This is a genomic window from Pseudomonas nitroreducens TX1, from assembly GCF_000313755.1.
Lineage (GTDB): Bacteria > Pseudomonadota > Gammaproteobacteria > Pseudomonadales > Pseudomonadaceae > Pseudomonas > Pseudomonas nitroreducens_A.
In genome coordinates this window covers 1-110,773 of record NZ_AMZB01000134.1, presented here as the reverse complement: position 1 = coordinate 110,773, position 110,773 = coordinate 1, and the positions used below count along the sequence as shown (strand labels likewise).

Annotated in this window: 110 protein-coding genes and 1 pseudogene (1 of these 111 cut by a window edge); 51 read left to right on the top strand and 60 right to left on the bottom strand. The window is 66.3% G+C overall.

From position 1 onward, the window contains the following. Positions 1–118, top strand: the final stretch of a protein-coding gene (locus C167_RS0126440) for an ABC transporter substrate-binding protein (protein ID WP_017521334.1). It extends 959 nt beyond the left edge of the window; only the last 118 of its 1,077 coding nucleotides appear in the window; its start codon lies beyond the left edge, outside the window; it ends in the stop codon at positions 116–118. Positions 119–518: 400 nt separating this feature from the next. Here C167_RS0126440 and C167_RS0126435 read toward each other — a convergent pair whose 3' ends face one another. Next, on the bottom strand, positions 519–1,250 hold the full coding sequence (locus C167_RS0126435; RefSeq protein WP_017521333.1) for a class II aldolase/adducin family protein: 732 nt from the start codon (positions 1,248–1,250) through the stop codon (positions 519–521). Between the two features lie 340 nt (positions 1,251–1,590). On the opposite strand from C167_RS0126435, the gene C167_RS0126425 reads away from it, so the two are divergent. The 7 genes from C167_RS0126425 to C167_RS0126395 all read left to right on the top strand — a co-directional run bounded on the left by C167_RS0126425 (position 1,591) and on the right by C167_RS0126395 (position 8,497). Further along, positions 1,591–2,745 (top strand): LLM class flavin-dependent oxidoreductase, encoded by a 1,155-nt coding sequence (locus C167_RS0126425; RefSeq protein WP_017521331.1) that lies wholly within the window; start codon positions 1,591–1,593, stop codon positions 2,743–2,745. 17 nt (positions 2,746–2,762) lie between these two features. After that, positions 2,763–3,818: an ABC transporter substrate-binding protein gene (locus tag C167_RS0126420; protein WP_017521330.1), complete on the top strand. Its 1,056-nt coding sequence runs from the start codon at positions 2,763–2,765 to the stop codon at positions 3,816–3,818. Between the two features lie 84 nt (positions 3,819–3,902). Continuing rightward, positions 3,903–4,958 (top strand): ABC transporter substrate-binding protein, encoded by a 1,056-nt coding sequence (locus C167_RS0126415; RefSeq protein ID WP_017521329.1) that lies wholly within the window; start codon positions 3,903–3,905, stop codon positions 4,956–4,958. Further along, the gene (locus C167_RS0126410; RefSeq protein ID WP_017521328.1) at positions 4,945–6,156 is read left to right on the top strand and encodes an MFS transporter; all 1,212 of its coding nucleotides are present in this window, start codon (positions 4,945–4,947) and stop codon (positions 6,154–6,156) included. Before C167_RS0126415 ends, C167_RS0126410 begins: the two co-directional genes overlap by 14 nt. Further along, positions 6,157–6,918 carry an ABC transporter permease gene (locus tag C167_RS0126405; protein ID WP_017521327.1) on the top strand — a complete coding sequence of 254 codons (762 nt, stop codon included), beginning with the start codon at positions 6,157–6,159 and terminating at the stop codon, positions 6,916–6,918. Next, positions 6,915–7,676 carry an ABC transporter permease gene (locus C167_RS0126400; protein WP_017521326.1) on the top strand — a complete coding sequence of 254 codons (762 nt, stop codon included), beginning with the start codon at positions 6,915–6,917 and terminating at the stop codon, positions 7,674–7,676. Before C167_RS0126405 ends, C167_RS0126400 begins: the two co-directional genes overlap by 4 nt. A gap of 26 nt (positions 7,677–7,702) precedes the next feature. Then, positions 7,703–8,497 (top strand): ABC transporter ATP-binding protein, encoded by a 795-nt coding sequence (locus C167_RS0126395; protein ID WP_017521325.1) that lies wholly within the window; start codon positions 7,703–7,705, stop codon positions 8,495–8,497. 218 nt (positions 8,498–8,715) lie between these two features. On the opposite strand, the gene C167_RS0126390 is transcribed toward C167_RS0126395, so the two are convergent. Continuing rightward, on the bottom strand, positions 8,716–10,353 hold the full coding sequence (locus C167_RS0126390) for a SulP family inorganic anion transporter (protein WP_017521324.1): 1,638 nt from the start codon (positions 10,351–10,353) through the stop codon (positions 8,716–8,718). Between the two features lie 472 nt (positions 10,354–10,825). Here C167_RS0126390 and C167_RS0126385 point away from each other — a divergent pair, with 472 nt between their 5' ends. Both C167_RS0126385 and mdtI read left to right on the top strand, forming a co-directional pair. Next, positions 10,826–11,185, top strand: coding sequence for a multidrug/spermidine efflux SMR transporter subunit MdtJ (locus C167_RS0126385; RefSeq protein ID WP_017521323.1), 360 nt, complete (start codon positions 10,826–10,828; stop codon positions 11,183–11,185). After that, the gene (gene mdtI / locus C167_RS0126380; protein WP_017521322.1) at positions 11,179–11,508 is read left to right on the top strand and encodes a multidrug/spermidine efflux SMR transporter subunit MdtI; all 330 of its coding nucleotides are present in this window, start codon (positions 11,179–11,181) and stop codon (positions 11,506–11,508) included. Before C167_RS0126385 ends, mdtI begins: the two co-directional genes overlap by 7 nt. 189 nt (positions 11,509–11,697) lie before the next feature. Here mdtI and C167_RS0126375 read toward each other — a convergent pair whose 3' ends face one another. From C167_RS0126375 to flgB, 12 genes are all read right to left on the bottom strand, one after another. Then, entirely contained in the window at positions 11,698–12,744 is a 1,047-nt protein-coding gene (locus tag C167_RS0126375; RefSeq protein WP_017521321.1) for a hypothetical protein, read from the bottom strand. A gap of 120 nt (positions 12,745–12,864) precedes the next feature. Continuing rightward, positions 12,865–13,779 carry a flagellar hook-associated protein FlgL gene (gene flgL / locus C167_RS0126370; protein ID WP_017521320.1) on the bottom strand — a complete coding sequence of 305 codons (915 nt, stop codon included), beginning with the start codon at positions 13,777–13,779 and terminating at the stop codon, positions 12,865–12,867. Between the two features lie 22 nt (positions 13,780–13,801). Then, positions 13,802–15,169, bottom strand: a complete 1,368-nt coding sequence (gene flgK, locus C167_RS0126365) for a flagellar hook-associated protein FlgK (RefSeq protein ID WP_026079298.1) — start codon at positions 15,167–15,169, stop codon at positions 13,802–13,804. Beyond that, positions 15,166–16,206, bottom strand: a complete 1,041-nt coding sequence (locus tag C167_RS0126360) for a lytic transglycosylase domain-containing protein (protein WP_017521318.1) — start codon at positions 16,204–16,206, stop codon at positions 15,166–15,168. Before C167_RS0126360 ends, flgK begins: the two co-directional genes overlap by 4 nt. After that, the gene (locus C167_RS0126355) at positions 16,206–17,324 is read right to left on the bottom strand and encodes a flagellar basal body P-ring protein FlgI (RefSeq protein WP_200860180.1); all 1,119 of its coding nucleotides are present in this window, start codon (positions 17,322–17,324) and stop codon (positions 16,206–16,208) included. Before C167_RS0126355 ends, C167_RS0126360 begins: the two co-directional genes overlap by 1 nt. Before the next feature lie 15 nt (positions 17,325–17,339). Beyond that, positions 17,340–18,002 (bottom strand): flagellar basal body L-ring protein FlgH, encoded by a 663-nt coding sequence (gene flgH, locus C167_RS0126350; RefSeq protein ID WP_017521316.1) that lies wholly within the window; start codon positions 18,000–18,002, stop codon positions 17,340–17,342. Between the two features lie 2 nt (positions 18,003–18,004). After that, positions 18,005–18,790: a flagellar basal-body rod protein FlgG gene (gene flgG, locus C167_RS0126345; RefSeq protein ID WP_017521315.1), complete on the bottom strand. Its 786-nt coding sequence runs from the start codon at positions 18,788–18,790 to the stop codon at positions 18,005–18,007. 27 nt (positions 18,791–18,817) lie between these two features. Next, positions 18,818–19,546, bottom strand: a complete 729-nt coding sequence (locus C167_RS0126340) for a flagellar basal body rod protein FlgF (protein ID WP_017521314.1) — start codon at positions 19,544–19,546, stop codon at positions 18,818–18,820. A 157-nt stretch (positions 19,547–19,703) separates the two neighbouring features. After that, a complete protein-coding gene (gene flgE / locus C167_RS0126335; RefSeq protein WP_017521313.1) occupies positions 19,704–20,891 on the bottom strand; it encodes a flagellar hook protein FlgE in 1,188 nt (395 codons plus the stop codon). Between the two features lie 180 nt (positions 20,892–21,071). Then, a complete protein-coding gene (locus tag C167_RS0126330) occupies positions 21,072–21,743 on the bottom strand; it encodes a flagellar hook capping FlgD N-terminal domain-containing protein (RefSeq protein ID WP_017521312.1) in 672 nt (223 codons plus the stop codon). Continuing rightward, the gene (gene flgC / locus C167_RS0126325) at positions 21,743–22,171 is read right to left on the bottom strand and encodes a flagellar basal body rod protein FlgC (protein WP_017521311.1); all 429 of its coding nucleotides are present in this window, start codon (positions 22,169–22,171) and stop codon (positions 21,743–21,745) included. Before flgC ends, C167_RS0126330 begins: the two co-directional genes overlap by 1 nt. A 4-nt stretch (positions 22,172–22,175) precedes the next feature. Next, complete coding sequence (gene flgB / locus C167_RS0126320; RefSeq protein ID WP_026079297.1) at positions 22,176–22,541, bottom strand: flagellar basal body rod protein FlgB; 366 nt, start codon at positions 22,539–22,541, stop codon at positions 22,176–22,178. 51 nt (positions 22,542–22,592) lie between these two features. Here flgB and flgA point away from each other — a divergent pair, with 51 nt between their 5' ends. Next, positions 22,593–23,414 (top strand): flagellar basal body P-ring formation chaperone FlgA, encoded by an 822-nt coding sequence (gene flgA / locus C167_RS0126315; RefSeq protein ID WP_081596723.1) that lies wholly within the window; start codon positions 22,593–22,595, stop codon positions 23,412–23,414. Between the two features lie 358 nt (positions 23,415–23,772). Here flgA and C167_RS0126310 read toward each other — a convergent pair whose 3' ends face one another. The 7 genes from C167_RS0126310 to C167_RS0126280 all read right to left on the bottom strand — a co-directional run bounded on the left by C167_RS0126310 (position 23,773) and on the right by C167_RS0126280 (position 30,809). Next, entirely contained in the window at positions 23,773–24,819 is a 1,047-nt protein-coding gene (locus tag C167_RS0126310; protein ID WP_017521308.1) for an ATP-grasp domain-containing protein, read from the bottom strand. 188 nt (positions 24,820–25,007) lie between these two features. Then, positions 25,008–25,937, bottom strand: coding sequence for a phosphatidate cytidylyltransferase (locus tag C167_RS0126305; protein WP_017521307.1), 930 nt, complete (start codon positions 25,935–25,937; stop codon positions 25,008–25,010). A 1-nt stretch (position 25,938) separates the two neighbouring features. Next, positions 25,939–26,568 carry a lysophospholipid acyltransferase family protein gene (locus C167_RS0126300; protein ID WP_017521306.1) on the bottom strand — a complete coding sequence of 210 codons (630 nt, stop codon included), beginning with the start codon at positions 26,566–26,568 and terminating at the stop codon, positions 25,939–25,941. A gap of 14 nt (positions 26,569–26,582) precedes the next feature. Then, positions 26,583–27,029: a hypothetical protein gene (locus C167_RS0126295; protein WP_017521305.1), complete on the bottom strand. Its 447-nt coding sequence runs from the start codon at positions 27,027–27,029 to the stop codon at positions 26,583–26,585. Continuing rightward, positions 27,019–28,359 carry a phosphatase PAP2/dual specificity phosphatase family protein gene (locus C167_RS0126290; RefSeq protein ID WP_051168001.1) on the bottom strand — a complete coding sequence of 447 codons (1,341 nt, stop codon included), beginning with the start codon at positions 28,357–28,359 and terminating at the stop codon, positions 27,019–27,021. The genes C167_RS0126295 and C167_RS0126290 overlap by 11 nt, the downstream gene beginning before the upstream one ends. An 8-nt stretch (positions 28,360–28,367) precedes the next feature. After that, positions 28,368–30,125 carry a bifunctional alpha/beta hydrolase/class I SAM-dependent methyltransferase gene (locus C167_RS0126285; protein ID WP_017521303.1) on the bottom strand — a complete coding sequence of 586 codons (1,758 nt, stop codon included), beginning with the start codon at positions 30,123–30,125 and terminating at the stop codon, positions 28,368–28,370. A gap of 63 nt (positions 30,126–30,188) precedes the next feature. After that, positions 30,189–30,809, bottom strand: a complete 621-nt coding sequence (locus C167_RS0126280) for a CDP-alcohol phosphatidyltransferase family protein (protein ID WP_017521302.1) — start codon at positions 30,807–30,809, stop codon at positions 30,189–30,191. A gap of 320 nt (positions 30,810–31,129) precedes the next feature. Here C167_RS0126280 and lafA point away from each other — a divergent pair, with 320 nt between their 5' ends. The 3 genes from lafA (at position 31,130) to C167_RS0126265 (ending at position 33,574) form a co-directional block, all read left to right on the top strand. Continuing rightward, complete coding sequence (gene lafA / locus C167_RS0126275) at positions 31,130–31,969, top strand: lateral flagellin LafA (RefSeq protein WP_017521301.1); 840 nt, start codon at positions 31,130–31,132, stop codon at positions 31,967–31,969. 289 nt (positions 31,970–32,258) lie between these two features. Next, positions 32,259–33,098, top strand: a complete 840-nt coding sequence (locus tag C167_RS0126270; protein ID WP_026079295.1) for a winged helix-turn-helix domain-containing protein — start codon at positions 32,259–32,261, stop codon at positions 33,096–33,098. Next, positions 33,086–33,574 carry a hypothetical protein gene (locus C167_RS0126265; RefSeq protein WP_017521299.1) on the top strand — a complete coding sequence of 163 codons (489 nt, stop codon included), beginning with the start codon at positions 33,086–33,088 and terminating at the stop codon, positions 33,572–33,574. The genes C167_RS0126270 and C167_RS0126265 overlap by 13 nt, the downstream gene beginning before the upstream one ends. 419 nt (positions 33,575–33,993) lie before the next feature. Here the strand turns inward: C167_RS0126265 and C167_RS32980 are convergent. From C167_RS32980 to C167_RS0126180, 17 genes and pseudogenes are all read right to left on the bottom strand, one after another. After that, positions 33,994–34,923, bottom strand: a pseudogene (locus tag C167_RS32980) (OmpA family protein); the annotation flags it as partial. Next, entirely contained in the window at positions 34,920–35,792 is an 873-nt protein-coding gene (gene motA / locus C167_RS0126255; RefSeq protein WP_017521297.1) for a flagellar motor stator protein MotA, read from the bottom strand. The gene motA and the pseudogene C167_RS32980, both read right to left, overlap by 4 nt. A gap of 13 nt (positions 35,793–35,805) precedes the next feature. Next, the gene (locus C167_RS0126250; RefSeq protein ID WP_017521296.1) at positions 35,806–36,567 is read right to left on the bottom strand and encodes a FliA/WhiG family RNA polymerase sigma factor; all 762 of its coding nucleotides are present in this window, start codon (positions 36,565–36,567) and stop codon (positions 35,806–35,808) included. A 6-nt stretch (positions 36,568–36,573) separates the two neighbouring features. Continuing rightward, entirely contained in the window at positions 36,574–37,062 is a 489-nt protein-coding gene (locus tag C167_RS0126245; RefSeq protein ID WP_017521295.1) for a flagellar basal body-associated FliL family protein, read from the bottom strand. Positions 37,063–37,105: 43 nt separating this feature from the next. Further along, entirely contained in the window at positions 37,106–38,266 is a 1,161-nt protein-coding gene (locus C167_RS32975) for a flagellar hook-length control protein FliK (RefSeq protein WP_017521294.1), read from the bottom strand. A 3-nt stretch (positions 38,267–38,269) separates the two neighbouring features. Continuing rightward, on the bottom strand, positions 38,270–38,587 hold the full coding sequence (locus C167_RS0126235) for a hypothetical protein (protein ID WP_017521293.1): 318 nt from the start codon (positions 38,585–38,587) through the stop codon (positions 38,270–38,272). Continuing rightward, positions 38,571–38,969, bottom strand: coding sequence for a flagellar export chaperone FliS (gene fliS, locus C167_RS0126230; protein WP_017521292.1), 399 nt, complete (start codon positions 38,967–38,969; stop codon positions 38,571–38,573). Before fliS ends, C167_RS0126235 begins: the two co-directional genes overlap by 17 nt. Further along, entirely contained in the window at positions 38,966–40,315 is a 1,350-nt protein-coding gene (gene fliD / locus C167_RS0126225; protein WP_017521291.1) for a flagellar filament capping protein FliD, read from the bottom strand. The genes fliS and fliD overlap by 4 nt, the downstream gene beginning before the upstream one ends. Positions 40,316–40,664: 349 nt before the next feature. Next, positions 40,665–41,105, bottom strand: coding sequence for a flagellar protein FlgN (gene flgN / locus C167_RS0126220; RefSeq protein ID WP_017521290.1), 441 nt, complete (start codon positions 41,103–41,105; stop codon positions 40,665–40,667). Then, positions 41,102–41,386 (bottom strand): flagellar biosynthesis anti-sigma factor FlgM, encoded by a 285-nt coding sequence (gene flgM / locus C167_RS0126215; protein WP_017521289.1) that lies wholly within the window; start codon positions 41,384–41,386, stop codon positions 41,102–41,104. Before flgM ends, flgN begins: the two co-directional genes overlap by 4 nt. 113 nt (positions 41,387–41,499) lie before the next feature. After that, on the bottom strand, positions 41,500–41,922 hold the full coding sequence (locus C167_RS0126210; RefSeq protein ID WP_017521288.1) for a flagellar FliJ family protein: 423 nt from the start codon (positions 41,920–41,922) through the stop codon (positions 41,500–41,502). Further along, complete coding sequence (gene fliI / locus C167_RS0126205) at positions 41,922–43,253, bottom strand: flagellar protein export ATPase FliI (RefSeq protein ID WP_017521287.1); 1,332 nt, start codon at positions 43,251–43,253, stop codon at positions 41,922–41,924. The genes C167_RS0126210 and fliI overlap by 1 nt, the downstream gene beginning before the upstream one ends. A 1-nt stretch (position 43,254) precedes the next feature. Continuing rightward, on the bottom strand, positions 43,255–43,953 hold the full coding sequence (gene fliH / locus C167_RS0126200; protein WP_017521286.1) for a flagellar assembly protein FliH: 699 nt from the start codon (positions 43,951–43,953) through the stop codon (positions 43,255–43,257). A 6-nt stretch (positions 43,954–43,959) separates the two neighbouring features. Then, positions 43,960–45,000: a FliG C-terminal domain-containing protein gene (locus C167_RS0126195; protein WP_017521285.1), complete on the bottom strand. Its 1,041-nt coding sequence runs from the start codon at positions 44,998–45,000 to the stop codon at positions 43,960–43,962. Beyond that, complete coding sequence (fliF, locus tag C167_RS0126190) at positions 44,978–46,684, bottom strand: flagellar basal-body MS-ring/collar protein FliF (protein WP_017521284.1); 1,707 nt, start codon at positions 46,682–46,684, stop codon at positions 44,978–44,980. Before fliF ends, C167_RS0126195 begins: the two co-directional genes overlap by 23 nt. 9 nt (positions 46,685–46,693) lie before the next feature. Beyond that, the gene (locus C167_RS0126185) at positions 46,694–47,029 is read right to left on the bottom strand and encodes a flagellar hook-basal body complex protein FliE (RefSeq protein ID WP_026079293.1); all 336 of its coding nucleotides are present in this window, start codon (positions 47,027–47,029) and stop codon (positions 46,694–46,696) included. 23 nt (positions 47,030–47,052) lie between these two features. Then, positions 47,053–48,432, bottom strand: coding sequence for a sigma-54-dependent transcriptional regulator (locus C167_RS0126180; RefSeq protein ID WP_026079292.1), 1,380 nt, complete (start codon positions 48,430–48,432; stop codon positions 47,053–47,055). A 473-nt stretch (positions 48,433–48,905) separates the two neighbouring features. Between C167_RS0126180 and C167_RS0126175 the strand changes: the two genes are divergently transcribed. From C167_RS0126175 to C167_RS0126145, 7 genes are read left to right on the top strand one after another with little or no spacing between them, the layout of a single operon-like run. Further along, positions 48,906–49,745 (top strand): FliM/FliN family flagellar motor switch protein, encoded by an 840-nt coding sequence (locus C167_RS0126175; protein ID WP_026079291.1) that lies wholly within the window; start codon positions 48,906–48,908, stop codon positions 49,743–49,745. Continuing rightward, complete coding sequence (locus C167_RS0126170) at positions 49,742–50,113, top strand: FliM/FliN family flagellar motor switch protein (RefSeq protein WP_017521280.1); 372 nt, start codon at positions 49,742–49,744, stop codon at positions 50,111–50,113. The genes C167_RS0126175 and C167_RS0126170 overlap by 4 nt, the downstream gene beginning before the upstream one ends. 2 nt (positions 50,114–50,115) lie before the next feature. Next, positions 50,116–50,883 (top strand): flagellar type III secretion system pore protein FliP, encoded by a 768-nt coding sequence (gene fliP / locus C167_RS0126165; RefSeq protein WP_017521279.1) that lies wholly within the window; start codon positions 50,116–50,118, stop codon positions 50,881–50,883. Between the two features lie 10 nt (positions 50,884–50,893). Continuing rightward, positions 50,894–51,166, top strand: coding sequence for a flagellar biosynthetic protein FliQ (locus C167_RS0126160; protein WP_017521278.1), 273 nt, complete (start codon positions 50,894–50,896; stop codon positions 51,164–51,166). A gap of 4 nt (positions 51,167–51,170) precedes the next feature. Next, complete coding sequence (gene fliR / locus C167_RS0126155) at positions 51,171–51,971, top strand: flagellar biosynthetic protein FliR (protein WP_017521277.1); 801 nt, start codon at positions 51,171–51,173, stop codon at positions 51,969–51,971. After that, positions 51,964–53,097 (top strand): flagellar biosynthesis protein FlhB, encoded by a 1,134-nt coding sequence (flhB, locus tag C167_RS0126150; RefSeq protein WP_017521276.1) that lies wholly within the window; start codon positions 51,964–51,966, stop codon positions 53,095–53,097. Before fliR ends, flhB begins: the two co-directional genes overlap by 8 nt. Before the next feature lie 2 nt (positions 53,098–53,099). After that, positions 53,100–55,196, top strand: a complete 2,097-nt coding sequence (locus C167_RS0126145) for a flagellar biosynthesis protein FlhA (protein WP_017521275.1) — start codon at positions 53,100–53,102, stop codon at positions 55,194–55,196. A 188-nt stretch (positions 55,197–55,384) separates the two neighbouring features. Here the strand turns inward: C167_RS0126145 and C167_RS0126140 are convergent, their stop codons facing one another. Next, positions 55,385–55,747, bottom strand: coding sequence for a PilZ domain-containing protein (locus tag C167_RS0126140; RefSeq protein ID WP_017521274.1), 363 nt, complete (start codon positions 55,745–55,747; stop codon positions 55,385–55,387). Positions 55,748–56,109: 362 nt separating this feature from the next. Between C167_RS0126140 and C167_RS0126135 the strand changes: the two genes are divergently transcribed. From C167_RS0126135 to C167_RS0126110, 6 genes are all read left to right on the top strand, one after another. Further along, positions 56,110–57,231, top strand: a complete 1,122-nt coding sequence (locus C167_RS0126135) for a PAS domain-containing protein (protein WP_017521273.1) — start codon at positions 56,110–56,112, stop codon at positions 57,229–57,231. A 10-nt stretch (positions 57,232–57,241) separates the two neighbouring features. Next, positions 57,242–58,678, top strand: a complete 1,437-nt coding sequence (locus C167_RS0126130) for a sigma-54 interaction domain-containing protein (protein WP_017521272.1) — start codon at positions 57,242–57,244, stop codon at positions 58,676–58,678. Between the two features lie 402 nt (positions 58,679–59,080). After that, entirely contained in the window at positions 59,081–59,680 is a 600-nt protein-coding gene (locus C167_RS0126125; RefSeq protein ID WP_017521271.1) for a dimethylamine monooxygenase subunit DmmA family protein, read from the top strand. Beyond that, positions 59,677–60,645, top strand: a complete 969-nt coding sequence (locus C167_RS0126120) for a PDR/VanB family oxidoreductase (protein WP_017521270.1) — start codon at positions 59,677–59,679, stop codon at positions 60,643–60,645. Before C167_RS0126125 ends, C167_RS0126120 begins: the two co-directional genes overlap by 4 nt. A gap of 14 nt (positions 60,646–60,659) precedes the next feature. Further along, positions 60,660–61,676: a heme-dependent oxidative N-demethylase family protein gene (locus C167_RS0126115; protein WP_017521269.1), complete on the top strand. Its 1,017-nt coding sequence runs from the start codon at positions 60,660–60,662 to the stop codon at positions 61,674–61,676. Positions 61,677–61,783: 107 nt separating this feature from the next. Further along, the gene (locus C167_RS0126110) at positions 61,784–63,313 is read left to right on the top strand and encodes an APC family permease (protein WP_017521268.1); all 1,530 of its coding nucleotides are present in this window, start codon (positions 61,784–61,786) and stop codon (positions 63,311–63,313) included. A 285-nt stretch (positions 63,314–63,598) separates the two neighbouring features. Here C167_RS0126110 and C167_RS0126105 read toward each other — a convergent pair whose 3' ends face one another. From C167_RS0126105 to C167_RS0126095, 3 genes are all read right to left on the bottom strand, one after another. Continuing rightward, positions 63,599–64,531: an AEC family transporter gene (locus tag C167_RS0126105; RefSeq protein ID WP_017521267.1), complete on the bottom strand. Its 933-nt coding sequence runs from the start codon at positions 64,529–64,531 to the stop codon at positions 63,599–63,601. Between the two features lie 80 nt (positions 64,532–64,611). Continuing rightward, complete coding sequence (locus tag C167_RS0126100) at positions 64,612–65,292, bottom strand: SDR family NAD(P)-dependent oxidoreductase (protein ID WP_017521266.1); 681 nt, start codon at positions 65,290–65,292, stop codon at positions 64,612–64,614. A gap of 295 nt (positions 65,293–65,587) precedes the next feature. Next, positions 65,588–66,538 (bottom strand): adenosine deaminase, encoded by a 951-nt coding sequence (locus C167_RS0126095; RefSeq protein ID WP_017521265.1) that lies wholly within the window; start codon positions 66,536–66,538, stop codon positions 65,588–65,590. 261 nt (positions 66,539–66,799) lie between these two features. On the opposite strand from C167_RS0126095, the gene C167_RS0126090 reads away from it, so the two are divergent. The 3 genes from C167_RS0126090 to C167_RS0126080 all read left to right on the top strand — a co-directional run bounded on the left by C167_RS0126090 (position 66,800) and on the right by C167_RS0126080 (position 68,967). Next, positions 66,800–67,231, top strand: a complete 432-nt coding sequence (locus C167_RS0126090; protein WP_017521264.1) for a DUF1090 domain-containing protein — start codon at positions 66,800–66,802, stop codon at positions 67,229–67,231. Positions 67,232–67,375: 144 nt separating this feature from the next. Next, positions 67,376–68,458: a calcium:proton antiporter gene (locus tag C167_RS0126085; RefSeq protein WP_017521263.1), complete on the top strand. Its 1,083-nt coding sequence runs from the start codon at positions 67,376–67,378 to the stop codon at positions 68,456–68,458. Positions 68,459–68,460: 2 nt separating this feature from the next. Continuing rightward, complete coding sequence (locus C167_RS0126080; RefSeq protein ID WP_017521262.1) at positions 68,461–68,967, top strand: nucleoside 2-deoxyribosyltransferase; 507 nt, start codon at positions 68,461–68,463, stop codon at positions 68,965–68,967. Positions 68,968–69,032: 65 nt separating this feature from the next. On the opposite strand, the gene C167_RS0126075 is transcribed toward C167_RS0126080, so the two are convergent. Then, positions 69,033–70,058: an energy transducer TonB gene (locus C167_RS0126075; RefSeq protein ID WP_026079289.1), complete on the bottom strand. Its 1,026-nt coding sequence runs from the start codon at positions 70,056–70,058 to the stop codon at positions 69,033–69,035. Positions 70,059–70,143: 85 nt separating this feature from the next. Then, on the bottom strand, positions 70,144–71,106 hold the full coding sequence (locus C167_RS0126070) for a CobW family GTP-binding protein (protein ID WP_017521260.1): 963 nt from the start codon (positions 71,104–71,106) through the stop codon (positions 70,144–70,146). Between the two features lie 76 nt (positions 71,107–71,182). Here C167_RS0126070 and C167_RS0126065 point away from each other — a divergent pair, with 76 nt between their 5' ends. Beyond that, on the top strand, positions 71,183–71,539 hold the full coding sequence (locus C167_RS0126065; RefSeq protein WP_017521259.1) for a hypothetical protein: 357 nt from the start codon (positions 71,183–71,185) through the stop codon (positions 71,537–71,539). Positions 71,540–72,287: 748 nt separating this feature from the next. Here C167_RS0126065 and zigA read toward each other — a convergent pair. Both zigA and dksA read right to left on the bottom strand, forming a co-directional pair. Beyond that, positions 72,288–73,490 (bottom strand): zinc metallochaperone GTPase ZigA, encoded by a 1,203-nt coding sequence (gene zigA / locus C167_RS0126060; RefSeq protein ID WP_026079288.1) that lies wholly within the window; start codon positions 73,488–73,490, stop codon positions 72,288–72,290. A gap of 20 nt (positions 73,491–73,510) precedes the next feature. Beyond that, positions 73,511–73,915 (bottom strand): RNA polymerase-binding protein DksA, encoded by a 405-nt coding sequence (gene dksA, locus C167_RS0126055; protein ID WP_017521257.1) that lies wholly within the window; start codon positions 73,913–73,915, stop codon positions 73,511–73,513. A gap of 118 nt (positions 73,916–74,033) precedes the next feature. Here dksA and C167_RS0126050 point away from each other — a divergent pair, with 118 nt between their 5' ends. Next, positions 74,034–74,432, top strand: a complete 399-nt coding sequence (locus tag C167_RS0126050; RefSeq protein ID WP_026079287.1) for a hypothetical protein — start codon at positions 74,034–74,036, stop codon at positions 74,430–74,432. A 67-nt stretch (positions 74,433–74,499) separates the two neighbouring features. Beyond that, entirely contained in the window at positions 74,500–75,387 is an 888-nt protein-coding gene (gene folE2, locus C167_RS0126045; protein WP_017521255.1) for a GTP cyclohydrolase FolE2, read from the top strand. Here folE2 and C167_RS0126040 read toward each other — a convergent pair. Together C167_RS0126040 and cfaB are read right to left on the bottom strand one after the other, a co-directional pair. Further along, positions 75,384–75,860: a GNAT family N-acetyltransferase gene (locus C167_RS0126040; protein ID WP_017521254.1), complete on the bottom strand. Its 477-nt coding sequence runs from the start codon at positions 75,858–75,860 to the stop codon at positions 75,384–75,386. The genes folE2 and C167_RS0126040 overlap by 4 nt on opposite strands. Positions 75,861–75,991: 131 nt before the next feature. Beyond that, positions 75,992–77,176 (bottom strand): C17 cyclopropane fatty acid synthase CfaB, encoded by a 1,185-nt coding sequence (gene cfaB / locus C167_RS0126035; protein WP_017521253.1) that lies wholly within the window; start codon positions 77,174–77,176, stop codon positions 75,992–75,994. A gap of 342 nt (positions 77,177–77,518) precedes the next feature. On the opposite strand from cfaB, the gene C167_RS0126030 reads away from it, so the two are divergent. Continuing rightward, entirely contained in the window at positions 77,519–78,991 is a 1,473-nt protein-coding gene (locus tag C167_RS0126030; RefSeq protein ID WP_026079286.1) for an MDR family MFS transporter, read from the top strand. A gap of 15 nt (positions 78,992–79,006) precedes the next feature. Here C167_RS0126030 and C167_RS0126025 read toward each other — a convergent pair whose 3' ends face one another. The 8 genes from C167_RS0126025 to C167_RS0125990 all read right to left on the bottom strand — a co-directional run bounded on the left by C167_RS0126025 (position 79,007) and on the right by C167_RS0125990 (position 88,273). Continuing rightward, on the bottom strand, positions 79,007–80,311 hold the full coding sequence (locus C167_RS0126025; protein ID WP_017521251.1) for an MFS family transporter: 1,305 nt from the start codon (positions 80,309–80,311) through the stop codon (positions 79,007–79,009). Positions 80,312–80,845: 534 nt separating this feature from the next. After that, positions 80,846–82,681: a glutamine--fructose-6-phosphate transaminase (isomerizing) gene (glmS, locus tag C167_RS0126020; protein ID WP_017521250.1), complete on the bottom strand. Its 1,836-nt coding sequence runs from the start codon at positions 82,679–82,681 to the stop codon at positions 80,846–80,848. Between the two features lie 15 nt (positions 82,682–82,696). After that, the gene (locus tag C167_RS0126015) at positions 82,697–83,467 is read right to left on the bottom strand and encodes a DeoR/GlpR family DNA-binding transcription regulator (RefSeq protein WP_017521249.1); all 771 of its coding nucleotides are present in this window, start codon (positions 83,465–83,467) and stop codon (positions 82,697–82,699) included. Positions 83,468–83,646: 179 nt separating this feature from the next. After that, on the bottom strand, positions 83,647–85,629 hold the full coding sequence (locus C167_RS0126010) for a GGDEF domain-containing protein (protein ID WP_017521248.1): 1,983 nt from the start codon (positions 85,627–85,629) through the stop codon (positions 83,647–83,649). After that, complete coding sequence (locus C167_RS0126005; protein ID WP_026079285.1) at positions 85,626–86,498, bottom strand: endonuclease/exonuclease/phosphatase family protein; 873 nt, start codon at positions 86,496–86,498, stop codon at positions 85,626–85,628. Before C167_RS0126005 ends, C167_RS0126010 begins: the two co-directional genes overlap by 4 nt. 12 nt (positions 86,499–86,510) lie before the next feature. Further along, positions 86,511–87,152, bottom strand: coding sequence for a thiol:disulfide interchange protein DsbA/DsbL (locus C167_RS0126000; protein WP_017521246.1), 642 nt, complete (start codon positions 87,150–87,152; stop codon positions 86,511–86,513). Between the two features lie 178 nt (positions 87,153–87,330). Further along, complete coding sequence (locus tag C167_RS0125995) at positions 87,331–87,936, bottom strand: c-type cytochrome (RefSeq protein WP_017521245.1); 606 nt, start codon at positions 87,934–87,936, stop codon at positions 87,331–87,333. Between the two features lie 46 nt (positions 87,937–87,982). After that, a complete protein-coding gene (locus tag C167_RS0125990; RefSeq protein WP_017521244.1) occupies positions 87,983–88,273 on the bottom strand; it encodes a c-type cytochrome in 291 nt (96 codons plus the stop codon). A 180-nt stretch (positions 88,274–88,453) separates the two neighbouring features. Here C167_RS0125990 and yihA point away from each other — a divergent pair, with 180 nt between their 5' ends. Then, positions 88,454–89,116, top strand: coding sequence for a ribosome biogenesis GTP-binding protein YihA/YsxC (gene yihA, locus C167_RS0125985; protein WP_017521243.1), 663 nt, complete (start codon positions 88,454–88,456; stop codon positions 89,114–89,116). A gap of 277 nt (positions 89,117–89,393) precedes the next feature. Here yihA and polA read toward each other — a convergent pair whose 3' ends face one another. Then, positions 89,394–92,135 (bottom strand): DNA polymerase I, encoded by a 2,742-nt coding sequence (gene polA, locus C167_RS32970; RefSeq protein WP_017521242.1) that lies wholly within the window; start codon positions 92,133–92,135, stop codon positions 89,394–89,396. Between the two features lie 74 nt (positions 92,136–92,209). Between polA and C167_RS0125970 the strand changes: the two genes are divergently transcribed. Together C167_RS0125970 and C167_RS0125965 are read left to right on the top strand one after the other, a co-directional pair. Then, positions 92,210–92,497 (top strand): DUF2782 domain-containing protein, encoded by a 288-nt coding sequence (locus tag C167_RS0125970; protein WP_017521241.1) that lies wholly within the window; start codon positions 92,210–92,212, stop codon positions 92,495–92,497. 34 nt (positions 92,498–92,531) lie between these two features. Then, positions 92,532–93,482 (top strand): homoserine kinase, encoded by a 951-nt coding sequence (locus tag C167_RS0125965; protein ID WP_017521240.1) that lies wholly within the window; start codon positions 92,532–92,534, stop codon positions 93,480–93,482. Between the two features lie 352 nt (positions 93,483–93,834). Here the strand turns inward: C167_RS0125965 and C167_RS0125960 are convergent, their stop codons facing one another. The 3 genes from C167_RS0125960 to znuA form a co-directional block, all read right to left on the bottom strand. After that, positions 93,835–94,521: an NrdJb gene (locus tag C167_RS0125960; protein ID WP_017521239.1), complete on the bottom strand. Its 687-nt coding sequence runs from the start codon at positions 94,519–94,521 to the stop codon at positions 93,835–93,837. Between the two features lie 17 nt (positions 94,522–94,538). Further along, entirely contained in the window at positions 94,539–96,686 is a 2,148-nt protein-coding gene (locus tag C167_RS0125955) for an adenosylcobalamin-dependent ribonucleoside-diphosphate reductase (protein ID WP_017521238.1), read from the bottom strand. Between the two features lie 463 nt (positions 96,687–97,149). After that, on the bottom strand, positions 97,150–98,088 hold the full coding sequence (gene znuA / locus C167_RS0125950) for a zinc ABC transporter substrate-binding protein ZnuA (protein ID WP_017521237.1): 939 nt from the start codon (positions 98,086–98,088) through the stop codon (positions 97,150–97,152). A gap of 70 nt (positions 98,089–98,158) precedes the next feature. Between znuA and zur the strand changes: the two genes are divergently transcribed. From zur to cls, 14 genes are all read left to right on the top strand, one after another. Next, on the top strand, positions 98,159–98,665 hold the full coding sequence (gene zur / locus C167_RS0125945) for a zinc uptake transcriptional repressor Zur (RefSeq protein ID WP_017521236.1): 507 nt from the start codon (positions 98,159–98,161) through the stop codon (positions 98,663–98,665). Further along, positions 98,665–99,465: a zinc ABC transporter ATP-binding protein ZnuC gene (gene znuC / locus C167_RS0125940; RefSeq protein WP_017521235.1), complete on the top strand. Its 801-nt coding sequence runs from the start codon at positions 98,665–98,667 to the stop codon at positions 99,463–99,465. The genes zur and znuC overlap by 1 nt, the downstream gene beginning before the upstream one ends. Beyond that, positions 99,458–100,246 (top strand): zinc ABC transporter permease subunit ZnuB, encoded by a 789-nt coding sequence (gene znuB / locus C167_RS0125935; protein ID WP_017521234.1) that lies wholly within the window; start codon positions 99,458–99,460, stop codon positions 100,244–100,246. Before znuC ends, znuB begins: the two co-directional genes overlap by 8 nt. A 37-nt stretch (positions 100,247–100,283) precedes the next feature. Continuing rightward, positions 100,284–100,667 (top strand): hypothetical protein, encoded by a 384-nt coding sequence (locus C167_RS0125930; RefSeq protein ID WP_017521233.1) that lies wholly within the window; start codon positions 100,284–100,286, stop codon positions 100,665–100,667. Between the two features lie 193 nt (positions 100,668–100,860). After that, positions 100,861–101,871, top strand: coding sequence for a methionine ABC transporter ATP-binding protein (locus tag C167_RS0125925; RefSeq protein WP_017521232.1), 1,011 nt, complete (start codon positions 100,861–100,863; stop codon positions 101,869–101,871). Beyond that, positions 101,868–102,533 (top strand): methionine ABC transporter permease, encoded by a 666-nt coding sequence (locus C167_RS0125920; RefSeq protein WP_017521231.1) that lies wholly within the window; start codon positions 101,868–101,870, stop codon positions 102,531–102,533. Before C167_RS0125925 ends, C167_RS0125920 begins: the two co-directional genes overlap by 4 nt. Before the next feature lie 41 nt (positions 102,534–102,574). Next, entirely contained in the window at positions 102,575–103,357 is a 783-nt protein-coding gene (locus C167_RS0125915; protein ID WP_017521230.1) for a MetQ/NlpA family ABC transporter substrate-binding protein, read from the top strand. 625 nt (positions 103,358–103,982) lie between these two features. Beyond that, on the top strand, positions 103,983–104,798 hold the full coding sequence (locus C167_RS0125910) for an energy transducer TonB (RefSeq protein WP_017521229.1): 816 nt from the start codon (positions 103,983–103,985) through the stop codon (positions 104,796–104,798). A 49-nt stretch (positions 104,799–104,847) separates the two neighbouring features. Then, entirely contained in the window at positions 104,848–105,564 is a 717-nt protein-coding gene (locus C167_RS0125905; RefSeq protein WP_017521228.1) for a MotA/TolQ/ExbB proton channel family protein, read from the top strand. A 1-nt stretch (position 105,565) separates the two neighbouring features. Then, positions 105,566–105,967 (top strand): ExbD/TolR family protein, encoded by a 402-nt coding sequence (locus C167_RS0125900; protein ID WP_017521227.1) that lies wholly within the window; start codon positions 105,566–105,568, stop codon positions 105,965–105,967. A 442-nt stretch (positions 105,968–106,409) separates the two neighbouring features. Beyond that, entirely contained in the window at positions 106,410–107,063 is a 654-nt protein-coding gene (locus tag C167_RS0125895; protein ID WP_017521226.1) for a gamma-glutamylcyclotransferase, read from the top strand. A 118-nt stretch (positions 107,064–107,181) separates the two neighbouring features. Then, complete coding sequence (locus C167_RS0125890; protein ID WP_017521225.1) at positions 107,182–107,763, top strand: alpha/beta hydrolase; 582 nt, start codon at positions 107,182–107,184, stop codon at positions 107,761–107,763. A 95-nt stretch (positions 107,764–107,858) separates the two neighbouring features. Continuing rightward, complete coding sequence (locus tag C167_RS0125885; RefSeq protein WP_017521224.1) at positions 107,859–109,256, top strand: amidase; 1,398 nt, start codon at positions 107,859–107,861, stop codon at positions 109,254–109,256. Positions 109,257–109,298: 42 nt separating this feature from the next. Continuing rightward, on the top strand, positions 109,299–110,732 hold the full coding sequence (gene cls, locus C167_RS0125880) for a cardiolipin synthase (RefSeq protein WP_017521223.1): 1,434 nt from the start codon (positions 109,299–109,301) through the stop codon (positions 110,730–110,732). Positions 110,733–110,773: the final 41 nt, after the last annotated feature.

Sequence of the window (110,773 nt, the reverse complement as noted above, 5' to 3'; positions counted from 1 at the left end):
CGAGGTCAAGGTGGATGACCTGCTGGAACCGAAGTTCGTCGAGCAGGGATTGAAGAACCTGCAGCTGGAAAGCTTCTGGCAGCACAGCGCCGGCCCTTCGGTCGCCGCCAAACCTTGACCGAAGCGTAGGAGCGGACTCTGTCCGCGATTTGCCACCGGCCAGCTCCGAGCGGGCAGGAATCGATCGCGGATGAATCCGCTCCTACCTGAAATATCGCGCCGGGACCCGCCCTCTCCCTCACCCTCTCCCTGAAGGGAGAGGGAGCTGTCCGTGCCGGCTGACGCAATGGATTCATCCTGTTCCGTCCGATCCCTCTCCCTTCAGGGCGAGGGAGTTTCTCGGCACGGACTTTCAGAGAAAGAAAGTTGCTCCTACAGCACAGAAGCCAACCGAACCTGTAGGAGCGAGCCTGCTCGCGAACAAACCCTGCTGCGGGCTCGGTTCGCGAGCAAGCTCGCTCTTACGAACAGCCAAAGAAAGGCCCTCGCAAGAGGGCCTTTTAGTTTTCGGATGAGACTCAGGCCGCCTCACCCAGCAGCTTCTGCCCCTGCTCCCAGAGGCCGGTCATCTTCCATTGCTGTTCCAGCACGCCGGGGCCGAATTCCTGGGAGCCGCCCAGGCCTTCGGCGAGGCCCTGGAAGTAGGCGCCTTCCTCGATCAGCAGGATCAGCTTGGACGCCTTGATCAGGTCCTCGCCCCAGAAGGTCGCGCCGCCGTTGGCTTCGAGGATGGCCGGGGTATGCGGGTTCTCGGCGATGCGATCAAGGATGAACAGCGGCTCGGGCTGGCGGCGGTCGATGTAGATCGGCAGTTCACGGGCCAGGGTCACGCGCTGGGAGGCGGCGTAGCGGATCGGCAGCACACGGTGGGCGCTGGCCCAGCCGCCCAGGTAGGGCGTGTGCACGTGGATCACCACGTTCACCTCCGGGCGCGCCTGGAAGATCGGCGCGTAGCGCTTGCCGTTGCCGCCGGCGCCACGGCCGCTGAGCGGCGTCGCTCCGGGGATGCTTTCGTCGAGGATCACCTCGCCGTCCCAGGTCGAGATCACGGCACGGATTTCCTGGCCGTCCGCCCACGGGTTGGGCGCATGGACGGCAATCACCTTGTCGCTGTCCGGCACTCGCACATAGGCCTGGTAGGTGTTGGTGGCGGTGAGGGTGCGGCTTTCCTTGAGCACGCGGAAGGCCTTGGCGAAGTCGCGGCGGACCTGTTCGAGCTGACTGGCGAGTTGCGGGTCGAGGGTGGACATGGAATGCCTCCTGGCAGTCGGGGATGGATGAACCGCATGGCGGTGTTCCAGTGACTGAGCAGGACTTGTGCCATTAAAAAATACTCAACAAAATCAGCCAGTTATGAACAACGCGAATGCGCATGAGGGCTGAAACGGTCTGAACGCTGCCGAAATTGCTGCCCGCCCAGCATCCCCTGCTGCCCCATTGCTGCTGTACAGACAAACGCCCTGCTGCGACAGCAGCACACCACTCTGAAAGCCCCGCCCCGCCTGGCCTCCAGCCTTTGGGCACAGCCCTTGCTCAAGACCCTGCACGAGCAGCACGACGCTGCCCCCCGCAAAGCAAAGGAGCAAGCCCATGAGCACCGAATTCTTCTGGCGACTGCCGCTGGGCAGCGACGGTCCCTACCTCGCCTCGGACAAGAACAACCGTGGCAGCCACATCGAGCGCCCCGGCAACATCGCCCCGGGACGTATGCCTAACGGTGAGCCGGATGGTTTCACCTACATCGACTACATCGCCCAGGTAGCCAAGGCCGCCGAGATCGCCGGCTTCGAAGGCGCGCTGCTGCCCACCGGCCCGGAACCATGGATCGCCGCCGCCGCGCTGGCCCGCGAGACCCGACGGATCAAGTTCCTGATCGCCTTCCAGGCCGCCTGGACCCTGCCGGCCTATGCCGCGCAGCAGGCGGCGATCCTCCAGCACCTGTCCCGCGACCGCCTGGAGTGGAACATCATCACCGGCGGCAACCCCGCCAGCCAGCGCGCCAACGGTGACTTCCTCGAGCACGACAAGCGCTACCAGCGTACCGGCGAGTTTCTCGACATCATCGACGGGCTGTGGAAGAACGAGCAGTTCTCCTACCAGGGCGAGATCTACCAGCTGGAGAACGGCTCGCTGCCCATCGCGCTGCGCAACGTGCGCAAACCCGGCGTGTACTTCTCCGGCTTCTCCGACCCGGCACTGGACGTCGCGGCGAAACACGCCGACGTCTACCTGAACTGGGCCGAACCCATCGACAAGCTCAAGCCGCACCTGGAACGCGTGCGCGAGCTGGCCGACAAGCAGGGCCGTGAAATCCGCTTCGGCATCCGCATCGACCTGTTCGCACGCGAGACCGAAGAGGCCGCCTGGAGCGAGCTGCGCCGCCAGTACGAGCGCATCGACGCGCGCACCAGCGCCTTCATCAAGAACTTCGCCACCGGTTCGGATTCGGTCGGTGCCGCGCGGCAGACCGCCTACCACCAGAACGTCGAGCGATTCGACGACCTGATCCTCGGCCCCAACCTCTGGGCCGGCTTCGGCAAGGCCAAGCCGGGGCCGACCATCGGCCTGGTGGGCAGCCACGAGAACGTCGCCGAACGCCTCGCCGAATACCGCGACGCCGGTTTCTCCACCTTCATCCTTGCCGGCAACCCGCACCTGGAAGAAGCCCTGCGGATCGGCCAGGAAGTCCTGCCGCTGGTACAGGGCAAACGCGCCGACGTCCACGAACTCAAGGCCCGCGCCTGACCCACAAGGAGCTGCACATGTCCCGTCCCCTCGATACCCTCTGGTACACCCGTTGCCCGGTCCCCACGGGCCTTGGCATCGCCGTGCAGAAAGGCTGGCTGGAAGAATCCCTGGCCGAGCAGGGCACGCAGATCAAGTCGCTACGCGAGTCCGCCGACCAGGCAGTGCGCGAGTCGCACTTCGACCACACCCTGCAGAACTCCGTACGCCACGGCGGCAACATCCCGGCCATCTGGGCCCGCGCCAGCGGCCGCGAAACCCGCGTGATCGGCCTGTCCTGGGCCGATGAGGCGCAGCTGATCCTGACCACCGCCGAGAGCGGCATCCGCACCGTGCGCGACCTAAAAGGCCGGCGCTTCGGCCTGCCGGACTGGAGCGGCGCACAGATCGACTTCACCCGCGCCCAGGCCATCCGCGGCCTGGAGAACGCCCTGCGGCTGGAAGGCCTGGAAGTGCGCGACCTCGAGCTGGTGGACTTCGGCCTGAAGGGCACCTTCAGCGACGAGGCGCCGAGCAACATCGTCGGCATCACCGGCCACGGCGGCAGCCGCCGGCGCAGCCAGAATCCGGAACTGGTCGGCCTGCTGCGCGGCGAAGTGGATGCGATCTTCCTCAAGGGCGCCCACGCCGTGCAACTGGCGCAGCAGTTCGGCCTGCACACGGTGATCGACACCGGCGCCCATCCGGAGCCGCTGATCCGCGCCAACAACGGTACGCCGCGCACCCTCAGCGTCGACCTCAACCTGCTGGAGCAGCACCCCGACGCCGCCACCGCGATCCTCGCCTCGGTGCTGCGCGCCGAGGACTGGGCGCACCAGCACCCGGACGACACCCGCCGCTACCTGGCGCGGGAAACCAACAGCAGCGAGTTCTGGGTCGCCACCGCCTATGGCGAAGACGCGCACCTGCGCCTGCGCACCAACCTGGACGAAGGCTCGATCCTCGCCCTGCAGGACTTCACCGACTTCCTGCAGCGCTGGAACTTCATCCCGGCACGCTTCGACGTGCGTGAGTGGATCGACCCGCGCCCGCTGGAAGCCCTGCGCAGCCGCCTGGCACAGAAGACTGGCTGATCAACGTCACGAGGGCGATTCCCTCTGTTTCCCGACCTGGCCCCCGCGCGACGGCGCGGGGGCTTTCACCCCTGACGGACACCCATGAGCACACCGCTGGAAACCCTCTGGTACACCCACAGTCCCGTTCCCACGGGGCTCGGCATCGCCGTCGAATCCGGGCGCCTGGCCCAGGCCTTCCGCCCGTTCGGCACGCGCATCCAGTCGCTGCGCGAATCCTCCGAGCGCGAGGTACGCGAGGCACACTTCGACCATCACCTGCCCTACTCCGTCCGCCACGGCGGCAACATCCCGGCCATCTGGGCCCGCGCCAGCGGCGCGCGCACGCGGGTGGTCGGGCTGTCGTGGAGCGACGAGGTGCAACTGATCGTCAGCGCCCCGGACAGCGGCGTGCGCAGTATCCGCGACCTGCGCCACCGGCGCTTCGGCCTGCCGAAGTGGGCCAACGTGCAGATCGACTTCACCCGCGCCCAGTCCCTGCGCGGCCTGGAGAACGCCCTGCGCCTGGAAGGCCTGGAAGTGCGCGACGTCGAGCTGGTGGACTACCCCTACGGCGGCACCTTCAGCGACGACCCGGTACGCCACGTATTCGGCGCCCAGGTGGCGCTCAAGGGCAACCGCGTGGTGCAGCGCAACAACGAACTGATCGGCCTGCTGCGTGGCGACATCGACGCGATCTTCCTCAAGGGCGCCCACGGTCTGCAGCTGGCCCATGAGTTCGGCCTGCACGTGGTGATGGATGTCGGCTCGCACCCCGAGCCGCTGGTGCGCTCGAACATCGGCACGCCACGCACCCTGACCGTCGACCAGCAACTGCTGGACGAGCATTTCGATGCCGCCGTGCGGGTGCTCGACACCGTGCTGCGCGCCGAGCAATGGGCCTGGGCACACCCCGAAGAGACCCGGCGCTTCCTCGCTCGCGAGCTGAACACCAGCGAGTTCTGGGTGGCCAGCGCCTACGGCGAGGACGCGCACCTGCGCCTGCAGACCAACCTGGCGGAACGCTCGGTCAACGCCCTGCGCGACCTCACCGCGTTCCTCCAGCGCTGGGACTTCATCGGCAACCACGTCAACGTGGACGACTGGATCGACCCGCGCCCGCTGGAAGCCCTGCTGGGGAAGATCGATGTCGCCATCTAGCCCGGCGCGGCCAGACGCCTTCCTGCTCAACTTCATGCTGCTGGCGGCCTTCAGCGGCGCCACCATCGGCATGGCGAAGATCGTCACCACGCTCTACGCCATCAGCATCGGCGCCAACGCCATGCAGATCGGCATCATCTCGGCGATGGAGGCCCTGGGCATGGTGATCCTCACCCTGCCCGCCGGTTTCGTCATCGCCCGCTTCGGCGCGCGCCGGGTGTACTTCCTCGCCAGCCTCGGGCCGATGCTGCTGAACCTGGCCATCCCGCTGTTCGGCGGCTGGCTGTGGCTGGCCTTCGCGCGGCTGCTGATCGGCCTGTGCATCCCCTTCCGCATCGTTGCCATGAACAGCGCCTTCCTGCGCCAGCTCAAGCGCATCGGCAACGACAAGGCTGGCTGGTACCGCGGTTCGCTGACCTTGGGTATGGGCCTGCTCGGGCCGCTGCTGGGCAACTGGCTGAGCGGCGCGACGAGCTTCACCTGGGGCTTCGCCGCCATCGGCCTGTGCTTTGGCCTGATGGCCTTCTACAGCCTCGGCTTCTGGGAAGGCGAAGCCCCCAGCGAAGACGTGCCCGTCGCGGCCGCCACCGGCGGACTGCTGCAACAGGTCGGCAACATGCTGGCCAACGTCGAGATCGCCGAAAGCTGCCTGATCGAGCTGCTCAGCGCCGCCACCAGCGCGCTGTTCGGCACCTTCATCCTGCTGCTGGCGATGGACGTTGCCGGACTGTCACAAGGCCAGGCGGTGAGCCTGGTGATGATCCAGGGCCTGGCCTCGGTGCTGGGCCTGTTCGGCTTCGGCTACCTGATCGAACGCAGCGGCCGGCGCCTGGCCTACATCGGCAGCCTTTGCGCGGCACTACTCGCCCTGTTGCTGCTCGGCAGCGCGCACAACTACTGGCTGCTGGCCCTGGGCGGCGTGCTGCTCAGCGCGGCGGCGGCGCTGATCCACCTGGTGAACATGGCCCAGTTGGGCGAGCACGCCATGGACAAGAGCAAGATTTCCGGGCTGTTCAACCTCGCCTCCATGTCCGGCAGCTTTTCCGGCGCGTTGCTAGGCGGGGCGATCAGCCACGTCGTCGGGCTGGGCAACCTGTTCCTCTGCTGGATTCCCCTGGTGCTGCTGGCCGCGCTGTTCTGCTGGCAACGCAAGCTGCGCCGGCAAACCCCCGAGCCATTGCTTGGACAGGAGGGCTGAATGCTCAACCACACCTTTGATCGTCTGAGCTGGTTCGCCTCGCCGCTGCTCCTGTTGCTGGCCTGGTTCGTCGCCGCGCGCGCCGGCTGGTTCCCGCCGCAGCTGCTGGTGCCGCCGGCGGAAGTCTGGGCCAGCTTCAAGGACCTGCTGGCCAGCGGCGAGCTGCGCGAACACGTAGCGAACAGCCTGTCGCGCCTGGCGATCGGTTTCTCCATCGGCGCGCTGGGCGGCCTGCTCTTTGGTACCACCATGGCGCTATCGAAAACCGTGGAGATCTACTGCGCGCCGCTGTTCCACACGCTGCGCCAGGTGCCGTCGATCGCGCTGATCCCGATGTTCATCCTGTTCTTCGGTGTGGAGGAAACCTTCAAGATCCTCATCGTCACCAAGGCCGCCTTCTTCCCCGTGGCGCTGGCCGCCAGCGAGGGCGTGAAGGGCATCCCGCGCGGCTACTTCGAGGTCGCCAGCGTGTACCGCCTGCCGCTCTGGAGCCTGCTGCGCGATGTCGCCTTCCCCGCCGCCGCGCCGCCCATCGTCACCGGCCTGCGCATCAGCCTGAGCCGCGCCTGGATGGTGCTGGTGGCGGCCGAACTGCTCGCCGCCGACAGCGGCCTGGGGCAGATGATCGAGCTGAGCCGGCAGATGTTGCGTATCGACATCGTGATGGTCGGCGTGGTGGTCACCGGGGCCATCGGCTTCGTCCTCGACTTCGCCTTCCGCCTGCTGGAAAAGCGCCTGCTGCGCTGGAGACCGACGCCATGACTCGCTATTTCAAATCACTGCGTGGCCTGGTGCTGCCGGTGCTGCTGATCGCCGCCTGGCACTGGCAGTCGCAACAGGGCGCCAGCGCCGCCTATGCCTTCGTGCCGCTGGAGCGCATCGGCGCCGGCTTCGTCGAGCTGATCCAAACCGGCGAGCTGTGGCTGAGTGTCGCCGCCAGCCTGCAACGTACCTGCCTCGGCCTGCTGATCGGCGTGCTCGCCGGCTTCGCGCTGGGCGCCGGCATGGCGCTGTCGCGACCGCTGGAGCGACTGTTCGCGCCGCTGTATCACACCATCCGCCAGGTGCCGATCCTCGGCCTGATCCCGCTGATCGCCCTGTGGTTCGGCAGCGGTGAGGCGTCCAAGGTGCTGATCGTCAGCCTGGCGGCCTTCTATCCGATGACGTTGAATGCCTTCGAGGGCTTCCGCGACGTGGAAAAGCGCTACCGCGAAGTTGGCTGCCTGTACGCCTTCGGCCCCTGGCAGCAGTTCCGCGAAGTGCTGCTGCCCGGCGCGCTACCCAGCCTGAGCAACGGCGTGCTGCACGCACTGGCCTTCGCCTGGGTCAGTTCGGTGGGCTGCGAGCTGTTCCTCTCCACCGGCATGGGCCTGGGCAACCTGATGATGAACGCCGAGACCGGCTCGCGCATGGAGATCGTGGTGATCGGCGTGCTCAGTATCGGCCTGCTCGGCTACGCCATGAACCAGCTGTTCGCCCGTGCCGCGCGCCACCTGCTGCGCTGGCGCAACCTGCGCTGACCCTTATTGCCATGAGTGCCCAGACCATGAACGCGATCCTCGACCCCGCCATCCTGCCGGCCCAGCAGGCGCAACCCGGCGCGCTGGCCATCCAGGGCCTGAGCAAGGCCTACGCCATCGACGGGCGCAGCCTGCCGGTGCTGGAGAACATTTCCCTCGACGTACGTCCCGGCGAATTCGTCAGCATCGTCGGCGCCAGCGGCTGCGGCAAATCCTCGCTGCTACGGCTGATCGTCGGCCTGGAGAACGACTACAGCGGGCGCATCCTGCTCGACGGCAAGGCGGTCACTGGCACCAGCCTTGCGCGCGGCATCGTATTCCAGGACCACCGCCTGTTCCCCTGGAAGACCGTGGAAGAAAACGTCGCCCTGGCGTTGAAGCAGCAGAAGCTCAGCCGCGCCGAGAAGCGCGAGCGGGTCGCCGACCACCTGGAGCTGGTGGGCCTGACCGGCTTCGAGCAGGCCTATCCGCACCAGTTGTCCGGCGGCATGGCGCAGCGCGCCGCCATCGCCCGCGCGCTGATCACCCGGCCCAAGGTGCTGCTGCTGGACGAACCCTTCGGCGCCCTCGACGCCCTCACCCGCGTGCGACTGCAGCACGAGCTGCAGCGCATCTGGGTGCAGCAGCGCAGCACCATGATCATGGTCACCCACGACGTGGAAGAGGCGCTGTACCTGGGCGACCGAGTGGTGGTGATGGACGCGCGGCCGGGGCGGATCCGCCATGAGGTGCGGGTGGACCTGCCGCATCCGCGCGAGCGTGGCCACGTGCTGCTGGCGAAATTGAAGGATGAACTGCTGGCGGAGCTGATGCAGGGATGAACCTGACGAAGTCCGCTCCTACGCCGTATGTAATTTCTCAGCGGAACTTGCCCTCTCCCTAACCCTCTCCCTGAAGGGAGAGGGGACCGGCCGGCATGCACGGACACAACTACTCTCGCCGACTGACGCCGATATGTAACGATGCAGAGGACGGCTCCCCCTTCCTTCAGGGAGAGGGCTGGGGAGAGGGTGCTCGCCCACGCTCCCCACCAGCTCGATCAGGACACGACACTCGCCCCCAGCGCCGCCGAAAAGTCGGCGTGATACCCCGTCCCGATATCCCCCAGAACCCCCGCCTTGCGCAGCTTGCCCAGCACCCGGGCATTGGCCTCGCACAGGCGCACCTCGATGCCCCGCCGATGCAGTTGTTCGATCACTTCCTGCAGCGTCTGCAGGCCGGTGATGTCCATGAACGGCACATGGCGCAGGCGGATGATCAGCACCTTCGGGTCGGTGTGGGTCTTGGCCAACGCGCGCTCGAAGGTTTCCGCCGCGCCGAAGAACAGCGGCCCTTCGATGCTGTAGACCAGCACGCCGGGCGGCAGCTCGCCGAGGCCGCGGCCGCGCAGCTCCACTTCCAGCTCCGGGCCTTCGTCGGCATGCACGTCCACCGAGGACGCCATGCGCCGCAGGAAGTGCAGCATGGCAAGGATCACACCGATGTTCACCGCGATCACCAGGTCGCTGAACACCGTGAGCAGGAAGGTCACCAGCAGGATGGCCACGTCCGCGCGCGGCGCGCGCTTGAGCATGAACAGGAAGTGCCGCGCCTCGCTCATGTTCCAGGCCACCACGAAGAGGATCGCCGCCAGCGCACAGAGCGGAATGTTCGACGCCAGCGGCGCGAGGAACAGCAGGATCAACACCAGGGTCGCGGCATGGGTGACGCCGGCCAGTGGGCTATTGCCGCCGTTGCGGATGTTGGTCGCTGTGCGGGCGATGGCGCCGGTGGCGGCGAAGCCGCCGAACAGCGGGGTGACCAGGTTGGCGATGCCCTGGCCGATCAGTTCCTGGTTGGAGTCATGGCGGGTGCCGGCCATGCCGTCGGCGACCACCGCCGAAAGCAGCGACTCGATGGCGCCGAGCATGGCGATGGCGAAGGCCGGGCCGATCAGTTCGAGTATGCGCGGCAGGGTCACTTCCGGCAGGCTGAAGCTGGGCAGCCCCTGTGGGATGCCGCCGAAGGCGCTGCCAATGGTGGCCACGCCGTCGAAATGGAACAGCGACTGGATGGCCGTGACCACCACCATCGCCACCAGCGGGCCGGGAACCCGGCGCAGCGCGGCGATACGTGGGGTGAACAGCACCAGCGCCAGGCTCAGCAGCGCCAGCAGCGTCGTCGCCAGGTGCAGGTGTGGCAGCGCCTGGATCAGATGCCAGAGTTTCTGGTGGAAGTGCTCGCCGGTCACCGCCGGCAGGCCGAAGAAGTCCTTCCACTGGCCGACCCAGATAATTACCCCGATCCCGGCGGTGAAGCCGACGATCACCGGCGAGGGGATGAAGCGGATGATACTGCCCAGGCGGCTGACGCCCAGCAGCACGAGGATCCCGCCAGCCATCAGCGTGGCGATCTGCAGGCCGTCCACACCGTATTTCGCGGTAACGCCGGCAAGGATGACGATGAAGGCACCGGTGGGCCCGGCGATCTGCACGCGGCTGCCGCCCAGCAGCGAGACCAGGGCACCGGCGAAGATCGCCGTGTAGATGCCCTGCTCGGGCTTCACCCCGCTGGCGATGGCGAAGGCCATGGCCAGCGGTAGCGCAACCACCCCGACTATGACGCCTGCCACCAGGTTGCGCGTCCAATGCTCACGGCCGAAGAGTCCGGCCTTCCAGGCTTCTCGCAGGGCGATCATCACAGTCTCCGACGGGATAACGATGCTGGATGCTAGCAGGACCGGCACCGGAACGAACTGGCGCAGGTCATGAGTGTGGCGTGCTGTCGCAGGCAGAACAGAGTGAACAGAATATTGCACAACCTTGATGACGCGCGGGGTCCAGCATGCTTCCCAGGTGCCTGTTCATGGGCATCCATGACTTGAATCAAGGCAGCCGATTTGCCAGCTAAGCGGAAAATTGGCACAATGTGTTCATTATGTTGAACATAAAGGCTCTACCTCTCCCCACTTCCCGCCTGGTTTCGCGTGAGCGTCACTGGACCGGCGACCTCTAGTTCCTCCCTTCGGCTGCTACCTGAGCGTGGCGCCAAGCGCGGCCAACACTCAACTGTGATTGCCGCCCGAGTCGGCGCCACCGAACCCGAACCGAAACCGCCGCAAGGATGCTCTTAGCGAGACTGCGCGCGGCTGCCCGAGGGAGGGCTTTACCATGCGTTCCTGGATCTATCTGCTAGCCGCCATCGGCTTCGAAGTCGTTGGCACCACCTCGATGAAATTCACCCACACATTGTTCCCGGTCGCCGGGCTGCTGCTGATGTACGTGATGATCGGCCTGTCGTACTACTTCCTGTCGCTGGCCATCAAGCGCGTGCCGGTCGGCGTGGCCTACGCCCTGTGGGAAGGCATCGGCATCGTGCTGATCACCCTGGTCAGCGCCTTCTTCCTCGGCGAGCACCTGAGCCTGGACAAGGCCCTGGGCCTGGCCGTGATGATCGCCGGCATCCTGCTGGTGAAATCCGGTACCCGCACTGGGAAGCGTGAGGAGAACATGGAGGCTGTCACATGCTGAACCATGACCTGATTCCGATGGCCTGGCTGGGCCTGGCCATCGTCCTGGAAGTGATCGCCAACCTGCTGCTGAAGTATTCCGACGGCTTTCGCAAGCGCCTGATCGGCGTGGCCTCGATCCTCTGCGTACTGGGCGCGTTCACCGCGCTGGCGCAGGCGGTACGCGGCATCGAACTGTCGGTGGCCTACGCCATCTGGGGCGGCTTCGGCATCCTCGCCACCGTCGCCATGGGCTGGGCCCTGTTCGGCCAGCGCCTGGTGTGGCGCGGCTGGGTCGGCCTGGCGATGCTGGTGCTGGGCATGGGCCTGCTGAAGCTGGCGTGATTGCGTAAGTGAAATGAAAAAAGGCGGAGCTGGGCTCCGCCTTTTTTTGTTGTCTTGAAGAAGGTGCCGTGCGCCCTGCGAAAAGCCGCCGAGGATCGTAGGGCGCATAACCTGGAACAGGTTATCCGCCGGCATGTTCGCGGCGGATAACGCTGGCGCGTTATCCGCCCTACGAAAGACCCACGCGAATCACGCCAGCAGTCTCACCACGGCAAAGCGGCTGAGATTGGCCTGCGCCACCACCGTCTGCGCCGCTGCGCTGTAATGCGTGGCACTGCGCCCCATACGATCGAGCATCGAGGCAGCGAAGGTGTGCGCCCATTCGCGCTCGTCCTCGCTGGCATGCCGGTCGAGGAAATCGCGGATGTCGTCCTGGCGGTGACGCAACTGGTCACGCAGGCCGCCGATGCGATCCAGCGCCGAGACCACCGAATCGAGCAACTGGCGCTGCTCGCGGAAAGCATCGGACCTGATCTCGGTGGGGAACGCCAGCAGCCCTTCTTCCTGGCTTTTCAGCCGGGTGTTCCTGCCCTTGGCGAACAGCTTGCCCTCGCCCTGCACCGCCAGTTGGCCTTTGAGCTGCTGCCAGTCAGCCTCGGGCGCCGAGAACTTCAACGCACCGTCGCTATCGAGTTCGGCACGGATGCCGGCCTGGCCCAGCGTGGCGTTGAAGCGGCGCAGCACCTGCTCGGTGCTCATGCCATCGTCCAGCACCACCGCAGCCGGTTCGGCGAGCAGTCGACCGGCGCTGAACAGCAGGGTTTCCCTGCCCGAACGCTGGATGTCCTGCACCGACTCCAGGCCTTCCAGGCTGAAGCGGCTGCGCACCGGCTCGTTGAGGCGCAGCCGGAAGTTGGCATCGAGGCTGCCGTCCGAACGCTGGGCGCGCTGCTCCAGCAGCTCGTTGACCTGCCGGGTGGCCTGGCGCACGCCTTCGCGGTCCTGGGACTGCGGCGCGCTGAGTTCGCGGCTGAGGTTGAGCTTGAGGCCGCCGAGGCGGTCCTGCAGGTCGCCCAGGTAGCTGTCGGCCGATTGCATGGAGGACAACTGCTGGTTGAGCTGCAGGTTGAAGCTGCCGCTCTTCTGCGCGCCGCGCGCCATCTGTGCGGCGTTCTCGCCTTTTTCCTCACCTTTGCGCAGGGCGTTCTGCCGCTCCCCCGTGGAGGGCAGGATGACGTCGCGGCGGGCGCTGGGATCGAAGACGGCAGCGGCCGGCAGTTGCTTGATGACCTTCATGGTGACCTCTGCACCGATGTGCCTCGGCCCGGCGCAAGGGCCGGGCGGAAGCGGGATAAAAAGTAGGGGCGATCCGCCGATTGGCGTCCAGACCTCCGTGCGGAGCCCCTACGAAAGAACTTACAGGCGGCTGAACAGCGACAGGTCGTTGAGCTTCAGGTAGGTCTTCTGCGTGGCCTGCAGCGCCAGCTGGTAGGTGTTCAGGTCGATGCTCGCGCCGGCATAGTCCAGCTGCGACAGCTCGCCGTTGATCTTCTGGTTCACCAGCGACACCTCCTCATTGCTCGAGTTGAGCATGCTCAGGGTGTTCTGCCGGCCACCCAGCTCGGTGATGGCGCCGAGTACGCCGTCGTGGGCGCTGTCGAGGCCGTCGATGGTCGCGGCGATCTGCGCCTGCACCGCCGGGTCGGTGGTATCCAGAGCCGGGTCCTTGAGCAGCTTCACCGTGGCATGGAGCTGGTTGAGAAAGTCCAGGTTGCTGCCGAACATCCCCAGCGCGGTGACGTTCTCTTCCACCTGCACGCCGTTGGCCACGGCAGCCTGGCGTGATTTGTCGTTGCCAGTGGCGACGTAGGTGTCGGTCAGCGGTTCGTAGGTCACCGCCGCGGTGTCGCTCAGGGTGCCGGCGAACAGGTAGCGGCCTTCCTCGTCACGCACGTTGACGAAGCTGACGATGGTCTTCTCGATACTCTCCAGCTCGCCGGCCATGGCGTTGAGGTCCTTGGGCGTATTCGAGCCGTTGGCCGCCCAGAGCAGCAGGTCGCGCACGTTGAGCATGGAGTCCGAGGTGGCCTGCAGGTTGGCTTCCTGGGTGGAAAGGTTGCCCGAGACGTTGCTGATGTTGGTGCGGTACTGCGCCAGGCTCGCTTCCTCGCGCTGGATGCGCAGCATGCGCACGCTGGCGATGGGGTCATCGGAGGGCTGCAGGATGCGCTTGCCGGTGGACATCTGCTGCATCAGCCTGCCCAGCGCCGCCGAGTTGCTGTTCATCGAGCCGCTCATCAGCGCGGTGATCTGTGCGTTGGTAATGCGCATGGTGCTTTCCTTAGCCAGGGCCTTAGAAGGCCGCGAGCATCGAGTCGAACAGCTCCTTGGCGGTGCTGATGACTTTCATGTTGGCCTGGTAGGCCTGCTGGTAGGTGATCAGGTTGACCGCCTCTTCATCCAGGCTCACCGCGCTGACGCTGTCGCGCTGGGCCTGGGCCTGGGTCGCGACGGTGGTGGCGGTCTTCTGGTCGGCCTGGTTCTGCCGGCTGGCACTGGCGACCTTGCCGAGCAGGCCGGCGAAGGCGTCGTTGAGTGTCACCTGGCTGCCGCCGACGGTGATGCTCTGGCCCTTGAGTTCGAGCAGGTCGAGCAGGTTCCTGTTATTGCCGCTCTCGCCAGCGGTATCCGACAGCGCCAGCTCCTCGGGCTTGAGGCCGTTCACGCTGAGCATGGCCGTGGTACTGCCGGCGTTGTAGCCGAGCAGCGCCTGGCCGGGGTTGCCGTTGAGATCGAAGCCATTGGCGAGGGTGTCGTTGACCATCTGCGCGAACTGCCCGGCCATCTCGTGCAGGGCGGTCTGGTTCGGCCGCAGGGTGTCGTACTCGGTGTCGTACAGCGCGCCAAGGGAGCCCCCCATGCCGTCCTGGGAAAGCGGGAAGCTGGTACCGGCGAAGGTCAGGGCGATTTCCTGCTTGCCGCTGGCGGTGCGGCTGATCGCCAGTTGCCCGGCGGAGTTCCCGGCCACCAGCGGCTGCCCGTTGGCGAGGGAGACGGTCAGCGAGCCGTCGGCCACTTCGTTGACGCGGATCGAGGCGTACCTGGACAGGTCCTGCACCAGGCTCTCGCGATGGTCGCGCAGCGCGGTGGTGTCGCCGCCGGAGGAACCGACCTCGACGATCTGCTTGTTCAGCGCGGCGAGGTTGGCGGTCAGGCCGTTGATCTCGCCGACCATGGCGCCGCGCTGCTCCTGCAGGGCGCGCAACTGGCTGTCGATGTTGCCGGACAGGCCGTTGAAGCGCTGGGCGAGGTTCCGGGTCTCGTTGACGATCTGCTGGCGCAGGGCGACGGAGCCGGGGGTGGCCGTGGCCTCGCTGAGCGCGGCGAAGAAGTTGTCCAGGCCGACGCTGATGCTCGAGCCTTCGCCGCCCATCAGGCCTTCCAGCGCGGACAGGTACTGCTGGCCGCTGTCGTAGTAGCTCTGCTCGGTGGTGGCGCGCCACAGCTGCTGGTTCTGGAAGTCGTTGGCCATGCGGCGGATGCTGGTGACCGTCACGCCGCCGCCGACGTTCAGCCCGCCCTCGCCGGCCAGCGAGGCGAGCACCGGGCTCAGCCGGCTGAAGCCGGGGGTGTTGGCGTTGGCGACGTTCTGGCCGGAGGTGGCCAGGGCGATCTGCGCCGCGCGCAGGCCGCTGTAGCCGATCTGGCTCAACATACTCAAGAGGCACTCTCCTTCGACTCGAGGCGAATCGGCTGGGCAAAGGCCGCCGAGGCCGGTCGGGAAACAAATTCGGGCTGTTGTCCCTGATAGGCGACGGAATCGGCGTGACGCTTAAATCCGTCCTGGGGCGCGTGCTTCAGACCACTCTCGGGCGACAGGCCGCTGCCGGGGATACGCGCCGGCGCCTGGGCCTCGCGCACGCGGCGCAGGACGCCGAGGGTGTAGTCGCGGGTTTCGTCATAGGGAATGCTGCGCACCCAGTCGGCCATGCCGATCTGCCCGCTGCGCGGGTCGCCGTTGTTCTTCAGCCACTCGTCCACCTTGCCGGGGCCGGCGTTGTACGCGGCCAGGGCGAGCACGTGCTGGCCGTCGTAGCGGTCGAGCAGCTTGCCCAGGTAGGCGCTGCCCAGGGCCTTGTTATAGGCCGGGTCGCTGGTCAGGCGCTGCTCGTCGTAGGGCAGGCCGAGCTCGCCGGCGACTTCGCGGGCGGTGTCGGGCATCAGCTGCATCAGGCCGCGTGCGCCCTTGGGAGAAACGGCGGCGGCGTTGCCGCCGGATTCCTGGCCGATCACGCTGTCCACCAGGGTGCGGAAGCCCGCACTGCCTTGCTGCCAGGCGTGGGCGAGGCGCTCGACGCCGCGTTGCCAGGTGTCGACCAGCGGGTTGCGGCTGGAGACGGAAGGCCGGCGCAGGGCCTCGCCACCGTCCGCCAGCGCCACCGGCGCGGTGGTGTCGGTCGGCTCAGCCGAGAGCTGGCGCACCAGCAGGTCGGCGATGCCGGTCTGCTTGCGCGAGGCCAGGTGCTCGGCCAGCGCCTCATCGTAGAAGTCGCGCATCGTGTCGAGGTCTCGGCTGCGCAGCGGGCTGCCGGCGGAGAGCACGTCGCCGGCCTTGCGCATCTGCTTGAGGATCTGCTGCAGGAACATCGCCTCGAACTGCTCGGAGGCCGCCTGCAACTGTTCGCGGCGAATTTGTTCAGGCGACTCGCCCGGCTGGCCGCTGGGAACGATGGGGCGATTGAGCGAGGTGATGCTCATCAGATCACCACCAGCTCGGCGTTCAGCGCGCCGGCCTGCTCCAGCGCCTGGAGGATGCTCATCACGTCGTCCGGCGTGGCGCCCAGGCTGTTCACCGTGTTGATGATGCTTTCCAGGCTGGTGCCCTCGGGCCACTTGAACATCGGCTTCTTGTCCTGGCTGACCGAGACGTCCGACTGCGGCGTGACGGCCGTGGTGCCATTGGAGAACGGGCCGGGCTGGCTGACCTGGGGGTTCTCGCTGATGGTCACGGTGAGCGTGCCGTGGGCCACGGCGGCCGCCTTCACGCGCACGCCCTGGCCGACCACCACGGTGCCGGTGCGGCTGTTGAACACCACCTTGGGCCGGGTGCGGCCTTCCTGCACTTCCATGCCTTCGAGCATGGCCATGAAGCTGGTGCGCTGGGCCAGGCTGACCGGAGCACGCACCGACACCTTGGTGCCGTCCAGCGCGGTGGCAGTGCCGGAGCCGAAGCGTTCGTTCACCGCGTTCATCACCTGGGTGGCGGTCTGGAAGCTCGGTTTGCGCACGTTGAGCATCACGTCCGGGCGCTGGGCGAAGTCGCTGGGGATCATCCGTTCGATGGTCGCGCCATTGGGAATCAGGCCGCTGTTGGCGCTGTTGATCGACAAGCTGGAGCCGCTCTGGCCCTGGGCGTGCAGGCCGCCCACCACGAGATTGCCCTGGGCCAGCGCATACACCTCACCGTCCACACCCTGCAGCGGCGTCATCAGCAGCAGGCCGCCGCGCAGGCTCTTGGCGTCGCCCAGCGAGGACACGGTGACGTCGATGGTCTGCCCGGCGCTGTAGGACGGCGGCACGCTGGCGGTGACGCTCACGGCGGCGACGTTCTTCAGTTTCGGGTCGACGTTCGGCGGCAGGTTCACGCCGAACTGCTTGAGCATGTTGGCCACCGACTGGTTGGTGAACTTCACCTGGTTCTTGTCGCCGGTGCCGTCCAGGCCGACCACCAGGCCGTAGCCAATCAGCTGGTTCTCGCGCACGCCTTCGATGTCCACGAGGTCCAGCAAGGGGATGGCCAGCGCCTCGGCCTGCCAGAACAGGCAGAAGGCCGCCAGCAGGCGCCCAAGGGTTCTACACATGAGTGTTCTACGCATGGAGTGCTCGCCTGCTTACATCGGGAACAGCGGGTGGGTGAAGAAGCGTGTCAGCCAGCCGGCCGAGTTGCTGTCGTTGAGCACGCCGCGCCCGGCGTAGGAAATCTTCGCGTTGGCGACGTTCTGCGAGGACACCTGGTTGGAACGGTTGATGTCGTCGATGCGCACCAGGCCCGTGAGGCGGATGAACTCGTCGCCCTGGTTCAGGCGCAGGGATTTCTCGCCCTTCACCAGCAGCACGCCGCCGGGCAGCACCTTGTGCACGGTCACCGCGATGGAGCCGGAGAGGGTGTTCTGCTGCGAGCTCTTCGCCGAGCCGGTGAAGTCGCGGTTGGCCGTGGCGGAGCTTTCCAGGCCGCCGTATTCCTTGGTCAGGATGGTCGGCACCGGCACGTCCAGGCTGGACTGCTTGCCGAAGCTGGTGCCCGCGCTCTTGCTCGACTGGGTGGACTCGCTGAGCACCACGGTGACGATGTCGCCGACGCCGATGGCGCGCTTGTCGCGCAGCAGCGAGCCGCCGTAGCCGGAACGGAACAGGCCGCCGCTGGTGGTGGGCGGCTGGCTGTAGTCCAGCTCCGGCGGCTGGTAGGTCGAGGAATCCTCGTCCGGCAACATCTCCTCGAAGCTCTGGCAGCCGGCGAGCAGCGCCAGGGCGAGCAGCAGGGCAAGGCGCGTCATCGTCAGACCGTCTGGTTGAGGAACTGCTGCATGCCCGACGCGGCGTCGAGCACCTTGGCGTTGGCCTCGTAGGCGCGCTGGATGGCGATCATGTTCACCATCGCCTCCACCACCTGCACGTTGGAACCTTCCAGTACGCCCTGCTTGAGGGTGCCCAGGCCTTCCTCGCCCGGCGTGCCTTCCTCCGGCTCGCCGCTGGCGGCGGTTTCCTTGTAGAGGTTGCCGCCGATGGCTTCCAGGCCCGACGGGTTGGTGAAGCTGACCAGGGTGATCTGGCCGAGCTCCGTGGGCAACGTCTCTCCCGGCAGCACGGCGGTGACGATGCCGTCGCTGCCGACGGTGAAGCGGCTGGCGCCGGCCGGTACCTCGATGTTCGGCGTCAGCGGCAGGCCCTGGGCGTTGACCACGATGCCTTCGTTGTTCAGCTGCAGCTGGCCGTTCTCGGTGTAGTAGGTGTCGCCGTTGGGCGCCTCGACCTGGAAGAAGCCGCTGCCGACGATGGCCAGGTCCATCGGTTGCCCGGTGGTCTGCATGCTGCCTTCGGTGAACACCTTCTGCGTGCCGACGACGCGCACGCCGCTGCCCAGCTGGATGCCCGAAGGCACGGTGTTGACCTGGTCAGCCTGGGCGCCGGGTTGCAGCTGCACCTGGTAGAACAGGTCCTCGAACACCGCGCGGTCGCTCTTGAAGCCGACGGTGTTGACGTTGGCCAGGTTGTTGGCGACGGTGGACATCGCGGTGTCCTGTGCCGCGAGGCCCGTCTTGCTGACCCAAAGTGCCGAACTCATGTTGTGCTCCTGTCTGCGCGCCGCGCGTTACGCGCCACGGATCATGCGGTCGCCGGCCTCGGCGAGATCCGAGGCGGCCTTCATCATCTTCACCTGGGCCTCGAACCGACGGTTCAGGCTCAGGGTGCCCACCAGCTGGTCGATGGCCGAGACGTTGCTCTGCTCCAGGTGTCCGGACACCAGGCGCACGTCCTCGCTGGCCGCGACGTTCTGGCCGTCCTTGCTCACCAGCAGGCCCTGGGCGTTCTTCACCAGGGAGGACGCCGGGGCGTCCACCAGCTTCAGGCGGTCGACGTCGGTCATCATGAAGTCGCCGCGCGGCATCACCGAAATGGTGCCGTCGTTGCCGATGGCGATGGCGTCGTACTCGGGCAGGGTGATCGGGCCGGACTCGCCGAGCACGGCGCGGCCGTTGATCATCAGCTGGCGGTCGGCGTCGATCTCCAGGTTGCCCTGGCGCGTGTAGGCCTCGCCGTTGCCGCTCTGCACGGCGAACAGGCCCTGGCCCTGGATGGCGACGTCGAGGTCGCGACCGGTGGCCATCAGGGTGCCGGCGCTCATGTCCACGCCACTGCTCTCGATGCGCGCGAGGTGGCGGCTGTCGTAGCCGGCGCCGCTCACGTCCACCGCGGTGGCGTGTTCCAGGTCGGCGCGAAAGCCGGGCGTGTTGACGTTGGCGAGGTTGTTCGCGCGCACGTCCAGCGCCGCCATGCTGCGGCTGGCGGCGGTCATTGCGGTATAGCCGAGGCGATCCATGAGGAGTCCTTAGAGGCCTTTTGAGTTGGAAAAGCATGGGGACGTGTCGCTTGAAGAACCCCTCTCCCCAGCCCTCTCCCTTCAGGGAGAGGGCTGGGGAGAGGGAAATGCCCGAGCATCGATACTTCCAACACAGCAGAAAATCGTAAAAAGACGCTTAGATAGCCGAGAACAGGACCTGGGTGAGTTCCTTGTCGGTGGTCATCACCTTGGTGTTCGCCTGGTAGTTGCGCTGGCCTTCCATAAGGCCCACCAGCTGCTGGGTGATGTCGACGTTGGAGCCCTCCAGGTTGCCGGCCGACAGCGAGCCGAACTGGCCGATGCCGGGCACGCCGATCAGCGGGGCGCCGGACGCGGAGGTCTCGGTCCAGGCGGTGCCGCTCTGGTTCTGCAGCCCGCCGGCGTTGATGAAGTTCGCCAGGGCGACCTGGCCCTGCAGCATGCGCTGGCCATTGCTGTAGTTGACGTAGACCTTGCCGTCGTTCTCCACCGCGATGCCGGTCTGCTCGCCGGCGGCGTAGCCGGTGGTGCGGTTGGTGGTGACGACGAAGTCCGAGCCGTACTGGCTGGTGCCGGTGTAGTCCAGGGCGATGTTCATCGGGTCGACGCCCGGCAGCGTGAAGCCCACCGGCACCGAGGCGATCGGCGCGGACAGCGAGCCGTCCGGGGCGAAGGTCAGCGACTGGGTGGCGCCGACGGCGTTGCCGTCCACCGCGTAGTGCGCATCCCAGGTGTTGGTGCCGGTCAGCACGAAGTACTGGGTCAGGGTGTGTTCCTTGCCCTGGGAGTCGTAGATCTTGCTGGTGTAGGTGGAGTTGTAGGTCTCCACCTTCTGCGGGTCGAACGGCGAGACGGTCGGCACCTTTTCGTTGGAATCGAGGTTGGCGACGAACTCCAGCTTGTCGGTAGCCTTCGCCGGCAGGTTGGCGGTCTTCACCTGCAGGTCGGAAACGGTGCCCACCAGCAGGTTGCCGGCGGCGTCGGTCGGGTAGCCCTGCAGACGCTGCCCGGTGGCGTTGATCAGGTAGTTGCTCTTGTCCTGGCCGAACACGCCGGCGCGGGTGTACTGGGTGTCGCCGTTGCCGCTCTTGACCACGAAGAAGCCGCCGCCGGAAATGGCGAGGTCCAGGGCGCGGTTGGTCGACACCAGCGAGCCGCCCTGGCTGATGCTCTGGGTGGTACCGGCGACTTCCACGCCCATGCCCTTGCTGTCGGCGTAGACGCTGCCGAACTCGGTGCGCGAGGACTTGAAGCCCACGGTGCCGGAGTTGGCGATGTTGTTGCTGATGGTGTCCAGCTGCTGGGTGACGGCGTTCAGGCCGGTCAGGGCGATGTTGAAGCTCATGGCGTTAGCTCATCCTAAGTGGGGGGAACAGGCGCTCAGAGCTTGTTTACGATCTGCTGCGCGTCGGCAAAACTGCGTTAGAAACAGGCTGAAAAATGCTCATTTACAGCGCGTAAACTCCGCTTTTTCAGCCTGTTTCTGCCTTGTTCTGCTCTAGCTCGCGATACCGTAAACAAGCGCTCAGGCGGCTTGGCCCTGGCTGAATTCGACGATCTTGTAGAAGGGCACCGAACCTGCGCCTTCGACTTCCAGCACCGGGCCGTCGGCGCTGACGCGAACGTTGTGCACCCGGCCGGAAACCTCGATGCCTGGCGTCTCGCCGCTCTCGGTCTTGACCGCCAGGCTGTACTTGCCGGGCTTAAGGCCCAGCGCCTGCGGGTCCACGGTGAAGGGCACGGCGCCGGCTTCCTGCGGGCCGAGGGCGATGTCGGTGCGCACGCCGTTGGCGTCGGTGAGCTGTAGCACGGTGGTGGCCGAGGCGTGCTCCAGGGTGATCTGCCCGCTGACCTTGTCGCCGTCCAGTTGCAGGCTGTCAGCGCTGACCTTCACTTCCTGGCCGACCAGGCCTGCGGCCGTGAGGGTCTGCAGGTTGTCCATCAGCACCAGGTTGTTCTGCTGCAGGGTGGTCATGTTCTGCATGCTCTTGACCTGCGCCATGGCCGAGTACTGGTTGATGAACTCGGTGCTGTCCACCGGCTTGGTCGGGTCCTGGTATTGCACCTGGGCGACCAGCAGGGTGATGAAGCTGTTCTCCATGTCGGTCAGCTCGCCCAGGTTGACCGCCTGCCGGGGCGCATCCGAAGCGGTGCCGTTGGTGCTGGTGCCGCTGGTGTCGTTGTTCACCGTGCCCATCAGGCGTCTCCCAGTTTCAGCAGGCTGGACTGCATGCTCTTCACGCGGTTGAGCACTTCCACGCCGGTCTCGAAGCTGCGGGTGGCGGACATCATGTCGGTCATCTCCTCGATCTCGTTGACGTCGGGGTAGTAGACGTAGCCGGTGGCATCGGCCAGCGGGCTGCCCGGCTCGTAGCGGCGCTGCGGGGCGCGGCCGGAGGTGACCACGTCGAGCACCTGCACGTGGGCGCCGCCCATGCCGGCGCCGCGGGTGAGCTGGTCGTTCTCGTAGACGGCGGCGAACATCGGCTTGCGCGCCTGGTACACGGCGTCCGGGCTGTTGGCGGCGGAGTCGGCGTTGGCCAGGTTGCTGGCCACGGTATTCAGGCGCACGGTCTGCGCGTTCATCGACGAGCCGGCGATGCGGTAGATGGAATCGAATGCCATGGCGTCAGCGTCCTTCGATGGCCTGCTTGAGGCCGCGGAACTTCAAGGTCAGGAAGGTGAGGCTGGTCTGGAAATCCATCGCGTTGCGCGAGAACTCCGCCTGCTCGGTGGCCAGCTCCACGCTGTTGCCGTCCTGGGATGGCTGGTTGGGGATGCGGTACTTCAGGTCCGGGCGCGCGGCGCTGGTGCTGGCCAACAGGACGCTGGAGGTGTCCTGGCGCTGCATCTCGGCGGCGAAGTCGATGTCCCGCGCCTTGAAGCCGGGGGTGTCCTCGTTGGCCAGGTTGGAGGCGAGGATTTCGCTGCGCTGCATGTGCAGCGAGAGGGCTCTCTCGTGGATACCCAGCGTCTCGTCAAACCGTATACTCATTTCCGCAACCCACTCTCACTTTTCGGCGTGCGAGGCGACAGAGCACAAAGCATGCCGACCCCTGAAGGCCGCTTCATGTCGTTGATCTACAAGGCTTTACGCGCAGGAATGACTTGCGTGTGCAACGCGGCGTTTCCGCTTTCGACACGCCACGCGACAGGATGCGGAAAAACCCTTTCCGCCTGCTTCCTCCTGCTGCTTCCCACCCTGGCGCAAGCCAAGGATGCACGTGCGCAACTCGACGCCGCCGCGCAGCAGCAGGTCGCCTCCGAGTTGAAAGAAGCCGCGCGCAAGGCCGGGTGGAAAGGCATGACGTTCACGGTTGACAACAACCTGCCCAGCAGCCTGGGCAAGCTCGCCGCCTGCCCAGGCGGCCCGCAGTTGCGCTTGCTGGAAACTCCCGCCGCGGTTACCGCACGGCGCCGTTTCGAAGCTTCCTGCGCCGGGCAACCCGGCTGGCCGGTGAGCTTCACCAGCCAACCCAGGGTATCCCTGCCGACCGTGGTCGCCAGCGGCGAGATCGAGCGCGGCCAGACGCTGGAGGCGGCGCAACTCAAGCTCGCGCCGGTGGAGCTCGGCAAGAGTTCGCGGGGTTACTTCACCGATATCACGGAAGTGACGGGCAAGACCGCCCGCCGCCGCATCCGCGCCGACCAGCCGCTGACCCCGGCGCTGCTCGATGGCGCAATGCTGGTGCGCCGCGGGCAGCAGGTGAAGATCGTCGCCAGCCAGGACGGCATCCAGGCCAGCGCCGTCGGCGAGGCGCTGGCCAACGGCAAGCAGGACGAGGTGATCCGCGTGAAGAATCTGCGCAGCCAGAAGATCATCGAGGCGAAGGTGATGGCTTCAGGCGAGGTCAGCAGCATCTTCTGATACTGCCCGCTCCGCGGCTCCGCTACGCCCATTGAGCGGGGCGATAACATCGCGGACGAAGTCCGCTCCTGCGCGGTATCGGGCTTTCGTAGGAGCGGACTCCGTCCGCGATGGCCCGCGCGGCGGACTTCGAACCCACAGAGAGCACCCGCCTACTCCCGCAAGGAAATCCTCGCTCAACGCTGCAGCCCGTCGGGCGGATAACGCTGGCGCGTTATGCGCCCTACGATCTGCGCCTATTGAGCAGGGCGCCAGCATCGCGGACGAAGTCCGCTCCTACGCGGTATCGGGCTTTCGTAGGGCGGACGCCGTCCGCGATTTGCCGGGGGCGGGCTTCGATGCGCCGGGGAACACCCCATCAACGCTGCAGCGGCATCAGGACATCGCGGACAAGGTCCGCTCCTACGGGGGCATCCGGCGCGCAATAGGTCGTCACCTCCACCAGCCGCCGCGCATGGATGCTCGGTGCCGGCAGCACCGGCGCATCCAGCGGCGCCTCGCGGAAGCAGCGCAGGTGGTTGGCGACCATGTCGTAGCCCGACAGGTGGCTGAAGGCGATCCCGCCGGAGAAGCGCGGGTTGACGTCCATGAGCAGTGCCTCGCCGTCCTGCACCAGGAATTCCATGTTGATGCAACCGTTGACGCCGAGCACCTCAGCTACCCGACCGGCCATCGCGACCAAATGCGGGTCGGCCAGCATGCGCACGGTCAGCCCCGCTCCGGTGGGGGTTCGCACCAACTCCTGGCGAGCCATCGCTGCCCAGTCGCCAGTGCTCTGCTGGCGCACCACGTCGACCACACAGACATCGCCCGGCAGCAGCGGCTGCACGATGTAGTCGCGGCCAGAGAAGCGCTTGCGCACGTAGTGCAGGAAATCCTCGTCGCGCACCTGCATCAGCCCTTCGCAATTGCGGCCGTCGCGCGGCTTGGCGATCAGCGGCAGGCCCAGCCCCGGCACGGGCAGGTCTTCCAGGCGCCAGGTGGGGATGGTGCGGATCAGTGGATCATCCTGGAAAGCCTGATGCACCAGCCATTTGTCGCGGGCGATGCGGATGGTCTCCAGCGGCTGCATGCACAGTGTGATGCCACGCTCGGCGAAGGTTTCATAATGACGGGCAAAGGCATCGACCTCCGGGTCGATCAGCGGCAACACATGGGTCACCCGCTCGGCCTCGCAGACTTCCAGCAACCGCCCGATGTAGGCCTCGACGCCGCGCGCCGGCGGCACCTGGTGGAAGGCATCCAGCAGCGCGGAAGCGGTACACCAGTCCCACGGCTGGATATTGGTCCCGACGACCCGCGCACCCCAATGCTCGCGCAGCGAAGCGATCACCGATTCGGCGGAATACGAGCCGATGGCGGTGACCAGGCAGGTAAAGGGAAAACCGCTCGCCGGGGCGCTCAAGATGCGGCCCTGACCGTGAGTCGTGCCAAAAGAGTGTTCATTGCTTCATGGCCCCAAAAGATTCGATTGCCTACGCCCCAAACACTCCATTGCCATACGACACTTCCAGAAGAATAGAGCAAGCGTAGCCGCGAACCGTCGCTCCGGAGTGGCTACCCCCGGAGCGCCTGGGGGATTTCCGACGGAAGTCAGGTCCACCAGTAGCGGACGAAGTGGAAGAACACCGGAGCGGCGAAGCACACCGAGTCCAGCCGGTCGAGCATGCCGCCGTGGCCTTCGATCATGTGGCCCCAGTCCTTCACCCCGCGGTCGCGCTTGATCGCCGACATCACCAGGCCGCCGAAGAAGCCGAGGATGTTGATCATCAGCGCGATCAGCAGGGCCTGCCAGAAGCTGAAGGGCGTGATCCACCACAGCGCGCCGCCGATCAGCGTGGCCAGCGTCACCCCGCCGACGAAGCCTTCCAGGGTCTTGGACGGCGACAGGTTCGGCGCGATCTTGCGCTTGCCCACCAGCTTGCCGCAGACGTACTGCAGCACGTCGGACAGCTGCACGACTATGACCAGGAAGGCGATCAGCAGCAGGTTGCGTCCCTCGTAGCCGGCGATCTCCAGGGTCAGCAGCGCCGGCACGTAGGAGATGCAGAACACCGCCAGCATCAGCGCCCACTGCACCTTCGAGGCGCGTTCGAGGAAGTGCTTGGAGTCGCCACCCAGCGAGGCGAGGATCGGCAGCAGGAGGAACACGTAGACCGGGATGAAGATGGAGAACAGCCCGTACCAGCCGATGCCGATCAGCAGGTACTGCATCGGCAGCACGAAGTAGAACGCCGCCACCAGCGCCGGATAGTCGCTGCGGCGGGTCGGCATCAGGGTGAGGAATTCGCGCAGGGCGTAGAAGGACACCCCGTAGAACAGCAGGATCACCGCCCAATAGCCGAGAGCGAAGGCACAGCCGATCACTGCGACCATGACCCACCAGGCGTTGATCCGCGCGTTGAGGTTGTCGATCACCGCGTGCGGCCCGGGCGGGGCCTTCCAGCGCAGCACCGCGCCGACCAGGGAAGCGAGGACCAGGATGGCGCCGATGCCACCGAAGAGCAGCCAGGTCTGGTTCATTTCAGCGACCCTCCGGCGCGGCGAGTTTCAGCAAGGCCTCGCGGGCGCGTTCGAGGAAGGCATCCTTGGCCTCGCCCTCCTCTACCGCCAGCGGCGCGCCGAAGCTCAGGGTGCACAGCAGCGGCAACGGCAGCGCGCGGCCCTTGGGCATCACGCGGTTGAGGTTGTCCAGCCACACCGGCACCAGCTCCACCTGCGGGTGCGCCCTGGACAGGTGGTAGATGCCACTCTTGAACGGCAGCAGGCGCACTTCCTCGTCGAGGTTGCGGGTGCCTTCGGGGAACAGGATCAGCGAATCGCCTTCGGCCAGCGCACGCTCCACCGGTTCCAGTGGGTTGCCGCCCTCGGCGCCGCGCGTGCGGTCGATCAGCACGCCGTGGAATACGCGGTTGATGATGAAGCCACGCAGCCCGCCCTTGCCCCAGTAGTCCATCCCGGCGACCGGCCGCGTGCGAGAACGCAGCTCCGGCGGCAGCGAGGCCCAGAGCAGGACGAAATCGCCATGGCTGCTGTGGTTGGCGTAGTAGATGCGCTGCGCCGGAATCGGCGTGGTGCCGATCCACAGGCTGCGCAGGCCGGTCACCGCGCGGGCGCCGGCGATGATGGCATAGGCGAAGAGTCGTTCCAGCATTGCGGGTGCGTTCCTCAGGATTGGAAGGTCAGGATGATCAGGCACAGCAGCGCGATCAGCCATTGCGCGGCACAGAGCAGCACTTGCCGACGCAGCAGCGCCAGGGCGCCACGGCTGCGCTCGCCCCAGGGGCGGCCGGCCTTGTCGGCCGCCACTCCGGCGTAGGTGGCCAGCGCTTCGTCCAGCTGCCGGGTCTTTTCCGGCAGCGCGTCGCCGGCATTGGCCATGGCTTCGAACAGGTCGGCGTCCAGCGCCACGCGCATGGCATAGAATTTCTGCACCAGCCCGAGCAGCACCAGCAACGCCATGCTCAGGCTGAACGCCAGGGTGGCGCTGGCCATCAGCACGCCGTAGAAACCCAGCGCCAGCGCCAGCACCGTGAGTGCGGAGGAAAGGCCATTGAGACTGCTGCCACGGCGCAGCAGGCTGGCCACCAGGATCAGGCCCGGATCAACCGACATGGCTCACCTCCTGCGGCAGGCTCGGCTGGCCGGCGATCTGCGCCAGCACCGCCAGTTGGTCGGCCTTGAGCACCACCTGCGGGCGCGCCCGGCGAACCAGCGCCAAGGCCTCCTCCAGCGTGTTCGCGCGGCCGGAAATCATCAGCCATGCCGCCACCAGCGTGGCGCTGCGCGAGTAGCCCAGCGCACAGCAAACCAGCAGCGGACCTTCGGCGTGCAGTCGCTGGATCAGCTCCGCGCCTTGGCGGCACTGCTCGACACTCGGCGCTACCAGATCGAGCAGCGGCAGGCACTCGTAGCGGCGCGCCGGCGCGGTACAGGGCAGCTCGGCGCACAGGTCGAGGATCGCCAGGCTGGGCAAGTGCCGGGGTTGATGCCAGTCGGGCAGGCGCCCGAGCCAGAGCCCCGGCAGCACCTCGTCGGGCTGCGGGTGGTGGCGCGTCCACCAGCGCGCGTTGAGCCACGCGCCCAGCCAGTAGGGCGCCAGCAGCCAGGAGACCGCCACCGAATGGCGTCCGTCCAGGCGTTTCTGGAAACCCACCGTGCCGATGCCCAGGTAGCAGAGCGCAACCAGCGCCAGGGATACCGCAGGCCAGCACAACCAGAGCCACAGGCCGCCGCCCGCCAGCGCCAACACCAGGCACGACAGCGCACCACAGGTGTAGAGCCCCGCCAGCCGACGCCGCTGCGGATCATTGCTGAGGCGCCACGCCTGCAGCGGCGAGCGAACCTCCCGCGGCCACAGCCAGACGCAGAAGAAGCCCAGCAGCGCACCGGTCGGCACGTCGATGAAGTGATGCTGCCAGGTGGTCAGCACCGAGACACCGATCAGCGTGAACCAGCCGTGCAGCAACCAACGCCACGCGCCTTGCAGGTATCGGCCATAAGCGACCCAGAGGATCACCAGCAGCGCGATGTGCAGCGAAGGCGCCTGGTTGAAGGGTTTGTCGAAGCCCATCAGCAGGTCGAACAGCACGCCGAAGAAGCCCTCCTGCATGGGCCGCTCGAAGCTGAAACGCAACGGGAACAGCAGGAAGCAGGCCACCGCGATAACCTGCGCGGTGAGCAGGCGCAGGGCATGGCAGTCCAGCCCGCGCCGCGTGCGCGGCAGCAGGAAGGACAGCCCGTAGAGCAGGTCGATGGACCAGTACGGGATGATCGTCCAGGGCCACAGCGGCGTACCGCGCTCCCAGTCGAACACCAGCACGCCGACCGATTCGCGCTGCGCCGCCACCCAGTTGGCGAAGCCGTAGCTGAGGAAGAAGAACGGCCCGAGGAACAGCAGCCAGATCACCGCGCGCCGCAGGACTCCGGGATCGCGCGCCGGCATCGAGCCCATCAGTTGCGCTCCCGGCGGGCCAGGGAGACGGTGAATATGCCGTCCTCGTCGATGCGCTGGGCCAGCTTGCGGAAGCCGGCGGCGGCGACCAACTGGTCCATCTCCAGCTGCGTGCGACGGCGCATCACCCAGGCCTGCCCGGCGCGGTGGCTGGTAAGGGCGCGGGCGATCAGCTCCAGCTGCGGGTGCCAGGGTTGGCCGGTGTAGATCAGGTAGCCGCCCTCCTCCACCGCCTCGCCCAGGCCGGCCAGCGAGCCGCTGACCATGGCGTTGTCGGCGAACAGCTCATACAGACCGGAGACCACGGCCAGCGTCGGCTTTGGTTGCACGGCGGCGAGATCGGCGCCGTCGAAGGCGTCGCCCTGCACGAAGCGCGCACGTTCCTTCAGGCCCAGGCGCTCGATCAGCGCCGAGCCTTCGCGCACGTTCAGCTCGCTGTAGTCGCGCAGCAGCACGCTTTCCGGCAGCGGATCGACGCCCTGCAGCGCTTCGAGGATGTAGCGCCCGTGGCCGGCGGCGATGTCGAGGATGCGCACCTCGCGCCCCTGTTCGCGCAGGTTGGCCATGGCCTGGCGCAGCAGTTCCTCGATGTTCACCTTGCGCTGGCGGATACCGCGCCAACCGGCGGATTCCAGGTAGGTGCGGTCGATCATCCGGCCCACCGGCCCCGCGCCCGCGGGCTGGTTGCGGTAGACGTAGTCCAGGGTGCTGCCCGAATCGAAGCCGGTCTGGAAGCCGAGGTTGATGCCGTCCGAAAGCAGCCGCCCGAGGCGCATGTTGGCGCGGGTGGCGCGCCAGTACAGATCACGGATCGACCAGGCCGGCAGCGGCGTCGCCAGCGCTTCGGCCTCGGCGCAGGTGTAGCCGAAGCGGTCGGCGTCACGCAGGTCCGGCCGCTCCGGCTCGCGGGCAAAGCATTCGAGGATGAAGCGCCGGGCGCGCGCGGTCGCCTGCTCGCGATGCAGTTCGCCGAGGGTGTCATGGAAGAAGCCGGGCAGGACGTGCAGTTCCTTGCGCGCCGTGCCGAGGTTGTCGAAGAAGCGTTGCTGCGGCTTGCGGTGCACCACGAAGTCGGAACCGGAGATCAGCAGTTGCGTCGGCACCTGGATCGCCTGGGCGTCGGCCACCACGCGGTCGGCCGCCTCATACAGGCCCAGCAGCACGTTTACCGAGATGGCCTTGGCGATCAGCGGGTCGCTGTCGTAGGAGGCGATGCGTTCGGGGTCGTGGGAAAGGAATTTCGCTTTCACGTAGCTGTTGACGAAGAAGTTGCCGCGCCACCAGCGCGCCAGCTTCAGGCCCGGCCGGGCGAAAGGCACGTAGAGCTTGACCTTGAACGCCGGCGAGGCGAGCACCAGGCTGCGGATCGGCGGGGCGTAGTCGTGCACCCAGGTGGAAGCGACCACCGCGCCGACACTCTGCGCCACCACCGCCATGTCGCTGATGGCGATGCCATGGGTTGAGGCAATGTGCTCGACGAAGGTCTGCACGTCGCGCACGCTGGTGCCGAAACTCGGGCTGTCGCCACGCGCGCCGGGCGACTGGCCGTGGCCGCGGGCGTCCCAGGCGAAGACATCGAAACCGGGCAGGTCGAGTTCGTCGGCCAGGTGGCCGATGCGCCCGGAATGCTCGTGGCCGCGGTGGAACAGCAGCACCGCGCGGCGCGGCTCGTCGTTTCCGGCAGCAGCCGGCCAGTGGCGGTAGAACAGCTCGACGCCGTCGTGGGTAACGAAGTGGTGGTTTGAAGATTCGCGCATAACTTCCTCTGTTCGATGGCTGGCGGGACTGTCCGGTCCCCGTCCTGACATGGCGGCCGCGGTTCAGCCGGCCGGTTGTTGCTTCTGCTCGGCCAGCCCCTGGCGCACCCGGTTGACGATAGTCAGCACCAGCAACAGCGCCAGCAGCACCAGCAGCGGATTCAGCCAGGCCAGCGGCAATTGCCCGACCGCCACGGCCACGCCGAGGACGCCGAAGCACAGCGCGCGGTCGCTCTTGCCCATGGGGCCGTCGTAGCGCCGCGAAGCCCCCACCATCACCCCGAGCACGCCGGCGTATTCGCTGATCACCGCCAGCAGGACCACCAGCACCACCAGCGCCGGGGCCACACCCGGCAGCAGGGCGAACGGCAGGTACAGCGCGCTGTCGGCGATCACGTCGGTGAGTTCGTTGAGGTAGGCACCCAGCTTCGACTGCTGGCCGAACTCGCGGGCGAGCATGCCGTCCATGGCGTTGAGTGCCATGCGCAGGAACATCCACAGGGGGATCAGCAGGAATATCCAGGCGTGGCCGGCCAGCAGCGCGACCGTGAGCGCCACCAGCAGCGAAAGGCCGCAGGCCGCCAGCGTCACCTGGTTGGCCGTGACGCCGCGCTCGTAAAGGCGGGTGACCAGAGGGCGGAGCAGGTTCTGGAAACGGGACTTCAACTGATAGACGGAGATCATGAGGTTCCTTCTCAGGTTCGGCGCGTGTCGGCTTTGGCACGCGCGGTGATCGCGAACTATCCACAGCCCTGTGGACCCGGGAAGCTTAGCCGCACCCTGGCGTCAGGGCTGTCAGATATGTCTCAACAAGATAGATGACCGATCCTGGGTAAAAGGACACATGACGTAGGCAGATGCCGTCTGCGCGGTGCAGGCGGGCCCCGCCGGAATTCCCGCGCCAACTTTTTTTCATCCGCCCTTAATCGCTTCCCGCGAGCTGTCGCCTTACCCCTTCAGCAGGCACAACGCCGGCTTCATTCAGCTCATACAGGAAGTCCACCATGGCCTTGTCGATTCAAACCAACTACTCCTCCCTGATCACCCAGACCAGCCTGAGCAAGACCAACAGCCAGCTGGCTACTTCCCAGCAGCGCCTGGGCACCGGCCTGCGCATCAACTCTGCCGCCGACGACGCCGCGGGCCTGCAGATCGCCACCCGCCTGAACGCCCAGACCCGCGGCATGAACGTGGCCATGCGCAACACCAGCGATGCCGTTTCCATGCTGCAGACCGGCGAAGGCGCCTTCAGCGAAGCCACCGACATCCTCCAGCGCATGAAGGACCTGGCCACCCAGTCCGCCAACGGCACCAACTCCGACAAGGACCTGGACGCCCTGAAGTCCGAGTTTGACGAGCTGGGCAAAGAGCTGACCAACATCGTCACCAACACCAAGTATGCCGGTGACAGCCTGTTCGGCACCGGTGGCAAGCTGGCAGCCGACATCAAGTTCCAGATCGGCTCCGATTCCGCCGAAGTGATGACCGTCAGCGCCACCGACACCGACATCGCCGCCACCGTCACCGCCCTGGGCACCACCGTGCAGGCGCTGGACCCGAAAGCCGGCGCCGCCGCCGCGATCACCGGTCTGAACGCCGCCCTGGACCAGGTCGGCAAGACCCGCGCCGCCTTCGGTGCCGCGATCAACCGCCTGGGCCACACCTCCAACAACCTGGCCAACATGAAGGACAACACCGACATGGCCAAGGGCCGCATCATGGACGCCGATTTCGCCAGCGAAACCGCCAACATGACCAAGAGCTCCATGCTGATGCAGTCCGGCATTTCCATGCTCAAGCAAGCCGGCCAGATGCCCAGCATGATCATGGGCCTGCTGGGCTAAGCCCGGCTCGCGCGAAGCGCCCCCCGCTTCGCGCCCCTGATACGGATGCGCCCCGCCTCGGCGGGGCGTTCTGCGTCTGCGGGTACGCTGACAAACGGCGTTGCGACCCTGGGTCGCGGCGCAGCCCTGCTGCGCCGGTGGTTTCGAGGCTTGTGTGAAAATTGCAAGCACGCGTGCGCAAAATTCAGAACTTGCACGCACATTTTTCTGACGTCAAAATAATGCCTCTGCCTCCATGGACCGATGGAGTTCCCCCGCGACCGTCAAGGGCGCGGCTCGCAAGGGCAAGATGAACACACTCACTTCCACGCCAACGGACAGTCGGCCGATCGCCTGCCTGACCCTCCGCACCGGGCGTCCCGATTGCGTCGCGCAGTTCTATCCCGCGCTCTATCAACTCGACCTTGACCGTGACGGCCAGGTGGAGCGCATCGACCTGGGTTTCTCCGGCAGCCGCGTGCTCGAACGCCTGCTGCAAAGCCCGGGCGACGTGGTCGCGCGCGACGAGCTGCTGACCCACGCGTGGTCCGACCGCGTCGTCGGCCAGGGCAGCCTGAACCAGCAGATCTATACCCTGCGCCAGGTGCTGGCGGACGAAAAGCAGCGGCAGATCATCCAGACGCTGCCGCGCCGCGGCTACATGTTCAACCCGCAATACCTGGTCAGCCAGGCGAGCGAGTCGGATGTCGAAGTGGCCGATGCCACGCCGCACGTCATTGCGACGGACACCGCCCCGTCCGCCGCCTTGCCTTCAGCGCCGAATCCCCGGCGTCTGAAAGTTGCCGCCGCCAGCCTCTGCATTTTCGGCCTGCTGGGTCTCTCCGGCGCCTTCTACTACACCCAGGTGCGCAGTCCGGTGCTCACCAGCGAACAGAAAGTCGGCTCCCTGCAGATCACCTACGTCGAGGACAACGAGCAGGACCTGCAGCGGCTGATCAACAGCACCCGACCCCTGGCCCACCAACTGGCCGACCTGGCCAGCCGGCCCATCGGCCTCATGCTGCACATGACCTCCGGCTTCTACGAACTGGTCTGCGTGCAACCCGAAGGCAATTCCAACTGGCTGCTGATCCACGAAAGCCAGGTTGCCCGGATTCCCCAGGAGCAGCTGCGCAAGTGCCTGAACTGACCCTGGGCCGCCAGTCCGGCGTGGCCCGCCGCTGCCTGTTGATCTCGCTGTTCGGCGTGGTCTGCCTGGCCATGGCGCTGGGCATGCTGTGGAAGCACGCACACAACACCTCGGCCATCGACGGTCGCTACGCCGCTTCCGGCCAGGTGCTGCTGGGCAACGGCAAGGTGCTGGAGATCGCCCAGACCACCATGTTCCACGAGGGGCGCTTCTACTCGATGATCCAGCAGGACGCCAACATCCTCGAGGTCTCCGGGCAGGTCGGCAACGACCTGGGCGGGCGCTACCAGTTGCAGGTGGAAGAGAACAGCATCAGCAACCTGCAGGCCGACAGCGGCCTGGACAGCGAATTGATCTTCAACCTGCTCTACGGCCGCCAACGCGGCGCCCGTATCACCCTCGAACCCATGGGCGGCTGCCTCTACGGCGTGGAGACCCGCCAGGTGTTCTGCCCGCGCCAACTGCGCAATCGCTGAGCGGTTCACAGCTTCAGGGTCGGCTCGGCCGCCGGGGCGGGAACGGTTGCTTCGGCAGCCGCTGAAGCCGGCGTGTTCGGCTGCGGCTGCGGCTGCGGCTGCGGCTGCGGCTGCGGCTGCGGCTGCGGCTGCGGCTGCGGCTGCGGCTGCGGCTGCGGCTGCGGCTGCGGCTGCGGCTGCGGCTGCGGCTGCGGCTGCGGCTGCGGCTGCGGCTGCGGCTGCGGCTGCGGCTGCGGCTGCGGCTGCGGCTGCGGCTGCGGCTGCGGCTGCGGCTGCGGCTGCGGCTGCGGCTGCGGCTGCGGCTGCGGCTGCGGCTGCGGCTGCGGCTGCGGCTGCGGCTGCGGCTGCGGCTGCGGCTGCGGCTGCGGCTGCGGCTGCGGCTGCGGCTGCGGCTGCGGCTGCGGCTGCGGCTCGACGAGTTTCGCGCCCGACTTCGAGTAATGCACCTGTGCATAGCTTTCGCCGAAGATTTCCCGGTACAGGCTCTGCGCGCGATGGGTCAGCAGGAGAATCTCGATGCGCCGGTTGGCGCCGTTCTCCGGGTCCTCCGGGCGCAGCGGCATGACGTCGGCCTGGGCCGCAACCTGCAACACCTGCGCGGCCGGCAGGCCACTGTCGACCATCACGTTGCGCGCGCGCAGGGCGCGGTCGCCGGAGAGGTTCCAGTTGTTGTAGCCATCCGGTCGACGGTACTGCACGGCATCGGTGTGGCCGCTCAAGATCAGCTTGTTCTGCACCTTCGCCAGCACGCCGGACAACGCACCCAGCAGGGTCTGGAAATGCGGGTCGAGGGTGGCCTGGCCACGGGCGAACATGAAACGCTGCTGGTCGTCCTTGATCAGGATGCGCAGCCCCTGCGGGACCACGGTCACCTCGATGTTGGCCAGTGCGTCGACCTTGCCGGACACTTCGCGGATCAACTCGGCCAGCTCGCGCAGGTCCTCGTTGCTGTCGTACTGGCGACTTTCGCCTTCCTGCTGCACGCTCGAATCCTGCGCCTGCTCGCCAGCCTTGCCTTGCTTGCCAGAGTCGAGCGCCAGCTGCGGCGCGGGCTTCTCCGGGGTCTTGACCGGCTGCGGCATGCCGTCCAACTCGACGGGCGTGCGGCTGGCGCCATCGAACACGCCGGCACCGCCGTCCACCACCGGGTTGGCATCCTGGTCGCCCACCGCCACCGGCTGTGGCTCGGTCTGCGGATGGACGATCCACAGCACCATGAACAGCGCCATCATCGCCAGGGTGAAGTCGGCGAAGGCTACCTTCCAGGCGCCGCCGTGCTCGTCATCGTGCCCCTTCTTGCTGCGGCGCTTGATGATGACTTCGCTGTGCTTGTCGGCACGTTTCTTCATGCTGCGTCCCGCTCTTCCTCATAGCGGGTGACCCAGGTCTCCAGCTGTTTGAAGGCCGGTTTCACGTCCTGTTCGATCAGCTTGCGCCCGGCGTCCACCGCCAGCAGCGTGGGCTTGCCGGCGACGTGGGCGACCAGCGTGGTACGCACGCACTCCAGCGCCGACAGCTCGGTCTTCACCCGCTGCGACATGGCGTTGGACAGCGGGTCCATCAGGCAGTAGCAGACGAAGATGCCGAAGAAGGTACCCACCAGCGCGGCGGCCACGTGCGCACCGATCTCGGCCACCGAGCCGCCGATGTTGCCCATGGTGATGATGATGCCGAGGATCGCCGCGAGAATGCCGAAACCCGGCATCGCCTCGCCGACCTTGTGCAGCGACTTGGACGGCTGCAGCAGGGCGTGCTCCATGGCGTCCAGCTCCTGCTCGAGGAAGCCTTCCAGCTCATGGGCGCTGATCTTGCCCATGGCCATCAGGCGGAAGTTGTCGGCGATGAACGCCATCAGGTTCTTTTCCTGCAGGATCAGCGGGTAGCGGGCGAACAGATCGCTCTGCTCCGGCTCCTCGATGTGCGCGTCGAGCACCTTGAGGCCGCCGACGTCGACCATTTCCAGCAGCTCGTAGAGCAGCATCAGCAACTGGCGCTGGAACTCCTCGCCGCGGCGCTTGAAGACAAACACGCCCTTGATCTGCGAGCACATCTCCAGCAGCACTTCCCGCGGATTGGCGACGACCAGGGTGCCCAGGCCCGCGCCGAGGATGATGACCATTTCCGCCGGCTGCCAGAGCGCGCGCATGTCGCCGTGGGCCATGGCGTAGCCGCCGAGCACGCAGGCGATGATGATCAGGGCGCCAATGATTTTCTGCATGGTTGTGGATTCTTCAGAGAGGGTCGGGGTCGTTGAGGAAACGGCTGCACTTGCCGATCGCCTGCTTCATCAGTTGGCAGATGCGCGCATCGGTCAGCTCCAGCACCAGGGCGATTTCCTTGAGGTTCAGCTCGTGCAGGTAATACAGGTTGAGGATCAGCCGCTCGCGCTCGTTCAGGCGCTCCAGCGCCTGGGCCAGCAGGCGCTCCTTGAGGACCCGTTCTTCCAGCGCGGCGCCGCTGCCCTGCACGCCGTCGTGGCCGCTTTGCAGCAGTGCATCGAAGCTCTCGATGGCCTCGGAGGATTCGGCGCGCAGGTAATCCTGGTAGCCCGCCTCGTCGAGGCCGGTGGCGGCGAGCACTTCCTCGTCGCTGGGCACGCGGCCGAGCCGGCGGGCCAGGGCGCGGATCGCATCGCGTACCTTGTGTGCCTGCTGCCGTACCTGGCGCGGGCGCCAGTCCTGGCGACGCAATTCGTCGAGGATCGCGCCACGGATGCGCAGCGCGGCGAAGCGGCCGAACTGTTCGTCCGGCTCGCCGTAGCGGCGCAAACCTTCGAGCAGGCCCATCAGGCCGATCTGCTCCATGTCTTCGCGGTCCAGCACCTGGTTGGCCTGCAGCGACAGCTGGCTGACGATGCGCCGCACCAGCGGCAGGTACTGCATCATCCAGCGCTGCTCGGCGGCCGGTGACAGGCGCGCATGACCGCCGTCCGGGCTGTCGTAGCCGCCGTCGCCAGGGGCGTAGCTGGGTGCGGGATCGCGAAGGGCGTGCATGGCGGTTTACTGGACGATCATCTTGCTGAGCAATACGTGCTCGAAGGGCACCACCACCCTGCGCGCGGCGAAGTCGTCGATCACCGCCTTTTCAAGGCGGGTCTGCACATCGCCGATGGGCATCGCGCGCAGCACTTCGAACTTCTCCGGCGTCAGGTTGGCGACCACCGAGCTGCGCACCATGGGAGCGACACTCTCGAGCTTCTTGCGCTCCTGTTCGGCCTTGGCCTGCAGCACCAGGTCGATCACGAAGTAGTGTTCGCGGTCCTCGCCACGGGAGCTGACGATGATCTTCTCCACCGGCACGAAGAGGTATTCGGCGCTCTCCTGCTCTTGCTCCTCCTCGACGTCCGCCTTGCCGCCCTCCTGGTCGGAAGCGGCGGCGGCCGGGGCGAGGCTGGCGGACTTGATCATCTTGTAGTTGACGAACACGCCACCCAGCACGACGGCGATATTCACGATGAGCATCAGTAGAACGAGACGCGGCGTGGACATGGGGTTTCTCGAAAAATCCTGTAGGAGTGCGGCCGCAGACGGCCTACACGGTAATCAGTACGCCGCTGTCGCCACGGGGCGAGGAGCGTTCGCCCGCCTGCGCATCGCGCGGGTTGGCGGCGACCGCCAGCTGCTCGTCGGCGAAGCGCTGGCGGTTCTGCTGGCCCTGCTGGCCGGGCTGCGAGTCGGATGAAACCTGCACGTTGACCTGCAGGAAGTTCTGCCCGACCAGCTCCTGGCGCAGGCGCTCGCTGGTGTTCTGCAGCAGGCGCACCACGTCGCCGTTGGACGCGGAGATCTGCACGTTGAGCTGGCCGGCCTCGTGACGCACGAGGATCTCCATGGCGCCCAGCTCCGGCGGATCGAGACGGATCGTGGCGTTCTGCACGCGCTGGCCGAGCTGCAGCTCGACGTTGTCGCGCAGCGCACTGACCATCTGCTCGCCCCAATGCGCGTCGTTGTTGCCCTTGAGGTGCAGCGGCCTGTCGAGCAACGGCGAGGCCGGCGGTGTGGCTGATGGCTGGGCGTTGCCGTCGGTAGCCGGCAGGCGTGGGTCGAGTGCGGCGGTCGGCGGCACTGGCATGCTGGAATCAGAGGCCTGCACGGCAGCGGCCAGGTGTTGTTGCAGCAGCGCCTGCGCCTGGCTCGGGATCGCCTCGCGGGGTGCCGGCGCGGCGACCTTGGCCGGTTCCTCGGAGAGATCGGCGGGAGGCAGCAACATATCCTCCGGCTTCACGGGGACAGGTGCTGGCTGCGCAGGCGAGTCGGACACCTGGGTAGCGAAGCCGGCCACCCGAGCGCTGGTCTGCCCGGGCGGGTTGTCCCGCGCCTGCACCACCAGGCCTGCCTGGCTGAGCATACCGGCGAGCCAGCTCTCCGCTCCGGAGGGCGACGACTCGTCGGCCCGCCCACCCCGCGTATCGCTGGCGCGGGTTTCCACCGTCAACGCTTCTGGCAGGCTCGGCACCTTGGCGCTGGGCTGCTGCAGCGGTTCCTCGACCTGCGCGGTGTCGTACTGTGCGAGGAAGGACGGCACGGTAAGGGTCCGCTCGCCGGCAGCCGATTGCGTCGACTGTTGCGAGCGAAAGCCTGAAGTGCACGCAGCGCCAGGGTCATCACGGCGCGAATCCGGCTGGCGCGCTTCGGCCACCTGGCGGGCGTCGCGAGCGGTACCCGGCAGCGCTGGGGTCGGTAGCTGGATCACGGTCTATCGACCCTCCTGGTACGTATCCACCTGCATGTACGCCGAGCGTCCTTCGGCATACTCCAGATGCGAGAGCAGGAGGCGGCGCAGACGCTCGCACTCCACGGCGCAGGCCTGCGACGCCTGTTCGTGCAGGCCCTTGAGGTGCTTTTTGGCCAGCAGCACATCGGCTGCCAGCCCGGTCTGCGATGACATCGCCACCAGTTGCGCGCGGATCGCCAGGTCGACCTGCCCCATGGCCTTCCAGTCCTTGCGCTGCAACGCCACGCCCAGTCTTTCGTACAACTGGAGCAGGCGCTGGCGGTCATCCACGGGCGGCACTCACGCCCTCCCAGCCTTCGCGCAGGATGCCCAGCAGGCGCACCACTTCGTCGATGCCGGCGACATCCAGCGAGATGCTCACGTCGGAAATCCGGTAGATGCAGTAGTCGTACAGGCGCGCCAGGCCCTGCACGGTCTCGCCGCCGCCCTCGTAGTCAAGTGCGCCGTTGAGGCCATTGAGAATGTTCAGGCACTTCTCCAGGGAGCGACCCTTCTGCTGGTAGCGCTTGTGCTCGATGTGCCCGCGAGCGCGGGCCAGTTCGTCGAGCAGGCCGTCGAACAGCACCAGCACCAGTTCGTAGGGCGAGGACGAAGCGGCCCTGGATTCCAGGTCGATCATCCGGTAGCTGTCGTAGCTTTCGTTCATGCCGTAGGCGGTCATCCGAACATCCCGCTGGTCTGGTCCATCGACTGCATGGTCTGCATCATCGAGGTGTATTGCTTGAGATAGCGTGCGTAGTAGGTGTCGTACTGCTTCTGCAGGTTGTCGTAGTCGTCGTTGACCCGTTTCAGGCTGCTGTTGAGCGACTCCTTGCGGTTCTTCAACACACCGTTGACGCTGCTGGTGTAGAGCGACAGCGCCTTGTCGGTGCTGTCGAGCAGGTTGCCCTTGCCCATGAACAGCTTGTCCAACCCTTCCGGGTCGGCGGCGATGGCCTTGTCGAAGCGCGTGGCGTCCAGGGTCAGCTTGCCGTTGCGGTCGGCACTGATGCCGAAGCTGATCAGGTTGGCGCCGCCGAAAGTGGTACGCAGCATCTGATTGAGGCTGTTCTCGATGGCCCGCACGCTGGAGTCGCCGGCCAGGGCACCACGGGCGTTGCCGCTCTGGTCGCCCGATGCGGTCAGGCTGTCGATCTGGCTGGCCAGGGCGTTGAACGCATCGATGAAGGTCTGCACCTTCTTCCTGGTTTCGCCCTGGTCCTGGGCGATGGTCATGGAGATCGGCTGCTCGCCGGACTTCTGCGCCTGGGTGAAGGTGACGCTGACGCCATCGATGATGTTGTCGAAGGTGTTGCTGGCGTTGGTCAGCAGCATGCCGCTCTCGCCGCCCAGGCGGACGCGGGCATCCTGCGCCCTGGACAGCTCCTGCGGATTGCCGATGGCGTTCTCGAAGGCGCTGTTGGCGCCGTCGGTGCCGCTCAGCGACAGGCTGATGGCGTTTGCCGCGCCGGATTTCTCCGCCCCCAGCACCAGCGAGACCTGGCCGTTGCTGCGCACCAGAGTGGCTTTCACGCCGGTATTGTCGGTGGCCTTGTTGATCGCCGCGGCCAGCTCGTCCATGGAGTTGGCGCCATCGCCGTCGGTGTCGACCTTGCTCAGGTCGATGTCGAAGGACTTGCCGTTCTGGGTCAGGGTCAGGGTGCCCTGGGTGTCGATGTCGCCGGTCTGCAGGCCAGAGAAGGACAGCTGATGGCTGGTGGCGAGCTGCTCGACGAAGAAGTCGTAGCGGCCAGCCACGGCGCTCTTGCCGACGGTTGCGGTCAGGTAGCCGTCCTTGCTCAGCTTGGCGCTGTTGATCAGCATGCTGGTATTGCTGCCGGTGGTGCCCTGCAGCCCCTTCACCGCGGTGGAGAAAGTCTTGAGCGCGGTTTCCAGCGAGGTCACGGCAGTCAGCTGCGCCTGGTACGAGGCCTTGTTGCGGTCGGCCTTGTTCAGCCCGCTCTGCACATCGTACGTCGCCAGCTGCTGGGCCATCTGCTTGACGTAATCGGAATCTATGGTCGCCATCTGAATCCACCTCTCTGCTGCCGGAAGAGCAATTACGATGCCAATGCCGGAGACCCCGTATTGCGGGGCTTTGCGGGTTTCCAGGGAGAAGTCGAACTTCCGCCCGGCGTGCTTTGGCGCGCAGCGGGAAGCGGTGTTTCCGCCTGCCGGGCACGCGCCCTGATGCAGGGAAAGGGCGACCGTGGGGAGGGATTGGTTAAGGGGGATGATGAAGTGCTTTTCGAGGGAGTCCTGATCGGGGCGACCCTCTCCCCCCGCCCTCTCCCTTCAGGGAGAGGGAAATCCCAAGTACGGAGATTCAGCGGAAGACAATCGCTTCAACAGGAAACAAAAGCTGGTGTAGGAAGCTTCAGTACAGCTGGCGCGAATACACCGGCTGCTCGCGCGGATCGCCCATGAGCTGGCTGAGGATGTCATGGTGCATCGCCAGCAGCTTGCCGTTGCGCTCGTTGAGGCGCTTGCACTGGGCGGTGAGCTGGCCCAGCTGCAGCCACGCCTGCTGGAGTTCCTCGCGGCGCGGCGGCTGGTAGTTGGACAACAGCGTGCGCATGCCGTCGGCGTCCATCGACAGCTGGAAGGCTCGCAGCACGCGGCTGCGGCGCTGGGCGCGGGCGGCGACGGCGTCGAGCAGGGCCTGGATGTCCGGGTTCAGCGCCTCGATCTGCGCGCTGTCCCGCGCCAGCAGGTAGCGATAAAGCTCCTGCAGGCGGTCGCGCAGCGCCAGGCAATCGCGGCCATCCTGCTGGATGTCCTGCTCGATCACCTGCAGCAGCCGCGCGCGCTGGGTCATGCGTCGCTGCCGCGATGGTAGGAGAGGATGCTGGTGGCGAGCACAGTGGTGTCGTTGCCCAGCTCGCCGTTCATCAGCGCGCGGCGGATTTCGGCGACGCGGTTCTGGTCCACGTCGGGCATGGCGCGCAGCGTTTCCTGCATCTCGTCCAGGCGCAGCGATTCGTTGACCGGCGCGCTGGCGCTGGCCTCTGCCGCCGGGGCGGCGCGCTCGCTGCGCACGGACTTGGCGGACTCGCTGGTGGCCAGCGCAACGCTGGTCAGTTGCCGGGTGATTTCCATGGTGGGTATCCGAAATTCTTGGGCTTTCACTCAGAGGGCGACCGCCTCGCAGGAAAACTTAAATGCCGATGTTCGCGCAACGGACGGCGCATAACCGCAAGCGGTGATTCGCCCTACGCCCTGGCGCGCCACCAGGACTGTGCGGCGAGGCCATCCTGGATTTTCTGTTCCTGCTGCGCAAGCTGCGCCTGCCATTGGCCGACCTTGGCCTCGATCACCTGGGCCAGCACCTTCTCGCTGCGCATGGCCGCCATCAGCTCGCCCTGGATGCGTGCCAGGGTCTGCTCGGCGACTTCCAGCTCGCGTCGCTGCAACTGCAGCATCTTGTGCAGGGTCGCCTTGTACTGCTGCTGGTTGTGCCGCTGCAGCGGCGTGCTGGTGGCCACGCTGAAGCCGCACAGGCGATCCAGCCCGGTGATGTTGTTGCGGTAACGCTGGCAGAGATTCTGCTGGTAGTTCACCCGCCCGAGCAGCTCGCGCACCTTGCCGCCGCGCACATCGGCCAGGCGCCCGAGCATGTCGATCTGCGCCTTCATCAACGGCTCCCGACGATGCTTTGCAGGGTGGCGACGCTGTTGGCGAGCTCCGCGCCGTCGGCGGTCTCCTGGCGCAGGTAGCGCTCCAGCATGGGCGCCAGCTGCACGGCGCGGTCGGTCTTTACATCCATGCCCGGTGTATAGCCGCCCAGCGGAATCAGCTCCTTGATGCGCTCATAGGTGCCGCTGAATTCCTTGAACTGGCGCGCCGCGGCGAGGTGCAGCGGGTCCGCCACCTGGCTCATGCAGCGGCTGACCGAGGCGCCGATGTCGATGGCCGGGTAGTGCCCGACGTCCGCCAGCCGGCGCGACAGCACGATGTGTCCGTCGAGGATGGCGCGGGCGCAGTCGACGATCGGGTCCTGGTGATCATCACCTTCCGCCAGCACGGTGTAGATGGCGCTCAGGCTGCCCGTCTCGCCCTCGCCATTACCTGCGCTCTCCACCAGCTCCGGGAGCAGGCCGAACACCGATGGCGGATAGCCCTTGGTGGCCGGCGGCTCGCCCAGCGCCAGGGCGATCTCGCGCTGGGCCATGGCGTAGCGGGTCAGCGAATCCACCAGCAGCAGCACGTCCTTGCCCTGGTCGCGGAAGTAGGCGGCGATGCTGTGGCACAGCTCGGTGGCCTTCAGGCGCATCAGCGGCGACTCGTTGGCCGGCGCCACCACCACCACGGCCTTCTGCAAGCCTTCCGGGCCGAGGGAGTGCAGGATGAACTCCTGCACCTCGCGGCCGCGTTCGCCGATCAGCCCGACGACCACCACATCGGCCTTGGTCTGCCGGGTGATCATGCCCAGCAGCACGCTCTTGCCCACGCCGCTGCCGGCGAACAGGCCGACGCGCTGGCCCTTGCCCAGGGTCAGCAGGCCGTTGATGGCGCGCACGCCGACGTCCAGCGGCTCGGACACCGGGCGCCGGCGCAGCGGGTTCACCTGCGGCAGCTCGCTGGGCAACGGGTGGCGACCGGCAAGCTTGCCGAGGCCGTCCAGGGGTTCGCCGAGGCCGTTGACCACGCGCCCCAGCCAGGAATGATCGATATGCAGCACGGCTTCGTCCGGCGCCGGGAAGACCCGCGAGCCGGAGGTCAGGCCGACGGGCTTCTTGAAAGGCATGAGGTAGGTGATGTCCCGGTTGAAGCCGACCACCTGCGCCTCCAGGCGCTCGCCGTCGGCGACTTCCACGTAGCAGCGCTGGCCGGTCATGCGCCGGCAGCCGAGGCTCTCCAGCAGCAGGCCGGAGACCCGCACCAGGCGACCGCTGACCCGCGCCAGCTGGACCGAATCCAGCGAGCGCAGCGCTTCTTCGAGCTTGAAGCCGTCGCCCAGGGCCATGTCAGTCTGCGTCCTGCAGGTGCGTGCTCAGGGCTTCCATGCAGCTGTCCAGGCGCTGCTGGCAGCCGATGTCGGCTTCCGCCTGGGCGGTGACGACGCGGCACTCGCCCAGCGCCAGGCGCTCATCCGGCACCAGTCGCCACTTGGCGGCGCGCTCGGGGTTCAGCTCGCGGATGCGTGCGCACTCTTCCGGGTTGAGCAGGATCTGCACGTCAACCGGCTCGCCCGGCATGGCGGCCAGGGCTTCCTCGGCCAGGGTCAGCAGTTGCGTCGGGTTGAGCGTCAGCTCGACGCGGATGACCTGCTTCGCCACCTTCTGCACCAGCTCCAGCAGCTCCTTCTGGCGGCTGCGCTGGAAGGCCTGGTGGTATTCGCCGAAGGCCTGGACGGCGGCCGAAAGTGGCGCGCTGGCTTCGTCAAATGCCTGGCGGCCAGCGGCGCGGCCTTCCTCGCGCCCCTTGCGCAGGCCGTCCTGGCGACCCGCCTCGAACCCCTCGCGCAGGCCGGCTTCGCGGCCCTCGGCCACGCCGTCCTGATAGCCCTTCTCCAGGCCTTCCTGAAACCCTTCGGAAATGGCGCGCTGGCGCGCCGCCGGGTCGCTGTCCCAGCCATGGTTGTCGGCACTGGCCGTGGCGCAGCGGGGCGGGAAGCGGTACGGACGCCAGGCACGGCTGTCGGCCTTGATGACTTTGATCGCCATGCCCGGTTACTCCACCGTCTGCTCGCGGAACAGCTGCACCTGCAGGTCGCCCTCGGCGGCCAGCTCGCGCACCACGCCCATGATGTCCTTGCGCACCTGCTCCACGCGGCTCAGCGGTACCGGGCCCTGGCGGCGGTTGATGGACTCCATCTGCTGCGCCTGGCGCTTGGGCATGGCGCCCTGGATGGCGCGCACCAGCTCGGGCTCGGCGCCCTTGAGGGCGACCACCCACTCGTCCAGCGGGATGACTTCCAGCAGCGTCTGCAGCACTTCCTGGTTCTGCCGGGAGAGGATGAAGAAGTCGTACATCTCGTCTTCGATCCTGCCGACCAGATCGTCGTTGTGGGCGCGCAGCAGCTCGAACATCTGGTTACGGTCGCCCTTGAAGCGGTTCATGATGTCCGCCGCCTGCTTGACCCCGCGCACCTGCGAGCCCTGGGTGGAGAGCACGCGCAGGCTGCGGTCGATCAGTTGCTCCAGCTCGGCGATGACGTCGCTGTTCACCTCGCTCAGGTTGGCGATGCGGAACAGCAGCTCGTCCTGGCGCTCGGCAGGCATGGCCTCGAGCACGTCGGTGGCCATGCCCGGCGGCAGGAAAGCGAGGAACACCGCCTGCATCTGCGCGTGTTCCTTGGCGATCAGCGCGGCGAACTGCTTGGGGTCGATCCACTCCATGCGCGCCATCTTGGCGCGGATTTCCTCGCCGTAGATGCTGTCCAGCAGGTTGCGCGTGATGTCGCTGCCCAGCGCCTTGCCGAGCATGCCGGCGAGGTAGGAACGCGAGGCGCCCTTGATGCTGGACTGCAGCTTGTAGTCGTCGAAGAAGCGCCCGATCACGTCGGAGACGGTGTTCTGCTTGACATTGGACAGCCGCGCCATCGCCTGGCTGATGCTGACGATCTCCTCGCGGCTGAAGTTGCGCAGGATGCCCGCGGAGGCTTCGTCACCCATGCTCAGCATGAGGATCGCCGCCTGTTCCAGGGAGCTCACGGCGCGCATCTGCGGGCCGCGCTTTTTCGGTTCTTCAGGCAGGCTCGTGTCGGTCATTGCGGCCAATCCAGTGCTTGATCACTTCCGAGACCCGTTCCGGGTCGTTCTTCGCCAGCATCTGCAGATGCTCGATCTGGTGCTCCAGGCCCGAGCCTGGCGCCGGCAGGCGGATTTCCGAGAGCGGGTTCAGCTCGCCGAGCACGTTGAGCCCACCGACGCTTTCGCTGCCCAGCGCCAGGCGCCGCTCGGCGTCCAGCGCCAACGGGTATTCGGCGCTGCCTTCGGGCAGCTCGGCGGTCACCGTCGGCTGCGCGCGCTGAGTCAGGCTGCGCACTGCCGGGCGTACGCCGAACAGCAGGAACAACAGCGCAATCAGGCCGAGCACGGTGTAGCGCACCAGGGATTGCAAGGCGCTGCTCTCCCACCAGCTGGCGCTGGACGCTTCCACCGGCGTGGCGGCGAAGGGGAACACGCTGACGGTAATCAGGTCGCCGCGCTGGGCGTTGAAGCCCACGGCGCTCTTCACCATGGTTTCCAGTTCGGCACGGGCCTTGTCGGTCCAGCCGCCCTCGGGAGCGGTGGAGGCGTTGATCACCACGGCGACGCTCTGCTGGCGCAGGGCGAAGGCCGGGTACTTGATGTGGGTGACGCTCTGGTCGAAGTCGTTCTGCCGGGTGGCTTCCTCGCGGGTCGAGGTCGCGGCCTTGTTGTCGGTGCTGGCGACCTTGCCATTGCCCGGCGGGTTGCCGTTGGCCTGGTTGCTGGCCTGGGCATTGTTCTGCCCTTGCTGTTGCGGCGGCGGCTCCGGCGGGCGGTTGCTCAGCGAGCCGGGCACGCCCAGGGCAAGCTGGTCCAGCGTGCTCTCGTTGCGCAGCACTTCGCTGCGCAGGCGCGGCGCTTCGCCGTAGGCCTGCAAGGTTTCTTCCTTCTGGCTGAAGTCGATGTCGGCGGACACGCTGATGCGGTAGTTGCCCAGGCCGAGCACCGGCGCCAGCACCTCCTCGACATTGCCCACCGCCTTGCGCTGGTATTCATCCACCGCCTGCCAGTTCTGCGAGGGGCCGCCCACACCGCTGATGCCGCGCGACAGCAGCACGCCGTTCTGGTCCACCACGCTGACATCTTCGGGCTTCAATTGCGGCACGCTGCCGGCCACCAGGTTGACGATGGCGCCGACCTGCTCCGGGCTCAGCCGCTGGCCGGGCGCCAGTTGCAGCAGCACCGAGGCCTTGGCCGGATCGCGCCGACCGACCACGAAGGAATTGCTGTCCTCGCGGGCGACGTGCACGCGCGCCTGCTCGATGCCTTTCAGGCCCATGATGGTGCGGGCCAGCTCGCCTTCCAGACTGCGTTTCAGGCGCACGTCCTGGAGGAAGTGGCTGGTGCCCAGCGGCTCGTCCTTGTCGAACAGCTCGTAGCCGGCCGGCAGGGACACCTTCACACCCTTGGCGGCCAGCAGCATGCGGGCGCGCGCCAGGTCTTCCTCGCGTACCAGCACCTGGCCACTCTGTGGGTGCAGGCGATAGTCGAAGGCTTCGGCGTCCAGCACCTGCATGACGTCGGCGGCCGGGTAGGCTTCGCCGGCACCGTAAAGCGGGCGGTAGGCACCCTGGTCGCGCCACAGGTAGAAGACCACGGCGGCGGCCAGCAGGGCGGCGCCCAGGGCGATGCCGAGCAGGCCCAGGCGCGGGTCGAGCTTGAGTTTGTCGAGCGGCAGGCGCCCTTTGAGATTCTGCAGCACTGTCGGTCCTTACAGCGGCATGCGGATGATGTCGTCGAAGGCGCCGGTGAGCTTGTTGCGCACCTGCAGCAGCGCGGAGAACGACACGCTGGCCTTCTGGCTCTGGATCATGGCGCCGACCAGGTCGTCGCTCTGGCCGCTGTCCACCGCGGCCATGGCGGCGCTGGACTTGTGCTGCTCGGCGTCCACCGAACGCAGCGCCTGCTCGAAGCTGGCGCCGATGCCCTGCGTCGGCGTATTGCCGGCGAGCTGCGCGGCGGGCCGCACGGCCGGGCCACTGGCGAGGTCGGCGTAACGGTTCATCCGGTCCAGCATGTCCTGCTGCACCTGCATGATCGAACTCATGGAAGTCCCCTGCGGAAACGAAATCAGAACTGCACCTGCACGCCCTGCTCACGCATCGCGTTGAGCCGGTAGCGCAACGCGCGGGTGGTCATGCCCAGGCTTTCGGCGGCCTTGGTCTTGTGCCCGCCGAAACGACGGATGGTGTCGATGACGTGCTGGTACTCGGCGAGCTTGCCGCTGGCGCGCAGCGCGGCGCGGCCACCTTCGGCCGCCAGCGGGATCACCGCCGCGACGGTCGCCAGCGGTGCATCCGGCGCAGCCAGGCCGAGGTCGCGCGGCTGGATGAACAGGCCGTTACGCAGCACCAGGGCGCGTTGCAGGGTGTTCTCCAGCTCGCGCACGTTGCCCGGCCAGTCGTGTTGCAACAGCGCGCGGCTGGCGGACTCGGTGAGCAGGTCGTGCTCGGCATCCAGCGGGGCGTACTGGCGGATGAAACGACGCGCCAGCGGCAGTACGTCTTCCTTGCGCTCGCGCAGGGGCGAGATGTGCAGCGGCAGCACGTCGAGGCGGAACATCAGGTCGGCGCGGAAGCGGCCCTCGCTGACCTCGGCCTGCAGGTCGCGGTTGGTGGCGGCGATGATGCGCACATCCAGCTCGATCTCGCGGCGCCCACCCAGGCGTTCCACACGCTGCTCCTGCAGCACGCGCAGCAGCTTGGCCTGCAGGGCCAGCGGCAGCTCGCCGATCTCGTCCAGCAGCAGGGTGCCGCCGTTGGCCAGTTCGAACTTGCCCGGCTGGGCCGTCACCGCGCCGGTGAAGGCGCCGCGCTCGTGGCCAAAGAGGATGGATTCGAGCATCGCCTCGGGGATCGCCGCGCAGTTCACCGCAATAAAAGGCGCGACCGGGCTGGCGATGCCGTGGATGTAGCGGGCCAGCAGCTCCTTTCCGGTACCGGTCTCGCCGGTGATCAGGATCGGTGCGCGGGTCTGCGCGACGCGTTGCGCCATGGCCAGCAGGCGGCGGCCGGCCTGGGAGCGCGAGACGAACAGTTCCTGGGCGGCGCTGGAAGCCTCCTGACGACGCAGCAGCGCGGCGAGCTGGCCAGCGCCAAAGGGTGACAGCAGGTAGTCGACGCAACCCAGGTCGAGCAGGGTGGCGGCCTTGTCCTGCTCTTCATAGCTGACGATAGGCACCACATCGCGCTCGCGGCCATCGCTGAGCAGCGCGCCGACCTGAGCATAAAGGTCGGGGGCGGGGAAGGCGCCCGCAAGGATGAACAGCAGGGAAGCGCCGCTGCGTGCACGGGCCAGTTCGGCGAAGCCGGAGAAGCGCTCGACGCGGCAGCCTTCAGCCAGCAGCGCCTGCAAAAGAAGGGCGTGAGCGGCGTCCGAAGACGGCCCGATGATCGCAACTTTTTTCTGCGCCGGCCGCTCTTCGAGCAGCGTTTCACATAATTGATCGATCGACTGGCTTAAACTGTTCACCGCAACTTTCCATTCGCTAGTGCGCTCGAACAACCCGCCCTCGTTCAACGCCAGCATCGGCCGAATCTTTCCATCGGCGATTGCGGAACTTCTTCAGGGAAGGGCTCTCTCACGGGTGGCATTGCAACAACTTCGTCATGATTGAAGTGCTGCAACCTGTAACTAACCCACCCACACTAACAAGTGCCAGCACTTCGCCATAGCTTCGCGCCGATTAATTTAAATCAATAGACAAAAAGTTCCGTCAAAAACAGCATTTGATATCTATTGATTTAATCGGGCGACCTCAGAACGCTATCATTGCGCCACTTCAGCAGCCTGCGACGCAGCAGTCACGGGCTTCCTGACAGACAGAGCATGCCGCGAGCAACGATCAGCCGATCCCGGCGGTCATGACACCTCCCGTGTCCTTGGGCAGATGGCAGATCGAACCTGGAAGTACGACGCTGAGCATGACTGGTAAATCAAAAGTCCACCATGGCGTGCCCGCCGACAGTCTGATTCGACTGAAACCGCAGAAACTCGGCCGGCATTATCACAAGATCCCGCAGTACATCAAAGAGATCTCCGGAAAATATCCGCGAATCATCAGCGACTATTTCCTGCGGCATTATCGAATCAATCTCGAGCTGAACAACCTGACCGTTCACGAGGAACTTCCCCGTGAACTGGAATGTTTATTCGATTCGCCCCTGGGCAAGTTCGGTTTCGCCATGGACCGTGCCCTGCTCACCGAAGTCATCGAGTGCTATTACGGCGGTACCGTGGTCGCCAATCGCGACACGCCGCCGATCAGCAGTTCCGAGCAGCGCATGCTCGACCGCCTCGGCCTGGACGTGGTGGACCTGTTCGGCCGCGCCCTGCTGATGGGCGAATCGGTGGGCCGACTGCAGCAGATCGACCCCACCTATGAAGAGGTGCAGTGGGAGTACGTGGCCGAGTTCAGCTACGTCAGCCACCTGACCGGCGAGCGCTCCTCGCTCTACCTCTACCTGGACAACCCGCTGGCGGACGAACTGACCCGCCGCCTCGCCGGCCCTCCGCCGCCGCGCCTGACCGGCAACCCGGTGGAGCACATCAAGCACCTGCCGCTGCGCCTGGACTGCGTGGTCGCCGCCGCGCGCCTGCCGCTGTCGCAGGTGCTGGCCCTGGAGCCCGGCGACGTGCTGACCATCCGCCCGCTGGAGCGCGTCGAAGTGCGGGTCAACCAGCAGAAGCTGTTCCGCGGCGCCATCTTCGAAGACGACGGCACCCTCTTCCTCTCCTCCCTGGAAAGCGTGAAAAACCCATGACCGGTTCTCTCTCCGACTCCGAGTTCGAGTCGCTGATCAACGACGGCGACCTGGGCCTCACCCAGGACGTCACCGACATCCCCGCCGAGCCTGCACGCGCGCCGCTGCCGCAGCAGGACCTGGCTTTCTTCGGCAAGATCCCGGTGAACGTCACCCTGGAAGTCGCCTCGGTGGAAATCTCCCTGAAGGAACTGATGGACGTCGATGCCAACAGCGTGATCATCCTCGACAAGCTCGCCGGCGAGCCGCTGGACGTGAAGGTCAATGGCGCACTGTTCGCCAAGGCCGAGGTGGTCGTGATGAACGGCAACTACGGCCTGCGCGTGCTCGAGCTGTGCGGCGCCAGCCTCGACGCCCTGACGGCCTGAAGATGCTGCACCGCTTCCTGACCGGCAGATCGCTGGCCGCACTTGGCCTGCTCATCACCGCGCTCTGCCCGCTCCACGCGCAGGCGGCCGGCGGCGAGGTCACGCTGTTCAACCTGCACGACACGGCGGACGGCCAGGCCTTCAGCGTCAAGCTGCAGATCCTCATCGTCATGACGCTGCTGGGCTTCCTGCCCGCCATGCTCATGCTGATGACCTGCTTCACCCGCTTCGTCATCGTGCTCGCCATCCTGCGCCAGGCCATCGGCCTGCAGCAGAGCCCGCCGAACAATGTGCTGGTGGGTATCGCGCTGATCATGACGCTGATGGTGATGCGCCCGGTCTGGCAGGACATCTACAGCAATGCCTACCAGCCCTTCGAGGCCGACCAGATCAGCCTGGAGGACGGCCTGGGCCGCGCCAAGCAGACCCTGAGCCGCTTCATGCTGGCGCAGACCAACCGCACCTCGCTGGAAACCATGGTCAGCCTGGCCGGCGAAACCGTGCCGGAGAAACTGGAAGACCTGGACTTCTCCCTGCTGCTGCCGTCGTTCGTGCTCAGCGAGCTGAAGACGGCGTTCCAGCTGGGCTTCATGATCTTCATCCCATTCCTGGTGATCGACCTGGTGGTGGCCAGTGTGCTCATGGCGATGGGCATGATGATGCTCTCGCCAATGATGATCTCGCTGCCGTTCAAGCTGATGATCTTCGTGCTGGTGGACGGCTGGGCCCTGATGATGGGCACGCTGACCAGCAGTGTGCAGCCGTTCTAGGAGCCCTGCGATGCTTACGCCGGAAAGCGCCGTCGATATCGTTTCCAACGCCGTGCACATCACCGCGCTGATCGTCTGCGTACTGATCCTGCCGAGCCTGATCGGCGGCCTGCTGGTGAGCATTTTCCAGGCTGCCACGCAGATCAACGAGCAGATGCTCAGCTTCCTGCCGCGCCTGCTGATCACCCTGGGGATGCTGGTGTTCGCCGGCCACTGGATCCTGCGCACCCTGTCCGAGCTGTTCATCGAGTCGTTCCACCAGGCAGGCCGCCTGGTCGGCTGATGCCATGCAGCAAGGCGCATCCCTCCTGCAGGCCTTCGACTACCTGCAAGCGCTGCAGGCCTGGTGGTGGCCCTTCTGCCGGATCATGGCGGTGTTCGCGCTGGCGCCGATCTTCAGCCACAAGGCCATCCCGGCGCGCCTGCGCATCCTCCTCGGGCTGGCGTTGACCGTCGCCCTGGGCGCCGCGCTGCCGCGCCCGCCAGCCATCGATCCACTGTCCGCGCAGGGCCTGCTGGTGGCGCTGGAGCAGGTGATCTTCGGGCTGATGCTGGGGCTTGCGCTGATGCTGGTGTTCACCGTGTTCACCCTGGTGGGCGACGTGATCTCCACCCAGCTGGGCCTGAGCATGGCGGTGTACAACGACCCCATGAATGGCGTGTCGTCGTCCTCGATCCTCTACCAGCTGTACTTCATCCTGCTGGTGTTCCTGTTCCTCTCCATCGATGGTCACCTGCTGGTGGTGAGCATCCTCTACCAGAGCTTCGTCCACTGGCCGGTGGGCAGCGGACTGCATTACCTGGGGCTGGCGTCGGTGGCCGGCAGCCTCGCCTGGGTGTTTTCCGCCGCGGTGCTGATCACCTTGCCGGTGGTGTTCTGCATGACCCTGGTGCAGTTCTGCTTCGGCCTGCTCAACCGCATCTCGCCGGCGCTCAACCTGTTCTCCCTGGGCTTTCCCATGGCGGTGCTGGCCGGTCTTGCGTGCATCTGGCTGACCCTGCCGGACATCCCCGAGAACTACCTCAAGCTCACCCGCCAGGTGCTCGATGCCATCGGCGTGATCTTCCGCGAGGGGCGTCATGGCTGACCAGCACAGCGCCCAGGAGAAAACGGAAGAGGCCTCCGAGCAGAAGCTCAGGAAGAGCCGCGAGGATGGCCAGGTCAGTCGTTCCAAGGACCTCTCCACGACCCTCTCGCTGCTGGCCACGCTCGTCGCGCTGAAGTTCTGCGTGGAGCATTTCTATGACGGCCTGAAGCAAGGCTTCGCCCTGTCCTTCATCGACTTCAGGCACAGCGAGATCGGCCTGGACGACCTGCCGCTGGTGCTCGGCCATCACCTGGTGCTGTTCATCACCACGCTGCTCCCGCTGCTGGTCACGCCGCTGCTGGTGGTGCTGTTCTCGATGATCCCCGGCGGCTGGATCTTCTCCAGCAAGAACTTCATGCCCAGGCTGTCCAAGCTCAACCCGATCACCGGGCTGGGGCGCATATTCTCCCTGCAGAACTGGACCGAGCTGGCCAAGTCGCTGCTGAAGATCGCCGTGCTCATCGTCGTCGCCGTCTACCATTTGCACGGCGCCCTGCCCGGCCTGCTGGCACTGCAGCGCAGCAACGTGCACAGCGCCATCGCCGCCGCCTTCGGCACCTTCTACGACATCACCCTGTCGCTGCTGGTGGTGTTCATCCTGTTCTCGGTCATCGATATCCCGATCCAGTACTTCTTCTTCAAGAAGAAGCTGCGCATGACCAAGCAGGAGCGCAAGGAAGAGCACAAGAACCAGGAAGGCCGGCCGGAAGTGAAGGCGCGCATCCGCCAGTTGCAGCGCCAGCTGGTGCACCGGCAGATCAGCAAGAGCATCAGGAGCGCCGACGTGGTGATCGTCAACCCGGTGCATTTTGCCGTCGCGCTGCGCTACGACCCGAAGAAGGCCCAGGCCCCCTACGTGGTCGCCAAGGGCCTGGACGAGACCGCGCTGTACATCCGCACGCTGGCCAAGACCCACGACCTGGAAGTGCTCGAGCTGCCGCCGCTGGCCCGCGCCATCTACGCCACCACCCAGGTGAACCAGCAGATTCCCGCGCAGCTGTACAAGGCCGTGGCCCATGTCCTGACCTACATCCTCCAGCTCAAGGCCTGGCGCTCCGGGCGCCGTGAGCGGCCGGAACTGATACGCAACGTCCCCATTCCCGAAGAACTGCTGAACAGAGTCTGACCATGCGCCTATTGCAGTCACTATTGCCGACCTTCCAGAGCGGCCGCATCGGCATCCCGCTGATCATCCTGTCGATCCTCTCGATGATCATCCTGCCGTTGCCGCCGCTGGTGCTGGACGCCCTGTTCACCTTCAACATCGTGGTGGCGATCCTGGTGCTGCTGGTCAGCGTGTCGTCCAAGAGCCCGCTGGACTTCTCGCTGCTGCCCACGGTGATCCTGGTCACCACGCTGCTGCGCCTGACGCTGAACGTCGCCTCCACCCGCGTGGTGCTGCTCGACGGACACACCGGCACGGGCGCGGCGGGCAAGGTGATCGAAGCCTTCGGCCACGTGGTGATCGGCGGCAACTTCATCGTCGGCCTGATCGTCTTCGTGATCCTGATGATCATCAACTTCATGGTCATCACCAAGGGTGGCGAGCGCATCTCCGAGGTGACCGCACGCTTCACCCTGGACGCCCTGCCCGGCAAGCAGATGGCCATCGACGCCGACCTCAACGCCGGACTGATCGACCAGAACGAAGCCAAGCGCCGCCGTGCGGAAGTGGCCAAGGAAGCCGACTTCTACGGCGCGATGGATGGTGCGTCGAAGTTCGTCCGCGGCGATGCCATCGCCGGCATCCTGATCCTGCTGATCAACCTGTTCGGCGGCTTGGCCATCGGCGTGTTCGTCTACGACCTGCCGGCGGGCGCAGCCTTCCAGCGCTACGCCCTGCTGACCATCGGCGACGGCCTGGTGGCGCAGATCCCGGCGCTGCTGCTGTCCACCGCGGCGGCGATCATCGTCACGCGGGTCAACGAGTCGGCGGAAATCACCAGCCTGGTGCGCAAGCAGATGCTCGCCTCGCCGTCACTGCTGTATACCGTCGCCGGCATACTCGTGGTGCTCGGCCTGGTACCGGGCATGCCGCACGTGGCGTTCTTCGCCTTCGCCGCGCTGGTGGCCTTCATTGCCTGGCGCCTGTCGCTGGCCGGCCCGCCGATCGAGGCGCAGACCCTGGAGCAGACCCAGGCGCTGACGCATGCCATGGACCAGGAGCGCGCCCAGCAACTGGGCTGGGAAGACATCCCGCTGGTGGAGCGGCTGTCGATCTCGCTGGGCTACAAGCTGGTCAGCCTGGTCAACGAGGCCAGCGGCGCGCCGCTGCCGCAGCGGATTCGCGGGGTGCGCCAGACGCTCTCGGAGAACCTCGGCTTCCTCCTGCCGGAAGTGCAGATCCGCGACAGCCTGCGCCTGAAGGCCTCGCAGTACGCCATCCACATCAACGGCGAGCGCATCGACGGCGCGGAAATCCACGCCGACCGGCTGATGGCGATTCCCTCGCCGGAACTCTACGGCGAGATCGACGGCATCCTCGGCGTCGACCCGGCGTACCGCATGCAGGTGGTGTGGATTCTCCCGGCGGACAAGTCCCGCGCGCTGAACCTGGGCTACCAGGTGATCGACTGCGCCAGCGTGGTCGCCACGCACCTGAACAAGGTGGTACGCGAGCACCTGCCGGACATCTTCAAGCACGACGACGTCGAGCACCTGATGCAGCGCCTGACCCTGCAGGCGCCCAAGCTCGCCGAATCGCTGAAGGCGCAACTGACCTATTCGCAGCAGCACCGGGTGTTCCGCCAGCTGCTGCAGGAGGAAGTGCCGCTGAAGGACATCGTCACCATCGCCAGCGCCCTGCTCGAAGGCAGCGAGACCACCAAGGACCCGGTGCTGCTGGCCTCCGACGTGCGCTATGCGCTGCGCCGCAGCATCGTCTCATCGATTGCCGGCGACCGCCCCGAGCTGACCGTGTTCGTCCTGGAGAACGCCCTGGAGAACACCCTGCTCGGCGCCCTGAGCATCGCCCAGCAGGCCGGCCCGGTGAGCCTGGACAACATCCCGGTGGAGCCCAGCCTGCTCAACCAGCTGCAGCACAGCATGCCGGTAGTGAAGGAAAAGCTGCGCAAGGAAGGCCACCCGCCGATCCTCACCGTGATGCCACAGCTGCGGCCGCTGCTGGCGCGTTACGCACGGGTGTTCAGCCCGGGGTTGCACGTGCTGTCGCAGAACGAGATTCCGGAGCGGGTGGGGGTGCAGATATTGGGGACGTTGGGGTAAGGCGTTTCGGGAGATTCGGGAGCTGGGCGTTGCCCTCTCCCTAACCCTCTCCCTGAAGGGAGAGGGGATTGTCCTGAGCGAGTTGGAAGTTCAGCGCTCGCCGGCTACCACTGTGGTTGGCGCGGACGCAGAACGGCCCCCTCTCCCTTCAGGGAGAGGGGGCATCAGACGGCACCCAAGCCAACCCATCACGACAACCGCGCCCGCCCCAGCAGACTGCGATTGAAACTCACCGACATCGACGTCACCAGTTCGGTAAACGCCGCACTCGGTCGGTCCAGCTTGAAGCCCTGCTCGAAGCGCGCGTTCTTGGCATCCTTCTTCGACCACTGGCAGATCGCAGTGATATCCACCGAACGGGTGTGATCCTCGCGCACCGGAATCTCCAGGCGCATGTCGTAGCAGCTGCCCGGCGCCAGCGGCTCCTCGGTCACCAGCCGCAGGCCGCCCATCGAGACGTCCAGGACCACCCCCATGGGGTCGCCGCTCAGGCGGTTGGTCACGTTGATCTGGCCGATGTGGCGGAAGGTCAAACGACGGTGCTTGCGCATGGCGGCCTCTTGTAGGGAACGGGCTCTGGGGCGGGCGCCTCGGGGAACGAAACGCGCGCGCATCCTAGCAGCGACAGCGGCTCAAACGAACTCAAAAGCTATCAAATGGCCAGTATTTGGCCGGAAATCGCCGCGCCTTCCATCGCCCGGCGCGCTGCTGCAATCGCGCAGCAGGTAATCTGCGCCGATGCGCTGCGCGAATGCGCAGGGTGCTGCGATTTTGCATACACCCCTCCGCGCCACCCCACGGGGCCTGGGCGTTTCCGGCTGGCATGCAACATGCCTTGCTCATCCCGCGGGCCGCCTGGCGGCCGCACCGTCCTGTTGGAAATTTGCATCGGAGATCTGCCTTGGAGGGACAAATGGACCCGCTGAAACTGCTGCTGGACAGGGGCCTGCTGCTGTCCGACAGCCTGACGTCCCAGGGACGCTTCATCGAAGTTTCCGCCGAACAGACCGACCAGCTCGGCTACGCGCCCGGCTCCCTCGATGGCCAGGCCGCCGAGCTCATCTACACCGCCGACTCGCTGAATGCGCTGATGCAACTGTTCGCCAGCCCGCCGGCGGACGAGCGTGTACAGGACCTGGAGCTGACGCTGATCCGCCACAACGGCGGCCTGCTGCCAGTGCTCGCCAGCGGCGTACTGCAGTGGCGCGACGGCGAGCCGGCGCGCCTGCACCTGGTGAAGATGCCGCTGGGGCCGATCAGCCGCCGCCTGGGCGAACTGCAGAGCGCCAACGAAGTGATGAGCCAGATGCTCTTCAGCGCACGGGTGGCCTACTGGTGCATCGAGTTCGCCGAGTCCGTGGATGTGCGTGAGACCCCCGACGAGATCGTCCGCCAGGTGTTCGAGAACCGCTCCTACTGGCGCATGTGCAACCGCGCCATGGCCAACATCTACGAGATGCCCGCCGACGTCGATTTCAGCGAGCAGCCGGTGCGCCTGTACTGGCCGCGCAGCCCGGCCAACGAAGAATTCGTGCGGCGCCTGATCGAGGCGGAATTCCACGTCGACGGTGCGCTGTCGGTGGATCGTCGTCACGACGGCTCGCCGGCCTACGTGGAGAACGACGTGCGCGCCAGCATCCACAACGGCCGCCTGCTGCGCATGTGGGGCAGTCTGCGCGACGTCAGCCAGGAGCTGCGCATGCAGCACGACGCCGAGCAGCGCATCGAAGCGCTGCGCCGGGTGTTCGACGCGGTGCCCGACGCCGTGCTGGTGATCGACGAGGCGGCCCAACCGCAATGGCGCAATGCGGCCTTCGAGCAGACCTTCGGCATCACCCGCGCGGCCGGGCTGGCCTCGACGCTGAACCGCATGCCGCTGCCCGAACGCACCTGGCAGGTGCTCGACCTGCCCGACCAGTTCGGCAACTACCAGTCCTTCAACAGCCACTGCTCGCGCATCCTCATCCGCGAGGGCGTGGCCTGGCGCGTCTTCGTGCTGCGCCAGGCGAACAAGGCGACGGAGCTGCATCCATGAGCAAAGAAGCATGAGCGAAGAAGGCTTCTTCGCGCCGCTGCGCATGGGCATGCGCTCGTCGGTCAGTGCGTCGGCGGAGATGCTTTCCGCGCTGCTGGAAACACCCGCGCTGCACGCCCTGCTCGACAGTTTCAGCGAGGCGCTGATCGTCTGCGACGGCGACTCGCGGGTACGCTTCATCAACCTGGCGGCGGAGCGGGTCAACCGCGTCACCCGCGTCGATGTACTGGGCCTGCCGGACGTGGACTTCTTCCAGCGCTCGGCGCTGCAGTTCGATGACTTCCAGCAGGCCCTGCGCCGTGGCGGCAAGAGCGCGCTGACCCGCTCCCGCGATGGCCGGGTGTTCCTCACCCGTGCCCAGGCGGTGCCGACGACGGCCTACGAGAAGCCCTACAACCTGCTGATCCAGCGCGAATACGAGCCGGGTACCGCCGGCAGCCTGCGCAGCCCGTCCGGGCGCGCCTCGACCACCGATCTGCAAGGCCTGGGCGACCCCCAGGACAACGCCCTGCACATGTCGCCGCTGCTCTCCTCCATCGCCGACATGGGCGTGCGTGCCTTCCGCCGCCGCGCACGCCTGCTGCTGCTCGGCGAGCCCGGCGTGGGCAAGACCGCCATCGCCCGGCACATCCACCGCGCCGCCGGGTGGGGCGACCGGCCCTTCATCGACGTGAACTGCGCGAGCATCCCGGAAACCCTGTTCGAATCGGAGATGTTCGGCTACGAGCGCGGCGCCTTCACCGGCGCGTTGCAGTCGGGCAAGCGCGGCTATATCGAGAGCGCCTCGGGCGGCACGCTGTTCCTCGACGAGATCGGCGAGATCCCGCTGCAGGTGCAGGCCAAGCTGCTCAAGTTCCTCGAGGACGGCACCATCCAGCCGGTGGGTTCGCCCTTGTCGAAACAGGTCCAGGTGCAGGTGATCGCCGCCACCAACAAGGACTTGCGCGCCCAGGTGGCGGCCGGCGAATTCCGCGCCGACCTCTACTACCGCCTGGCCGTGCTGCCGGTGGAAATCCCGCCGCTGCGCGCCCACCGCGACGACCTGCCGGTGCTGATGGACATCCTCCTGGCACGCATCAACCGCGACCGCCAGCCGCCGCTGCGGCTCGCCTCGGGCTGCCGCGAGCGCCTGCTGGCCTACCACTACCCCGGCAACATCCGCGAGCTGGTGAACATCTTCGAACGCCTCGCCGTGCTGGCCGACGACGTGGCCGAAGAGCTGCACCTGCCGCCGGAACTGCTCGGCGCACCGCCAGCCGGCAGCCCCGTCGCGCTCGACGAACCGGCTGCGGCCATCGACGACCAGCCGCTCAAGGCCCAGGTGCAGCGCTACGAACGCCAGGTGATCCTGCGCGCGGTGCGCCTGTGCGGCAGCAAGCGCAAGGCGGCGATCCACCTGGGCATCGACGTCGGTACCTTGATCCGCAAGTTGCAGCGCGATGATTGAGCGCTTGCCGCTGCTTTTGTAGGAGCGGAGCTTCTCCGCGATCAACGCGACACGGTGCAATGCCTCGATCACCGGCCTGTCGGCCGAATCGCGGATAAGATCCGCTCCTACAAGATCCATTCTCCTTTCTCGCCTGCGCGCGACTGATGGGTCACGCGGCTTGCGCCTCTCCTGCAGAAACACCCCTGCGACAATCCACCGCTGCAAGCTTGCCTACAGGCGTTGTCATTTCTGCTTACACCTCTGATCTCGTATTTTTACTTTTACTTTAAATTTCAAATACTTAGATATCTGGCACAGTCTGTGCCCTGTTCTCCTGCGACCCGTGACCGTGCACGGGTCCTCGAATCGCGCCGGCGCTCCTGACTTAAGAGAGCCGGCAGTTCTGGAGGCACAAGAACAATGCTCATCACAGGTATCAAGAGCCGGCCGGTCTACGACCAGTTGCGCCCGCTCGCTGGTGGACACCACCACATCATCGCCGGCCAGGGCAGCGGCGGCGCCGCCATGCTCCGCCTGCTCGCCGACATGCCGCGCACCGCGCCTATCCGCGTGCTGTATTCCACCGAGACTTTCTCCGGCAAGGATCACCTCGCCGCGCTGCGCGACATTACCGACGTCGAGCTTTCGATCTACCCGAGCAACCGCGCGCTGGTGGATGACCTGCACGCGCTGCTGGGCCAGTCGCGCATGGGCACCCGCCTGTACCTGGCCGGCTCCGAGAGCTTCATCGGCACCGCCATGCAGGCCGCCGACGCGATCAACCTGAACAAGGACGAAGTGCTGCGCGAGCACGCCGGCTCCTTCGTGCGTCGTGTCTGGTGCGTGCATTGCGATGGCTACACCGAGAACGTCACCCAGCGCGTCTTCGACTGCCCGCACTGCGCCCGCACCCTGGTGGTTCGCGACCACTACTCCCGCCGCCTCGCCGCCTTCCAGGCGGTGAAGGCCGACGCCGAAGTGCCCGGCGAACTGCCCGAAGCCGAGGAGCTCGACACATGAGTCAGTCCAACGGAACCCTGAATGTCCGTGTCACCCGCATCGAGCAGGTGACCCCGGAGATCAAGCGCTTCACCCTGGCCTCCACCGATGGCGCGCACCTGACGCCCTTCTCCGGCGGCAGCAACGTCGTGGTGCTGATGCCCCACGCGACCGGCACCTACCGCAACGCCTACTCGCTGATGAGTTCGCCCTACGACGCCAGCGCCTACCAGATTGCCGTGCGCCGCGTGGAAGACGGCCGTGGCGGCTCGAAGTACATGCACGACGTGGTGAAGGAAGGCGACGAGCTGGAAATCCTCCGCCCGGTGAACCTGTTCCCGCTGAGCAAGCACGCGCGCCTGCACCTGTTCATCGCCGGCGGCGTGGGCATCACCCCGGTGTGCTCGCAGCTGGCCGAGCTGCGCCTGCGCGGCACGCCCTTCGAAGTCCACCTGGCGGTGCGCGGCGACGCCCATGCACGCCTGGGTGAAGAACTGCGGCACGAATACGGCGATGCCGTGCGGCTGTACCGCGATGACCGCGGCGAGCGCCTGGACATTGCCGCCGTGCTGGCGGACCGGCCGCTGGGCAGCGACGTCTATGTCTGCGGTCCCGAGGGGATGATCCAGGCGACGATCGACGCCGCCCACGCCCACGGCTGGACCGACAGCCACATCCACTACGAGCGATTCCTCGAGCAGGGCAGCGTCGGCGAGGCGTTCCAGGTCACCCTGGCGCGCAGCGGCGCGACCATCCAGGTTTCGCCCGACCAGAGCCTGCTGGAGGCCGCCGAGGCCGCCGGCCACGAGATCCCGTACCTGTGCCGCGGCGGCGCCTGCGGCATGTGCGAGACCCACGTCCTCGAACTGGATGGAGAAATCCTCCACACCGACGACTGGCTGTCCGACGAGGACAAGGCCGCCAACAAGAAAATCATGCCCTGCGTGTCGCGTGCCAAGTGCTCGCGGCTGGTCATCGACTGCTGAGCCGGAGAACGACCATGACCATCCAATTCCGCCCCGACGAAACCTACCGCGACGACTACACCTACGCCAACAGCCAGGAATGCATCGACCGCGCGCCCTGGCCCTTCCCGGACGACGAGTACATGTACTCGATGAACCTGGAGCCGCACGTCAGCGTGGGCGACGGCGCCTTCCGCGCGGTGTTCGACATCGACGAGCACTACATCAGCGAGTGCCGCGACCGTGCGATCACCCTGGAGAAGGACCCGGGCATGCACTACGTCTCCGCACCGCACATGATGGAGGCGCAGTGGGACCTGCTCGAACTGATCATGGAGTCCTACGCCAAGGACTACCCGGAGTACTTCTCCCTGGAGAAGGACGGCACCCGCTGGCACTGGACCAACAAGCTGCTGAACATCGACGACACCTTCACCTTCGGCGATCCGTCGACGCTGCCCTTTGAACCGATGGAGTACGTCACCCGCCAGGCCCAGGGCGACTGGGTCCTGCAGGAGGAGCGCGACGGCACCCTGTACTGGGGCGCGGGCATCGCCACCCAGCGCGCCGACTACTCGCTGCGCTTCAACCTGGGCATGGCCTGGCACGAATTCCACGGCCCGGTGCCGCTGGTGAAGGAAACCGGCATGCTCGACCGCGCGCTGAAGTTCCTCCTGCGCCTGCGCAACGGCCACCCGGTGCGCCGACTGAACTGGTCGCTGACCGTCAACCCGCGGCTGGACGTCTCCGCCGAATCCCTGCCCGAATGGGCGCCGGACCGCACCACGGTGACCGCCGAGAACGCCGGTCAAAAGGTCTACTTGCGCATCGAGCTGCAGCCGCTGCACCGTCTGCCGCGCAGCAACGCCATCGTGTTCCCGATCCGCACCTACCTGCTGAGCCTGGAAGACATCGCCACCCACCCGGCGTGGGCCAAGCGCATGCACCGCGTGCTCAAGACCCTCAACCAGGAACTGGTCGACTACAAGGGCTTCACCCGATACCGCGACCAGGCCGTGGAGTGGCTCTCGCAGTACGACGACGGCCAGTAACGCCGCGCCATCACACACAACTAGAAACCCGAAAAGGGAACCGGCGGGCGTCGTGAGGCCCGCCGGCGATTGCCTTCTGCCCATCAACCCCCTGAGAGGAAACAACGATGAGTGGGTCCCCTGCCAAGCGTGCCGCTGGCGTTACCGATCAAGATGCCGAGCAGCTCGCCGCCCTCGGCTACAGCTCCAACTTCGAACGCAGCATGAGCCTGTGGGAGAACTTCTCCCTGGGCTTCACCTACCTGTCGCCTGTCGTGGGCGTCTACACCCTGTTCGGCCTGTGCCTGGCCGCCGGCGGTCCGCCGATGTTCTGGACCTACCTGCTGATCGGCCTGGGCCAGATGCTGGTGTGCCTGGTGTTCTGCGAGGTGGTCTCGCAATTTCCGATCTCCGGCGGCGTCTATCCCTGGGCGCGTCGCCTGGTGGGCAAGCGCTGGGCGTGGATGGTGGGCTGGGTGTATGCCTGGGCCCTGTGCACTTCCATTGCCGGCATCGCCGTGGGCGCCAGTCCGTATATGGCCGCCATGCTCGGCTTCGAGATGCACGGCAACGCTGCCATCGGCATCGCCCTGGCGCTGATCGCGCTGTCCACCGTGCTCAACCTCTCCGGCACCAAGCTGCTGGCGCGTGTTGCCATGTTCGGCTTCATCTGCGAGTTGGGCGGTGCGCTGCTGGTGGGCGGCTACCTGCTGATCTTCGAGCGTCACAACGATTTCAGCGTGCTGTTCAACACCTTCGACATCAAGGTCGACGGCAGCTACTGGCCGGCCTTCCTCGCCGCATCCCTGGCGGGACTGTTCCAGTACTACGGCTTCGAGGCCTGTGGTGACGTCGCCGAGGAAACCCCGAACCCCGGCAAGATGATCCCCAAGACCATGCGCATGACCATCTACATCGGCGGCGCCGCCGCGATGTTCGCGTGCCTGGCGCTGATCCTCTCGGTGCCGGACATCCAGCGTGTGATCAACGGCGAAGACACCGACCCGGTGACGACCATCCTCGCCAATGCCTTCGGCCCGGTGGGGTCGAAACTGGTGATGGCGGTGGTGATGGTGTCGTTCGTGTCCTGCGTGCTGAGCCTGCAGGCCGCCGCCAGCCGCCTGCTGTTCGCCTATGCCCGTGACGAGATGATCGTCGGCAGCAAGGCGCTGTCCAGGCTCAACACCAACCACGTGCCGGCCGTCGCGCTGGTGGTGGCGGGGGTGATGCCGGCGGCCATCGTCTGCCTGGGCCTGTTCATGGGCGACGCCGTGGCCACCATCGTCGGCTTCGCCGCGATCGGCATCTACGTGTCCTTCCAGCTGATCGTCATCGCCTCGCTGATCGCCCGGGCCAAGGGCTGGGTGCCCGGCGGCCAGTTCACCCTCGGCAAGTGGGGCGTGCCGGTGAACGTCGCGGCACTGATCTACGGCGTGGCGGCGATCACCAACATGGTCTGGCCGCGCACTCCGGACGCGCCCTGGTACATGAACTACTCGATGATCCTCACCACCGTCGTGGTGATCGGCGCGGGCCTGGTCTACATGCTGCTGGCCAAGCCCTACGACAAGGGCACCGCACCGGCGGGCGACGCCCACCGGATCTCCGGCCGCCAACGATCCGAGCGCGCTCCGGGCGCGCTGACCGAACCGGCTTGATCGCAACGTTGACGCAATTCGGGCCATACGCCTGAGGGGCTGCGTCTGGTCCGTCATTATCTTCCCCGTGACGGACCCCTGCGTTTGCGCAACGGACCACCATCCCCGCGATGGTCGGTCCGTTTTTTTATGTCCGCGAAGAAGCAGCCGTAAGGCGTACAACCGTTCGCGGTTGTACGCCGCTACACCTCGTCCATAGGCTCGCTCCGAGGTCGACCTCGGAGTGCTCTGAGGCCATGGTCAATCAGCGTATAACGCGGAGCGTTATACGCCCTACGTTCGGTGTCAGCGGGCAATCCACAGCAGGCACAGGGAGAGCGTCACCAACGAGCCCAGGGTAGACACCAGGATGCTCCGCGACACCACCGCCGCCTCGCGCTGGTAGTACTCGGCGAGCATGAACGGCCCGGTGCCGGTGGGCAGCGCGCTGAGCAGCAGCGCCGAGTCCGCCCACAGCGGCGGCAGGTCGAACACCTTGTAGGCGAGGTAGCCGGTGAGCAGCGGCTGGCCGACCAGCTTGATCATCACCAGCGGCCAGGCGCCGATCTGCTCGCCGCCCTCCTGGCGCTGCGCCAGGAACAGGCCCAGCGACACCAGCGCGCAGGGCGTGGTGGCAGCCGCCAGCATGTCGAGGAAATGCAGCAGCGGCGTCGGCAGGCCGATGCCACTGGCCGCCCACAGCCCGCCGATGATCGGCGAGACCACCAGCGGGTTCTTGCCCAGGGCCTTGGTCACCACCCACACGGCACGGCCGATGTGCTTTTCGGTCTGCAGGCCGACTTCGATGAAGACCACCGAGATGGCGAACAGCACGCAGACCACCAGAAGGGAGGCGATCAGCGCCGGCTCCAGGCCGTCCTGGCCGAACACCAGCAGGCACAGCGGGATGCCCATGTAGCCGGTGTTGGCGTAGGACGCGCTGAGCCCGTCGATGCTCGCCGCCGGCAGCGGGCGGCCCTGCAGCAGACGCCAGATCAGCGTGGCGAAAAACACCAGCAGGCAGCCGCCGGTAAAGGCGGCGAGGAAGCCCGGCTGCCAGATTTCCGCCCAGGTCGCGGTGGCGGTGACCTTGAACAGCAGCGCCGGCAGGCACAGCCAGACCACCAGCTTGTTGATCTCCGAGGCCGCCTGCGGGCCGAGGCGGTTGCTGCGCCGACACAGCCAGCCGACCAGAATCAGCGCGAAGATCGGCAGGACGACGGACAGGACGTGGGGCATGACAACAGAACCGGACTACGGGACAGCTGGCGAGCATAGGGGCCGAGGCCGCCACAGTCCAATGCGACCTCGGTCGGGGTTCAGACGCGCCCGGTGACTGGAATGCAAGCGCCGGTAATGGCCGCCGCCGCTTCCGAGGCGAGGAACAGCAAGGTGGCCGCCAGCTGCTCCGGCTTTACCCAACGGTCGAATTCCGCGGTGGGCATGTCGGCGCGGTTCTGCGGAGTATCGATGATGCTGGGCATCAGGGCGTTGACGGTGATGCGCGCATCCTTGAGTTCTTCCGCCAACGCTTCGGTCAGGCGCATGACGCCGGCCTTGGACGCCGCATAGGCGCCCATGCCCAGGGCCGCGCGGTTGGCGGCCGCGGCGGCGATATTGAGGATGCGCCCATGCCCGCGCGCCTTCAGGTGCGCCAGCGCGGCCTGGCTGGATACCACCGCGGTGCGCAGGTTGATGCGGTACATCAGGTCCCAGGTGTCGATGTCGCCATCCCCCAGGGTTTCCCAGTGGAAGCCGCCGGCCACGTTGATCAGCGCGTCCAGGCCGCCGAAATGCTCGTTGACCTGCTCCAGCGCGGCGCGGGCGGCGGCCGGATCGGTGAGGTCGATGCCGCCGACGGACAGCGCGCCGGCCTGTGGATAACGCGGGCCGACGGCGCGGTCGAGCAGGGCGACCTTCCAGCCGGCATCGGCGAACGCCTGGCCGACCACGCTGCCCAGATGGCCGAAGCCGCCGGTGATGGCGACGATTCTGTTCATGCTGCTACCTCGTGACGGTGGGAGAGGCGTTCTTATAGGGGTAGCAGGGGTTGCGGGAAAGGTCGCGGGCGCCAGACGGGGGGACGGATCGGGACGGGGTTTCCAGTTCAGAATCTGGCGCTGGGCGATGCCCTCTCCCTGAAGTGAGAGGGGGCCGTATGGCATGAAGGGGAGCAGCGATACTCACCGGAGAGCTCGGGACTGTCAGAGCACTCTGAACAGTCCCCTCTCCCTTCGGAGCGGGGCGCGCAGCCAGGGCTAGGGAGAGGGTGTTACAGGCCGACGCCGGACCTCATTACTTCACCAACCGCGCCTCCAGGCTGTTCTGCGCCAGCCGCTGCGCCTGCTCCTGGGTCATTCCCAGGTGCTCGTGCAGCGCGTGGAAGTTTTCGGTGACGTAGCCGCCGAAATATGCCGGGTCGTCCGAGTTCACCGTCACCTTCACGCCGCGCTCGAGCATGTCGAGGATGTTGTGCTCGCGCATGTGGTCGAACACGCAGAGCTTGGTATTGGACAGCGGGCAGACGGTCAGCGGGATCTGCTCGTCGATGATGCGCCGCATCAGCCGCTCATCCTCGATGGCGCGCACGCCGTGGTCGATGCGCTCGATCTTGAGCAGGTCCAGGGCCTCCCAGATGTATTCGGGCGGGCCTTCCTCGCCGGCGTGAGCGACGGTCAGGAAGCCTTCGCTGCGGGCGCGGTCGAACACGCGCTGGAACTTGCTCGGCGGGTGGCCGACCTCGGAGCTATCCAGGCCGACGGCAATGAAGGCGTCGCGGAACGGCATGGCCTGCTCGAGGGTCTTGAACGCCTCTTCTTCGGACAGGTGACGCAGGAAGCTGAGGATCAGGCCATGGCTGATGCCCAGTTGCTTCTCCCCGTCTTTCAGCGCGCCCTGGATGCCACGCAGCACGACCTCGAAAGGCACGCCGCGGTCGGTGTGGGTCTGCGGGTCGAAGAAGGGCTCGACGTGGATGACGTTCTGCGCCTTGCACTTCTGCAGGTACGCCCAGGTCAGGTCGTAGAAATCCTGCTCGGTGCGCAGCACATCGGCGCCGGCGTAGTAGAGGTCGAGGAATTCCTGCAGGTTGTTGAAGGCATAGGCCCTGCGCAGGCTCTCGACATCGCCCCAGGGCAGGGCGACCCTGTTGCGCTCGGCGAGTGCGAAGAGCAGCTCAGGCTCCAGCGAACCTTCCAGGTGCAGGTGCAGTTCCGCCTTGGGCAGGGCATTGAGCCAGTCGTACATGGGTGAGGTCTCGTTATTCAGGCAATCGCGAAAATTATCGCACGAGCCCTGCCCGGCGCAGGGCAAATATCGGCGAATAGCACGACCACGCCTTCGCTGACTGCAATGGAGTGCGGCAATACAGGAATCAACCTACAGAGTTCGGGATGGTTTCAGGCGACATCTTGGCCTTCAGGCGGTACCGCAACCTGGCACCAACGTCCAACATCGAGTCATGGAGAAACATCTAAATCACCTCTGAATCATTTGAGGAGCTTCACCATGACCACCGCGAAACTCTCCGCGATTTCCCTGCTGCTGGCCGTTTCAGCGGGATTCACCTCATTGGCATCGGCAGATTGTGCGCACAAGCGTGCGGCGCTGGAATACCAACTTCAGAAAGCCCAGCAATACGGCAATACTCATCGTGTCGCCGGGCTGAAAAGAGCACTGAGCAAGACCAACGCCTATTGTCTTGACTACAGCACCACCGACCGCAACAGCGGTGCGCAGCGTTGGGTAGAAAAGCTCGAAGACAAGCTGCGCGACAAGCAGGAAGACATCTGGGATGCGCAAGCCGACCTGCGTAAAGCCCAAGCCAAAGGCGATCCCCGGAAAGTGACCAAGGCGCAGAACAAGCTACGCGACAAACAAGCCGAGGCGAATGAAATCGCCGAGGAGCTGCAAAGAGCCCGAGCGGACCTCACCGGCTAGTCGTAACGTCGCCACACGGAAAAAGGCGCTTCGGCGCCTTTTTCATGGCCGATCCGACACGCCGACGTCGATGGGCAAATGAATTCCCCGCGGCGATTGCCTAAGATGGCGCACTCGCCCTCCCACGGAATGGACATCCCCTCGATGCTACGCGCGCTCAAAGAAGAAAAATTCCTCCTCCTGGCCCTGCTGGTGGCCATCGCGGTCTATCCGCTGGAGCACAGCCTGCTGGGCGGCGGCAAGCTGCTCGCGGGGATCACCGCCAGCGCACTGCTGGCGGTGATCATTGGCGTCTCGCTGCGCGTCGCGCACCACGCCGAAATCCTCGCAGAGAAGGTCGGCGAGCCTTACGGCACCATGATCCTGACCCTGGCGGCGGTGCTGGTCGAGGTGGTGATCCTGGCGATCATGATGGGCCACAACCATTCCCCGACCCTGGCCCGCGACACCATCTACGCCGCGGTGATGCTGGACATGAACGGCATCCTCGGCCTCGCCGCGCTGCTGGGGGGCCTCAAGCACGGCGAGCAGTCGTACAACGACGACTCGGGCAAGACCTACGTGACCATGATCCTCACCGCCGTAGGCATCTCCATGGTGGTGCCGGAGCTGATCCCCGCCCAACAGTGGAAGCTCTACTCCTTCTTCACCATCGGCTGCATGGTCATGCTCTATGCCCTGTTCCTGCGCATGCAGACCGGCCAGCACAGCTACTTCTTCAGCTACAACTACGCCACCCACGGCGAGCATGCAGAAGGCCACGAGGCCGCCGGCAGCAGCAAGCAGTCCATGGCCCTGCTGGTGGTCGGCGTCGTGCTGATCGGCGCATTGGCCGAGGTGATGTCCAAGGCCCTGGACGTCGGCCTGGAAGGCAGCGGCGTGCCGCCCATCGTGCCGGCACTGCTGGTGGCGGCGATCTCCGCCAGCCCGGAAATCCTCACCGCCCTGCGCGCGGCGATGGCCAACCGCATGCAACCGGTGGTCAACATCGCCCTGGGCGCCTCGCTGTCCACCGTGATCCTTACCGTCCCGGTGATCGAGGCCCTGGCGCTGTTCAAGGGTCAGCCGATCCAGATGGCGATGACGCCGCTGCAGACTGGCATGATGTTCATCACCCTGATGGTCGCCGGCTACAACCTGCATGACGGCAAGACCAACGCCATCGAAGGCATGACCCACTTCGTGCTGTTCGCCACCTTCCTGATGCTGTCGTTCATGGGACTCTGACCATGCTCAAGATCTACCTCGCCGGCCCCGATGTGTTCCGTCCCGACGCGTTCGCGCAGGGCGAGCGGCTCAAGGCCCTATGCGCCGAGCTGGAGCTGCAGGGCCTCTACCCGCTCGATCACTCGGTGCCCGAAGGCATCGCCAATCCGCCGGAGCAGGCGTTGTGGATCTACCAGGCCAACCTCAACCTGATTGCCGAGGCGGACGCGGTATTGGCCAACCTCAACCCCTTCCGCGGCGCCGAGCCGGACAGCGGCACGGCCTTCGAGCTGGGCTATGCCGCCGCGCTGGGCAAGCCGCTGTATGGCTATATCGAGGAAGGCGGCAACTGCGCCGAGCGCCTGCCCTGTGAATGGCGGGGCGAGGAACCGGGCCGCGACCGCGACGGCAACCAGATCGAAAGCTTCGGCCTGCCGCTGAACCTGATGCTCGGCGTGCCGGTGCGCATCGCCGTGGGTGGGCCCAGGGAAGCGTTGCAACTGCTACGCGCGGAGCTGCTGCAGTTGTAGGAGCGAACCATTCGCCGGAAACAGAAAACGCGCCCACGGGCGCGTTTTTCATTGGCTCGCCGCCTTCAGCGGCGACGGCCCTCGAGCTTGAAGAAGAACACCTTGGTCGCCTGCCGCGCGACGATCCGGCCACCGCTGACGCGGGGCTCGAAGCGCCATTTTTCCATGGCGTCGCGCACGGCGTTGTCGAACATGCGCGGCGGCGTGGACTCCAGCACCTGGATGTCAGCGATGCGCCCATCGCTGGTGATGGTGAACAGCACCTTCACCCGGCCCTCGATGGCACGGTTCAGCGCCATGCGCGGGTAGACCGGCGGGTCCATGCGCAGCGGCTTGATGTCGCTGTCGTTCAGGCTGCCGGTGGGCAGGCCGGCGGGGCCTTGCGAGCCGGTCGGTGCGGCCTGGGCGCCCTGGGTGAATTGGCCAACGGTCGGCGCAGCGGGCGGCGGCGGTGCAGCCGGGGTCGGCGGCGCGGCGGCTTCCTCGGCAGGCTCAGGATCCGGCTCCGGCTTGGGTTTCGGCTTGGGCTTGGGCGATACCTTGGGCACGGCCTTCTCGACCGGCTTGGGCTTGGGCTTGGGCTTCTCCACCGGCTTGGGCGGCTCGACCGGTTTCGGTGGCTCGGGCTCCGGCGGCGGCGGGGTAGGCGCGGCGGCGGGCGGCTGCTGCACTTCGGGCTTGGGCGGCAGGGTAACGACGCTGACCTGCATGGCCTTGGGCATTTCGCCGGCCCCCAGATTCAGCTCAGCCGGGGTGGGCATCACCCAGACCAGCGCGGCGACGATGGCCACATGCATGGCGATCGCCAGGCCGGAAGACTTCCACCAGCCACCGGGAGGCGGCGGCTGTTCGCCGTCGTCCACGCCTTCGACCGGCGCGGCGTAGGGAATCAGGACCTCTTCGGGAATCACTTCCTCGTCGCGTCGGGGGCCGGCACAACTGACCAGCCGCAGGTTGGCCTCATTGGCGCGCTGGGCGTTCACGCTGGGCAAATGGACGCCGTCATCCGCCGTGGCGGAAGTGAACAGCTGTTCCTCAGCGTCCACGGCGGGACTCGCGTCCGCCGCTTTGCGCGGTTGGGGTAACGACATGAGAAAGCCTGCGGGAAGAGTTCACGAAGCAATATCTTCTGATAATTATTATCATTCACTCGCCGCGGGAGGGCAACCTTATCTGTCAGCCGGGTGCGATGGCGCAGCGCAAAAGGCCGTCCTGCAAGGCCTGTGGATCGAGCTCGGCGGCCAGGATCAGCTCTATCCGGCTGTCCTTGCGCCAGGCGCTGGGCGTCCAGGGCGCCGGATCGACAGTACGGTTGCAAGCCAGCCAGGCCTCCTCGGCGTGCAGCACCGCCTTGGCCCGCAACAGGCCGGGAAGCCCGGCCAGCCAGGCGTCCAGCTCGGACGTATGGAAGCGCCAGTCGCGGTGGAAGCGCCAGCCGACCGCCTGTCTTCCCTCTTCGACGCGCACCTGGCGCAGCGGCGATTCGCGGCGCAACAGCATCGCAGGTTCGCCAGAGGAGGCGCCCTGCGGCAAATCAGCGCCGGCGGCCTCGACGGGGGTCTGCGGCAGCTCGTCCAGCGACAGCTGGCCCTGGCTGGTCCAGCGCAGCGACAGCGCCGGCAAATGCGCTGCCAGGGCCGCACGCGCTTCGTCGTCCAGCCCCTCGGACTTGTTCATCAGCAACACGGCCGCCTCCCCCAGCGCCTGACGCTGCGCCTCGGGCAGCGGTTGCCCGGCGGCCAGCGCGGCGGCGTCGAGCACCATCAGTAACGGCTGAACGGCCAGCACGCCCTGCCAGGGCGCCGCGCGCAGTTGCGCCAGCAACTGCGCGGGGTGACCGAGGCCGGAGGGCTCGATGAACAGCCGCTGCGGCCGGGCCTTGCGCAATAGCCGGCCCAGGCCGACCTGGAACGGCGCGCCGTTCACGCAGCACAGGCAGCCGCCGGCGACTTCGCCCAGGGCGATGCCATGGTCGTCGCGGGACAGCAGCGCGGCGTCCAGACCGACCTGGCCGAATTCGTTGACCAGCACGGCCCAGCGCTCGCCCGCCGGACGTTGCGCCAGCAGGGCCTGCAGCAGGCTGGTCTTGCCCGCTCCGAGGGGGCCGGCGATGAGATGAGTCGGGATCTGCTTCAACATTCGCCCATGGTGCCGCCTGACGCTCGCCGGGAAAAGCGCTAGAGTCGCGGCTTCGTCACGCCACCCCGGATCGACCATGCGCCTGCTCATGCCTCTTGCCCTCGCCTGCCTGCCCCTGCTCGCCCACGGCGAGGCCTGCGTGGTGCACACCCAGGGCAAGGACGTCGACGTGAAGGTCTGCCAGCAAAACCGCACCATCCCGGAAAAACTCTTCCGCGAGGGCTTCTGCCAGCCGCAGCTCAAGGACCAGAAGGTCGAGGTGGCCTACGCCGAGAACTGCCCCAGCGGCGCCTTCGGCGTCTGCGAGAATGCCCAGACCCAGGGCGTGCCCTACCGCCAGGACATCCACTACTACGGCGTGGCGAGTGACGCGCGCATCCTCCAGCCGTTCTGCGAGAGCCAGAGCAACGGCCACTGGCGCAAGGGCGAGTAACGGTCATCGCCCTGTCACACAGCTCGGGCTTACTGTCGACGGGTACCTCACACCCTCCCGGCACCCCACGCCGGACATGATCTTGGTGAATCGGGCCGCTCTCTCGGGGTGGCCCATTTTTTTTGCCGCACGAAACCTTGCGTAGGAGCGGACTCCGTCCGCGATCGCTCACAGCCACTTCGCGTTCCAGAAGGGCCCGCGCGGAAAAAGGCGCTCCTACCGAAATATCGCACTGGGGCACGCCCTCTCCCCCCGCCCTCTCCCTGAAGGGAGAGGGAGCCGTCCGTGCAGGCTGACGCTAAGGTTTCAATCCTGCTCCAAACCAGTCCCCTCTCCTTTCAGGGAGAGGGTTAGGGAGAGGGCAAGCCACCACGCAGGAGTTGACGTAAGCGGGCGATGCCCGCGATCACTCACAGCCACTTGGCACTCCAGAAGGGATAATCACCCACCCGCAGGAGCAATCCCGTTCACGATGTAGCGCGCCATGGGCACGACCAGCGCGAAAGAGCCCTCCTACGCGGAATATCGCAATGAGGCACGTCCTCTCCCCCGCCCTCTCCCTGAAGGGAGAGGGAGCCGTCCGTGCCGGCTGACGCTAAGGTTTCAATCCTGCTCCGAACCAGTCCCCTCTCCCTTCAGGGAGAGGGTCAGGGAGAGGGAGATTCCTGGTACAGGGCAACAGATGCGGACGGTGGCTCTCGATCCAAAAACCGGGCCCGAAGCGCTTGTCGGACAATCCAAATGAGCATCACGCCTGGCTCTCCCACGGCTCGAACGGGTCGGGCAGGCACTTCCATGCGGTCGTGCCGGCGGCCAGTTCCTCGTCATCCAGCAGGCAATCGTCCAGTTCCGCGAACAGGCGCCGGAAGTCCAGGTTCTGGCCGATGAACACGAGCTCCTGGCGGCAATCACCACTCTCCCAGTGCCAGTGGCGCAGCACGCCCTGCAGCTCGGTGGTGTCCTGCGGCCAGTGCTCGCGCGGGACGAAGCGCCACCAGCGCCCGGCCAGGCCGTGGCGCATCAGGCCGCCGGCCTGCGACCAACTGCCCGCTTCGCGGTAGCGGCTGGCGAGCCAGAAAAATCCCTTGGAACGCAGCAGCCGGCCATTGCTCCAGGGCTGGGCGAGGAAGTCATGGAAGCGCTGCGGGTGAAAGGGCCGGCGCGCGCGATAGACGCTGGAGGCGATGCCATAGGCCTCGGTCTCCGGCAGGTGCTCGCCGCGCAGCTCCTTGAGCCAGCCGGGCGCCCGTTCGGCGCGCTGGAAGTCGAAGCGGCCAGTGTCGAGGATGGTCGCCAGCGGCACCTGGCCCATGACCATGGGCTGGATATCGGCGTCGGGGTTGAGCCGGCGCAGGATCGCCAGCAGTTCCTCGCGCTCGGCACTGCCGATCAGGTCGATCTTGCTCACCAAGATCACGTCGGCGAACTCCACCTGCTCCACCAGCAGGTCGCTGAGCGAGCGCTCGTCGTCCTCGCCGAGGGTTTCGCCGCGCTCGGCGAGGCTGTCGGCGCCCTGGTAGTCGGCGAGGAAGTTCACACCGTCGACCACCGTGACCAAGGTATCCAGCCGCGCCAGGTCCGACAGGCTGCGGCCCTGCTCGTCGCGAAAGGTGAAGGTCTCGGCCACCGGCAGCGGTTCGGAAATACCGGTGGACTCGATCAGCAGATAGTCGAAGCGGCCCTCGCCGGCAAGGCGGCTGACCTCTTCCAGCAGGTCCTCGCGCAGGGTGCAGCAGATGCAGCCGTTGCTCATCTCCACCAGGCGCTCCTGGCCCCGGTTGAGGCTGACATCGCGTTGTACCTCGCGGCCGTCGATATTGATTTCGCTCATGTCGTTGACGATGACCGCGACCTTGAGGTTCTCGCGGTTCTTCAGCACGTGATTGAGCAGCGTGCTCTTGCCGGCGCCGAGAAATCCGGACAGGACAGTAACGGGGAGTGGGGCGTTCACGGTGGGCTTCTCCAAGGATGTCAGGCTTCGCGGATGTGCAGTTCGCGCCGTTCCTGGCGCTCCTTGGCCTCGACGCACAGCGAGGCAGTGGGGCGCAGCAGCAGGCGGCGCAGGCCGATCGGTTCGCCGGTTTCCTCGCACCAGCCGTAATCGCCGCGGGCCAGGCGCTCCAGCGACTGGTCGATCTTGTCGAGCAGCTTCTTCTCGCGTTCCAGCAGGCGCAGTTGCCACAGGCGCGACTCCTCGCGACTGGCGACATCGGCTTCGTCGCTGGCCTGCTCGGGGTCCTGAAGTGCCTGGAATTCTTCTTCGATGCGGACCTGCAGCTCGTCGCGCTGGTCCAGCAGCAGTGCGCGGAAATAGCCCTGTTGTGCCTCGCTCATGTAGGCCTCGCCAGGCTGGGCGAGCAGTTCCTGTTCGGTCATGACCGTCTCCGGAAGGGAGTGATCTTTTATGTTATATTATAACAATTCGAACTCGACAATAGCCTGCCGACATGCGATACCGAAACGCTGCTCCACCCGCCTCCCGAGACCTCCGATGCTGCGCCGCGCCCTGTTGTTCTGCCTGTTCGCACCCCTCGCCCACGCCAGCGGTGCCGCGCCACTGCCCTTCCCCGGCGAGGAACCGGCGCGCTGTGCCTGGTCGGCGTCGGTTCTGGCCTGCATGGACGATTCAGGGAATCTCTACAGCGTCGCCACCCAGGGCCATGACACGTACCTGCGAGGTTTCGAGGCCAGCAGCGGACGGCGCTGGGCGCAGACGGGCACGCGGTACGGCAGCCTGACCTTCTTCAGCGGAGTGACCAACGACGGCCAGGTGTGGGTCGGCACCAGCCGCGGCATCGGCTGGACCCATATCAGCCGCTTCAGCAGCTCTTCGGGTGACAGCGCACGGTTGACCTGCGGCCGGGTCAGCGGCTGCAAGCAGCAGCCGCGCTGAAGACTCTTGCGGGATGGTCGGGAAGCAAATACGTTATATTATAACAATTTCCAATCGTGACCCGCCCATGACCGCGCTGCTTCCCGATATCGCCTGCCAATCCACCCGCCTGCCCATCCCGCTCGACTGGGTCGGCATGCACGGCATCGCCGTGCCGCTGCGTATCGCCGGCGAGCGCGTTGCCGCCTATGCCGATGCCAGCGTCAGCCTCGACGAAGCGGAGGCGCGCGGCATTCACATGTCACGTCTGTACCTGGCGCTGGAGGCGCTGGCGGAAGCGGAGCTTTCACCCGCCCTGCTGCGTGACCTGCTCAAGCAGTTTCTCCGCAGCCACGCGCAGCTCTCCCGCCGCGCGCGCCTGGCACTGCGTTTCGAACTGCTGCTGCGACGGCCGGCACTGGTGAGTCCGCTGAGCGGTTGGAAGCGCTATCCCTGCGAGATCCATGCGCAGCTTGAGGACGATGCGCTGCAGTTGGAGTTGCGTCTGAGCCTGCCCTATTCCTCGACCTGCCCGTGCTCGGCGGCACTCGCTCGGCAGTTGATCCAGGAGCGCTTCGACAGCGACTTCGCGGGCCGCCCGCTGAAGGCGAGCGAGGTCCGCGCCTGGCTAGGCAGCCCGCAGGGCATAGTCGCCACGCCGCATAGCCAGCGCAGCGAGGCACAGTTGCAGGTGCAACTCGGCCCGACCGCGCAGGCATTCGCCTTCAGCGAGCTGATCGATCAAGCCGAAGCAGCCCTCGGCACCGCCGTGCAGACGGCGGTGAAACGCGCCGACGAACAGGCCTTCGCCCTGGCCAACGGGCAGAACCTGATGTTCTGCGAGGACGCCGCACGCCGGCTGCACCGGGCGCTGCTGCAGCGCGAAGAGGTGTCAGGTTTCGAGGTGCGCGTGGTGCACGCGGAAAGTCTGCACGCCCACGATGCGGTAGCGGTGAGTCGCTGGAGGCGCGACTAGACGCCGAGGTCGAGCGCCAGACGAATCTGGTCGCGACACTGGATGCCGTTCTCGTAGATCGGCTCGGGATAATGCCGCACGAAGTGATCCGTCTCGATGCCAACGATGCGGAAGCCCAGGCGCTGGTACAGGCCGAGTTGGGCCAGGCTGGAGTTGCCGGTGGCGATGGTCAGGCGCTGCAGGCCGGCCTCGCGCGCCTGCTCGATGGCCGCCAGCAGCAGGCGCCGGCCCAGGCCGCGCTCCTGCCATTCGTCCTCCACCGCGACGCTGGTGATTTCGGCGACGCCGGGCTCGCGGGGCGTCAGCGTCAGTACGCCACGGACGGAGTCCGCCTCGTTCAGCGCCAGCAGGCGGGAGTCAGGCAGGTAGGTCTCGATCTGTTCGCGGCTGGGATCGGCCTTGAGCAACAGCGACCAGGGCGCCTGCGCGGGCGAGAGTTCGACAAGGGACAGGTCCGGGAAGAAATTCACCATGATTCGTTTACCAAAGAGTCAGTGGGAAAAGGGGGTTTAGCCTCCCGATCCCCTCGATGCAAGCCTTTTGCTCCACGCCGGAAATGCATCGGGCCCGGCAAGCCGGGCCCGATGGCAGGCCCTGAACAGGCTCAGGTGTAGAGGTCGCGACGGCTCCAGGGCACCTCGTGGCCTCCGTCGGCGTGCGGCTTGCTGGCAAGGATCTGGTGCAGGTTGATCCAGCCTTTCTTGAAGCCATAGGCGCAACCGGCGAGGTAAAGCCGCCAGATACGCAGGGCCTGCTCGGGCACCAGTTCCGCTGCCTCGGCCAATTTCGCCTCGAGATTGGCACTCCAGAAATCCAGGGTACGCGCGTAATGCAGTCGAAGGCCTTCGACGTCGACGACTTCGAGCCCCGTCTCGCTCATCCGCGCGACAGCCAGAGACAGGTGCGGCAGCTCGCCATGGGGGAACACGTAGCGGTCGATGAAGTCCCCGGCGCCGCGCCCGACGGGCCGACCCTCCGTATCGCTGGAGGTGATGCCGTGGTTCATCACCAGCCCGCCCGGACGGACGGCTTCGTACAGATGCTGGAAATAGAGGCCGAGGTTGGCATGGCCGACATGCTCGAACATGCCGACGCTGACCACCTTGTCGTAGCGGCCATCGCGCGGAAGGTCGCGATAGTCCAGCAACTCCAGCGTCACCTTGCCTTCCAGGCCGTCGGCCTTGACCCGCTCGCGGCCCAGCTTGAGCTGCTCTTCGCTCAAGGTGATGCCGTGCACCTGCGCGCCGAATTCACGGGCGGCCAGACGCGCCAGCCCGCCCCAGCCGCAGCCGACATCGAGCAGCTTCTCACCCGGTTTCAGGCGCAGCTTGCGGCACAGGTGGCGCAGCTTGGCCAGCTGGGCCGTGGCGAGGTCTTCGTTGCCGGTCTCGTAGTAGGCGCAGGAGTACACCATCTCCGGGTCGAGCCAGAGCTGGTAGAACGCGTTGGACAGGTCGTAGTGGTAATGGATGGCTTCGGCGTCCGTCGCCTTGTCGTGACTTTCGCGCACAAAATCGGCGGCGCTGTCGTCATCGCCCAGCGCCGCACTCAGGGCGTCGGCGGTAGCGATCACTTCGCCGATCGGCCCCTCGATGTCCATGCGGTTCTCGACGTAGGCACGACCGAGCATATCGAGGCTGGGATGGGTGATCTCGGTCAGCAACGTGGGATCGCGAACCACGAGAGTTACCTGCGGGTCGGGGCCCAGGTCGAACGCCTGGGCCTCGCCGATGCGGATGCGCAGCGGCAACTGCAGGGACAGCAACTCAGAGGGCAGATTGGCTTTCATGCAAACCTCCTGGTCACAGGGCTGAAAAACTATAGACCAGCTACTCCATAGTCTTCCCCTATGGCCCGGTCCGCAAAAAACTATCGGGCTTCGGCCCGCCGATACCTCTGCAGTGGAGTCCGGCGAACCCCAGGGCGTTCCCAAAAAGAACGCGCCGAACGATAGCTCGCTACGCAAGCGTAGCAGCCGCTGTGTCGATCATCATTGCCACCCCTGAGATAGAGCCTTTCCCGGTCAGCAAGGATGACGCCGGCGTGACAGTTCGTCGCTCCATTGCACTACACTGACGCTCCCTCCGCATGCATTCCGGCCGGAGGACCTCTGCCGTCCAAGGGGGCTGTCTTGACTACCTTCTCAGCGCCGCGTCCAGCGGTCCGCACCGTGCTGGTGGGACTGATGCTGGCGATCTTCCTCGGTGCGCTCGACCAGACCATCGTCGCCGTGTCCCTGCCGGCGATTTCCGCAGGTTTCGGCGATTTCGACCTGCTGGCCTGGGTCATCTCCGGCTACATGGTGGCGATGACCATCTCCATGCCGATCTACGGCAAGCTCGGCGACCTCTACGGCCGCCGCGTGCTGATGCTCTTCGCCATCGGCCTGTTCACCTTCGCCTCGCTGCTCTGCGGCGCGGCCCAGAGCATGGAGCAGCTGGTGCTCGCCCGCGTCCTGCAGGGCATCGGCGCCGGCGGCATGATGTCGGTGAGCCAGGCGATCATCGGCGATATCGTCCCGCCGCGCGAACGCGGCCGCTACCAGGGCTATTTCAGCAGCATGTACGCGGTGGCGAGCATCGCCGGCCCGGTGCTGGGCGGGCTGCTCACCGAGTACCTGTCGTGGCGCTGGGTGTTCCTGATCAACCTGCCGGTGGGCCTGGTCGCCCTCGCGGTGTCGCGCCAGACCCTGCGCGGCCTGCCAGTGCCGGGGCGCAAGCCGGTGATCGACTACCTCGGCACGATGCTGATGATCGCCGGCCTGGGCAGCCTGCTGCTGGCGATCACGGAGGTTGGCCAGGGCGCGCGCTGGAACGACCCACAGATGCTCGCACTGTTCACTGCCGCGCTGCTGCTGATCGCCTTGTTCGTCATGCAGGAGCGGCGCGCGCCTGAACCGCTGGTGCCGATGCACCTGTTCGGCATTCGCGCCGCCACGCTGAGCTGGCTGATCAGTTTCTTCGCCAGCTTCCAGGTCATCTCGCTGTCGGTGCTGGTGCCGCTGCGCTTCCAGTCGGTGACCGGCGCCGGCGCAGACAGCGCCGCGCTGCACCTGCTGCCGCTGGCCATGGGCGTGCCGATCGGCGCGTACTGTTGCGGCCGGTTGACGGCGATCATCGGCCGCTACAAGCCGCAGATCGTCGGTGGCGGTTTGCTGATGCCCCTGGCGATTGCCGGTCTGGCACTGACACCACCGAGTGCCTACCTCGTTTCAGGAATCTGCATGCTGCTGACCGGCATCGCCGCCGGCACGCAGTTCCCCACCAGCCTGGTGGCGGCGCAGAGCGCCGTGGAGGCGAAGCACCTGGGTGTGGCGACCAGCAATATCACGCTGTTCCGCTCACTGGGCGGGGCGGTGGGGATCGCGCTGATGTCCGCGTTGCTGCTGGCGATGCTGCAACCGCTGGCGGGCGAGGCGGGTCACGGGCTGTCGGCCAGCGCGCTGCTGGCCAGCCTCAGCGGAGCCGGCCACGAAGCGCAGCGGCTCACGCTGGATGGGGTATTCGGCCACCTGTTCCTGATCAACGCAGGCTTCGGCGCCCTGGCCCTGCTGATCGCCCTGTCGCTGCCCGACCACGCCCTGCGCGGCCGCGGCAACGACTAGCGCTGCCGGCGCAGGTCAGTCCTCGTCGTTGAGGTAGCTGACCTTGCGCAGATCCGGCAGTAGCAGACAGACCACCAGCGCCACGCCGCACATGACCGAAACGTAGATATAGAACACCTCTTCCATGCCCATGCTCTTCAGGCCCAGCGCGGCGTATTCGGCGGAGCCGCCGAAGATCGCGTTGCCCACCGCGTAGGACAGGCCCACACCCAGCGCGCGGATCTGCGGCGGGAACATCTCTGCCTTGATCAGGCCGCTGATCGAGGTGTACAGGCTGACGATGGCCATCGCCAGGATGATCAGGCCGAACGCCGCGTAGGGGCTGCTGACGGTCTTCAGCGCCGCAAGTATCGGCCAGGTGCAGAGCATGCCCAGGGCGCCGAACCAGAGCATCGAGGTCTTGCGCCCGATGCGGTCGGACAGCGCGCCGAACAGCGGCTGCATGCACATGTAGCAGAACAGCGCGAAGGTCATGACGCCGCTGGCCACCTTCGGGTCCATCCCGGCGGTGTTCACCAGGTATTTCTGCATGTAGGTGGTGAAGGTGTAGAAGATCAGCGAGCCGCCGGCGGTGAAGCCGAGCACGGTGAAGAAGGCGCGCTTGTGGTGGGCGAACAGTTCGGTGAGCGTGCCCGATTCCTTGCGCTTGAGGTTGGATTCCTTGGCCGTCTCGTTCAGCGAGCGGCGCAGGTAGAAGGCGATCACCGCAGTGATGGCGCCGACCACGAAGGGAATCCGCCAGCCCCACTCGCGCAGTTCCTCGGTGGTCAGCAGCTGCTGCAGGATCACCACCACCAGCACGGCCAGCAGCTGGCCGCCGATCAGGGTCACGTACTGGAACGAGGCGAAGAAGCCGCGCTGGCCCTTGAGCGCCACCTCGCTCATGTAGGTCGCGCTGGTACCGTACTCACCGCCCACGGAGAGGCCCTGGAACAGCCGCGCGAGCAACAGCAGCGCGGGCGCCGCCACGCCGATGGTGGCGTAGGTCGGCATGACTGCGATTGCCAGCGAACCGCCGCACATCATCAGCACCGAAATCATCATCGCGGTCTTGCGGCCCTTCTTGTCGGCGATGCGGCCGAACAGCCAGCCACCGATCGGACGCATCAGGAAGCCTGCAGCGAACACCCCGGCGGTGTTGAGCAACTGCACCGTCGGATCGTCCGACGGAAAGAAGGCATGGGCGAAGTACAGCGCGGTGAAGGCGTAGACGTAGAAGTCGAACCACTCCACCAGGTTGCCCGACGAGGCGCCGACGATGGCAAGGATGCGCGAGCGGCGCTCGTGGGCGGAATACTGCGGTGCGGCAGGTGTGTTCATGGGGATTCTCTTGTCAGTTATTGCTTTTGCAGGTCCTTGCGACGTCGATGTCCATGGACGGAAATCCCTCTGCCGCCCCGTATCTGCATCTGACCCCAACGACGGGATTTTTCGCCGACACATTCGGAAACAGTATAGACACCTCCGATAGCCGGCTAACGAATTCCGCGGATTTCCGCAGCCTTTCGGTTCGAATATCGGACAGTTGTGAACGAGCGTTTGTCGTTTCCGATTGACCGGCCAGTAGCCAGCTTCTATCGTTGGCCCGCTCCCGGCCCTGCGGGAGACTTGTCAGGTACCCCTCGCAGGGCAGGAGCCCGACCTTGTCCACAAGACAAGGTCGATTTCCATTCCCCTCGTGTAGCGGCTCAAGCCGCCTGGCCTCGGTGCCCCGTCCACACCCCCGGACGTGCAGGCACCGGGGGAATGTTGATCCCCTTCCCTTTGAACCCCCGTGTCCCAGAAACGAAAAAAGGCCCCCGAAGGGACCTCTTTGTCGTCACGCCTGAGCGCGCCTGTTCCGGCCCCTAATGCTCATTCCACCGTCACGGATTTCGCGAGATTACGCGGCTGGTCGACGTCCGTGCCCTTGAGCACGGCAACGTAGTAGGACAGCAGCTGCAGCGGCACGGTGTAGAGGATCGGCGCAAGGCAATCGTGGATCGCCGGCATGCCCACCACATGGGTGCCTTCGCCATTGGCGATGCCGCTGCCGCCCTCGGCGAAGACCACCAGCTCGCCGCCCCGGGCGCGGACTTCCTGCAGGTTGGATTTGAGCTTCTCCAGCAGTTCGTTGTTCGGCGCCACGGTCACTACCGGCATGTCGGCGTCGACCAGCGCCAGCGGGCCGTGCTTGAGCTCGCCGGCCGGATACGCTTCGGCGTGGATGTAGGAGATTTCCTTGAGCTTCAGCGCGCCTTCCATCGCCACCGGGTACTGCGCGCCGCGGCCCAGGAACAGGGTGTGGTGCTTCTCGGCGAACAGCTCGCTGACCTTCTCCACCACCTTGTCCATTGCCAGGGCTTCTTCCAGGTGCGTCGGCAGGCGGCGGAGCTCGTTCACCAGCTCGGCTTCGACGCCGTCATTCAGGCGTTTCTGCACCTGGCCGATCCCGAGGGTCAGTAGCAGCAGGGCGACCAGCTGGGTGGTGAAGGCCTTGGTGGACGCCACGCCGATTTCCGGGCCGGCATTGGTCAGCAGGGTCATGTCCGACTCGCGCACCAGCGAGCTGGTGGCGACGTTGCAGATCGCCAGGCTGGAGAGGAAGCCCAGTTCCTTGGCGTAGCGCAGCGCGGCCAGGGTATCGGCGGTCTCGCCGGACTGGGAAATGGTGACGAACAGCGAGTCCGGGTGCACCGCGACCTTGCGGTAGCGGAATTCGCTGGCGACCTCGACCTGGCAGGGAATGCCGGTCAGGCTCTCCAGCCAGTAACGGGCGACCATGCCGGCGTGGTAGCTGGTGCCGCAGGCGACGATCTGCACGGTGCGAACCTTGGCCAGCAGCTCGCGGGCCTGCGGGCCGAAGTTGTCCACCAGCACCTGCCCGCTGCCCAGGCGGCCTTCGAGGGTGCGCTGCACCACCGCCGGCTGCTCGTGGATCTCCTTGAGCATGAAGTGGCGGTAGCCGCCCTTGTCGGCTGCCTCGGCGCCTTCGTGGTAGCGCACTTCCTCGCGCTGCACCGGATCGCCGTTTACGTCCCAGAGTTGCAGGCCGTCGCGGCGGATTTCGGCAATGTCGCCCTCTTCCAGATAGATGAAGCGGTCGGTGACCTGGCGCAGCGCCAACTGGTCGGAGGCGAGGAAGTTCTCGCCGTGGCCCAGGCCCACTACCAGCGGGCTGCCACTGCGGGCGGCGAGGATGCGATCGGGCTGCCTGCTGCTGATCACCGCCAGACCATAGGCGCCATGCAGTTCCTTGACCGCAGCCTTGAGCGCGACGGTCAGGTCGCCCAGTTCACCCAGGCGCAGGTGCAGCAGGTGGGCGATGACCTCGGTGTCGGTCTGCGAGGTGAATACGTAGCCACGCGCCTTGAGCATTTCGCGCAGGGGTTCGAAGTTCTCGATGATGCCGTTGTGCACCACCGCCACTTCGCCATGGGAGAAGTGCGGGTGGGCGTTGGCCTCGGTGGGCGCGCCGTGCGTCGCCCAGCGGGTATGGGCAATGCCCAGACGGCCGAGCAGCGGCTGCTCATCGATGGCCAGTTCGAGGCTGGAAACCTTGCCCGCGCGACGCCGGCGATCCAGCGCGCCGCTGTTATCGATCACCGCCACACCGGCGCTGTCGTAACCGCGGTACTCCAGGCGCTTGAGGCCTTCGACGAGGATCGGGGTGATATTGCGCTCGGCGATGGCGCCTACGATTCCACACATGGCTTGGGTCTCCTGTCAGTCTTCGCAGCGCGCGCGGATCACTTTCACGCCGCGCGTCTGGATCAGTTCGAACGCTTCATCGCTCAGGCGTTCGTCGGTAATCAGGGTCTGGACGCTGCTCCAGGGCAGCTCCAGGTTGGGAATGCGCCGGCCCAGCTTGTCGGCCTCGGCCATGACGATCACCTCGCGGGCGACCTCCGCCATGACCCGGCTCAGGCCCAGCAGTTCGTTGAAAGTCGTCGTGCCACGCTCGATGTCCAGCCCGGTGGCGCCGATGAACAGCTGATCGAAATCGTAGGAGCGCAGCACCTGTTCGGCCACCTGGCCTTGGAACGACTCAGAGTGCGGGTCCCAGGTGCCGCCGGTCATCAGCAGTACCGGCTCGCGCTCAAGCTCGCGAAGGGCATTGGCGACGCTCAGCGAATTGGTCATCACTACCAGGCCGGGCTTGCGGCCCAGTTCCGGGATCAGCGCGGCGGTGGTGCTGCCGCTGTCGATGATGATCCGCGCGTGCTCACGGATGCAGGCAGCCGCAGCGCGGCCGATGGCCTGCTTGTAGCGCGACAGCGGCTGGCTCGGCTCGGCGATCAGTTCATGGGGCATCGGCACCGCTCCACCGTAGCGGCGCAGCAGCAGGCCGTTGCCTTCCAGGGCAGCCAGGTCCTTGCGGATGGTCACCTCGGAGGTGGCGAAGCGGCGCGCGAGATCGTCCACGCTGACCTCGCCCTGTTCGGCAAGCAGCGCCAGGATGTCATGGCGGCGTTGGGGAGTATTGCGTTTCGACATGAACGATTAAGTTTCGATTAGAAAGATAAGCGTGCGAATCAAAACTCAAGTTCTTTCGTTCGTCAAGAATTTCCGGGACGAAAGGAAGCGAGCTTCTGTAGGAGCGGACTTCGTCCGCGAGGCTGCCGGCAGCGGCGTGGGTCGCGAGCAGGCCTGCTCCTAGAGGAAGCGCCGTGGGCTCAATCGACTTCGAGGCGATTGCGCCCACCGCGCTTGGCGCGGTACAGCGCCTGGTCGGCACGCTCGAACACCGCTTCGGCGCGCTCGCCGTCGCGGAAAGCGGTCAGCCCCGCCGAGCAGGTGATGCTCAGGCGCTCGCCCTTGAAGTGGAACGGGCACGCCTCGATGGCGCCACGCAGCACGTCGAGCAGTTGCTGTCCGCCCGCCAGCGGTGTGGCCGGCAGCAGCACGACGAACTCTTCGCCGCCGTAGCGGGCGATGAAGTCGGTCTTGCGCACACGCTTGGCCAGCTCGTTGGCGATGATCTTCAGCACCTTGTCGCCGGCCAGGTGGCCGAAGTCGTCGTTGATGCGTTTGAAATGGTCGACATCGATCACCGCCAGCAGCAGGTCGCCGCCGTGGCGCTGCCAGCGCGAAACTTCCAGCTCCAGGCGCTCGGTGAGGGCGGCGCGGTTGGGCAGGCCGGTCAAGGGGTCGGTCATGGCCTTCTGGCGCTGGTCCTCGATGTTCGCCTGGAAGGTGCGGGCTTCCTCTTCCATGCTGGCGACGCGGGTCACCAGCGACTGGATGCGCTCGCCCACTTCGCGTTCACGGACCTCGCGCTCCTCGCGGAAGCGGTCCATGGTGCCGACCAGCCCCTGCAGGCGCGACTCGACGTTGCGCTTGAGGCCTTCCAGGTCGGTGGCCTCCAGTACGCTTTCCTTCAGGCCGCTGACTTGCTCGCGCAGGGTGTCGTCCAGCGCGCGGGCGCTGGAACGGGTGCCGCTATGGTTTTCCTGCACCGCCTGCAGGCCGTCGAGAAAGGCCCCCAGGCGGTCGTTGAGCTGATGCAGGTAGCCTTCGAACTCGCGCTGACCGCTGTCGTTGAGTGAGAGGACCAGCACGCCGAGATCGTCCAGCACCGGCACCAGTTCGTACCAGTTGAGGCTGCCATGGATGCGCGAACGCAGGGCCTCGGCCTGGATCTGCTGGGCGGCCGGCAGGTGCATTTCATCGAGCAGCCGCAGCAGGCTCGCCTCGATGTGCGGCGCCACGGCGCTGTAACCGGGCTCCGGGCGCGGCGGCAGGGCGTAGGGATCATTCGCCTGCTGCGCGTCCTCGCGCGTACCGAACAGGCCGGGCGGGAGCGGCAGGCTGTCCAGCAGCACCGGTTCATCGCGGCCGGCCGGCTCTAAGGTCGAAGCCAGGCCGGGCACCGTCGTCGGCGATTCTGCAGGCGCGACCGGCGAAGGCTCAGCAATGGGCTTTGCCGTCACGGCCGGGGCCACCGCTTCGGCCGGGATCGCGATGGGCGCAGCCACCGCTTCAACCGCAGCGGACCCGGCCAGTGCGGGTGCGGCTGACTGCGATAAGACAGGCGCCGGCTCCGCTTCCGGTTCCGGTTCCGCGCCGAGCGCGGCAGCTGCGGCGGCAGGCTTGGCGCGCGGCGCTTCGGACGCTTCCGCGTCATCACTGTCTCGGCTGCCGAACAACCGCTGCAGGAATCCGGGGCGCTGCTCGCCGCCACCATCGCCAAAATGGTCCAGCACCTGGCGCTGCAGGCGGCTCAGCTCGCTCAGCAGCGCCGGCAGTTCCCGGGAGCTGCTGGCGCGACTGGGGATGTCCTTGGCCAGGCGCTTGAGCGGCTTGCGCACATCGCCCGGCATGTCCACGGTCAACAACTGCTGGGAAAGCTGGCTCAAGGCGGCGATGTTCTGTTCGACGCGCTGCTGGCGGCGCTGCTCGGAATCGAGCACGGCCTTCTCCAGCTGGGGGATCAGGCGCGACAGGCCGGCGTCCATGTCGTCGCGGCGCAGCACCTCGCGCAGCTCCTTCATGCAGGCATCCACCACCTTGTCGCTGCCTTCGGCAGCCAGGCTGCTGCGCACCAGGCCGCGGCGCAGCAGGTCGAGGCGGGCATCCCAGCGGCGCTCGAGCTTTTCCTGCTGCTCGAGGTTATCCAGGTATTTCTGCTTCCAGCGTTGGTCGTCGTCGCGACTCATTCAGGGGCCTCGCCGCGCAAGGCGAGCGACGAGGACGAACGCAGGGCATCCGGCAGGCGGATTTCCACGGCCACCGGCAGGTGGTCGGAAATCGGATGCGGGAGGACACTGACGCGCTCCAGCGCCAGCTCGGAACTGAGCAGTATGTGGTCCAGGCAGCGCTGCGGGCGCCAACTGGGGAAAGTAGCCTCGACCTGCGGGGCGATCAGCTGGAGGTCGCGCAGCGGCGAGCTTTCCAGCAGGTCAGTGGCATGGGTGTTCATGTCGCCCATCAGCACATGATGGCGGTAGTCCTGCAGCAGTTCGCGGATGTAGGCCAGCTGCCGGGTGCGGGTCCGCGCGCCGAGTGCCAGGTGCATCATCACCAAGGCCAGCGCGTCCTTGCCTTCGCCGAAGCGCATCAGGATCGCGCCGCGTCCGGGCGGGCCGGGCAGCGGATGGTCTTCCAGGGCGGTGGGCTGCAGACGGCTGAGCAGGCCGTTGCTGTGCTGGGCAATGCGCCCGAGATTACGGTTGAGCTGCTGGTACCAGTAAGGGAAGGCACCGAGCTGGGCCAGGTGTTCGACCTGGTTGATGTTGCCGGAGCGGATGCTGCCGCCATCGGCTTCCTGCAGGGCGACCACGTCGTAGTCGTGGAGCAGCTCGCCGATGCGCTGCAGGTTGCTGGCGCGTCCAGCGGCCGGCAGCAGGTGCTGCCAGCCGCGGGTCAGGTAGTGGCGGTACCTTTCGGTACTGATACCCACCTGGATATTGAAGCTGAGCAGGCGTAGCCGGCCGTCGTCGGGCAGGCCAGCGGGAGCGCCATGGGCGGCGTTCACCCGCGGGACACAGGCCCCTGCGACACGATCACGAGTCCGCCGGCGCAGCATCGTCGTCGGACCTTACTGAGCAGCCTTGGCGCTGGCGCGTTCCTTGGCGATCAGCTGGTCAGCCAGCTGCAGCGCCTCGTCCGGGCCACCGGCCGAGCCGATGTCGAAACGGTACTTGCCATTGACCACCAGGGTCGGCACGCCACTGATCTGGTAGGCCATCGCCAGCTTCTTGGCCTTCTCGATCTGGCCCTTGATGGCGAAGGAGTTGTAGGTGCTGAGGAACTTGGCCTTGTCCACGCCCTGTTCGGCGACGAAGTCAGCCATTTCTTCCGGGGTGGTCAGGGCTTTCGGGTTGTTGTGCAGTTTCTCGAAGATCGAGTGGTGCACCTTCTTCTCCACGCCCATGGATTCCAGAGTCAGGAACAGCTGGCCGTGGATGTTCCACAGACCGCCGAACATGGCGGGGATACGCACGAAGTGAACGTCGGCCGGCAGCTTCTCGACCCACGGGTTGATGGTCGGTTCGAACGCATAGCAGTGCGGGCAACCGTACCAGAACAGCTCCACCACCTCGATCTTGCCGGGCTGCGAGACCGGGACGGCCTGGTTCAGCTCGGTGTAGTTCTTGCCCGCTTCGAAGTCGGCGGCGTTCGCGTTGACGGCGAACAGGCCGGCGAAGGCAAGAGCGGCGGTGAAAATCAGGTTACGCATGGTTCACTCCTTGGCTGAGCGGAACCGCCACGCTGTGCGAGGCGGGATGAAGCGGTTTGACCGCAGGGGCCAGACACGGTTCGAAGCATTGTAGTGGGGGCGGATGCAAAAAAGGGCAGCCGAAGCCACCCTTTTTTTCGAAGCAGTTTTCGTTCCGGCGTTTGCGCCAGATGGCTGCTTAGTGCAGGCCTTCGATGTAGCTGGAGATCGCGGCGATGTCCTTGTTGGACAGCTTGGCGGCGATGCTGCGCATGATCATGGCGTCGCCGTCGTTGGTGCGCTCGCCTTCGCGGAAGGCGGTCAGCTGCTTGGCAGTGTAGGCCGCGTGCTGGCCACCCAGGTGCGGGAAGCCGGCTTCGGCGTTGCCCTGGCCAGCCGGGTTGTGGCAACCGGTGCAGGCCGGCATGCCTTCGGCGAGCTTGCCGCCACGGAACAGGGCTTCGCCCTGGGCGACCAGCTTGGGATCGGCGGCGCCGACGCTGCCGTTCTGGCTGGAGAAGTAGGCGGCGATGTCTGCCAGGTCCTGGTCGCTCAGGTTGGTCAGCAGGCCGGTCATTTCCAGCACGGTACGCTTGCCATCCTTGATGTCGTGCATCTGCTTGAGCAGGTAACGCTCACCCTGCCCGGCCAGTTTCGGGAAGTTGGGCGCCATGCTGTTGCCATCGGCGCCGTGGCAGGCCCCACAGACAGCAGCTTTCGCCTGACCGGCCTTGGCATCGCCAGCGGCGTGCGCGACACCGACAAGACCCAGGGTCAACAGCAGACTCACGATCAATTTGTTCATCAGCTAATCCAATAACGGCTAAGGGTGAAAGAGTAAGGCCTGGGAGTTACTTCGACATCCACTGGATAATTGTCTGGTAATCCTCGGCGCTGCAGTCGGTGCACAGGCCGCGAGGCGGCATCGCGTTGAAACCGTTGGTCACGTGTTGCACCAGCGTGTCCATGCCCTTGTCCAGACGCGGCTTCCAGGCGGCGGCGTCGCCCTTCTTCGGCGCCATTGGCAACTGACCATTGTGGCAGGCGCCACAGGCTCTGTTGAAAACGGCTTCCGGATCCTGGGCCGCCAGGGCGCTGGATGCCAGCGCGGCAACGATGGCTGCGAACAGCAGTTTCTTCATGATTATCCTCATCGCAGGGAACATCCGCGTTCTTGTTTGCGCGGACTCCAACGTTCCCGTGTGGCTCGACCCTGGGGGATAAAGCGCACACAAAATCCGCGGCATTATATACTTCCGATGCCCAAACGGAAACGAAACCGCCCCCCGCGACACCGCGTCGCACCCGCTGCGAAGTCACTCATGTCCTCGAAGAACGCTACGAAAAACCCGATTCTCGGCCTCTGCCAACAGGCCACTTTCCTTATTTCCGCCGCCAAGGTGAACCAGTGCCCGGAAGACTCCGGCCTGGAAGTCGCCTTCGCCGGCCGCTCCAACGCGGGCAAGTCCAGCGCGCTGAATGCGCTGACCCACGCGAACCTCGCGCGCACCTCCAAGACTCCCGGCCGCACCCAGCTGCTGAACTTCTTCCGCCTGGATGACGAACGCCGCCTGGTCGATTTGCCCGGCTACGGCTACGCCAAGGTGCCGATTCCACTGAAGCTGCACTGGCAGCAGCACCTGGAAGCTTATCTCTCCAGCCGCAATGCGCTAGCCGGTGTGGTGCTGCTGATGGATATCCGCCACCCGCTGACCGATTTCGACCGCCTGATGCTCGACTGGGCCCAGGCCAGCCAGCTGCCGATCCACGTGCTGCTGACCAAGGCCGACAAGCTGGCCTATGGCGCGGCGAAGAACGCGCTGCTCAAGACCCGCAAGGAAATTCTCGACGGCTGGGGCGATGTCGCCACCCTGCAGCTGTTCTCGGCACCCAAGCGCCAGGGCGTGGAAGAGGCGCAGCTGGTCCTGGCCGGCTGGCTGGGCCTGCTGGACGAGGAAGAAGAGGAGGCCGCCGAGGAGGCCTGAGGCCAAATCGCAGGCAAAAAAAACCCCGAGCTTCGTATGGGGAGGGGGAAGTTCGGGGTTTAAGTCCGGACCGCTAGGGCGGGGTCCAGTAATCTGCCAACACTAAACACTGCAAAGGAGCATCGAAGGGCTTCACCAGCCATTCACGAGTTCTGACTCGGCTCTTCGCGGGAAAGTTCAGCGGGTCACGGAAGTTTTTTCCGGGCTCACGCCAAAGGACCCGAACAATCGTGCCAGAAGGCCCGGCAGGCGGGCCCTTTGACCGTTCGTCCGGTCGTCAGTGCGCCTCGTCCCAGTTCGCACCGACGCCCGCTTCGACGACCAGCGGTACGTCCAGCTGGGCCGCGCCGCTCATCAGCGGGCGGATCGCGTCCCGGACCTGATCGATCAGATCCTCGCGCACTTCCAGCACCAGTTCGTCGTGTACCTGGAGGATGACGCGGGCATCGATGCCGCTGTCCTGCAGCCAGTTATCCACAGCCACCATGGCGCGCTTCATGATGTCCGCGGCCGTGCCCTGCATCGGTGCGTTGATCGCGGTGCGCTCGGCCGCCTTGCGCATGGCGCCGTTCTTCGAGGCAATCTCCGGGAGGTACAGGCGGCGGCCGAACAGCGTCTCGACGAAGCCTTGCTCGGAAGCCTGGGCGCGGGTGCGCTCCATGTACGCCAGCACGCCCGGGTAGCGGGCGAAGTAGCGATCGATGTAGGCCTGGGCCTCCTTGCGGTCGACACCGATCTGCTTGGCGAGGCCGAAGGCGCTCATGCCGTAGATCAGGCCGAAGTTGATCGCCTTGGCGCTGCGGCGCTGGTCGCCCGTCACCTCGTCCAGCGGCACGCCGAAGACTTCGGCGGCGGTGGCACGGTGTACGTCGCGGTCGTGGCGGAAGGCGTCCAGCAGGCCTTCGTCCTTGGCCAGGTGAGCCATGATGCGCAGTTCGATCTGCGAGTAGTCCGCCGCCAGCAGCTTGTAGCCCTTAGGCGCGACGAAGGCCTGACGGATGCGACGACCCTCGGCGGTACGGATCGGGATGTTCTGCAGGTTCGGGTCGCTGGAGGACAGCCGACCGGTTGCGGCCACCGCCTGGTGGTAACTGGTGTGGATGCGTCCGGTGCGCGGATTGATCTGCTCGGGCAGCTTGTCGGTGTAGGTGCTCTTGAGCTTGCTCATGGAGCGATACTGCATGATCACCTTGGGCAGCTCGTAGTCCTGCTCGGCCAGCTCGGCAAGAACGTTCTCGGCGGTGGACGGCTGGCCGGTGGCGGTCTTGGAGAGCACCGGCAGGCCCAGCTTTTCATAAAGGATGGCGCCCAGCTGCTTGGGCGAGCCGAGGTTGAACTCCTCACCCGCCAGGTCATAGGCCTGGCGTTGCAACTCGACCATCTTCTCGCCCAGCTCGACGCTCTGCTTGCCGAGCAGGTTGGCGTCGACCAGTGCGCCGTTGCGCTCGATACGCGCCAGCACCGGCACCAGCGGCATCTCGATCTCGGTGAGGACCCTGGCCAGCGACGGGATCGCCTCCAGCTTCTGCCACAGTGTCTGGTGCAGGCGCAGGGTGACGTCGGCATCCTCGGCGGCGTAGGGGCCGGCCTGTTCCAGGGCGATCTGGTCGAAGGTCAGCTGCTTGGCGCCCTTGCCGGCAATGTCCTCGTAACGGATGGTGCCGTGGCCGAGGTACTTCAGCGCCAGGCTGTCCATGTCGTGGCGGGTCGCGGTGGAGTCCAGCACGTAGGACTCGAGCATGGTGTCGAAGGCGATCCCCTGCACGGCGATGGGCGTCGAGGCGTTGGCCAGGACGTTCATGTCGTATTTGGCATGCTGGCCGATCTTGCGCTTGTCCGGGTCTTCCAATAGCGGCTTTAGCGCGCGCAGCACGGTGTCGCGGTCCAGCTGGGCGGGCACGCCCATATAGCTGTGGGCCAGTGGCACGTAGGCGGCCTCGCCTTCCTGCACGGCGAAGGAGACCCCCACCACCTGCGCCTGCTGGGCGTCGATGCTGGTGGTCTCGGTGTCGAAGGCGATCAGCTCGGCGGCTTCCAGCTTCTTCAGCCAGACATCGAATTGCGCCTGCTCAAGAACGGTGTCGTACTTCGCAGTGGCCTGGATGGACACGGTCTCGGCATCGCCGCCGCCCTCCTCCTTGGCTTCGCGCAGCAGGTCGTCCAGCCAGTTCTTGAACTCCAGTTCGCGATACAGGCCGATCAGCGCCTCGCGCTGCGGCTCGCCGGGGTGCAGCGCGTCAATTTCGACGTCCAGCTCGACGTCGGTCTTGATGGTCGCCAGTTCATAGGAGAGGAAGGCCATCGCGCGATGTTCTTCCAGTTTGGCCGGCAAGCCCTTGGCGCCGCGGATCGGCAGTTCGGGGACCTTGTCGAGGCTGGCATACAGCACGTCCAGGCCGCCGCCGACGCCCACCAGCAGGCCGAGCGCGGTCTTCTCGCCGACGCCGGGCACGCCGGGAATGTTGTCCACCTTGTCGCCCATCAGCGCGAGGTAATCGATGATCAGCTCAGGACCGACACCGAATTTCTCTTTTACGCCATCGGGGTCGAGCACGCTTCCGGTCATGGTGTTGACCAACGTAATGTGGCCGTCGACCAGCTGCGCCATGTCCTTGTCGCCGGTGGAGATCACCACCGCGCGCCCCAGCGCCGCGCTGCGACGGGCCAGGGTGCCGATCACGTCGTCCGCCTCTACGCCGTCCACGCACAAGAGCGGCAGGCCCAGCGCCCGCACGCTGGCGTGCAGCGGCTCGACCTGTACGCGCAGATCATCCGGCATCGACGGGCGGTTGGCCTTGTACTCGGCGAACAGCGCATCGCGAAAGGTCGGCCCCTTGGCATCGAAGACCACCGCGAAGGGGCTGTCCGGGTATTGCTTGCGCAGGCTCTTGAGCATGTTCAGCACGCCCTTCACCGCGCCGGTGGGCATGCCGGTGGAGGTCATCAGCGGCGGCAGGGCATGGAAAGCGCGATACAGGTAGGACGAGCCGTCCACGAGGACGAGGGGTGCTTGGCTCATGAGGGGAATCAACCTTTTCAGAAGGGCTCGGGCTAAAATGTCCGTAGCCAATTCGACAAAGGGACAAGGTTATCATGCGTACGTTGAACCGCCTGTTGCTCGCCGCGCTGCTGGGTCTTGGCGCGACCACCGTGTTGGCGGCGGACGATGCCCCGACGCCGGAACCGGATGTGACCATCCGCCAGGAAGGCGACAAGACCATCCAGGAATACCGCGTGAACGGCTTTCTCTACGCCATCAAGGTCATCCCCAAGCATGGCAAGCCGTACTTCCTGGTGCGCCAGGACGGCAGCGATGGCAATTTCATCCGCTCGGACCAGCCCGACAAGCTGATCCCGCAGTGGCAGATCTTCAGCTGGTAAACCCTCCCCTCCACGACGCTCCAGAGGATTGAGCATGTCGGTATTCACCCCTCTGGAACGTCCGGCCCTGGAAGACTTCCTCGCCCCCTACGGCCTCGGCCGCCTGCGCGACTTTCGCGGCATCGCCGAAGGTTCGGAGAACAGCAATTTCTTCGTCAGCCTCGAGCGCGGCGAATTCGTACTGACCCTGGTGGAGCGCGGGCCGGTGCAGGAGATGCCGTTCTTCATCGAACTGCTGGACGTGCTGCACGAGGCCAACCTGCCGGTGCCCTATGCCTTGCGCACCAAGGATGGCGAGGCGTTGCGCCAGCTCGAAGGCAAGCCGGCGCTGCTGCAGCCGCGCCTGGCTGGCCGCCACGAACGCTCGCCGAACAACCATCATTGCCAGGAAGTCGGCGACCTGCTGGCGCGCCTGCACCTCGCCACCCGCGAGCGGATCATCGAGCGCCCCAGCGACCGTGGCCTGAGCTGGATGCTGCATGAAGGCGAGGCGATGCAATCGCACCTGTCCGGCAACGCCGCGACCCTGCTCGGCGATGCCCTGGAAGAAATCGCCCGCCTGCTCGCCGAACAACCGGCCCTGCCCCGCGCCAACCTGCACGCCGACCTGTTCCGCGACAATGTGCTGTTCGACGGTCCGCACCTGGCGGGGGTGATCGACTTCTACAACGCCAGCTCCGGCTGGATGCTCTACGACCTGGCGATCACCGTGAACGACTGGTGCTCGACGGACGACGGCACCCTCGATGGCCCGCGCGCCCGCGCCCTGCTGGCCGCCTATGCGGCCAAGCGGCCGTTCACCGCGCTGGAGGCCGAGCTGTGGCCAGAGATGCTGCGGGTGGCATGCGTGCGTTTCTGGCTGTCACGGCTGATTGCGGCCGAGGCGTTTGCCGGGCAGGACGTGCTGATCCACGACCCGAGCGAATTCGAGCGGCGGCTGGAGCAGCGGCAGAAGGTGGAGATTCATTTGCCGTTTGCGTTGTGACCCTGGATTTTATCGCGACGCGGGACCTGTAGGAGCGAGCTTGCTCGCGAACCAACTCCACTCCGGGGCCGTTCGCGAGCAAGCTCGCTCCTACAGAAGAGCAGTCCGGTGTGAAGCGGGGGGCGTAAATATCTAGCTCGGAGCTGGCATCCCTGCCGTTGCACCTCTGCTCAAGGCCAACCCCGGCCCTGCCATCCATGGCCGGTCGTTCGCGGGGCGACGCCGCATGCGGGCATAAAGATCTAATTCGGAGCTGGCATCCCTGCCGTTGCGCCCCTGCTCAAGGTCAACCCCGGCCCTGCCATCCATGGCCGGTCGTTCGCCCTTCAAAACGCATGCGTTTTGAGCGGGCTCACCCACATTTCGAATGCCCGCAGTTGAGACAGGTGGCGCAGCCATCCATCTGCACCACCGCCATGGTGTTGCACTTGCCGCACAACTGGGCGCCGGCGGGGAAGCCTTCGCCGGGTTCGGCCTTGTTGGTGCCCTGGGCGGCTTCGTAGGCAGCGCGTTTTTCGGCCAGATACAGGCGCTGCTCCTCGTCCAGCTGCGGGCCTTCCATCAGGCCGATGGCGACCAGGTGACGCTCCACCACCGCGCCGATCTCGGCCACGATCGACGGCATATAGATGCCGCCGCGCTTGAGGTAGCCGCCGCGCGGGTCGAATACCGCCTTCATCTCTTCCACCAGGAAGGTGCAGTCACCGCCCTTGCGGAATACCGCGGACATGATCCGGGTGAGTGCGACGATCCACTGGAAGTGGTCCATGTTCTTCGAGTTGATGAAGATCTCGAAGGGCCGGCGCTGCTCGTACGGGGTGTCGGGGTTGAGCACCACGTCGTTGATGGTCACGTACAGCGCATGCTCGAACAGCGGCGACTTGATCTTGTAGGTGGCGCCCACCAGCAGCTCGGGGCGCTGCAGGGTTTCGTCCATCTTCACCACGGCGGCGGCCGCGGCGGCTTCCACGCGGGCCTTTTCCTCGGCCACGTCCACCACCTGGAAGCCTTTGATCTTCTGGTTGATCTTGACGCTCATAGCATTCTCCAGGGGTATCAGTACTTGCCGTAATAACCTTCTTTCAAGGCGTCGAAGAGGTTGGCGGCGGTATGGATCTCGCCGTCGTACTCCACTTCCTCGTTGCCCTTGAGTTCCACCACGCTGCCATCTTCCAGCTCGAAGCGGTACAGCGTCTTCTCCAGGTCCGATTCCTTCACCAGCACGCCCTGGAAGGCCGCCGGGTTGAAGCGGAAGGTGGTGCAGCCTTTCAGGCCCTGGCGCCACGCGTAGAGGTAGATGTCCTTGAAGTCCTCGAACGGGTAGTCGGTGGGGACGTTGGCGGTCTTGGAGATCGACGAGTCGATCCACTTCTGCGCGGCGGCCTGGATGTCCACGTGCTGCTGCGGGGTGATGTCGTCGGCGGTGATGAAGTAGTCCGGCAGGCGGTGCTTTTCTTCCTCGGCGCCGGGTACGGCGTGGTTGTCCACCTGGTCGCGGTAGGCCAGCAGCTCGTAGCTGAAGACCGAGATCTTCTCCTTGGTCTTGCGTCCCGCGCGGATCAGGTTGCGCGAATAATGGTGGGCGAAGCTCGGCTCGATGCCGTTGGAGGCGTTGTTGGCCAGGCTCAGGCTGATGGTGCCGGTGGGCGCGATGGAGCTGTGGTGGGTGAAGCGCGCGCCGTGCTCGGCCAGTTCCTCGATCAGCTGCGGTGCATGCTCGGCGACACGCTGCATGTAGCGCGAATACTTGGCGTGCAGCACACGGCCCGCGACCTTGTCGCCGACCTTGATGCCGTCGGCCTTCATTTCCGGGCGCTTGCGCAGCATCTCGGCAGTGACTTCGTATTCCTTGACCAGGGCCGGCGCCGGACCTTTCTCGCGGGACAGCTCCAGCGCCATTTCCCAACCCACCAGGGCCATCTCACGCGCCACTTCCTCGGTGAACACACAGGCTTCCGCGCTGCCATAGCGCAGCTTGAGCAGGGTCAGCGCCGAGCCCAGCCCGAGGAAGCCCATGCCGTGGCGGCGTTTGCCGAGGATTTCCGCGCGCTGCTGTTCCAGCGGCAGGCCGTTGATCTCCACCACGTTGTCGAGCATGCGGGTGAACACCCGGACCACTTCGCGGTAGCGCTCCCAGTCGAAGCGTGCGTTGTCACCAAAGGCGTCGATCACGAAGCTGGTCAGGTTCACCGAGCCCAACAGGCAGGAGCCGTAGGGCGGCAATGGCTGCTCGCCGCAGGGATTGGTGGCGCGGATCGCCTCGCACCACCAGTTGTTGTTCATCTCGTTGACCCGGTCGATGAGGATGAAGCCGGGTTCGGCGTAGTCGTAGGTGGATACCATGATCATGTCCCACAGGTGCCGCGCCTTGACCCGCCCGTAGACCTTGCAGGCCACGCGGCCGTCGTCGCCCACCAGGTAGTCGTCGTGCAGCGGCCAGTCGCGCCAGACCACTTCATCGGCGTTGGCCAGGTCGACCTCGTCGCGCTCCTTCTGGTGAATCGGGAACACCAGTGGCCAGTCCTCGTCGTCCTCCACGGCGTTCATGAAGCCGTCGGTGATCAGCAGGCTGAGGTTGAACTGGCGCAGGCGGCCGTCTTCGCGCTTGGCGCGGATGAACTCGCGCACGTCCGGATGGCTGACATCGAAGGTACCCATCTGCGCGCCGCGCCGCCCGCCGGCGGAACTGACGGTGAAGCACATCTTGTCGTAGATATCCATGAACGACAGCGGCCCGCTGGTATGCGCGCCGGCACCGGAGACGTAGGCGCCGCGCGGGCGCAGGGTACTGAATTCGTAGCCGATGCCGCAGCCGGCCTTGAGCGTCAGCCCGGCCTCGTGGACCTTCTCCAGGATGTCGTCCATGGAGTCGCGGATGATCCCGGAGACGGTGCAGTTGATGGTCGAGGTGGCCGGCTTGTGCCCCTGGGCGCCGGCGTTGGAAATGATCCGTCCGGCCGGGATGGCGCCGTTGCGCAGGGCCCAGAGGAAGCGCTCGTACCAGTGCTCGCGCAGGGCCTTGTTGGCCTCGACGTCGGCGAGGGCGCGGGCGACGCGCTGCCAGGTCTCGTCGACGCTGCCGTCGATGGGGTCTCCGCTCTTCTGCTTGAGGCGGTACTTGCTGTCCCAGATGTCCTGCGAGGCAGGCTGCAGGGCGAGAACTCCTGGGTTGGCGCCGCGTTGGCGCGCATCGGTCTTGGCCATCCGGGAAATAACCTCCTGTCGGTTGGTTGGCAGGCGCAAATGGAGCGCGAGTAGACCCCATATGTAGGCATAGATTCCTGATCACCATCAATATGTTGTGCCAGGAGCCCCCAGACGGAAACGATAGACGGTTGAGCCGAAGGCGTAGGAAAAGATGCGTAAAGCCGACGATTGGCGGGGAGCCAGGGGAGGAAAGGGCGGGAAATTTCGGACAGAGAAGGTGCGGCGATCAGGCGCGGGGATGGCGTTGTGCCGCGCCATCAGGGAACTCAGGTGCGAGCGGAGGCACCCTCTCCCTGAAGGGAGAGGGGACTGTCCTGTGCGAGCTGGCAGCTCAACGTTTGCCGGCTAACCCTGCAGTTTCAAAGCATGCCGAACGGCTCCCTCTCCCTTCGGAGCGGGGCGTGTAGCCAGGGCTGGGAGAGCGGAAACCCAGGCAGAGGAGTTCCCCGAGAACCCCAACTCAGAGCTTCTCCAGGCACCCCGCGAATTCATTCGCCAGGTTGCCCAGCAGCTTCTCGTAGCCCTGGGCATCCACCGTCACGCCCAGGCCCAGGTCATCCAGCTCGGCCAGGCGCACCGGCAGGCCCTGGCTCAGGGTGTCGGCCAGGCGCGGGCGGATCGGCGGTTCGCTGAAGATGCAGGACGGGCCGGCCTTCTGCAGTTGCGCGCGCATGGCCGCCACATGGCGGGCGCCCGGCTGCACATCGGCGGACACGGCGAAGACGCCGGCATGGCGCAGCCCGTAGGCCTCCTCGAAGTAGTCGAAGGCCTCGTGGAAGACGAAGAATGGCTTGCCCTTGAGCGGGTCGATGCGCTGCTTCAGGCGGGCATCCAGGGTCTCCATGCGCTCATCGAAGGCCTTCAGGTTGGCCTGGTAGCGGCTGGCGTTGGCCGGGTCGGCGATCGCCAGATCCTCCGCCATGCGCGCCGCGATGACCTGCGCATTGCTCGGCAAAAGCCACAAATGTGCGTCGATCATGCCGGGGCGGTGATCGTGGTCGTGACCCAGGTCATCGTGGTCATCGCCATGGTCCGGGTGGTTGGACTCACTGAAGTTGGCGAACTTGCGCAGGTGCATGCCGGCCTGGTCCTGCAGGGCGACGCTCGGGCCCTTGCGGCTGTCCAGCACCTTGGGCAGGAAGTTCTCCAGGTCCGGGCCGACCCAGTAGAACAACTGCGCGTCACGCACACGGCGGATATCGGACGGGCGCAGCGAGTAGCTGTGCGGCGAGGCGCCCGGCGGCAGCAGCACGTCCGGCGTGCCCTCGCCGTCCTGGATGGCGGCGGCGATCAGTTGCAGCGGCTTGATGCTGGTCAGCACGCTGACCTCGGCACGCACGGGGAGGCTGAGCAGCAGCGCGCAGGCAGCGGTCAGCAGGGCGACGGGACGGAAGGACACGGCGGCACTCACACAGAGGAGATATGAAAGAGTAATATAATAACGTCTCTGACCCCGAGCGTCGCCGCGCATGTACAAGATCGCCCCGAAGACTCCCCTCGCCTGCCGTCCGCACGACCATGCCAACTGCGTGGCCAGTGCCCTGGCCGACGCCGACGCGCTGTGCGCGCGCCAGGGCGTACGCCTGACCGAACTGCGCCGGCGCGTGCTGGAGTTGGTCTGGGCGAGCCACAAGCCGCTGGGCGCCTACGACATCCTCGCCGTGCTGAGCGAGGAAGACGGCCGCAAGGCAGCACCGCCGACGGTCTACCGCGCGCTGGACTTCCTCCTGGAAAACGGCCTGGTGCACCGCATCGCCTCGCTCAACGCCTTCATCGGCTGCGCGCATCCGGAGCACGCCCATGAAGGCCAGTTCCTGATCTGCCGTGCCTGCCATACCGCCATCGAGCTGGAGCAGCCGGCCATCAGCGAGGCCATCGTCGCCGGCGCCAAGGGCGTCGGCTTCGCCGTGGAAACCCAGACCGTCGAGATCGTCGGCCTCTGTGGCGCCTGCGCTCCCGGCCAGCGGGAGGCGTGATGGGCGACACCTTGATCCGCCTGCAAGGTGTCGGCGTCAGTTACGCCGGCCAGGCGGTACTGCAGAATGTCGACCTGACCATCGCGCCGGGCGAGATCGTCACCCTGATCGGCCCAAACGGCGCCGGCAAGACGACCCTGGTGCGCAGCGTGCTCGGCCTGCTCAAGCCCGACACCGGCAGCGTCTGGCGGGCGCCCAAGCTGTCCATCGGCTACATGCCGCAGAAGCTCCACGTCGACCCGACCCTGCCGCTGACCGTCTTCCGTTTCCTGCGTCTCGTTCCCGGTGTGCAGCGCTCCCACGCGCTTGATGCACTGAAGGAAGTCGGCGCCGCCCACGTCATCGACAAGCCCTTGCAGAGCGTCTCCGGCGGTGAGCTGCAGCGTGTGCTGCTGGCCCGCGCCCTGCTGCGCAAGCCGGAGCTGCTGGTGCTCGACGAGCCCGTGCAGGGCGTCGACGTCGCCGGGCAAGCCGAGCTGTACCGCCTGATCGGTCGCCTGCGCGACCGCCTCGGCTGCGGCGTGCTGATGGTTTCCCACGACCTGCACCTGGTGATGAGCGCCACCGACAAGGTGGTCTGCCTGAACCGCCACGTCTGCTGCTCCGGACATCCGGAACAGGTCAGCGGCGACCCGGCCTTCGTCGAACTGTTCGGCCAGGACGCCCGCAGCCTCGCGGTCTATCACCACCACCACGACCATTCCCACGACCTGCACGGCGAGGTGGTGAAACCTGCCTTCCCCGCCGGCACCCGCTTCACTCCGGTCCACCAGCACGGCCCCGACTGCAACCATGGCTGATTTCCTGCTCAACGCCCTCCTCGCCGGGCTGGCCCTGGCGGTGGTCGCCGGGCCCCTGGGTTCGTTCGTCGTCTGGCGACGCATGGCCTATTTCGGCGACACCCTGTCCCACGCCGCCCTGCTCGGCGTGGCCCTGGGCTTCCTGCTGGACGTCAGCCCGACGCTGGCGGTGACCGTGGGCTGCGTGCTGCTCGCCGTCCTGCTGGTCACCCTGCAGCAGCGCCAGCCACTGGCCGCCGACACCCTGCTCGGCATCCTCGCGCACAGCACGCTGTCGCTGGGCCTGGTGACCCTGAGCTTCATGAAGGAAGTGCGCGTCGACCTGATGGCCTACCTGTTCGGCGACCTGCTCGCCGTCAGCCAGACCGACCTCCTGTGGATCGTCGCCGGCAGCGCGCTGGTGCTGGGGCTGATCTGCTGGCTGTGGCGGCCGCTGCTCGCGATCACCGTGCACGAGGAACTGGCGCGGGTCGAAGGCCTGCCGGTGACCGCCATCCGCCTGGCGCTGATGCTGCTGATCGCCATCGTCATCGCCGTGGCCATGAAGATCGTCGGCGTGCTGCTGATCACCTCGCTGCTGATCATCCCCGCCGCCGCCGCCCAGCGGCATGCGCGCAGCCCTGAACAAATGGCCTTCGGCGCGAGTCTGATCGGCCTGGTGGCGGTGTGCGCCGGGCTCTCGCTGTCCTGGTTCAAGGACACCCCCGCCGGCCCCTCCATAGTCGTCAGTGCGGCGGCCCTGTTCCTGCTGAGTTTTGTCCTGCCGCGCCGGACGGTGTAGAATTTGGCGATTTTTTGATCAAAAGAGACCCTGACGCATGAAGTCGTTCGTCATCCGCCTGTTCGCGCTGATGGCCATGGCGCTGGCCCTTGCGGCCTGCCAGAGCACCGCGAGCAATCCGCCCGCCAGCAGTGGCTTCGAGACCGAACTGGCCGCCGGCCGCCTGGAGTCCGCGCAGCTCGCGCTGGGTTCCGAACAGGAAGACGCCGCCCAGCTCGCCGAGCGCCGCCAGCGCCTGGCCGACGCCTACCTGGAGCGCAGCCGCGCCGCCCTGGCCAAGGGCGACGTCAACGGCGCCACCACCGCCCTGACCCGCGCCCGTTCGCTGATGCCCCGCGCCCCCGGCGTCGCTGCCGACGTGAGCGGCCTGCAGAAGCCCGATATTCCTGCGCCGGCTGCCCAGCCGAACTGCACGCCCTGAGCCCACGGGCGCCCGCCCGGGGCGCCCGTTATTCCCTTTTGTTCCGTGCTTAGCTGAACAAAGATTAATCAGCCATAAAAAAGCAGGTTAAAATGCGCGGTTTTGGCTGACCGCCTACGCTCGTTGCCTACGCCTGTTCATCCGACGGCCCTGGCGGCGAGCGGCGCCTCCCCGTACCCACAAGGTTCGCTACGTGATCGAATTCCACGACGTCCACAAGACCTATCGCGTCGCCGGACGCGATATCCCGGCCCTGCAGCCGACCCGCCTGTCCATCGAGGGCGGCCAGGTGTTCGGCCTGATCGGCCATTCCGGCGCCGGTAAAAGTACCCTGCTGCGCCTGATCAACCGCCTGGAAGAGCCCAGCGGCGGACGCATCGTCATCGACGGCGAAGACATCACCGCCCTGGACGCCGACGGCCTGCGCCGCTTCCGCCAGCGCGTCGGGATGATCTTCCAGCACTTCAACCTGCTGGCCTCCAAGACCGTCGCCGACAACATCGCCATGCCGATGAAGCTCGCCGGCACCTTCAGCGCCACCGAAATCAGCGCGCGGGTGGACGAACTGCTCGAGCGCGTCGGCCTCAAGGACCACGCCCGCAAATACCCGGCGCAGCTCTCCGGCGGCCAGAAGCAGCGCGTCGGCATCGCACGTGCCCTGGCCTGCCGACCGACCATCCTGCTCTGCGACGAGGCCACCAGCGCCCTCGACCCGCAGACCACCGGCCAGGTCCTGCAATTGCTGGCGGAGATCAACCGCGAGCTGAAGCTGACCATCGTCCTGATCACCCACGAGATGGACGTGATCCGCCGCGTCTGCGACCAGGTGGCGGTGATGGATGCCGGGCGCATCGTCGAACAGGGCGAGGTCGCCGACGTGTTCCTCCATCCGCAGCACGACACCACCCGCCGTTTCGTCTTCGAGGCCGAGCGAGTCGACGAGGACGAGCAGCACGATGACTTCGCCCACGTGCCGGGCCGCATCCTGCGCCTGACCTTCCGTGGCGAGGCGACCTACGCGCCGCTGCTGGGCACCGTTGCGCGCCAGACCGGCGTGGACTACAGCATCCTTGCCGGGCGCATCGACCGCATCAAGGACCAGCCCTACGGCCAGCTCACCCTGTCCCTGGTGGGCGGTGACATCGAAGCCGCCCTGGCGCAGCTCAACGCTGCCGACGTCCATGTGGAGGTGCTGCGCGCATGAACGACTTCTTCGTGAATATCGACTGGTCGGAAATCCTCCAGGCCAGCCTCGACACCTTCTGGATGCTCGGCGGTTCGCTGCTGTTCACCGTCATCCTCGGCCTGCCGCTGGGCGTGCTGCTGTTCCTCACCGGGCCCAAGCAGATGTTCGCCAACCGTGGCATCTACGGCGTGCTGGCGTTCATCGTCAACGTGCTGCGTTCGCTGCCGTTCATCATCCTTCTGATCGTGTTGATCCCGCTGACGGTGATCCTGGTCGGCACGTCGCTGGGCGTCGCCGGGGCCATCCCGCCGCTCGTGGTCGGTGCCACGCCGTTCTTCGCGCGCCTGGTGGAAACCGCCCTGCGCGAGGTGGACAAGGGCATCATCGAGGCGACCCAGGCCATGGGCGCCACCACCCGCCAGATCATCTGGAACGCCCTGCTGCCCGAGGCCCGTCCGGGCATCATCGCCGCCATCACCGTCACCGCCATCACCCTGGTGTCCTACACCGCGATGGCAGGCGTGGTGGGCGCCGGCGGCCTCGGCGACCTGGCGATCCGCTACGGCTACCAACGCTTCCAGGACGACGTGATGCTGCTCACCGTGGTGATGCTGGTGGTCCTCGTCCAGATCCTGCAGACCGTCGGCGACAAGCTGGTGGTCCACTATTCCCGCAAATAACCGCAGGGCCCGCCGGATGCGGGCCGACCAAGGAGCCAAGCATGAAGAAACTGTTCGCCGCGTTCGCTGCCGCCGCCGTCATCGGCGCCCCGCTGGCCCAGGCCGCCGACAGCCTGACCGTTGCCGCCACCCCGGTGCCGCACGCCGAGATCCTCAACTTCGTCAAACCCATCCTGGCCAAGGAAGGGGTTGAACTGAAGGTGAAGGAATTCACCGACTACGTGCAGCCCAACACCCAGGTCGCCGAAAAGCGCCTGGACGCCAACTTCTTCCAGCACCAGCCGTACCTGGATGAGTTCAACAAGACCAAGGGCACCAGCCTGACCGCCGTCACCGGCGTACACATCGAGCCGCTGGGCGCCTACTCCACCAAGTTCAAGAAGCTCGAAGAGCTGCCCTCGGGCGCCACCGTGGTGATCCCCAACGACGCCACCAATGGCGGCCGCGCCCTGCTGCTGCTGGACAAGGTCGGTGTGATCAAGCTCAAGGACAACAAGTCCATCACCGCCACCCCGAAAGACATCGTCGAGAATCCGAAGAACATCAAGGTGCGTGAGCTGGAAGCGGCCACCCTGCCGCGCGTGCTGACCCAGGTCGACCTCGCCCTGATCAACACCAACTACGCCCTGGAAGCCAAGCTGAACCCCACCCAGGACGCGCTGGCCATCGAAGGCGCCGACTCGCCCTACGTGAACATCCTTGTTGCCCGCCCGGACAACAAGGACAGTGCCGCCATGCAGAAGCTGGCCGCCGCCCTGCACAGCCCCGAGGTGAGGCAGTTCATCCTCGAGAAGTACAAGGGCGCCGTCGTTCCGGCGTTCTGATCGCCGCGAAGCTGACGCTCAAGAAAAGCCCGGTCGATTGACTGGGCTTTTTCGTTTCCGGCGTTCCGTTTTCCGGCGCGTGGGCTCCGGAGTGTGGGCCTGGGGCTTTTCGTAGGAGCGAGCTTGCTCGCGAACCCGTCCAACACTGTTCGGCGAGCAAGCTCGCTCCTACTATCGCGGCGGGGCCTGCCCTCTCTCCCTGCCCTGGCTGTGCACCTGCTCCGAAGGGAGAGAGCTGTCCGCGCCGGCTAACGCAGTGGTTTCACCCTGCGCCGAACGGTCCCCTCTCCCTTCAGGGAGAGGGTTAGGGAGAGGGAATATCTCGGCACGGACTTTTAGAGAAAAGACCCCGTTGCTCCTACCTTGACGCGCAACACCCCAGCGCTTTGAGCAAATTTTCGCCAACCTTCCTTGCATATTTTCCATGCGGCAAAGGCATCGGTTTTTCATCGATTCTCGCAAAGCCACGGCTGCCGGGGCCTGCAGCGATCCGGCAAAAACATATAGCACCGAAAGTTATTTAAATAATAGAAACAATCACTTCAAGAGCTAAGACGCTCCACCAATCATGCAGGTCCGTTCCAAGCGCGTCTTAGAGCCGCGCAGACCTGCAAGGAGATCGTTCATGGCTCAAACCCAGCATGCCCTCGCGCCGGATGCTTTCCTGCGCCACGTGCCCGGCGGCGACCTGGTCGATCTCGGCCGTCCGCTGCGCCACGCGCTGGAGCTGGGCCGCCATGTGCCGGCAAAAGCCCGCGCGCTGAGCCGCCGCGAAGCCGTCCTGCTCGGTCTGTTCGCCCTGACGTTGCACGGCGCGGTGATCTACTGGCTGAGCCAGCAGCCCACGCCGAAGTTGCCGGAGGTGCCACCGCAGGTGCCGCCGATGACCATCGAATTCACCGCGCCGACGCCGCCGGTGGTCGAACCGCCGCCGCCCGAACCGATTCCCGAGCCGGTGGTGCAGGAGCCGCCACCCCCGGTGGTGGACGAGAACGCGGTGAAACCTCCGCCGCCCAAACCGATTCCCAAACCCAAGCCCAAACCGGTGGCCAAGCCCAAACCCGTGCCCAAGCCGGTCGAGCAACCCACGCCGCCCAAGGCCGAAACCCCGCCGCCGCAACCGGCACCACCCGCTCCGCCAGCGCCGGCCCCGGCACCGCTGACGCCGCCCTCGGCCAGTGCCGGATACCTGAAGAACCCGGCGCCGGAATACCCGCCGCTGGCCCAGCGCCGTGGCTGGGAAGGCACCGTGCTGCTGCGGGTGCATGTGCTCGCCAGCGGTAGCCCGAGCGAAATCCAGGTGCAGAAGAGCAGCGGTCGCGACGCCCTGGACGATGCCGCGGTGCGCGCGGTGAAACGCTGGAGCTTCGTCCCCGCCAAGCGCGGCGACGTCGCCCAGGACGGCTGGGTCAGCGTACCCATCGATTTCAAATTGCATTGATTCAACTTGCCCAGATCAGCCGCACGAGAATCGCGGAAGGAGAACACCCATGAGTCTGCCCCTTAACCCCCTGGAATCCGTCGAAGGCGCAGTCATCTGGCTGCTGGTCGGCTTCTCCGTCGTCACCTGGGCCCTGGCCCTGGTGAAAGGCGTCCAGTTCACCCGCCAGAAATCCCAGGACAAGCGTTTCCAGAAGCAGTTCTGGAGCGCCACCAGCCTCGAATCGGCCGGTGACCAGGCCGCCGGCAAGCCCGGCGCCGGAGCCCGCGTGGCCCAGGCCGGCTTCGCCGCCATCCAGGTGCAGGACCACGGCCAGCCGGACCTCGCCCAATCGATCAATCACCAGGACCGCCTCGAACGCGCCCTGCGCCAGCAGATCCAGCGCGAGCGCCGCTCCCTGGAATCGGGCCTGGCGGTGCTCGCCTCGATCGGTTCCACCTCGCCCTTCATCGGCCTCTTCGGCACCGTGTGGGGCATCATGGAAGCGCTCAAGGGCATCAGCGCGGCGGGCTCGGCGAGCCTGGAAACCGTGGCTGGCCCCATCGGTAGCGCGCTGATCGCCACCGGCGTGGGTATCGCCGTCGCAGTGCCAGCGGTGCTGGTCTACAACTACTTCCTGCGTCGCCTGAAGCTCACCGCGGCCGACCTCGACGACTTCGCCCACGACTTCTACAGCCTCGCGCAGAAGAGCGCCTTCCGCGTCGTCACCCTGCCCACCGCCGCGCGCAAACCGGCTGCCGGCGCCAGCGTGAAGGAGGCGAGCTGACATGGCCTTCTCGACCCAGGACAGCGACGAGGTTCTCTCCGAGATCAACGTCACCCCGCTGGTGGACGTGATGCTGGTGCTGCTGGTGGTGTTCATCGTCACCGCGCCGCTGCTGACCAACGCCATCCCGATCAACCTGCCCAAGACCGAAGCAGTCGCCCCGCCGGAGCAGAAGGACCCGCTGGTGGTCAGCATCGACGGCGCGGGCAAGTGGTTCATCAACAAGGACGAGATCCAGCCCGAGCTGCTGCAGGGCAACCTGGCGGCGGCAAAGGCCAAGGATGCCGAGGTCCGCGTGCAATTGCAGGCCGACGAGACCGTGAACTACGGCCAGGTGGCCAAGGCCATGGCCTCCATCGAGAAGGCGGGCATTACCAAACTGGCGGTGATCACCGCGCGCTGAGGAACCTGTAAGACGCCTGAAACAGAGCGGGTGTAGAAAGGGACCTCCACAACGTACCGAGCTTCAAGGCCGCTCTCCCAATACTCAGGCAGGGGTGAGCGGCCTTTTTTTATCCGCACACTACGCGCCCCCACGCCGATATTTACCGATCGCGTAGGAGCGAACTCCGTCCGCGATGTCCAATCGTCCAGTTCCGAGCGGCCGGAAATCGATCGCGGACGGAGTCCGCTCCTACGTTCGCCGGGCAGCCTACAGAACCGTAGGGCGGATAACGCTGGCGCGTTATGCGCCCTACGAGAGCGCAAGCGGCCCTGCGCCGGCCAAATCACCCGCCGTTCGTCGTCCTCCGCGCCCTGGCAATAAACCTATGCCTTTCAGGCCCTTCCGTGGCCGCCGCAGTTCTACTAAGTTGAGGACAGTCTGGAGACCTGAGGGGTACCGCATGACATCGTCTCCCGCTTCGGAAGGCCCGTTCTATCCGCCGACACTGGGGGTGCCGGAACGCTTCACACCCGCACAGCTGCGCGCCTCGCTCGATATCACCATGAGCGAACACGGCGCCGGTCCCGTGTGGCTGTTCGCCTACGGCTCGCTGATCTGGCGCCCGGAATTCCCGGTGGCCGAGGCGCGCCGTGCGAGGGTGCATGGCTACCACCGCGGGCTGTACCTGTGGTCCCTCACCCACCGCGGCACCCCGGAAGCGCCGGGCCTGGTGCTCGGCCTGGATCGTGGCGGCTCCTGCGCCGGCTTCGCCTTCCGCCTGCCCGACGAGAACCTCGACGCCAACCTCTACGCGCTCTGGGAACGGGAGATGCCCTACGCCTCCTACCGCCCGGAGTGGCTGAATTGCCGCCTCGACGACGGCACCCGCGTGCGCGCCCTGGGCTTCGTCCTCGAACGCCACCTGCCCAGCTACGCCGGCTCCCTGCCGGACAACATCGTCGAGCACGTCCTGGCCAGCGCCCAGGGCCACTTCGGTACCACCCGCGACTATGTCGAGCAGACTGCCAAGGCGCTGCGCGAATACGCCATGCCCGACCTCAACCTGGAAGGCATCCTGGCGCGCTGCTGCCCGCTGCGCCGGGTGCAGGACTAAGCGCTTATAGCCGTTTGCTTAGTTGTGATACTGCATAAGCAAAGAATTTCTTATTCCTTAACGCACATTAAAACCCTCCCTAGAATGTCTTCCCATGACCATTCGAGAGGGCCGATCCATGCGCAATGAACGCATCCGCTACCTGATCGTGCCGGGCTGGCACGGTTCCGACGACGCGCACTGGCAAAGCCACTGGCAGCGCGCCCTGCCGAACGCCGCGCGGGTGCAGCAGCAGGACTGGATCACCCCGCAGCACAACGACTGGGTCGCCGAACTGGACCGCGAGATCCGCCGGGAACCGGGCCGCGTGGTGCTGATCGCCCACAGCCTGGGTTGCGTCACCGTCGCCTCCTGGGCGGCTCGCGCCGACCGCCGCACCCTGGCACAGGTCGCCGGTGCCCTGCTGGTCGCCCCGGCCGACGTGGAGCGGGAAACCTGCCACGAAGCCCTGCGCAACTTTGCCCCCATCGCCACACAGACGCTGCCCTTTCCCGCCGTGCTGGTGGGGTCGGACAACGACGCCGCCTGCAGCCCGCAGCGCGCGCTGATCCTTGGCCGTGCCTGGGGCAGCGAGACGGTGATCCTGCCCTCCGCCGGGCACATCAACGTGAAATCCGGCCACGGCGCCTGGGAATCGGGCTACCGTCATCTGTATCGCCTGCAGTACCTGATCGACCAGCAATCGCGCCAGCGCGCCTGATCCCACCCATGAGGCGCGCGGTGTGACGTCCGCGCCTATCCCCTCCTGGCGCGGATTCGGCTAGGGTGAGGCATAGCCCCACGCCGGAGACCGCCATGCCACCGTTGCACGACCTGTCCGCCGTCGAACTGCTGGCCCTGTATCGCTCGCACCAGTTGTCCCCCGTCGAGTACCTGGAGCACCTGATCGCCCACATCGACCGCTGGGAGCCCCGGCTCTGCGCGCTCTACGCCTTCGACCCGCAGCGGGCGATGGAGCAGGCGCGACGCTCCGAGGCGCGGTGGATTCGCTGCGCGCCCTGCGGCGAGCTGGATGGCGTGCCGGTGACCATCAAGGAGCTGATCGCCACCCGTGGCGACCCGATTCCCCAGGGCAGCGCAGCCACCGTGCTGCAGCCGTCCGTCGGCGATGCACCACCCGCCGCGCGGATGTTCGAGGCCGGCGCGATCCTGCTGGGCAAGACCACGGTGCCGGACTTCGGCATGCTCTCCTCCGGGCTTTCCAGCTTCCACGAACTGGCGCGCAACCCCTGGGACCTGCGCATGAACCCGGGCGGCTCCAGCGCCGGCGCCGCCTCGGCCGCCGCCGCTGGCTACGGGCCGCTGCACATCGGTACCGACATCGGCGGCTCGGTGCGCCTGCCGGCGGGCTGGTGCGGCCTGGTCGGTTTCAAGCCGAGCTTCGGGCGCATTCCCATCGATCCTTACTACACCGGGCGCTGCGCCGGCCCCATGACCCGTACCCTGGATGATGCGGCGCTGATGATGAAGCACCTGGCCCGCCCGGACTGGCGCGACGCCACGTCCCTGCCGCCGGCGGACCTGGACTGGCACATCGAGCCGCTGGATGTGCAGGGCCTGCGCATCGGCCTGCAACTCGATCCGGGTTGCGGCCTGCAACCGAAGCCGGAAGTCCGTGCCGCCGTCGAGGCGGTTGCCCGGCGCTTCGCCAACGCAGGCGCGGAGATAGTCGAAGTGCAACCGATCCTCGACCGCGAGCTGCTCGACGGCCTCGACAAGTTCTGGCGCGCACGCCTCTGGGCCGAGCTGGAAAACCTGCCGCGCGAACGCCAGGCCAAGGTCCTGCCCTACATCTACCAATGGGCCGAAGCCGGCGCCTCGGTCAGCGGGGCCGACGCGGTGCGCGGCTACAACCGCACGTTCGACATACGTCGACGGGCTGCCGAGCAGTTCCATGAAGTAGACTTCCTGCTCTCGCCGACCAACCAGGTCGCCGCCTTCCCGGCCGAATGGGCCTCACCCACCAACGACCCGGCGCAGCCCTTCGAGCACATCGGCTTCACCGTGCCCTGGAACATGTCCGAGCAACCGGCACTCTCGATCAACTGCGGGTTCACCAGCGCCGGCATGCCCATCGGCCTGCAGATCGTTGGCCCGCGCTTCGCCGACATCGAGGTGCTGCGCCTGGGAAAAGCTTACGAACATTGGCGCGGGCCCATTCACAACTGGCCACAGCCGCCGGGAGCCAACTAGGCTCAAGCCCACCGCCGACCACAAGGACTCGATCGCGCGCCCATGCAGTACTCCGCCTACATCGCACACCTGCTGGTGGTCATCCAGTTGCTGGGGATAGTCGCTGCCGTCCACGCCGTGCTCAGCGTGCGCACCGCGCAGGGCGCCATCGCCTGGGCGACCTCGCTGGTGTTCATGCCGCTGCTGACGCTGGTGCCCTATCTGGTATTCGGTCGCAGCCGCTTCGACGCCTACATCGGCGCACGCCGGCAGGCCAACGAGGAAATGCACGTGGCCGCCGCCGAACTGGACTGGCGGCCCTGGGTGGAAGAAGCCCTCGCCGCCCGCCAGTACCACGCCTACAAGTCGCTCAAGGCCATGGTCGCCCTGGCGCGCATGCCGACGCTGGCGAACAACAAGGTGCGTCTGCTGGTGAACGGCAAGGCTTCCTTCGAGGCGATGTTCGAGGCCATTTCCAGCGCGCGGAAAGTCATCCTGGTGCAGTTCTTCATCGTCCGCGACGACGCCCTGGGCCAGCGACTCGCACAGTTGCTGCTGGAGCGCGCGGCCAACGGCGTGGACGTGTTCCTTCTGTATGACGGCATTGGCAGTCATGCGCTGTCGCGCCGCTACATCGAGCGCCTGCGCCAAAGCGGTGTGCAGGTGCATGCCTTCAGCACCGGCAGCGGAATGATCAACCGTTTCCAGGTGAACTTCCGCAACCACCGCAAGATCGTGGTGGTCGATGGCGTGCGCGGCTTCGTTGGCGGGCACAACGTCGGCGTCGAATACCTGGGCGAGAAACCGCCGCTGGCGCCCTGGCGCGACACCCACATCGAGCTGCACGGCCCCGCCGTGGCCTGCCTGCAGGAGTGCTTCGCCGAAGACTGGTTCTGGGCCACCCACGCGCTGCCGACGCTGATCCTGCCCGACGGCTACGACGACGCCGGGATGCTCTGCCAGGTGGTGCCCAGCGGCCCGGCGGACACCCAGGAAACCTGCTCGCTGTTCTTCGTCGAGTCGATCAACGCGGCGGTGGAGCGGGTGTGGATCACCACGCCGTACTTCGTCCCGGACGAAGCCGTCGCCGCCGCCCTGCGCCTGGCGGTGCTGCGCGGCGTCGACGTGCGCATCCTGCTGCCCTCGCGGCCGGACCACAAGACGGTCTACGCCGCATCCAGCCTGTATGCGCTGGAGGCCGTGCGCGCCGGCGTACGGGTGTTCCGCTACCAGCCGGGGTTCCTGCACCAGAAGGTGGTGCTGATCGACCACGACAGCGCCGCCGTGGGTAGCGCCAACCTGGACAACCGCTCCTTCCGCCTGAACTTCGAGATCATGGTGATCACCGTCGACGAAGGCTTCGCCCGCGACGTGGAAAGCATGCTGGAAGAGGATTTCGCGCAATCGGTGGAGATGACCCTGGACGACCGCAAGCGCGTGCACCGGTTGCAACAGTTGGGGATGCGGGTGGCGCGGTTGGTGTCGCCGATTCTCTGAAGGTTCGGAGCGGCGATGTTCGCGAGCAAGCTCGCTCCTAC

What these genes read in the sequence shown, in the direction of transcription:
- C167_RS0126195 (WP_017521285.1), bottom strand. Translation starts at nt 45,000, where the DNA reads ATGACCGACACGAGCCTGCCTGAAGAACCGAAAAAGCGCGGCCCGCAG.
- folE2 (WP_017521255.1), top strand. Translation starts at nt 74,500, where the DNA reads ATGACCGCGCTGCTTCCCGATATCGCCTGCCAATCCACCCGCCTGCCC.
- C167_RS0126140 (WP_017521274.1), bottom strand. Translation starts at nt 55,747, where the DNA reads ATGCGCAAGCACCGTCGTTTGACCTTCCGCCACATCGGCCAGATCAAC.
- C167_RS0126340 (WP_017521314.1), bottom strand. Translation starts at nt 19,546, where the DNA reads ATGGATCGCCTCGGCTATACCGCAATGACCGCCGCCAGCCGCAGCATG.
- zur (WP_017521236.1), top strand. Translation starts at nt 98,159, where the DNA reads ATGTACAAGATCGCCCCGAAGACTCCCCTCGCCTGCCGTCCGCACGAC.
- C167_RS0126250 (WP_017521296.1), bottom strand. Translation starts at nt 36,567, where the DNA reads ATGCACGCCCTTCGCGATCCCGCACCCAGCTACGCCCCTGGCGACGGC.
- C167_RS0125990 (WP_017521244.1), bottom strand. Translation starts at nt 88,273, where the DNA reads ATGAAGAAACTGCTGTTCGCAGCCATCGTTGCCGCGCTGGCATCCAGC.
- C167_RS0125920 (WP_017521231.1), top strand. Translation starts at nt 101,868, where the DNA reads ATGAACGACTTCTTCGTGAATATCGACTGGTCGGAAATCCTCCAGGCC.
- C167_RS0126070 (WP_017521260.1), bottom strand. Translation starts at nt 71,106, where the DNA reads ATGTTGAAGCAGATCCCGACTCATCTCATCGCCGGCCCCCTCGGAGCG.
- C167_RS0125890 (WP_017521225.1), top strand. Translation starts at nt 107,182, where the DNA reads ATGCGCAATGAACGCATCCGCTACCTGATCGTGCCGGGCTGGCACGGT.
- C167_RS0126065 (WP_017521259.1), top strand. Translation starts at nt 71,183, where the DNA reads ATGCGCCTGCTCATGCCTCTTGCCCTCGCCTGCCTGCCCCTGCTCGCC.
- C167_RS0126090 (WP_017521264.1), top strand. Translation starts at nt 66,800, where the DNA reads ATGACCACCGCGAAACTCTCCGCGATTTCCCTGCTGCTGGCCGTTTCA.
- C167_RS0126110 (WP_017521268.1), top strand. Translation starts at nt 61,784, where the DNA reads ATGAGTGGGTCCCCTGCCAAGCGTGCCGCTGGCGTTACCGATCAAGAT.
- C167_RS0125895 (WP_017521226.1), top strand. Translation starts at nt 106,410, where the DNA reads ATGACATCGTCTCCCGCTTCGGAAGGCCCGTTCTATCCGCCGACACTG.
- cls (WP_017521223.1), top strand. Translation starts at nt 109,299, where the DNA reads ATGCAGTACTCCGCCTACATCGCACACCTGCTGGTGGTCATCCAGTTG.
- C167_RS0126175 (WP_026079291.1), top strand. Translation starts at nt 48,906, where the DNA reads ATGACTGGTAAATCAAAAGTCCACCATGGCGTGCCCGCCGACAGTCTG.
- C167_RS0126170 (WP_017521280.1), top strand. Translation starts at nt 49,742, where the DNA reads ATGACCGGTTCTCTCTCCGACTCCGAGTTCGAGTCGCTGATCAACGAC.
- flgH (WP_017521316.1), bottom strand. Translation starts at nt 18,002, where the DNA reads ATGACGCGCCTTGCCCTGCTGCTCGCCCTGGCGCTGCTCGCCGGCTGC.
- C167_RS0126100 (WP_017521266.1), bottom strand. Translation starts at nt 65,292, where the DNA reads ATGAACAGAATCGTCGCCATCACCGGCGGCTTCGGCCATCTGGGCAGC.
- C167_RS0126000 (WP_017521246.1), bottom strand. Translation starts at nt 87,152, where the DNA reads ATGCGTAACCTGATTTTCACCGCCGCTCTTGCCTTCGCCGGCCTGTTC.
- C167_RS0126285 (WP_017521303.1), bottom strand. Translation starts at nt 30,125, where the DNA reads ATGCGCGAATCTTCAAACCACCACTTCGTTACCCACGACGGCGTCGAG.
- flgE (WP_017521313.1), bottom strand. Translation starts at nt 20,891, where the DNA reads ATGAGCTTCAACATCGCCCTGACCGGCCTGAACGCCGTCACCCAGCAG.
- C167_RS0125900 (WP_017521227.1), top strand. Translation starts at nt 105,566, where the DNA reads ATGGCCTTCTCGACCCAGGACAGCGACGAGGTTCTCTCCGAGATCAAC.
- C167_RS0126290 (WP_051168001.1), bottom strand. Translation starts at nt 28,359, where the DNA reads ATGCCGGCGCGCGATCCCGGAGTCCTGCGGCGCGCGGTGATCTGGCTG.
- C167_RS0126025 (WP_017521251.1), bottom strand. Translation starts at nt 80,311, where the DNA reads ATGAACACACCTGCCGCACCGCAGTATTCCGCCCACGAGCGCCGCTCG.
- C167_RS0126005 (WP_026079285.1), bottom strand. Translation starts at nt 86,498, where the DNA reads ATGCTGCGCCGGCGGACTCGTGATCGTGTCGCAGGGGCCTGTGTCCCG.
- fliR (WP_017521277.1), top strand. Translation starts at nt 51,171, where the DNA reads ATGCAGCAAGGCGCATCCCTCCTGCAGGCCTTCGACTACCTGCAAGCG.
- C167_RS0126385 (WP_017521323.1), top strand. Translation starts at nt 10,826, where the DNA reads ATGCGTTCCTGGATCTATCTGCTAGCCGCCATCGGCTTCGAAGTCGTT.
- C167_RS0126210 (WP_017521288.1), bottom strand. Translation starts at nt 41,922, where the DNA reads ATGAAGGCGCAGATCGACATGCTCGGGCGCCTGGCCGATGTGCGCGGC.
- C167_RS0126420 (WP_017521330.1), top strand. Translation starts at nt 2,763, where the DNA reads ATGTCCCGTCCCCTCGATACCCTCTGGTACACCCGTTGCCCGGTCCCC.
- C167_RS0126305 (WP_017521307.1), bottom strand. Translation starts at nt 25,937, where the DNA reads ATGAACCAGACCTGGCTGCTCTTCGGTGGCATCGGCGCCATCCTGGTC.
- C167_RS0126280 (WP_017521302.1), bottom strand. Translation starts at nt 30,809, where the DNA reads ATGATCTCCGTCTATCAGTTGAAGTCCCGTTTCCAGAACCTGCTCCGC.
- C167_RS0126360 (WP_017521318.1), bottom strand. Translation starts at nt 16,206, where the DNA reads ATGAGCATCACCTCGCTCAATCGCCCCATCGTTCCCAGCGGCCAGCCG.
- C167_RS0126040 (WP_017521254.1), bottom strand. Translation starts at nt 75,860, where the DNA reads ATGGTGAATTTCTTCCCGGACCTGTCCCTTGTCGAACTCTCGCCCGCG.
- C167_RS0126015 (WP_017521249.1), bottom strand. Translation starts at nt 83,467, where the DNA reads ATGTCGAAACGCAATACTCCCCAACGCCGCCATGACATCCTGGCGCTG.
- flgM (WP_017521289.1), bottom strand. Translation starts at nt 41,386, where the DNA reads ATGGAAATCACCCGGCAACTGACCAGCGTTGCGCTGGCCACCAGCGAG.
- C167_RS0126330 (WP_017521312.1), bottom strand. Translation starts at nt 21,743, where the DNA reads ATGGGCACGGTGAACAACGACACCAGCGGCACCAGCACCAACGGCACC.
- flgL (WP_017521320.1), bottom strand. Translation starts at nt 13,779, where the DNA reads ATGCGCATTACCAACGCACAGATCACCGCGCTGATGAGCGGCTCGATG.
- C167_RS0126080 (WP_017521262.1), top strand. Translation starts at nt 68,461, where the DNA reads ATGCTCAAGATCTACCTCGCCGGCCCCGATGTGTTCCGTCCCGACGCG.
- C167_RS0126270 (WP_026079295.1), top strand. Translation starts at nt 32,259, where the DNA reads ATGAACACACTCACTTCCACGCCAACGGACAGTCGGCCGATCGCCTGC.
- flhB (WP_017521276.1), top strand. Translation starts at nt 51,964, where the DNA reads ATGGCTGACCAGCACAGCGCCCAGGAGAAAACGGAAGAGGCCTCCGAG.
- C167_RS0125960 (WP_017521239.1), bottom strand. Translation starts at nt 94,521, where the DNA reads ATGAGCGTCAAGATCAACCAGAAGATCAAAGGCTTCCAGGTGGTGGAC.
- C167_RS0125995 (WP_017521245.1), bottom strand. Translation starts at nt 87,936, where the DNA reads ATGAACAAATTGATCGTGAGTCTGCTGTTGACCCTGGGTCTTGTCGGT.
- C167_RS0126145 (WP_017521275.1), top strand. Translation starts at nt 53,100, where the DNA reads ATGCGCCTATTGCAGTCACTATTGCCGACCTTCCAGAGCGGCCGCATC.
- C167_RS0126095 (WP_017521265.1), bottom strand. Translation starts at nt 66,538, where the DNA reads ATGTACGACTGGCTCAATGCCCTGCCCAAGGCGGAACTGCACCTGCAC.
- C167_RS0126395 (WP_017521325.1), top strand. Translation starts at nt 7,703, where the DNA reads ATGAACGCGATCCTCGACCCCGCCATCCTGCCGGCCCAGCAGGCGCAA.
- C167_RS0126400 (WP_017521326.1), top strand. Translation starts at nt 6,915, where the DNA reads ATGACTCGCTATTTCAAATCACTGCGTGGCCTGGTGCTGCCGGTGCTG.
- znuB (WP_017521234.1), top strand. Translation starts at nt 99,458, where the DNA reads ATGGCTGATTTCCTGCTCAACGCCCTCCTCGCCGGGCTGGCCCTGGCG.
- C167_RS0126415 (WP_017521329.1), top strand. Translation starts at nt 3,903, where the DNA reads ATGAGCACACCGCTGGAAACCCTCTGGTACACCCACAGTCCCGTTCCC.
- C167_RS0126410 (WP_017521328.1), top strand. Translation starts at nt 4,945, where the DNA reads ATGTCGCCATCTAGCCCGGCGCGGCCAGACGCCTTCCTGCTCAACTTC.
- mdtI (WP_017521322.1), top strand. Translation starts at nt 11,179, where the DNA reads ATGCTGAACCATGACCTGATTCCGATGGCCTGGCTGGGCCTGGCCATC.
- fliP (WP_017521279.1), top strand. Translation starts at nt 50,116, where the DNA reads ATGCTGCACCGCTTCCTGACCGGCAGATCGCTGGCCGCACTTGGCCTG.
- C167_RS0126075 (WP_026079289.1), bottom strand. Translation starts at nt 70,058, where the DNA reads ATGTCGTTACCCCAACCGCGCAAAGCGGCGGACGCGAGTCCCGCCGTG.
- C167_RS0126390 (WP_017521324.1), bottom strand. Translation starts at nt 10,353, where the DNA reads ATGATCGCCCTGCGAGAAGCCTGGAAGGCCGGACTCTTCGGCCGTGAG.
- C167_RS0126085 (WP_017521263.1), top strand. Translation starts at nt 67,376, where the DNA reads ATGCTACGCGCGCTCAAAGAAGAAAAATTCCTCCTCCTGGCCCTGCTG.
- C167_RS0126245 (WP_017521295.1), bottom strand. Translation starts at nt 37,062, where the DNA reads ATGTCCACGCCGCGTCTCGTTCTACTGATGCTCATCGTGAATATCGCC.
- motA (WP_017521297.1), bottom strand. Translation starts at nt 35,792, where the DNA reads ATGCAGAAAATCATTGGCGCCCTGATCATCATCGCCTGCGTGCTCGGC.
- C167_RS0126115 (WP_017521269.1), top strand. Translation starts at nt 60,660, where the DNA reads ATGACCATCCAATTCCGCCCCGACGAAACCTACCGCGACGACTACACC.
- flgC (WP_017521311.1), bottom strand. Translation starts at nt 22,171, where the DNA reads ATGGCATTCGATTCCATCTACCGCATCGCCGGCTCGTCGATGAACGCG.
- glmS (WP_017521250.1), bottom strand. Translation starts at nt 82,681, where the DNA reads ATGTGTGGAATCGTAGGCGCCATCGCCGAGCGCAATATCACCCCGATC.
- C167_RS0125910 (WP_017521229.1), top strand. Translation starts at nt 103,983, where the DNA reads ATGGCTCAAACCCAGCATGCCCTCGCGCCGGATGCTTTCCTGCGCCAC.
- C167_RS0126435 (WP_017521333.1), bottom strand. Translation starts at nt 1,250, where the DNA reads ATGTCCACCCTCGACCCGCAACTCGCCAGTCAGCTCGAACAGGTCCGC.
- C167_RS0126135 (WP_017521273.1), top strand. Translation starts at nt 56,110, where the DNA reads ATGGACCCGCTGAAACTGCTGCTGGACAGGGGCCTGCTGCTGTCCGAC.
- C167_RS0126355 (WP_200860180.1), bottom strand. Translation starts at nt 17,324, where the DNA reads ATGCGTAGAACACTCATGTGTAGAACCCTTGGGCGCCTGCTGGCGGCC.
- C167_RS0126375 (WP_017521321.1), bottom strand. Translation starts at nt 12,744, where the DNA reads ATGAAGGTCATCAAGCAACTGCCGGCCGCTGCCGTCTTCGATCCCAGC.
- C167_RS0126300 (WP_017521306.1), bottom strand. Translation starts at nt 26,568, where the DNA reads ATGCTGGAACGACTCTTCGCCTATGCCATCATCGCCGGCGCCCGCGCG.
- C167_RS0125885 (WP_017521224.1), top strand. Translation starts at nt 107,859, where the DNA reads ATGCCACCGTTGCACGACCTGTCCGCCGTCGAACTGCTGGCCCTGTAT.
- znuC (WP_017521235.1), top strand. Translation starts at nt 98,665, where the DNA reads ATGGGCGACACCTTGATCCGCCTGCAAGGTGTCGGCGTCAGTTACGCC.
- C167_RS0126405 (WP_017521327.1), top strand. Translation starts at nt 6,157, where the DNA reads ATGCTCAACCACACCTTTGATCGTCTGAGCTGGTTCGCCTCGCCGCTG.
- C167_RS0126105 (WP_017521267.1), bottom strand. Translation starts at nt 64,531, where the DNA reads ATGCCCCACGTCCTGTCCGTCGTCCTGCCGATCTTCGCGCTGATTCTG.
- C167_RS0125955 (WP_017521238.1), bottom strand. Translation starts at nt 96,686, where the DNA reads ATGGCCAAGACCGATGCGCGCCAACGCGGCGCCAACCCAGGAGTTCTC.
- C167_RS0126185 (WP_026079293.1), bottom strand. Translation starts at nt 47,029, where the DNA reads ATGAGTTCGATCATGCAGGTGCAGCAGGACATGCTGGACCGGATGAAC.
- fliD (WP_017521291.1), bottom strand. Translation starts at nt 40,315, where the DNA reads ATGGCGACCATAGATTCCGATTACGTCAAGCAGATGGCCCAGCAGCTG.
- C167_RS0126010 (WP_017521248.1), bottom strand. Translation starts at nt 85,629, where the DNA reads ATGAGTCGCGACGACGACCAACGCTGGAAGCAGAAATACCTGGATAAC.
- C167_RS0126130 (WP_017521272.1), top strand. Translation starts at nt 57,242, where the DNA reads ATGAGCGAAGAAGGCTTCTTCGCGCCGCTGCGCATGGGCATGCGCTCG.
- C167_RS0126125 (WP_017521271.1), top strand. Translation starts at nt 59,081, where the DNA reads ATGCTCATCACAGGTATCAAGAGCCGGCCGGTCTACGACCAGTTGCGC.
- dksA (WP_017521257.1), bottom strand. Translation starts at nt 73,915, where the DNA reads ATGACCGAACAGGAACTGCTCGCCCAGCCTGGCGAGGCCTACATGAGC.
- C167_RS0125930 (WP_017521233.1), top strand. Translation starts at nt 100,284, where the DNA reads ATGAAGTCGTTCGTCATCCGCCTGTTCGCGCTGATGGCCATGGCGCTG.
- C167_RS0126295 (WP_017521305.1), bottom strand. Translation starts at nt 27,029, where the DNA reads ATGTCGGTTGATCCGGGCCTGATCCTGGTGGCCAGCCTGCTGCGCCGT.
- flgN (WP_017521290.1), bottom strand. Translation starts at nt 41,105, where the DNA reads ATGACCCAGCGCGCGCGGCTGCTGCAGGTGATCGAGCAGGACATCCAG.
- C167_RS0126120 (WP_017521270.1), top strand. Translation starts at nt 59,677, where the DNA reads ATGAGTCAGTCCAACGGAACCCTGAATGTCCGTGTCACCCGCATCGAG.
- C167_RS0126425 (WP_017521331.1), top strand. Translation starts at nt 1,591, where the DNA reads ATGAGCACCGAATTCTTCTGGCGACTGCCGCTGGGCAGCGACGGTCCC.
- C167_RS0125970 (WP_017521241.1), top strand. Translation starts at nt 92,210, where the DNA reads ATGCGTACGTTGAACCGCCTGTTGCTCGCCGCGCTGCTGGGTCTTGGC.
- lafA (WP_017521301.1), top strand. Translation starts at nt 31,130, where the DNA reads ATGGCCTTGTCGATTCAAACCAACTACTCCTCCCTGATCACCCAGACC.
- cfaB (WP_017521253.1), bottom strand. Translation starts at nt 77,176, where the DNA reads ATGAAAGCCAATCTGCCCTCTGAGTTGCTGTCCCTGCAGTTGCCGCTG.
- C167_RS0125915 (WP_017521230.1), top strand. Translation starts at nt 102,575, where the DNA reads ATGAAGAAACTGTTCGCCGCGTTCGCTGCCGCCGCCGTCATCGGCGCC.
- flgG (WP_017521315.1), bottom strand. Translation starts at nt 18,790, where the DNA reads ATGAGTTCGGCACTTTGGGTCAGCAAGACGGGCCTCGCGGCACAGGAC.
- flgA (WP_081596723.1), top strand. Translation starts at nt 22,593, where the DNA reads ATGCCGACCCCTGAAGGCCGCTTCATGTCGTTGATCTACAAGGCTTTA.
- C167_RS0126160 (WP_017521278.1), top strand. Translation starts at nt 50,894, where the DNA reads ATGCTTACGCCGGAAAGCGCCGTCGATATCGTTTCCAACGCCGTGCAC.
- polA (WP_017521242.1), bottom strand. Translation starts at nt 92,135, where the DNA reads ATGAGCCAAGCACCCCTCGTCCTCGTGGACGGCTCGTCCTACCTGTAT.
- C167_RS0125965 (WP_017521240.1), top strand. Translation starts at nt 92,532, where the DNA reads ATGTCGGTATTCACCCCTCTGGAACGTCCGGCCCTGGAAGACTTCCTC.
- C167_RS0125905 (WP_017521228.1), top strand. Translation starts at nt 104,848, where the DNA reads ATGAGTCTGCCCCTTAACCCCCTGGAATCCGTCGAAGGCGCAGTCATC.
- fliI (WP_017521287.1), bottom strand. Translation starts at nt 43,253, where the DNA reads ATGGCCCTGGGCGACGGCTTCAAGCTCGAAGAAGCGCTGCGCTCGCTG.
- fliS (WP_017521292.1), bottom strand. Translation starts at nt 38,969, where the DNA reads ATGACCGCCTACGGCATGAACGAAAGCTACGACAGCTACCGGATGATC.
- yihA (WP_017521243.1), top strand. Translation starts at nt 88,454, where the DNA reads ATGTCCTCGAAGAACGCTACGAAAAACCCGATTCTCGGCCTCTGCCAA.
- flgB (WP_026079297.1), bottom strand. Translation starts at nt 22,541, where the DNA reads ATGAGTATACGGTTTGACGAGACGCTGGGTATCCACGAGAGAGCCCTC.
- fliH (WP_017521286.1), bottom strand. Translation starts at nt 43,953, where the DNA reads ATGGCGATCAAAGTCATCAAGGCCGACAGCCGTGCCTGGCGTCCGTAC.